Here is a 110,387-nt window from a genome sequence, read left to right on the forward strand (position 1 = left end):
AACTGGCCCATCTGCTTCACTGCCATCGCGATTCCCTCCGAGCTTCGTCTCAGAGAATCACAATCAGCGAATTACGCAACAGGCCACAAGGGGAGAAGGCAAGAGCTGCCGCTACTCCGCCTCCGCTACCATCTGCCGGCCGCCAACCCAGTCGCGCCATGCCCGCTCATCGCCATGGAACACGTTGAGGTCGATGCGGCCCCTCACCCCGTGCGACAGGCCGGAGCCGGAATATTGCCAGAACAGCCATTTGCGGCCGGGATAGACCTTTGACGGGTGGGCGGCTACGGCGCGCAGCCAGAATGGATAATCGGGGAAGGCGCCGCGCAGATTGTCGCGGTAGAAGTCGGGCGCGGTGTAGATGATCGGCCGCTGGCCGTAGTGGCGCTCGAGCTTGTCCATGAACACTTGCATCTTTTCCAGCACCTTTTGCCGCGATGGGCGCCGCTTGCAGCTGGATTCGCCGTTCCACTCGACATCGATCACCGGTGGCAGCGCCCCCTCGACCCTCGGCACGTTGCGGATGAACCAGTCGGCCTGCTCGCCGGCGGTGCGGCACCAGTAGAAGAAGTGATAGGCGCCGCGCTTCAAGCCGGCGGCGTCGGCATTGCGCCAGTTCCTGGTAAACATCGGGTCGATATGATCGCCGCCGTCGGTCGCCTTGATGTAGGCGAAGTTGGCGCCCTGGGCGCGCAGCTTTTGCCAGTTCACATTGCCCTGCCAGCGCGAAACGTCGACGCCATGGACGGCAAGGCGCCTCGGCGAGGAGGACTTACCGAAATTGATCGGCTTGGCGTCGCGAAAACCATAGCGCGTGACCGGCTCGGCAAGCATCGCCGGTGCTGCGCGTGTCAGCCGCTTCGGCGGCGACATCAGCGCGATGACCTCGGCCGGCGGTTCGACCTCCTGATCGGGCACGTTCATCGCGACCGGCTGTTCGTCGTGCCCCTGTTCGGCAAAAGCGGGCGCAGCATCAGTCTTCGCCACGGATGCCACCGGCGCGGGTGGCCGCACAACCGAGCTGGTGGTCTCGCCGGACGGCACTTGCAGCGCATCGACGCCGGAGGTCGACGTGCAGCCGGCAAGGCACAGCGCTGCGATCGAAAAGATGACGACGCCTGATAACCGCATCTGGACCTGTACGCAAAACACAACAGACCGAAGGCAGGACAACGCCGCCGGACAAACCAAGCTGGATTCCTAACAAGAAACTACCAACAAAGTTTGAATCGAATTGTTAGGGGGTTTGCATCGGGACGTTCGCCCGGACGGGGGTGCGCCATCCCCAACGGCCACGTGGCTGCCTCGCAATCCCGCTTGACAACTCACGGCATGAGATTAGTCTCCACTAATCTTACGGTGTAAGGCCATACTTGGGAGGAAGTCATGCAGCCCGCCGCCCTGTCAGAATTGCAGCCCGTAGTCCCGCCGGAGCCACACCCGCCCGCCATCGGGATCGACGAGATATCGCGCGATCTCAGCCGCGTTATCGAACGAGCCGAGGTCAATGCCTGGCTCGATCTCTATCGCGCCGCCCCGGCAGACTTTGCCGCAAGGCAAGGCCTTGCCATCGCCGAAGATGGCGATCTCGTCTGGACCACCTGCACGACGATCCCGTTCATCCATTTCAACTGCGTCAAGAATCTCGGTGTCGATAGCGCTGCCACCGAGAGCCGGCTCGACGCGCTTCTGGCGCATTATCGCGAGGCCGGTATTCTGCGGCCCTGGTTCTACACCAATCCGCATACCGAGCCCGCGACGCTCAGCTGCTGGCTCGAGGCACGCGGCCTGCAGCGTCAGGGCGGTTGGGAACGCATCTTTCGCGACGCCACGCCATTGCCAACGGAGCCGCTTTTCCCGTCGAAGGATGTCTCAGTCGAGCGGGTGACGTCGGCAACGGCAAGGGAATGGGCTGGGTTCATCGACAGCCAATATCGGTTGCCGACCTCACCATGGTTGCTAGCGCTGGCCGGCCGACGCGGCTGGCATCATTATATGCTGCGGCGGGACGGCGCGGTGGCGGCGGTGCGCTCGATGGTCATCGGTGTCGACGGCATGGCCTGGAGCGGCATCGACGCGCCGGTGCCCGGCATCATGGCGCCGAGCTTCGACCTCGATGCAATGCTCGGCGAAGCGATGGTGCGCGACGGACTTGCGGCCGGTGCAAAACTGTTCGTGGCCGACATCGAGGCGCCGCAGTGCGAACGCGACGGGCCGGCGTATCGCAACTATGCGCGCCTCGGCTTCAGGCTCGCTTATTTCCGCAGCCATTACAGCTATTTGCCGGCAAATTCCGGCTGACCGCTTCAAGACCCTAGCCGCAAAGCCACAGCTTGTGGCAGGTCGTGGCCATAAGGTGGGCCGGCGGTACAAACCGATCGTTGACCGCCACATCATCGTCCGCCCGGCGGACCTTTTCCTCGAGCAGCGTGCGAAGTTCTGCCGGCTGCACGCGGTCGCGCTCCATCACCAGCTTGATCATCGGATCACTCAAGAGCTCGTCCAGGGTGTTGATGCTGTCGTTCATTCCGTCGCCTCCTCGACTGCCGCCCGCACGCAATAGATAGGCAGCAATGATGGCCCGCCAATGACGCTTTGCCGGCTATCTCGTGTCGCTTTGGATTAAATTTTATCCAGACTTCACCTCAAGCCGGAGGTGGCGCGCCTTCATATTGCGGCAGGCCTTCGTCGATCTGGACCCAGGGCTGCTTCGAGGCGGTCCAGATGTGCATCTCAGGCCTGAACACCGAAGGATCATCGAGCGAGCCGGTCGTGATGCCGATGATGCCGGCGGAATCGCGCCGGGAAAACATCGTCGTGCCGCAACGCGGGCAAAAGCCACGCTTGAGATCGGGCGAGGAATTCACCGTCGCCACCGGTCCGTCGACCGTCACATCGTCGATGCGGAACAGCACGCGCGCGTTGAAGGCGGCACCCAGTGCCTTCTGGCAGAGCCGGCAATGGCAGACGCGCTCATTGATCGGTGTCGCCTCGGCATGGTAGCGCACCGCACCGCACAAACACCCGCCCTGATATCTTGCCATCGCCCATGTCCCTTCCCTGCGAGGATAGGCGATACCTATCGATAGGCGTGGCACCGTCAATTGAAAAGCTTTGATGGCGTTATCTAAAGCTGTGATCCGGCCGATGGGCGATCGGCTGGATGCGCCGCGCCAAGGCCTCATCAACGAAATGCCGGCCATCTCGCGGGAGACGGCCGGCAGACAATTGACTGAGCGTCAGTTCGTTTCGTTGACGACCTCATCCCAAGTCTTGACCTTGGTCTCGCCATTGAGGAACGGCAGCGTGGCAGCTGTCAGTTCCGGCGCGAAGAACACGTCATAGTGGGTGCGGTTCGGCAGGATCGCCAGGCGGTTTTGCGACAGGTTCTCGCGCATCCAGCCGGCGTCCTTCAACCCGCCGCCAAGCATCTGGTAAAACTTGATCTCGTGCTCGGGCCGGTACATGTCGCTGTCGCCGAACACCAGCATGACCGGCATTTTCAGCTTCGGCACGTCGGCAGAATAATCGTAGTCCTTGCGCATATAGGCGCCGAGCTGGTCGAGCAGTTTCGGAAAATCCTTCGGATGCGGCGCGACCGCGACGTAGGATTTGTACATCGGCGTGTCCTTCATCATGTCGGCCATCGCTGCGCCGACTTGTGCCTGCTGGCCACGCATCTCGGCATAGAAGCCGTCCGCGGCGTAGCCGGTCGAGACCAGGACGAGCCGGCGCACCACGTCGGGATGCTGCACGGCCATGCGGAAGGCGACGCCCCCACCCAGCGAATAACCCATGACGTCGACCTTGTCGTAGCCGAGCGCCTTGACGATCGCCGCCATGTCGTCGCCCATCGCCTCCAGGCTGAGCGGCCGGTCGCCGAGTGCGGTGCGGCCATGGCCCTGCAGGTCGACCCCGATGACGGTGCGGTTTTCGGTAAGCTTCGGCAGGATCGGCGCGAACATGTCGGTTGTGCCGAGACCGCCATGCAGCAGAAGCAGTGGCTCGCCCTTGCCATAGACGGCGTAATAATAGTTCAGGCCGTTGATCGGCAGCAGGCCGGACTTTTGCGGCTTCGGCAGTGTTGCGGTTGCGGTCGTCATGGCGGGCTTGGCCTCCTCTGCGTTGATGGCGCCCGGCGCGGCAAAGAGCGCGGCGGCCGAGGCGAAAATGGCAATAAATATCGATCTGGACATATCAGTCTCCCTCTCTCGTTTGCATCAAAGTCGCTTGTGCATCAAAGTAGCTTGGCGACCTCCTCGAGCTGTTCGGCGCACTGGCCCCAGCCGTCGTGAAAACCCATTTTCTCGTGCTGTTCGCGGTCGGCGACCGACCAATGCGCAACCCGGGCGATGTAGCGGGTCTTGCCCTCGCCCTCGTCGTCGAAGGTCAGCACGACCGTCATGAACGGCTTTTCGGACGGCTCCCACGCCCTGGCATAGGCATCGGTGAAGACGAGCCTTTTGCCTGGTACGACTTCGAGGAAGATGCCTGGATTCGGGAACTCCTTGCCGTCGGGATCGGCCATGACGACAAGGGTGGAGCCACCGGTCCGCACATCCATTTCGGCGCGCGGCGTCGTCCACGGCTTCGGCGAGAACCATTGCGTCAGCAGCTTCGGCTCGGTCCAGCAGCGATAGACGTTCTCGCGCGGCGCATCGATGATGCGGGCGAGAACCAGCTCGCGGTCGGAGTTGGGGGCGATGTCGAGCTTGGTGGTCATGGCGTTCCTCACACGTCGGTTTGGCTTTCGTGTCTAGGACGAACCGACAAGACGCAAGCCGACACGGCCCGCGAAAAAATCCGCGGGACCGGAGATTCGAGCGACGGAACCGAGTGGCTTCAGTGGCGCTTGGCTTGCACCAGATAGGCGTCGATCTCGGTCTCGCCGAGCCACTTGGCCGCTTCCAGCCGATGCAGGCCTTCGACCAAGACGTGGCGCTTGCCGTCATGGCGCACCTGGATCGGCATCTTCATGCCGTTTTCCAGAATGTCCTCGGCCAGATGGCGGACGGTTTCAGGATGCAGCGTCTTCTTGCGCGCGGTCGGCACGTAGATGTCGTCGACCCTGACCTTTTGCACTCTCAGCATATCGGCTCCCGTGCGGACAAGGCCGCCCTTTGTGAGATAGTCTGTTTGGCCGGCAAGGCCAAGGGAGCAGCCCGGCAATGGCTGGCCCGATCGTTTCCAATTGACGCTTGGCCGGCGGATAGCCGAAATGGCGGCCTTCGAACTTAGCGGTGTCCATGAACCATCTGCCGACCGAGTTTCCCGATTTCGGACTGACGCCGGAGCAGCGACGCCAGGCGGTGCGCAGCCATTACTGGGAATGGCCCGGTATGGATGGCGGGCGCGGCGAAATCTGGTGCTACAGCGACCGTTTTTCCTATCGCCCCGGCGAGATGGTGGCGCTGCATGTCAGTTCGACGGCCGCCGGTTTCGGCATCGCGATCATCCGCGACGGCGGCGCGGAAACGACAATGTTCGAAAGGACCGGGATTGCGGCGCGCTGGCAAGATACGCCGGATCAATGTTCGGTCGAAGGCTGCGGCTGGCAGGCGTCGTTCGAGTTTCGGATCGGCGACGACTGGCCATCCGGCGCCTATCGCGTCACGCTTGAAGCGGACGGTCGCGACGGCAAGCCGATCCGCTGTCATCACCTTTTCATCGTCTCGCCGCAGCCCGGCAAGAAACCCGGCCGCGTGCTGCAGGTCGCGGCCACCGGCACCTGGCTCGCCTACAACACATGGGGCGGTTCCAACCATTACGAAGGCATCACCGGGCCGGCCCGCGACCAGTATGCACGAATAGTGTCGACGCAGCGGCCTTGGTGCCGCGGCTTCGTCGTGCTGCCCAAGGATGCGCCGCGCGTGCCGCTCGAAGTCGCGGTGCCGCCGAAAACCGTGCCGCGCTATCCGCACATGGAATGGGCCTTTGCCACCGGCCATTCGAAGAAATACGCCTCAGCCGGCTGGGCAAGCTACGACAGCCATTTCTTCCGCTTCGCCGAGCGTTCCGGCTACGCCGTCGATCTCGCCAGCCAGCACGATCTGCATTTTTCGCCCGACATTCTCGACGGCTATGACTGCGTCGTCTTCGTCGGCCACGACGAATATTGGACCTGGGAAATGCGCGATGCGGTCGACACCTATGTCGAGCGCGGCGGTCATGCGGCGCGCTTTGCCGGCAACTTCATGTGGCAGACCAGGCTGGAGGACGAAGGCCGCCGGCAGGTCTGCTACAAATACCGCGCCCGCGCCGAGGACCCGGCCTATCGCGGCGGCGATATGAAGCGCGCCACCAATTCCTGGGAAGCGCCGGAAATCGGCCGGCCGGGTGCGGCGACCTTCGGCCTCAACGCGACAAGAGGCGTCTATGCCGGCTGGGGCGGCTGCGCGCCGCGCGGGGTGCGTGGCTTTCCGGTCTACCGGCCGGAGCATTGGGCCTTCGCCGGTACCGGCATCTACTATGGCGACCTGCTCGGCGCCGACAGCCATGTCTATGGCTATGAGGTCGACGGGCTCGATTTCGAGATCCGCGGCGGCCTGCCCTACCCGACGCCCGACAGCGGCGCACCGAACGGCCTGCAGGTGCTCGCGGTCGGCATGGCTGCCCAGGTCGAGGAAAGCGCCGACATCCCGTTCGAGGACCAGTTCCTCGGCGACGAGGACGGCCGCTTCACCGCCGAAACGCTGTTCGGCGAGGCAAGTGACGCCAATCTGGACAAGGTCAAACGCGGGAACGGCATGATCGTCAATTTCCGGCGCGGCAAAGGCGAGGTGTTTCACGCCGGAAGCTGCGAATGGGTTGCCGGCCTGCTAAGGCAGGATGCGATGGTCGAGCGTGTTACCAGAAATGTCCTCGACCGCTATCTCGGAAAGTCATGACATGCTGAAGTCCCCTGCCCCGGAAGCCCGCGAAGCCTCGCATCTGTTCTACCTGTCCAGCCTGCGCCGGCCGCTGATCGACCGCGCCGAAGGCATCTACATGTGGACGCAGGATGGCCGCCGCTTCATCGACGGATCGAGCGGCCCGATGGTCGCCAATATCGGCCACTCCAATCGCAACGTGCTTGATGCGATGAAACGGCAGATGGACCGCGCCACCTTCGCCTACCGCCTGCATTTCGAGAACGAACCGGCAGAGGAGCTCGCGCGGCAACTGGCGGCCAAACTCCCCGAGGGCCTGGACCGCATCTTTTTCGTCTCCGGTGGCTCGGAGGCAACGGAATCCTGCGTCAAGCTGGCGCGGCAATGGGCAGTCGCCATCGGCCAGCCCAGCCGCTGGAAGGTGATCACGCGCTTTCCGTCCTATCATGGCGGCACGCTCGGCGCGCTCGCCGTCACCGGCGACGATGCGCTGGCCGAAACTTTTGCGCCGATGATGCAGGTCATGCCGACGGTGCCGGCGCCTGCCGCCTGGCGCGACCGCGACAATCTTTCGATGGAACAGCGCGGCACCCGCTACGCCGACATGCTGGAGGAAAAGATCCTCGCCGAGGGACCGCAGAGCGTGCTCGCCTTCATTATGGAGCCGGTCGGCGGCGCTGCCACAGCTGCATTGGTGGCGCCCGACAGCTATTATCCGCGCATCCGCGAGATCTGCGATCGCTACGGCATCCTGCTCATCCATGACGAAGTGATGAGCGGTGCCGGCCGCACCGGAAAATTCCTTGGCGGCGACCACTGGAACTGCAAGCCAGACATCGTCGCGCTGTCGAAGGGGCTGGGCTCGGGCTATGCCCCGCTCGGTGCGCTGGCGGCACCGATGCGGCTGGTGCAGCCATTGCTCGCGTCGGGCGGCTTCCAGCACGGCCATACCTATGCCGGCAATCCGCTCGCCTGCGCCGCCGGGCTCGCCGTGCTCGGCGAGATGGACCGTCTCGGCCTGATCGCGAACGCGGCTGTCATGGGCGAGCTATTGATGGCCGAGCTGAAGGGATTGGCGAAGCGGTTTCCGTTCATCGCCGACGTCCGCGGCAAGGGCCTGCTCACCGGTGCCGAAATGGTCGCCGATCCGGACACGCTGAGGCCGATCGAGCCGGCGAAAAAGGCCACTCAGCGCCTGCTCGACCTCGCCTATGAGCGCGGCCTGATCATCTACGGACGCAAGGTCAAGGGCGGTGTCGACGGCGACAATTTCATGGTCGCGCCGCCGATGATCGTCACCGCCGCGCAGATCGGCGAGATCATATCCATCATCGGTGACGCGCTCGAGGTGCTGGCCGGCGAGCTCGACCTGCCGGTCGAAGGCTGAGGAACGAACCATGGCACCGCGCAAAGTCATCATCACCTGCGCCGTCACCGGGTCGGTGCACACCCCGTCGATGTCGCCGCATCTGCCAGTGACGCCGGACCAGATCGCCGCAGACGCAATCGCCGCCGCCGAGGCCGGCGCTTCGATCCTGCATCTTCATGCCCGCGACCCTAAGGATGGGCGGCCGACCGCCGACCCCGAGGTGTTCATGCAGTTCCTGCCGCGCATCAAGCAGGCGACCGATGCGGTGATCAACATCACCACCGGCGGATCGTCGCTGATGACGCTCGACCAGCGGCTGGCCGCGCCGCTCAGGGCCGAGCCGGAAATGTGTTCGCTCAATATGGGTTCGATGAACTTTGCGCTGTTCCCGATGCTCGAGCGGCCGCGGGAATGGCAGCACGAATGGGAGCCGAAACTGCTCGAGGCCACCCGCGACACGATCTTCAAAAACACCTTTGCCGACATGGAGACGGTGCTCGAGAAGCTCGGGCGCGGTTGCGGCACGCGCTTCGAATTCGAGTGCTACGATGTCGGCCATCTCTATTCGCTGGCGCATTTTCGCGATCGTCGGCTGGTGTCTGGACCTTTGTTCATCCAGTTTGTTTTGGGCATCCTTGGCGGCATCGGCGCCGATCCAGAAAACCTGATCCACATGAAGCGCATCGCCGACAAACTGTTCGGCGACAGCTACCAATTTTCGGTGCTGGCCGCAGGACGCCACCAGATGCCGATGATCTCGATTGCGGCGGCGATGGGCGGCAATGTCCGCGTCGGGCTGGAGGACAGCCTCTACGACGGGCGCCAGCTCGCCAAGTCCAATGCCGACCAGGTGCGCCGCATCCGCAGCGTGCTCGACGGATTGTCGCTGGACGTCGCGACGCCGGCCGAGGCGCGGCAGATGCTGGCGCTCAAGGGCGGCGACCGCGTGGCGTTCTGAGATGCGGCCGTGACCAACCCACCGTCAAGAGACATTGTCATCCGGCCCGGCCGGGTGGAGGACGTCGAAACCATCCACGCCGCGCTCCTACGGCTCGGCGCGCATGTCGGCGCACATCAGGAGATCACCTCGACAGCTCGGGATCTCCGCACCTATGGCTTTGGCGAGAAGCCTGCCTTCTCGACCCTGATTGCCGAGGTCGGCGGCGAGTTTGCCGGGCTTTGCCTGCATTTTCCAATCTTCTCGACATGGATGGGCCGGCCCGGCGTCTATGTGCAGGACCTCTATGTCGAGGACCGTTTTCGCGGCCGCAGGATCGGCGAGCGCCTGCTGCGCCAGGTCGCGGCGCAATGCCGGAAGGACGGCGGCGTCTATCTCAAGCTGTCCGTCGATACCGACAACGAGACCGCCAAGGCTTTTTACGAACGGTTGGGCATTGCCTGGTCCAGCTACGAGCAGGTGCAGAAGATCGTCGGCGACGCCTTTTTCGCCTTCGCCGATGCACCGGAGGAGCTAACATGAAAGCCTTCTATGCCGAAGAACAGAAGCGCCACGACCCGAAGGCATTCCTCTCCAGCGGCGCGCCGCAGCCCAATCCGGAAAAGCCGGAACGGGTCGAGCGATTGTTGGCCGGCGCAAGGGCTGCCGGCTGCACGATCGAACGGCCGCGGGATCACGGACTCGGCCCGATTGCCGCGGTACATACGCCGGAATATCTCGATTTCCTTCACCATATCTTCGCGCGCTGGCAGCGCATCGAGGGCGCCTCGGCCGAGGTCATCCCCAACATCCACCCGATCGCGCGGAACGGCTCCTATCCGGCCTCGGCGGTCGGCCAAGCCGGCTACCACATGGCCGACACAGCCTGCCCGATCTCCGGCGAGACGTGGCAGAGCGCGCTTTGGAGCGCCTGGAGCGCGGTTGAAACTGCCGAGGCGGTGATGTTGGGAGCGCCGGCCGCCTACGCGCTATGCCGGCCGCCCGGCCATCACGCCTTTGCCGACGTCGCCGGCGGCTTCTGCTTCATCAACAATTCGGCGGTCGCCGCACAGGCTCTACGCAAGCAGGCAGCGCGGGTGGCGATCCTCGATGTCGACCTGCATCACGGCAACGGGACGCAAGGCATCTTCTATGCCCGGCCGGACGTGCTCACAGTCTCGCTGCACGCCGACCCAGTGCGTTTCTATCCGTTTTTCTGGGGCTATGCCGACGAGCGCGGCGAAGGCGCCGGCCTCGGCTACAATCTCAACCTGCCGCTGCCGCGCAAATCCGGCGATGCGGCTTTCCTCGAAGCACTGGCGGCAGCGTTCCAGCGCATCAACGCCTTCTCGCCCGATGCGCTTGTGGTCGCGCTGGGGCTAGACGCCTTCGAAGGTGATCCGTTCGGCGGGCTGTCGGTGAGCACGCCTGGTTTTTCGCGCATTGCAGAGGCGATCGCCCGGCTCGGCCTGCCAACGGTCATCATCCAGGAAGGCGGTTATCTCTGCGACGAGCTCGGCGACAATCTCACCGCCTTCCTCACCGGTTTTGGCGGCGCCCACAAGCGGTGATCCGTCGGCGTGGCCCGCTCAGGATCGCTCCTGCCTCAGCATGGCGACAACGCGGTGCACGCTCTCCAGCGTCTCGTCGATCTCGCCTGCAGTGTTGTAATGGGCGATGCCGATGCGCACCACGCCCTGCTCGGCCGGAATGCCGAGCTGGTGGACGATCTCCCAGGCGTAGTTGTGGCCGGACCACAGGAAGATGTTTTCCGCATTCATCTGCCGCACGATCGTCTCCGGCGCTATGCCTTCGACAGTGAACGACACCGTCGGCACACGCTCATTGATCCGCTTCGGATCGGTGATGCCGTGGATGGTCAGGCCGGCAATATCCGACAGACCGTCGATCAACTGTTGCGTTAGCGGGTTCTCGTAAGCGATTGAGACTTCGAAGGCCTTGGCGATTTTCCGCCGACGCGATCCTTGCGCGCCAGCTGCCGCTCCCAACTCGGCAAAATAATCGACAGCCGCCGACAGGCCGGCCATCAATTCAATTTGCGGCGTGCCGAGCTCGAAGCGCTCCGGCAAGGCATTGGACGAGCAACGGCATTTATACGGCTTAAGCGCATCGATAACGTCCAGCCTGCCCCACAAAATTCCCATATGCGGGCCGAAGAACTTGTACGCCGAGCAGATCAGGAAATCGCAGCCGAGGTTTTGGACGTCGATCAGACCATGCGGCGCGAACTGGACGGCATCGATGTAGACCAACGCACCAGCCCGCCTAGCGATGCCGGTCAACGCCTTCACCCGGTTGATCGACCCGGTGAGATTGCTGGCGTAGTTGAGCGCGACGAGCCGCGTCCTCTCGGAAAGCAACGCGGCGAGCGCCGCCTCCTCGATCTGCCAGCTCTGCTGGTCGAAAGGCAGCCAGCGCACGACAAGGCCAAGGTCTTCAGCCAGTTGCAGCCAGGGTGAGACGTTGCCCTCATGGTCCATGCGGGTGAGGATGATCTCGTCCCCGGGCTTCATCGTGCGGCCGAGCGTTCGCGACATGTGGTAGGTCAATGTCGTCATGTTGGCACCGATGATAATTTCCTGCGGGCTCGCAGCGCCGAGAAAATCCGCCATCGCCAGATGGGCCTCGTCGACAATGTCCTGTGCCGCAATGGTGGTCTCGAAGAAGCCGCCGAGGTTGGCATTGGTGGTCAGCAGGCAGCGTGACACCGCGTCCGCCACCGACTGCGGGACCTGCGTGCCGGCAGGATTGTCGAGATAGATGCGCTGGCGGCCCTTGTCGGTCAGCGACAAAGCCGGAAATTTCGCGCGCACCGCGTCGATCCGGAAGCCCATGGCTGTTCCCCTCTCCTTATGACAATCGGACAACCACGTCCCGACGCGTCAAGGGCACGGATTGCCGACACGCTGGTGGATCGCATCAACGGCTTTCTGCATGTCCTCGGTCCAGACCACGTCGGCGGAAGAGAGCGCCATTTCGAGTTGCGAAATGGTGGTGGCGCCGATGATGTTCGAGGTGACCAAGGGCCGGTTCGAGACATAGGCATTGGCAAACAGCGCCGGCTCCATGCCGAAGGTGCGCGCCAACCGGTTGTATTCGAGCTGCACCTCGGCAGCATTCGGCGTCTCGTAGCGCTGGCCGCGGTTGAACAACTGCGAGCGCGAGCCCTGCGGCCGCGCGCCATGATCGTATTTGCCGGTCAAATAGCCTTGCGCCAGCGGTGAATAGGCAAGCAGCGACACCTGCTCGCGCTCGCAGACTTCGGCAAGGTTCACCTCGAAGGTGCGATTGACGAAATTATAGGCGTTCTGCAGCGAGGCGACGCGCGGGCCGAGGCCCTTGTCGGCTTCGGCAATGAAACGCATGACGCCCCAGGAATTCTCGTTCGACAGGCCGAAATGGCGGATCTTGCCGGCCTTCACCAGTTCATCAAATACGGCAAGCGTCTCGGCGATCGGCGTCTCGCCTTCCGGCACACCGGCGGCATCGGAGCGTCGCGGCAAGGTGCCGATGCGGTTCGGATTGGCGCCCCACGGCACGTCGCGTTCCGGCCAATGGATCTGATATAGGTCGATGTAATCGGTGTTGAGCCTGGCGAGTGACTTATCAATAGCGTCGAAGATATCGGCGCGCACCAGCTTAGACGAGCGGTCGCCGCGAAACCAAGTGTTGGCGGTGCGACCAACTACCTTCGAGGCGATGATCACTTGGTCCCGATTGCGCTTCTCCTTCATCCAATTGCCAATGATTGTCTCGGTACGGCCTTGTGTCTCCGCCTTGGGTGGGATCGGATAGAGTTCGGCGGTGTCGATGAAATTGACACCGCGAGCAAACGCCAGATCCATCTGGGCGTGACCGTCCGCCTCGGTGTTCTGCTGGCCCCAAGTCATCGATCCGAGGCAGATTTGCGACACGAAAAGATCGGTCTGGCCGAGACGGCGTTTGTGCATGGAGTTTCCCCGGCGGGAATTTTGCGCGGCTGCGCGAGGAGGAAGCAATAGCATACAGGAAAGCGCCGCCCGCTTCCAAGCCCACCGACGGCAGGTCAGGCGACTTTCCAGGATGCCGGCGAACGGAGTTTTTCGCTGCGTCTAACAAAAAACCGGCCAAGTGCCGGGACTGAGGCCTACGCTCGAAGCACCGCCGAAGTTTCGCCGGAACAGCCGAATTATGTCAAAAAAGATCAGGGCAGCATGGCTGCCATGCGAATGCTGCACTGCACAATTGTCATGATCTGCCTATATTGACGGCCGTGGAGGTTCAATAAGGGGCTTGAATCATGGGATTCTTCACTGAAATGTTCGCCCGTCCGCGTCCGCGGGAACAACTGCGTTATCGTGCGGCACTGGCGCTGCTCCATTCGATGAGCAATGCCGATCGCGCCGATATCGGCGTCAAGCCGGCCGATTTCCCGCGCATCGCTCGGGAAATGTCCGTACGCTAAACAGCGCGCCGTGAGAATCCCGCCGCAGCGGGATATCTCACGAGCTAATCTCAACGCAATCCGAGGAAGATCGACTTGCCCAATGGCACGCCGTTGTGGCGCAGGATGTCGTAGGCGGTGGTCAGGTGGAAGTAGAAATTGGGCATGGCGGCATGCAGCAGATACTGCATTCCCGGCATCGAAACCTCGCGCCCGGCAAGCCGCAGTTCGACCATCCTGTCATCTGAACCATCGAATTCGGCCGCCGAAAATGTCGCGAGATAGTCGAGCGTCTTGGTAAGGCGGGCCTGCAGATCAACGAAGCTCGTCTCATTATCCTCGTATTTTGGCACCTCACGCCCGGCAAGCCGCGACGGCGCGCCCTTGGCGTGATCGGTGGCAATCTGTACCTGCCTGGTCAGCGCAAACATGTCCGGCGCCAGCCTCGCCGTCAGATACACCTGCGGATCAATCTTGCGATCAGCCGCATTTTGCTCGGCAATGTTCAGCACATTGGCTAGTGACTTCAGCCTCGCCGAAAATACCGGCACGGATGCTTCATACATTGATATGGTCACAAGAAATCTCCACGCGGCCCTACTGCCTATGGCGAGAGGTAGCGCTTTCGCAGGCGATTGTTCAAGCGCCACCACGTCGCCGCGATCGATATGATAGATTTTTTATCGAGTGGAGGTTCCCGATGAGACGCGCCCTTTTTGCAGCGACCGCCTTTATCTCTCTTGCCGTTGCCGGCCAATCGGCGCTCGCCGCAGACGCGCCTTATATCGACGACAGGTCGAATGCCGAGGCGGTGATCCGGTCGCTTTATAGTGCCATCAGCCGGCACGAATTCGCGCGCGCCTGGGACTATTTCGGCGACACCAAGCCGGCCAAGGATTTCAATTCCTTCGTCAAAGGCTATGACGGCACGGACACGGTCGAAGTGAAAACCGGTGGCGTATCCGAAGACGGGGCTGCCGGCAGCATCTACTACAGCGTTCCGGTCGCCATCCGGGCGACGGCCAAGGACGGCAGCGAGAATGTCTTTGCCGGCTGCTATACGCTGCGCCAGATCAACGCCTCGATCCAGGAACCGCCATTTCGCTCGATCTTCATCGACAAGGGTGCGCTGAAACCCTCAAAGGCCGATTTCGAGGATGCCGTGCCGGCAAGCTGCGGCGAAGGACCGCCGCCGCCGAAGAAGGACGCAGCGCTTGAGCAGGCCAACAAGGCGTTTGCCGCGACTTATGGCGACCAGTGCGACAAGGATCTTTTGGCGCAGAAGCCGGACATTTTCTCGATCCACTACAAGGACAAGGATGCGGCTGCCAGCGATCCCGAAAGCGAAACGCGGCTTTTCCATTTCGCCTGCTCGGCCGCGGCCTACAACGAAAACTCGATCTATTACATGAGCGACGACGTGCTTGGCGTAAGACAATTGCAGTTCGCCGAACCTGAAATGGACATCCGCTACGAGAACAATGACAGCGACGGCAAATTGCTGGGCATGACCATAGTTGGCTTCCAGACCTCCGGCTGGGCAACCAATTCCGATTACGACGAAGAGACCAAGACGATCACCACCTTCAACAAATGGCGTGGCATCGGCGATGCCTCTTCGTCGGGGACCTATCTGTTTCGCAACGGCGATTTTTCCCTGGTCCAGTACGACGTCGACGCGTCTTATGACGGCGAGGAAAATCCGCAGACGGTCGTCGACTACAATACCGCGCCTTAAGGGGCCTTCGACAACATCCAGTTGAGCGTGCCGCGCCAGTCGGTCATGCGGATGGGCGTGCCGTGCGTGCCGGTCTCGAAGCGGACGAAGCGCGTGGGATAGCTCTTCGATTTGGCCAGGATGGAGCGGAAGAAGGCTTCCTGTTTCTCGATTGGAAACACCGGGTCCTTGCTGCCTTGGCCGAAGAAGACCGGCACACGACGCTTGAAGGCGGGGCTTGAGAAGAAACTCTCGTCCCATAGCGAGCCGAGCAGCAGCAGCCCGTCGATGCGCCGGCCGGTATCATTGCGGGCGGCCAGCTTCCAGCATAATGAGCCGCCCATCGAGCCGCAGGCGACGAAGATTTTTGCGCTCGGCGATTGTTCGGCATAGTGGTCGATCAGCGCGGCGATCTGGGCGGCACCTGTGTCGCCGAAATCGGAAAAGTCCGGCGATAGATAGAGACCGCCGTTGCCCGCCATCAGGTTCTTGATGCGATTGAAATTACCGCCGAAGGTAAAGTCGTCGGTGCCCTGCTTACGGCTGCCGCCCTGCCCGTGCAGATAAAGCACGATGATGCTGGCGCCCCCGGTCTTGCCGACGGCAATGTGGCGGACATCGCCGGCGTCGGTCTTCAGCAAGAGATCCTGCTGCACCTTGCGCACGCCGGTTTCGGTGTATTGCGCGTGCACACGACGCTCAGGCACTTCGTCACGAGCGTTGATGTCGCGCAGCTCACGATAATCGACCACCGTATAGGCGCCGTTGCTCTCGGACGAGAGTGTGACCGGATAGGCGAACAGATCGTCCTTGAAGGGTTTGAGTTCGAGAGCGTTGGCGTAGGCGACACAAAAGAGCTGCAAAAGAATCGCCATCGGCAGGGCCGGGAGGCCAGAGGGGGGCAAGCGGAACCGGAAGCAGGAACGAAAGGCCATCCCTCAGCCATGCGTTTTTCGGCTTCGGTTTGTCAATCCTGCAGCACGCCGCCGGCGCCTTCCAGCGCCTCGCGCGTGTCGACATCGATCGCTGCCCCTTCGCCGATCTCGACATCGATGACGTCGAGCCCTTCGGCCTCGACCAGATGGCGGGCGCCGGTATCGCCTTGGAGGTGAGCGATCGCGGCAAACAGCGAACGCGGCAGCAGCACCGGATTGCCGCGCCGCCCAGCGTGCGAGGCCCGCACCACCGATCGGCCTTCGGACCTGCGGAACGCCTCGATCAGCCTGTCGAGGTCGGCCGAGGCGACGCCGGGCATATCGCCGAGGACAATCATGGCGCCGGCGGCGTCGCCGGAAATCTTGGCGATGCCGGCCTTTAGCGACGAAGACAGACCCTCGGCGAAATCCGGATTGTCGGCGAAGGTCACATCGAGGCCAGACAGTGCACTGCGCACGCGCTCGCTCTGGTGGCCGGTGACGACGATGGTGGCCGCGGCTTTCGAACCGACTGCGCGTTCGGCGGTGCGGCGGACCAGAGGCTTGCCATCGAACAGTGCCAAGAGCTTGTTCGGCCCGCCCATGCGGCTGGAGCGGCCGGCGGCCAGAAGCACGATCTCGACCTTTGGTTCGGCTTTGGCCGGCAACGGCTCGCGCGGTTGCGGCCGCGTCGGAATTTCCATCAACAGCCCGCCGACACCCATGCCGGCAATATCCCTGGCGGTCACGTCGAGACCGGCGATCAGCCGGTCGAGCACCCAGTCGAAGCCGTTCTCCTTGGGACTGCGGGCGCAGCCCGGCGCACCGATGATGCGCTTGCCGCCGAGTGTGCCGAGCACCAGCAGATTGCCGGGATCGACCGGCATACCGGCGCGGATGACAGTGCCGCCGGCCCTTTCGATCGCAGCAGGAACGACGTCGCCGAAATCGGCCATCGCCGAAGCGCCGAAGATCACCACCATATCGTTGTCGCGGATCAGCGAGGCCGCAGCCTCGGCGAGGGGGATAATTTCATGCGGCGTTCGACGCTCCGCCGTCAGCCTGCCGCCCGAACGCGCCAGGCGTGCTTCGGTGACGCGCAGCGTCTTGTCGAGCACGCTGGGTTTGATGCCGGGCAGCACCGTCTGGATGACGCCGACGCGCACCGGCTGATAGGCGTTGACCGCAAAGATCTCGCCGCCCGCGCAGATCCTTGCCACCGCATCGACCAAAGCGGAGGCGACCGCAAACGGAATGATCTTCACCGTTGCTACCATCTGACCTTTTTCGACCGGCGCATGCTGCGCGAGCGTGGCGATGGTGATCGTCGGATCGACGGCGTTGATGGCGTCGATCATCGCCGCGTCGACGGTGAACATGCCGGCAGCCTGCGCGTGGAGGTTGACCCTACCTGTCGCGGCAGGCTTCGCCTCGATGTTGCGATGGATCATACATGCGGCGATCTTTTCAGCGGCGACGTCCTCGCTGAGATCATCGGGCGCCAACACCGCCGCGACGACCTCGGAAATGCCAGCGGCCTTCAACAGGGACACATCCCCGGCGCTTAACCGGTGCGCCTTGCGGTAGCGGCGCTCTCCGGCTGTAGTGGCGTGCGCAAGCACTGCCCCTTCGGCCGCATCGATCGCAACGGGACCAAATTTCACGCGACCGCGCCTTTGGATTCGAGGCCGCGGGAGCGAAAGGCATGGATCGCTTGCGCCAACACCGCGACGGCAATCTCGGCCGGGCTGGCAGCTCCAATGTCGAGGCCGATCGGGGCATGAATGCGGGCGATCTGGTCGGCTGTCGCCCCCGAAGCCAGCAGGCGTTCCACACGTTTGGCGTGGGTCTTGCGGCTGCCGAGCGCGCCGACATAAAAGCAGCCGGCGTCGAGCGCCGCCTTCAACGCGAAATCGTCGATCTTCGGATCGTGGGTGAGAGCAGCCAGCGCCGTATAGTTATCGAGCGGCTGACGCGTCAGCACATCCTGTGGCCATTCGGCATGCAGCGCGATATCGGGAAAACGATCGGGCGTGGCAAAGGCCGTGCGCGGATCGATGATCTCGACAGGATAGCCGGCGATCCTGGCCATCGGTGCCAGCGCCTGGCTGATGTGGACGGCGCCGATCACCACCAGGCGCGGCTGCGGCAGATGTGCGTTGAGGAAGAACGTGCGCCCCTCAGCTTCGACCGAACCGGAATTGCCCGTGCGAAATGCCTTGGCGACGGCCGCCCCGAGTTCACCGGCTACCCGGTCTCCCTCGCGCACGACACGGTCGCGGCCGTCGCCGAGATCGGTGACCAGGATTGCCGCGCGGCGGGCGCGGCGTTCGGCGTTGAGTGTCTTCAGCGCATAGGGATCCATTCGAGATCAACCCAATCTTTCTACATAGACCTTGATGCGGCCGCCACATGACAGGCCGACTTGCCAGGCGGTCTCGTCTGCGACGCCGAATTCGAGCATTTTGGCCTTGCCGCTATCGATAACCTCGAGCGCCTCGGTGACTACGGCGCCTTCGACGCAGCCGCCCGAGACGGAGCCGTGGAAATTGCCTTCGGCGTCGATGACCAGGTGGCTGCCGACCGGCCGCGGCGCCGAGCCCCAGGTCTCGACCACGGTGGCAATGGCGACATCCTTGCCGTCCTTCATCCAGCCCTCCGCGATGATCAGCGGGTCGCGAGCCTCATCGAGATAGATACTGCGTTCCATGATTTCTCCCTGAGAGACATGTGGTTATGCGACGCGCTTCACGCCAGCCTCGATCCACCCGCGCGGGTCGACCGAACCCATAAACAGCACGGTTGCCAGCGACCGGTTCCGCCACATAATCCGCACGGGGCAACAGATCGAGCGTCTCGTCGATCATCCGCGGCGCCGGACGCGGTTTTCCACTCGGTCATTCTGTCTCCGCGGGCGCAGCCATCTGAAAGCCTCTACAGAGCGTGGTAGCCGCGGTTGTGATAGATCAGCGGCCGCAAGTTATCGCCGATGCGCAAACCTGTAACCTTGCCAAAAAGCACACGGTGCGTGGCCAGATCCTTGGAGTCGATCAGTTCGCAGTCGAAGACGGCGAGCGCGCCCTTCAGCGTCGGCGCACCAGTCGAGATCACGTCCCATTCGGCCAACGCGAAACGCTCCTCGACCGGCAGGCCGGTCATGCCGGAAAAGCCGATCGACAGCGGCTCCTGATCCGAAGCCAGCGTGTTCAGGGTAAATTTGCCGTTTTCCACGAACGGCTCATTCTTGGGATTTTCGCGATTGAGGCAGACCAGGATGGTTGGCGGCGTGTCCGACACCGAGCAGGCCGCGATCACCGTCGCGCCGCGCCTGCCGGCGGGGCCATCGGTGGTGACTACATGCACATGACCGGCAAAATGGGCCATCGCGTCGCGGTAGGCCTGCGGCCCGATGTCATTCTTCTTCAGCACCGATGATTTTCCACTAGTCAGAACCAACCGTTATATATGGGGGGATATTGCAGCCCACAAGCGAAGTGCTTGACGTATATCCTGGATTCCCGTGTTGCGCCAAAGCTGGCCAGCCTTTAGGTCTTGACGGCATTGGCGCCGACAGAACACGCGATCGGCGCGGAGGAATTCTTCGCTCGCATGCGACCTTGGACAACCACAATAGCGGTGCTGGCCTGGCTCTCGGTCGCCGGTGGTGCGAGCGCCGAGAGGCTGCGGGTCGGCGTCGCGGCACCGCTGTCGGGGCCGTCGGCGATCCTCGGCAAACAGATCGAGGCTGGCGCGACAACGGCGGCTGAAGCGAACGACGCCGAAATCACGACGATCGATGACGCCTGCACGGCCGATGGTGGCGCCGCCGCCGCGCGGGAGTTAACCGCGGCCAAGGTCAACGTCGTCATCGGGTTTTTGTGCACCGACGCAATCGAGGCGGCTCTGCCGATCCTCAAGGATGCCGGCATACCGGTGATCACAGTCGGCGTTCGCACGGAAAGCCTGACCGACCGGCGCGCCAAGACGGGATGGCCGATCTATCGTCTCGGGCCGCGCGGCGACGACGAGCGCAATGCCGTCGCTGCCATCCTCACCCGCCTATGGCAGGCCGAGCTGTTCGCCATCGTCGACGACGGCACGATCTATGGCCGCGAAATGGCCGAGACGTTTCGGGCAGCCGCCGAGCAAGCGGCTCTGAAGCCGGTGTTCGTCGACACGTTCCGGCCGCAGCTCGACAACCAGATCGGCCTGATCGGCCGACTTAAGAAAGCCGGCGCAACGCATGTCTTTGCCGGCGGCGACGGCGATGATGTCGCCATTATGGGCCGGGATGCTGGCCAGCTAAATACCGGCATGGTGTTTGCCGGCGGCGAAGCGTTGCGCGCGCCGCTCGGCGATGTGCCTTATGCCATCGGCACGCTGATGATCGCGCCGCCCGAATGGGCCGATGTCGCCGACCCCAAGGTGCTGCAGAGCTTTGCCGGGCAAAACATCGTGCCGGAAGGTTACACCCTGCCCGCCTATGCCGCGGTCGAGATCGCCAAGTCGGCTTCGGCAATGACGCAAAGCTCAGGCGAGAGACTGGCCGACGTGCTGACCGCGCATGACTTCACCACGGCGATCGGACCGATCCGCTTTGACGAAAAAGGTGACCTGACGCAAAATCCTTATCGAGCCTACCGTTTCGACGGCGGCCGTTTCGTGCCGGCGGAGAGCCAATGATGTCCAGCACGGGGATGTTCCGTACGGGTCCGCGCAATCTCATCACCGACGTCGCCGGCCTGCGTGTCGGCAATGCGGCGAATGCGAAGCTGAAATCCGGCGTGACCACCGTCATCTGCGACGAACCGGCCGTGGCCGGCGTGCAAATCCTGGGCGGTGCGCCAGGTACCCGCGAAACCGACCTGCTCGAGCCGCACAATTCGATCCACGCCATCCATGCCGTGGTGCTTTCGGGCGGCTCGGCTTTTGGCCTCGACGCCGCGTCAGGGGTGCAGGCGGCCTTGCGCGAAAGAGGCATCGGCGTCGAGGTCGGCGGCTTTCGGGTGCCGATCGTGCCGGCGGCGATCCTGTTCGACCTGCGCAATGGCGGCGACAAGGATTGGGGCCGGTATCCGCCTTACCGCGACCTTGGCTACGAAGCCGCGCAAGCCGCCGCGATCGACTTTGCGCTCGGCACTGCCGGCGCAGGTAGCGGGGCTTTGAGCTCCGGCTTGAAGGGCGGGCTCGGCTCGGCCTCGACAGTGCTGGACAGCGGCGTCACCATCGGCGCGCTCGCTGCCGTCAACCCGACGGGCTCGGTGACTGTCGCCGGGACCCGGAATTTCTGGGCGGCGCCGTTCGAGATCGGCGACGAGTTCGGCGGCTTAGGCTTTCCCCACCCGATGCCTGACGATGCCAGAAAGATCCTGCTGAAGTTCCGTGACAAGCATGCCGCAGAGCAGGCGGAAACCGGCGCCAACACGACCATCGCCGTGATCGCCACCGACGCGGTACTCACGAAGGCCGCCGCCAAACGCCTGGCGATATCAGCGCATGACGGCTTTGTCCGTGCCATTTGGCCGACGCACACGCCCGCAGACGGCGATCTGGTCTTCGCGCTGGCAACGGGCAAGAGCGGCATCGAGCTCAGGCCCAACGATGCAATCGATCTCTACGCCGCGGCCGGCGCCACGATGGCGCGCGCCATCAGCCGCGGCGTCTTTGCCGCGACACCGGCCGAGGGCGATCTGTTCCCGGTCTGGTCGTCGCGCTGACCGCGCCGCTTATTCGGATTTGCCGTAACCGGACTGGACTTATGATCAAGTGGGGTCGGATTTTTCTTCCTCGAACGTGACCGCAACGTCGGAGTTTGCCGACAGCCGCACCTTTTGGCCCTCGACCTCGGCGACAAGGCTGAGAGGAATGAAGTGGTGATGACCCCTGTGAGCGCCCTCACCGCTGTCGCGCTTGGTCAGCTTGATGCGATCTCCGTCAACCTTGTCGACAGTACCGACATGGACCCCGTCGGCGCCGATCACTTCCATACGTTCGCGAATCTTGGCTGCATCTGTCATGGGGGTCTCCCTTATAGCGCCGCGCACCCTTTTGAACGCGCAAAGGACGCTCTAAACATTTTGACTCAATGTGCCGTGCCTTCCGAAATCGATCCTGATTTTCGGAAGGCACGATGCGGTGAAGCTGGAGACAATAACAAACGACAGCCGGATTGGATGCATCGACTTTGTGTTTCAGTCAGCACGATCTTTTGACGGCATCGTGATAGGAATTTAACGGCGTCGACCGCCTGAATGGAATTCCCCATGCGAAATCTTGCTCTGTTTGCCGTCTGCCTGCTTGCCCAGCTTGCAACTTTGGCCGCCGCCCACGCAGGCGATGTCGCCGAGCTTGAGATCCTCGGCTTCAGCCGCGATGGCGGGGTCTTTGCCTTCGAGGAATACGGCGTCCAGGACGGATCGGGATTTCCCTATGCAAACCGCTATTATATCGACACGGCCGACGACAGTTTCCTGAAGGGCTCGCCGATCCGTGTCCGGCTCGACGACGAGAATGCCGCGGTGGACGCGGCGCGGCTGCAGGCCCGGCAAAAGGGCGAAGCGATCGTCAGTCAGGCGGAACTGAAGGCAAATCGCGGCATCACCGCCGGCTTCAACCCGGTGACCGAGCTTTCTGCCGATCCCTTCCGCATGGTGGTCAATCCGCGCCCGATCTTTTCGCCGGTCGACGAGCCGCTCGAGTTCCGGCTCGACCAGATCGGCATGAATGACACCGAGCGCTGCCAGAGCCAGGGCGAGATCAATGGCTTTCGCCTGCTGCGCATCGAGGCGAAGGACGGCGGTCAGACGAGCATTATTCACGAGGACAAATCGATCCCGCAAAGCAGAGGCTGTCCGAATGGCTACCAGATCGGCGCGGTTCAGACATTTTCACTGAATAGCCTCAGCGCCTATGCCGTGCTGATCGCAGTGCGCCAATACGGCTTCGAAGGGCCGGACTATCGCTGGATCGCGGTAACCGGTCGCCTGTGACGTTCCCCGCCATGCGCTATCGCGCCCTGCATCGTCTCCGCCGCGCTCTGCCGTCGCTGCGCACGGCATTGCCGGTGCCTTGCTGTGGGCCATGGCGATGGGCGCCAGCGCGCTGCTCAATCTGCTGCAGTACAATTGGGAGACCCCGGCAAAGATCCGCTTCGTCTCGCTGCTTTATGCAGCCGGCGGTGCGCTCGCTTTCCCGATTGGGCTGTTCCTGGCGCGGCTCGTCTCGCTCGGACGCCACTGGGAGATCGCCCTCGCCGCCGCCTTCGTCTGCCTTCTCGCAGCGACGATTGTCTTCACCGGCGGCCTCTTTGGGCTGCAATACCGCTCCTACTATGTCCAATGGCATGCGCCCGCGTTCACCATCACCTGGGTTTTCCAGTTCGTGTTCACGATGTTGACGGCACTCTACCAGTTCGTCGTCCTTGGCATCCGGCTGTATTTTCCGCTCGGTTTCATTGCGCTCGCTGTCGCCAGCGTCTGGTTTGCGCGCCAGCAACGTTGAGCATTTTGCCTGCCTCTGTTAGGACGCGGGCAAATGCTCTCGCAAGTCAGGACCGACTGATGATCCCTCGCTACTCCCGGCCGGAAATGGTGGCCATCTGGTCGCCCGAAACCCGGTTCCGCATCTGGTTCGAGATCGAGGCCTACGCCTGCGACGCATTGGCCGAGCTCGGCGTTATCCCGAAGGAGGCCGCCAAGACCATCTGGGAGAAAGGCGGGGCGGCGAAATTCGATGTCGAAGCCATCGACGAGATCGAGCGCGTCACCAAGCATGACGTCATCGCCTTTCTCACCCATCTTGCCGAATTCGTCGGGCCGGATGCCCGCTTCATCCACCAGGGCATGACATCCTCCGACGTTCTCGACACCTGTTTTGCCGTGCAGCTCACCCGCGCCAGCGACATCCTGCTGGCCGACATTGACGGGCTGCTTGCGGCGCTCAAGCGCCGCGCCTTCGAGCACAAGGACACCATCACCATCGGCCGCAGCCACGGCATCCATGCTGAGCCGACCACCTTCGGCGTCAAGCTGGCGCAGGCCTATGCCGAATTCTCGCGTTGCCGCGAGAGGCTGGTGCACGCACGCGAGGACATCGCCACCTGCGCCATCTCGGGCGCGGTCGGCACCTTCGCCAATATCGATCCATATGTCGAAGAATACGTGGCCAAGAAACTGGGACTGAAGCCGGAGCCGGTGTCGACGCAGGTGATCCCGCGCGACCGCCACGCGATGTTCTTCGCCACGCTCGGCGTGATCGCCTCGTCGATCGAGCGGCTGGCGATCGAGGTGCGCCATCTGCAGCGCACGGAGGTACTCGAAGCAGAAGAGTACTTTTCACCCGGCCAGAAGGGTTCGTCGGCGATGCCGCACAAGCGCAACCCGGTGCTGACCGAGAATCTAACCGGCCTTGCCCGCATGGTGCGCTCGTTCGCATTGCCGGCAATGGAGAATGTGGCGCTGTGGCACGAGCGCGACATCTCGCATTCCTCGGTCGAGCGCATGATCGGGCCCGACGCGACGGTGACGCTCGATTTCGCGCTCTCACGGCTGACCAGCGTTGTCGACAAACTGCTCGTCTACCCCGACAACATGCTGAAGAACATGAACAAATTCCGTGGCCTTGTGCATTCGCAGCGCGTGCTGCTGGCGCTGACGCAAGCTGGCGTTTCGCGCGAGGACGCCTACCGGCTGGTGCAGCGCAACGCGATGAAGGTGTGGGGGCAAGGCGCTGATTTTCTTGAGGAACTTTTGGCCGACAAGGACGTTGTCGCTGCCCTGCCCGAGGCCGAGATCCGCGAAAAATTCGACTTGGGCTATCATACCAAGCACGTCGATACGATCTTTAGCCGAGTGTTTGGAGAGGCCTGATGATTTCGTCGGCCGGAGATTTCGATTTCCTTGCCCTGCCCGGGCGCGGCAACTCCGGGCCGGATCATTGGATGTCGCATTGGTGCCGGGTGTTCCCCAATTCGAGCCGCGTGCTGCAGGCCGAGTGGGACCGGCCTAAGCCTGGGGACTGGATCGGCCAGGTGGATGCCGCGGTGGCCGCCGCACCGCGCCGCGTCGTGCTACTTGCGCATTCGCTGGCGGTGGCGACGGCGGTGAAGTGGGCTGCCGGCGCCAGTCAAAGCCAACTCGACAAGGTCGCGGCGGCATTCCTGGTTGCCGCGACCAATGTCGAGGATACCGATCCCTCATTCGACGCGGTGCGCCCGTTCGCGCCGATGCCGCTGAAGCGCCTGCCCTTCCCGGCATTGGTGGTGGCGAGCCGCAGCGACCCGCGCGTCACTTTCGACAAGGCGACCGCTTTTGCCGCAGCCTGGGGCGCGGATATCGCCGATGCCGGCGATCTCGGCCATATGGGAAACGAGGCCGGCCTCGGCCTGTGGCCGGCGGGCCTGCTGATGCTTGGCCGCTTGCTTGAAAAGGCGAAGCTCTAACCGAACTACGCCTTGCCGGGAACGGTCCTGATCACCGTGCTCCACGGATCCTCGCGGGTCGTTGCATCAGCCACATTGTCCGAACGCATCTCGACCCAGGCCAAGCCGGAGCGGGCGGGATCGCGGCGGCCGGCACCCGCGCTCTGCCACGCATTTGCGCCAATGTGGTGATGGTAGCCGCCGGACGACAAGAATACCGCCGCGCCACCGTATTTTGCCACGGTGTCGAAACCGAACTCCTGATGCCACCATGCTTCGGCTTCTTCCGGCCGGCCGACCCGCAGATGGACGTGGCCGATAATGCTGTTTTCCGGCGCGCCCTGCCAGCCGACGTCACCGGCCGGCACTTCGGCAATGACCGACGGAATGTTCAGCCGCTCCGTCGCCATCGCGATCTTGTCGCCATTCCATTTCCAATCCTGGGGGCGGCGGTCGGCATAGATCTCGATGCCGTTGCCTTCCGGGTCGGTAAGATAAAGCGCCTCGCTGACCAGATGATCGGACGCGCCCTCGATGCCAATCTTGCCGGCGATGGCGTGGTTGATCCAGCGGCCGAGATCGACCCGGCTAGGGAGCAGGAAGGCGGTGTGGAAAAGACCGGCGCTGCGCGGGTCATCGGGTTTCGCAGCCGGATCCGCTTCGATGTCGAGCAAAGGGCGATTGACTGCGCCGAGCGTAATCGTGCCGCCGGCGCGGCTCAGTTCCTGCAAACCGACGACTTTGCGATAGTAGGCAGCGAGATTTTCTGCATCGCGCGCCCGCAAGCCGACGCGGGCAACGCTGACCGGGGTCGTTGCGGCAAAAGGCAGTTCGCTCATCAAAGTGCTCCGTTCCGCCGGCGCTCGACAAGCTTCCAACGGAGGAACCCGGCGCCATCAATCATTCTACGCCGTGTCCGTGCCAAAATCTCGGAACAGCCATTCTTTCCTGGCGACAGATCGTCGATCGCTATCGTTCACACAAGAGCGCAAGAAGCGAACAAGGTGTTCACAATAGCGAGCAGACCGGGCTCATGAGAGGTGCGTTTGCATGTCGCTGTTGAGTTTATACCCGGTTGCACCCGACAGCGCCTCTCGCTACATGCGCGCCATGAAAGTCAGGGAAGCAGATATTCTCATCGTGCCGGGCTACACCAATTCCGGCCCCGATCATTGGCAGAGCCGCTGGCAGGCGAAACTATCGACAGCGCGCCGCGTCGAACAGACGGAATGGTCGAAGCCGGTGCGCGAGGATTGGACGGCCGGTGTCGCCAAGGCGGTTAACGAGGCGGAGCGGCCGGTCGTCATTGTCGCTCACTCGCTTGGCGTCGCCGCGGTCATCCAGGCATTGTCTCGGTTCGAGCGACCGGTCGCCGGCGCTTTCTTCGTGGCGCCGCCCGATGTCGCCAATCCAAAGATAAAGCCGAGGCACCTGATGACCTTCGGTCCCTATCCGCGCGATCCTCTGCCATTTCCGTCGGTGGTGATCGCCAGCCGCAACGACCCGTTCTGCGCCTTTGGCGTCGCCGAGGACATTGCCGCGGCCTGGGGCTCGCTGTTCATCGACGCCGGCGATGCCGGTCATCTCAACGCGGATTCCGGCTTCGGCCCCTGGCCCGAAGGTTCGATGACGTTCGCGAAATTCCTGACGGATCTCTAGGAAGCGATCGAATCCCTGACGCTGCTCAGCAGGGTCTTTGCCCCAAGCGAAATCAGAGAATGCTCCGAACCCATCGCCAGCAGCCGGTAACCCATCGACACCACACGACCGGCAATGGCCGGTTCCATCACATAGATCGCCGCATGCTTGCCGGCCTTGCGGGTGCGCTCGGCGATCGAGGCGACGGTCTCCATCATGCTCTCCAGCGTCGAACTGACGGTGGTCCCCTTCGACCAGGCGATCGAGAAATCCGACGGGCCGAGGAAGATGCCGTCGATACCCGGCGTGTCGAGAATGCCGTCGAGTGCAGCAAGCGCGGCGCGCGTTTCGACCATGGCGAACGCCATGGTGCGCTGGTTGCTGTCGCGCAGCCAGTCGGCATGATCGCCCTTGCCATGGCGCGGAAAGGCATAGGTGGGGCCCCAGGAGCGCTCGCCGAGCGGCGGGTATTTCATGGCGGCGGCAAACAGCCTTGCGTCCGCCACTGAATTCACCATCGGTGCAATCACAGCCTCGGCGCCGAAGTCGAGCGCGCGGCTGGCCATGTCGAAGCGGCCGACCGGGATGCGCACCAAAGCCGGCTTGTTGGCGGCCAGCACCGGCACAAGCCCGCGCAGCACGCTGTCCTCGTGATGGCCACCATGCTGCATGTCGAGCGTAACCGCGTCGAATCCTTGTCTGGCCAGTATCTCGACCGTCAAAGCATCCGGCACGCCTGACCATGCGGTGAACAGTGTCTCGTCGGCCGCAAGGCGTGACTTCAGGGACATTGGCGATTTCCTCTTTGGTTGCAACAATTCAGCCGGAAATGACCGCAAAGGCAAAGAAAAACCGCCCGGTTGGGCCGAGCGGTCGATTGGTCCAGCATTCGATCGGTATCGAGAAGGATCAGGTGTTCTTGATCTGCTCGATCGCCTGCGCCATCAATTCATCCATGGTGCGGCGGATCTGATGGTCCGACTGCTCAATGCCGGCCGCATCGAAATCCTTGCGTATCTTGCGGAAAACGTCGTGATCGCCGGCTTCCTCAATGTCGCTGACGACCACTTCCCTGGCATAAGCGTCGGCATCGGTGCCTGACTTGCCGAGCTTTTCGGCAGCCCACAGGCCGAGCGCTCTGTTGCGGCGTGCCGCGGCCTTGAACCGAAGTTCCTCGTCGAATGCGAATTTGCGCTCAAAGCCCTCTTCGCGGTCTTTCATGCTGCTCATGGCATCCCTCCGTGAAATCCGATTCGTCGTGCCAATATGTGTTGCCGGAGCACAAACCAAAAGGGCGCCGGCCGGTCAATATGCTACATTGGTTGCTGCGCTGCGGCATTTCGGTCCCCGAAAGCGGTTGATTGAAAGGATTTGCCGATTGAGCAAACAGTGCGATTGGGATAGACACCGGCATTGAACCCCACCGTCGCCATCTTATTTTAGGCAGACGGACAGGAACTGGTCGCTTGCCGCCTGCCCGCAAATCCAGAGAAAAATCAGATGAAAAATCGCCGCCGCATTTATGAAGGCAAGGCCAAGATCCTTTATGAGGGACCGGAGCCTGGCACGCTGATCCAGTTCTTCAAGGACGACGCTACCGCTTTCAACAAGAAGAAGCATGAAATCGTCGATGGCAAAGGCGTGCTCAACAACCGCATTTCCGAGCACATCTTCAATCATCTCAACCGGATGGGCATTCCGACCCACTTCATCCGCCGGCTCAACATGCGCGAGCAGCTGATCAAGGAAGTCGAGATCATTCCACTCGAAGTGGTGGTGCGCAACGTCGCCGCCGGCTCGCTGGCCAAGCGTCTCGGCATCGAGGAAGGCACCGTGCTGCCGCGCTCGATCATCGAATTCTATTACAAGGCCGATGCGCTCGACGATCCGATGGTCTCGGAAGAGCACATCACCGCCTTCGGCTGGGCGAGCCCGCAGGAGATCGACGATGTCATGGCGCTGGCCATTCGCGTCAACGACTTCCTTTCCGGACTGTTCATGGGCGTCGGCATCCAGCTCGTCGACTTCAAAATCGAATGCGGCCGCCTGTTCGAAGGCGATATGATGCGCATCGTCGTCGCCGACGAGATTTCGCCGGATTCCTGCCGGCTGTGGGATGTGGCGACGCAGGACAAGCTCGACAAGGATCGCTTCCGCCGCGACATGGGCGGGCTGGTCGAAGCCTATCAGGAAGTTGCCCGCCGCCTCGGCATCATGAACGAGAACGAACCGCCGCGTCCGGCCGGGCCGGTGCTGGTCGCATCGACCGACGGCGTCAAAGGCAAGCCGCACTGACGGCTTGCCCGCTCAACAGGTGAACAGGAGCATGTCCAGCGTGATCAAGGCCCGCATTACCGTAACCCTCAAGAACGGCGTGCTAGACCCACAAGGCAAGGCAATCGAGCATGCGCTGTCCGCAATGGGTTTCGGCGGCGTCGGCCAGGTGCGGCAAGGCAAGGTTTTCGATGTCGAGCTTGCCGAGGGCGACAGGGCCAAGGCCGAGGCCGATCTGAAAGCCATGTGCGACAAGCTTCTGGCGAATACGGTGATTGAGAATTACGCGGTGGAGATCGCCTGAGGTGAAATCAGCCGTCGTCCTGCTCCCCGGCCTCAATCGCGACCGCGACATGATCGCGGCGCTGACCAAGATTTCCGGCACGCCGCCGGTCACCGTCTGGCAGACGGACACCGAAATTCCCGATGTCGACCTGATCGCCATTCCCGGCGGCTTTTCCTTTGGCGATTATCTGCGCTGCGGCGCCATTGCCGCGCGCATGCCGGTAATGCGGGCTGTCGCCGAAAAGGCAGCCAAGGGCGTCACGGTCATCGGCGTCTGCAATGGCTTCCAGATCCTGGTCGAGGCCGGCCTGCTGCCGGGCGCTTTGATGCGCAACGCCTCGCTGAAATTCGTCTGCAGCCAGGTGAAGCTGCAGATCGCCAATGCCAACACGATGTTCACCCGCCGCTACCAGCCGGGCCAGATCATCCGCGCACCGGTAGCGCACCATGACGGCAATTATTTTGCCGACGCCGAAACTTTGGCCCGCCTCGAAGGCGAAGGCCAGGTGGTGTTCCGCTATGCCGAAGGCACCAATCCAAACGGCTCGATCAACGACATTGCCGGCATCGTCAACGGCCGCGGCAACGTGCTCGGCCTGATGCCGCATCCCGAAAACCTGATCGAAGCGGCGCATGGCGGCAGCGACGGCCGGGCGCTGTTCGAAGGCGCCTTGGGCATCGCCGCTTGATGCCTTCAATTTTCCTCCTGGAGCGACGGTCATGAAACTCTATTCGCGGCCGTTGTCGCCCTATTCGTCGATCGTGCGGGCGCTGGCCTACATCAAGAACGTGCCGCTCAAGGTCATTGCACCGCCGCCTGGGTTTCCCATCCCCGAGGCATTTCGTGCCATCTCGCCGCTGAACCGGATTCCGGTGCTGATCACCGGCTCGGGCGAAACGATCGTCGAATCGGTGGTGATTGCCGAATATCTGGAGGAGCGCTTTCCCGAGCCAGCGCTGCTGCCCAAGGATTCGAAGGACCGGGCACTGGTGCGCATGTTCGCTCGCATCACCGACCTTGACGTGCTCGCCCCCACCATGAAGCTGTTTGAGCTCTATTTCGTGCCGCAGCGCAACGAGGCCGAGATCAAGGCACAGTTCGCCCGATTGCATCACGGGCTTGCAGCAATCGAGGCCCGCATGGCGCATGGCCCGTTCGCGCTCGGCGACGACATCTCCTTCGCCGATGCGTGGCTGACGCCGACCCGCTTCGTCTTCAACAATTTTAGGGCGACGATCGGCCGCCCCGACCTGCTTGATGCCTATCCGAAATTCGTTGCCTATGAGCAAATCGCCTTGCAGCACCCGGCGCTGTCGCGCGTCTGGGGTGAGATGACGGACGGTCTGAAGATCTTTCTGTCCGAACTCGAGATGGGCGCCGCTTGACCATGCGATCGACACTAGCCCGCCTCGCCCTCGCCGCTTCCGCCGGTCTTGTACTCGCCTCCTGCCAGTCAGGCCCGAAGAGCACGCCAGCGCCGGCGGGCAAGAGCGCGTCACTGCTTGCCATGGAGCAGGTGGCAATAGCTGCCCACAAATGCTGGATCGCCAGCAAGGACCCTGCGTTCAAATCCTATCAGATGGCCAACGAACTGAATTCGTTCAGCGGCACACCGCGCTTCCTGCTGGTGCCGGCCAAACACTATGGCGGAAAGCCGTTGCTGGTCGTGCAGGCGCAAGGCAATTCGAGCCGCGTCGACGTATTCGGCCCATTGATGGCGGAACCGCTCGGCGCCCGCATCGGCTCGGACATTACCCGCTGGCAGACGGGCAATCCGGCCTGTGGCGCTGCTGCCTAGCCCAATGGGTCGCTTGCTGCAGATCACCGGTCTGGTCGTCGGCCTGGCCGGGCTCGTCCTGCAGCTCTGCATCACCGTCCCGGCATCAATGGAAGCCGGCCGCGGCTTTGTCGGCTCGCTGGTCTTCTATTTCAGCTTCTTCACCATCCTGACCAATATCGGCGCGGTGCTCGTCCATGCCTCGTTGCTGTCGTCAACGGGTTATGCCTGGTTTCCGGCTTTTGCCGCCCCACGGATGCGGGCGGGCGTAGCCGTCGCCATAACGCTGGTTCTCATCGTTTATGCAACGGTCTTGGCGCGGCTTTGGCAGCCGCGAGGGCTGTTCCTGCTCTGCGATGTGCTCTTGCACTATGTGACGCCGGTGTTGTTCGTGCTGTGGTGGCTTGTGGCGGGCGCCGACGGCTCGACGCGGTGGCGTGACATCTCCTGGTGGATGATCTATCCGATCGCGTATCTGGCCTATGTACTGGCGCGGGCGCCAATATCGGGCGAAGTGCCCTACCCGTTCCTCAACGTCGCCAAGAACGGCGCGACCAGCGTCGCCGTCTCGGCCGTGGCCATCACGGGGCTTTTTCTCGTGCTATGTATTGTGGCGGTGCTTGTGGACCGCGGCGTCGCGCGGCTCAGGACGGCGAGCGTCCGCTGAAGCGCTCGAACGCATCAGTCCCAGAACAGCCTTAGACCTTCACGATGGGCATCGCAGCGCGAGATACCGATGTCCTTGAGCTGATCGTCGGTCATCTCGAGCAGGACCAGCCGACTGCGCCGGCGCTCCAGCAGACCATCGATCCATCGGACGAATGACGTGACCACTTGCACGATCCGGCGAACATAGGATCTCCGGCCCGACGAGCGGCTTCCGGTCAATTCAACTGCCGCGTAGCGGATTGTCTCTATTGTACCCATTGTCTTTCTGCCAAGATTGCAATTGTGCCTTTCGTGCGGCCCGCTTCATATGTATTGACTCCCATTTCGGTGCAATGTAAAAAATTGTCACCATGACAACTTGGCTTCCGGACCTGACCGCCCGCACCGGCCCGCTCTATCAGCGGCTTGCCGATTCCATCGAGACGGACATCGACCGCGGCCTGATCGGTGCAGGGGCAAAGCTGCCGCCGCAGCGCGATCTGGCATACGACATCGGCACGACCGTCGGCACGGTCGGCAGGGCCTATCAATTGCTGCGCGAGCGGGGACTGGTCAGCGGCGAGGTCGGCCGCGGAACCTATGTTATCGCTCAACAGTCGGAGAGCGCAAAGCCGGATTTCCTGGGGCCGGTCGAACAAGGCACACGCTATATGGATGCGCCCGGCGACAAGCTGCGCTTCGATAGCACGGCCGCACCGGATGTCGGCCAGGGTGCCATCGTCGCCGACGTGTTGACACGCACGGCGCAAGACCATCCGCATGAGATTTCAAGCTATACTCGTGATTTCCCGGACCGCTGGTTGGAAGCGGGGAGGCGCTGGTTGTCGCGCAATTCCTATCGCCCGGCGGCGGATGCAATCGTTCCCACGCTCGGCACCCACGCCGCGGTGATGGCAACCATTGCGGGACTCACCGCCCCCGGCGACTATGTCGTCTTCGAGCACCTCACCTATTCGCAGATCTCCCGCAGTGCCGGCCTGATCGGTCGCCGGACCGCGCTGGTGGCGGCTGACGACGAGGGCATAGATCCCCAGGATTTCGAGCGCGTCTGCGCACAAAAGCATCCGAAGATGATTTTTTTGATGCCGACGGCGAAGAACCCGACGCTGACAACGCTGTCGGCATCGCGCCGCGAAGCAATCGCGCATGTCGCCCGTCAATATAACGTCGTCCTGATCGAGGACGATCTCTATGGTGGACTGACCGATGACCCAACGCCTTTAATGGCCGAATATGCTCCCGAACGGACCATCGTTGCCGGCGGCCTGTCGAAATCGGTCGCGGCGGGTGTTCGCGGCGGTTGGCTCGCTTGCCCGCCGGCCTACCGTCACCGCATCCGGGTCGCCCATAAGATGATGACGGGCGGCCTGCCCTTTCTGCTGGCGGAGGTGGGCAGCCGGCTGGTGCTGTCCGGTCAGGCCGCCGAGATGCGCAAGCGCAGCATTGCCGAGATCGGTGCGCGCATCGCGATCGTGCGCGAGACACTCGACGGCTTCGACTTCAAGGCGCTGGACAATGTGCCGTTCGTCTGGCTCACTTTGCCCGACCCGTGGCTGTCCGGCACCTTCAAACAGGCTTGCCTCGAACATGGCGTGCTCATCGACGACGAGGATGAGTTCAAGGCAGGGCGTTCCGAACAGGCCTTTCATGGCGTGCGGTTTGGCATCTCGCAGCCGCGACAGCGGGACGATATCGCGCACGGCGTCGCGGTAATCCGGCGGCTTCTGGACGAAGGCCGCGCCGGCTACGACAGCTTTTCCTGAACCGGCTTGAAACCGGCGGGTCGAGTGGCGATCTTTCGCTACTTGCGGTCAGCTGTTGCTTTCCATCGTTTTAGTCATCCAACGGGGTGTATCGGCTGCATCGCTTGCGATAAGACGGGACTCGATCCCAAGGACACAATTGCCGATCATGACCATTTCCAATTCCGTGCCGATCACTCCTGAACTCATTGCCGCGCACGGGCTGAAGCCCGACGAGTACCAGCGCATCCTCGACCTAGTCGGGCGCGAACCGAGCTTTACCGAACTTGGTATTTTTTCGGCGATGTGGAACGAGCATTGTTCCTACAAATCCTCGAAGAAGTGGCTGCGCACGCTGCCGACCACCGGGCCGCAAGTCATCCAGGGCCCGGGCGAGAATGCCGGCGTGGTCGACATCGGCGACGGCGACTGCGTCGTCTTCAAGATGGAGAGCCATAACCACCCCTCCTATATCGAGCCTTATCAGGGAGCTGCGACCGGCGTCGGCGGCATCCTGCGCGATGTCTTCACCATGGGCGCGCGGCCGATCGCGGCGATGAACGCGCTGCGCTTCGGCGCGCCGGACCATCCCAAAACCAGGCACCTCGTTGCCGGTGTCGTTTCCGGCGTCGGCGGCTATGGCAATTCCTTCGGCGTGCCGACGGTCGGCGGCGAGGTCAATTTCGACGCCCGCTACAATGGCAACATCCTGGTCAATGCCTTTGCGGCGGGACTTGCCAAGACTGATGCGATCTTCCTGTCGGAAGCCAAGGGTGTTGGCCTGCCGGTGGTCTATCTCGGCGCCACGACCGGGCGCGACGGTGTCGGCGGCGCCACCATGGCCTCGGCCGAGTTCGACGACAAGATCGACGAGAAGCGGCCCACCGTGCAGGTTGGCGATCCGTTCACCGAAAAATGCCTGCTCGAAGCCTGCCTCGAACTGATGGCGTCCGGCGCCGTTATCGCCATCCAGGACATGGGTGCCGCCGGCCTCACCTGCTCGGCGGTCGAGATGGGCGCCAAGGGCGACCTCGGCATCGAGCTCGATCTCGACAAGGTGCCGGTGCGTGAAGAGCGCATGAGCGCCTATGAGATGATGCTTTCGGAGAGCCAGGAGCGCATGCTGATGGTGCTGCGCCCCGAAAAGGAAAAACAGGCCGAGGCGATTTTCCACAAATGGGGCCTCGACTTTGCCATCGTCGGCAAGACTACCGACGATCTGCGCTTCCGCGTGCTGCACCAGGGCGACGAGGTCGCCAACCTGCCGATCAAGGATCTCGGCGATCAAGCGCCGGAATATGACCGTCCCTGGGTCGAGCCGAAGAAGCCGGCGCCGCTGGCCGGCGATGCACCGCAAGCCGACGTGGCCGAGGCACTGCTCAAGCTGCTGGGCGGACCGGACCTGTCCTCGCGCCGCTGGGTGTGGGAGCAGTACGACACGCTGATCCAGGGCAATTCGTTGCAGCTTCCCGGCGGCGACGCCGGTGTCGTGCGCGTCGACGGCCACCCGACCAAGGCGCTCGCCTTCTCCTCCGACGTGACGCCGCGCTATTGCGAAGCCGACCCTTACGAGGGCGGCAAGCAGGCGGTTGCCGAATGCTGGCGCAATCTTACCGCCACCGGTGCTCTGCCGCTCGCGGCCACCGACAACCTCAATTTCGGCAATCCGGAACGGCCGGAGATCATGGGTCAGTTGGTCGGCGCGGTGAAAGGTATTGGCGATGCCTGCAGGGCGCTCGGCTTCCCGATCGTCTCCGGCAACGTCTCGCTCTACAATGAGACCAACGGCCAAGGCATCCTGCCGACACCGACCATTGGCGGCGTCGGATTGATTGCCGACTGGTCGAAGATGGTACGGATCGGTTTTGCCGCCGAAGGCCAGATGATCGTGCTGGTCGGCGCGCCGAGCATGTGGGGAACGCATCTTGGCCAGTCGGTCTATATGCGCGACATTCATGGCCGCGCCGACGGCCCGCCGCCGCCGGTCGATCTCGGCCACGAGAAGCGGGTCGGCGACCATGTGCGGGCACTGATCGCCTCCGGTGTCGTTACCGCGGCGCATGACGTTTCCGATGGCGGCATCGCGGTGGCGCTGGCCGAGATGGCGATGGCCTCCGGCATCGGCGCGACCATCCCCGGCCTGATCGGCACAGATCCAATCCCGGTCTGGTTCGGCGAGGACCAGGGCCGCTATCTCTTGACGCTGTCGATCGACCCGCAGAGCGAGCAATGGGACGCCATTCGCGAACAGCAAAACAAGCTCGGCGTTTTTGCGCCGTGGATCGGCTCGACCGGCGGCAGCGAACTGAAGCTGGGCGAGGCGCGTGCGATACCGGTCAGCGAATTGACTGCCGCCCACGAATCCTGGTTCCCTCGCTTCATGGCAAATGAGGTCGTGGACCCGTGATGTGATCGAGTGGGCCCCTTTCCCTGTGGTTCATCCGCCATTTCGACCATATCTATGAGATCACGACCTGAACAAGGAATCCTCACATGGCAATGGACGCCCACGACATCGAACGGCTGATCAAGGAAGGCATTCCGGACGCCAAGGTGACGATTCGCGACCTGGCCGGCGACGGCGACCATTATGCGGCTGAGGTTGTGGCCGAAAGCTTTCGCGGGAAAAGCCGCGTCCAGCAGCACCAGATGGTCTATGACGCGCTGAAGGGCAACATGGGCGGCGTGCTGCACGCGCTTGCCCTGCAGACCAGCGTGCCGGACTGAGCTCTCTTGCAGTTACCGGCTCGCAAGCTTCTTACCGGTCACGGCGATGATCGGCCCGGCTGGATAGTTTCCACCCACAATCATCCGCTCGCCGTTCGACAGCGCCGAAACGGCCCCGTCGAAGAAAAGCGCGCTGGGACAATCGAGCGCGTCTCGAAACAGTCGGGCGAAGCTGCCGAGGCTGACCTCAGAGCGCGAGATCGCCAGCACGACAGTGTTTTCGTCACGCACGCCGACGCCATTGCGGATATAGCGCGATGTGCCGTTTTGCTCGAAGCGGGGATGAAGCCGGCCGTCGATCACCAGCATCGGGCCGGATTGCGTGGCAAACATCACGTCCAGTCTGGTCGCAACATAGGCGCTTGTCTCGATGACCGCCGCCTTGCCATCCTTCCGGACCAGGAAGACGCCGTTCGGTTTCAGGAAGAAATTGCCTTCGCTGTCGGCGAGGTTGATCGGCGCCTTCTCCCGGCCGTCCTCGACGAGAAGGCCGACCGGAGTCAGGTCTTGGTGATACATGCCGGCGTTCATGGCGAGCAGCACCGGCCGGCCCTGATCCGCCATCGCCTTGTCGAATTTGTCCAGTGAACCGAAAGCCTTGCCGTCAATGCCTGCGTGGAACACACCGATGTCATAGCGGCGCAGATCGATTTCGCAGACGACATAGGCGACCGCCTCGAAGCTCGCGTCGCGGCACGGCGCCGGTAATCCACCGCCGACGACGAGAGGTGGCTGCCTCGGCGACTTGGCCCACCAGATCAAGGACAGTGCGGCGAACAGAACGGCGAGGACGACCCCGGCGAGATACCGTCTTTTCATCACGCCTCGGGACAAATGGTGGCCAACGGCTTGGCCCAAGATCAGACCTTCCTTTGCGCCATTTGCATGGCAAGGCGGCAAACATCTTGTTTCGCGCAACCCATGGGTTTATTTGAAGGGTAATGTTCGAGCCTGACTCCCACAGGCATGAAAGGGTATTCCATGAGCGGCATCAACGATTACATTGACAATGAGGTGAAGGGCAACGACGTCGTTCTCTTCATGAAGGGCACCCCCGGCTTTCCGCAATGCGGATTTTCCGGCCAGGTCGTGCAGATCCTCGACTATATCGGCGCCGACTATAAGGGCGTCGACGTGCTGACGTCGGCCGAACTGCGGCAAGGCATCAAGGACTACTCCAACTGGCCAACCATCCCGCAGCTCTACGTCAAGGGCGAGTTCGTCGGCGGCTGCGACATCATCCGCGAGATGTTCCAGGCGGGCGAATTGCAGACCTTCCTCGTCGAAAAAGGCGTCAGCGTCAAAGGCGCCGCCTGACTTCTGTTTCTGCGTATGACCTTCCGACTGCGATTTTCGGGGGTCAAGCGATAAGCGCCGGGGCAGCCCCCACCTTGGCAAAAAGTTCTGCCCGACATCGGGGCAATCAACGAATGGATGCGTCGGCCAGCCGGCGCATTTTCGTTGAGGATCGGACTGGCCGTGGATCAGCAAGCACAAGCGCAGCAAAAGGCAAGCACCTTGCCCATTCCGCGCTGGGAATTCATTGCGCTGTGCGCGGCGCTGATGGCGCTCAATTCGCTGGCCATCGACATTATTTTGCCGGCGCTGCAGCAGATCGGCGCTTCGCTTGGCGTCGAAAATGAAAACCACCGGCAATATGTGGTCACCGCCTATATCCTTGGCTTTGGGGGCGGACAGCTGTTCTTCGGGCCGATCTCGGACCGTTTCGGGCGCCGCGCGCCTCTTGTCGCAGGGCTGGTGATCTACGTCGTCGCGGCCGGCGCTGCGGCAATCGCCCCGTCATTCGCCACGCTTCTGCTATGCCGGGCCGTGCAAGGCATCGGCGCGGCGGCGACGCGCGTCATTGCCGTCTCGATCGTGCGCGATACGTTCGACGGAAGGCGCATGGCCGAAGTCATGTCCTTGATCTTCATGGTGTTCATGGCCATTCCGGTGGTCGCGCCCGGTATCGGCCAGTTCATCATGCTGTTTGCGACCTGGCATGTGATCTTCGTCACCATGGCAGCCGGCGCGCTGATCGTGTCCGCCTGGTCGCTGCTGCGCCTGCCCGAGACATTACATCCCGAATATCGCCGGCCGCTGACGCTGTCCTCCATCATCGGCGGCTTCCGCATCGTTCTCACCAACCGCATCGCGCTCTGCTACGCCTTCGCCAGCACCTTCATCTTCGGCGCCATGTTCGGCTTCATCGCCTCGGCCCAGCAGATCTATGTCAGCGTGTTCAATGTCGGTGAGATGTTCCCGGTCATCTTCGCGGGGGTTGCCGGCGTGCTTGCGTTTTCGAACTACCTCAATTCGCGCCTCGTCGGCCGTATCGGCATGCGCCGCCTGTCGCAAAGCGCGCTGCTGCTGTTTCTGGCAATCAGCCTTGCCTGGCTGGTCGTTTCCATCGAAATGAAGATGCCGCTATGGCTCTTCATTGCCTTCTTTGCCTGCGCCATGGTCCCGTTCGGCGCGCTCGGCGCGAACTTCAACGCGCTCGCTATGGAGCCGCTGGGGCACCTGGCCGGCACTGCGTCGTCGATCCTTGGGTTCATGCAGACATTTCTTGGCGGCATTCTCGGCACGCTAATCGGCCAAGCCTTCAACGGCACGGTGACGCCGCTGGCCGCCGGGTTCTGCAGCGTGTCGGTGGCGGCGCTGCTGATGATCCTGCTGGCCGAGCGCGGCAGACTATTCCAGCCGCATAACCCGCCGGTTTAATACACATTGCGCGTGCGCCTATGATGCACCCTCACTGACCGCGGTGAAGCGAGGGAACAGCGTACGTCCTGCGATTGCTCCACCCATACTGTCGGAAACGGGCAGTGGAAGAGCCTTGTCGAGCGCCTCGAGGACGGAAGCCACAAAGGCCCGGTTGAGCGGACCATCGTCCCCTAGATGGGAGAAAGTGGCGCGCGGCTTGCCAATAAGCGTGCCGTTTCGGCGAATTGAGAACTGCAGCGTCAGGGTCATGCCCGCGGTTCCGGGCGGCGGCTTCCAACAGGCGAAGATTGCGGAGAACATCTCGTCTATGGTGTCGACGGAGTCGGGACTGCGACATGCGCGTTCCCCAGCTCTTGCTTCATTGACACCGGCAACCAAGGCAAGGGCAAAGGCCGTTGCAACAATTGCGGACCGAGGTTTCATTCGAGATCTCCGGTTTCGCACAAGATTGGACACCTTTGGCAGCGAAGAGCTATTCCGCCCAGAGCTCGCGGCGCAGCTCCCGCCAGCTCTCACGGTCCGGCGCGACCAGCAAGCCACCCCCGACATGCGACGGCAGATAGGCGCTGCCGTCGAAGCGCGCGGCATGGCCGCCGGCCTCCGCATGGATCAGCACGCCGGCCAAGTGGTCCCAAGGCATCAGCTTGTTGTAGACGACGAAATGGCCGTGGCCGCTGGCCAGCAGGCGGTATTCGTGGGCGGCGCAGCGATAATTGAACTGCGATAGCGACTTAGTCTGGTTGCGCGCCAAACGTGAGCGGTCCGGCTCGGGCACATAGTGCCATGAGACCGCACCGGTCATTTCCGACATCGGCGCCGGTTTGGCGACATGGACCTTTTCCAGATTGCCATGGGCATGGCGGATATGGCTGCCGGCGCCACTAACGCCGATCAGCCAATCCTTGCCGACGGGGTCGTGAATGATGCCGGCGACCGTCTTGCCCTTGACCACGACGCCAAGCATGACGCCGAACAGCGGCACGCCGGAGGCGAAGTTGAAAGTGCCGTCGACCGGGTCGATGACGAAGGCGAGTTCGGCATCGCCGAGACCGTCGAGCAGCGTCGGGTCGTCGGAGCAGGCCTCCTCGCCGACGATCATTGCGTGGGGATAACGCTGGCGCAGGCTGGCGGTGATGAGCCGTTCGGCATTGACGTCGGCCTCGGTGACGAGATCGGCGGCCGAGGTCTTGCGACGGACGTCGCCCTCGCTCAAACGGCGAAAGCGCGGCATGATCTCGGCGACGGCGGCTTCCGACAGAAGGTCGGCAAGCCAGTCGATCGCGCTATCTTCAAATGTCATCGGGACGCCTAGTGGTGAGGGTTTCGTTGAGGGCGGCGAAATCGAACAGTTTCCTGTCGAGCAGATGCGAACGCCGCACATTGGTCATGGCGCGGATCATCGTGTCCTTGCGGCCGGGCATGCGCTTCTCGATGTCGTCGAGCATCGCCTTCATGGCGTTGCGCTGCAGACCTTCCTGGCTACCGCACAGATCGCACGGAATGATCGGGAATTTCATGGCGCCGGCGAATTTCTCGAGATCGGCTTCCGCACAATAGGCGAGCGGCCGCAGCACCATGACATCGCCTTCGTCATTGAGCAGCTTCGGCGGCATGGCGGCCAGGCGCCCGCCATGGAACAGGTTCATGAAGAAGGTTTCCAGTATGTCCTCGCGGTGGTGGCCGAGCACCAGCGCCGAGCAGCCCTCCTCGCGGGCAATGCGATAGAGATGGCCGCGCCGCAGCCGCGAGCACAGCGAGCAATAAGTGCTGCCCTCGGCCAGCTTGTCGGTGACCACCGAATAGGTGTCCTGATATTCGATGCGATGCGGAATGGCATAGCTGTCGAGATAATCGGGCAATATGTGCTTGGGAAAGTTCGGCTGGCCCTGGTCGAGATTGCAGGCCAACAGCTCGACCGGCAGCAGCCCGCGCCATTTGAGATCAAGCAGCACGGCAAGCAAGCCGTAGGAATCCTTGCCGCCCGACAGAGCGATCAGCCAACGGTCGCCGGGTCTCACCATGGCGAAATCGTCGATCGCCTGGCGGGCAAGCCGCAACAGCCGCTTGCGCAGCTTGTTGAACTCGACGGAGGACGGCACATCGGCAAACAGCGGATGAAAGCCGCCTTCGGCCTCGGCGATCGGGTCAAGCGTTTTGGCGTCTGGCTGCATGTTCACGGCGCGTCGGCCCTAAAGTCCTGTTGCCGCCCGCAGTAGCGCATCGGATCGAAAATCGAAATCGATTTCCGACTCACGTCCCTGAAAAGGACGAAGAAAGAAAAGGCCGCCTGGAGGGGCGGCCTTCGGTTTTGTCGTGACGAACGCGCCGATCAGCGCGAATAGAATTCGACGACCAGATTCGGTTCCATCTGCACGGCAAACGGAACGTCCGCCAAGCCGGGGATGCGCGTGAAAGTCGCGGTCATCTTGTTGTGGTCGGCCTCGATGTAATCGGGCACGTCGCGCTCGGCCAGGCCCACCGATTCCAGCACGATGACCAGCTGCTTCGACTTCTCGCGCACTTCGATGACATCGCCCGGCTTGCAACGGTACGAGCCGATGTTGACGCGCTTGCCATTGACGTTGATGTGGCCGTGATTGACGAACTGGCGCGCCGCAAAGATGGTCGGCACGAATTTGGAGCGGTAGACGACGGCGTCGAGGCGCGATTCGAGCAAGCCGATCAGGTTCTCCGAGGTGTCGCCCTTGCGGCGGTCCGCCTCTTCATAGACCTTGCGGAACTGCTTCTCCGAAACGTCGCCATAGTGGCCCTTCAGCTTCTGCTTGGCGCGCAGCTGCAGGCCGAAATCGGAAAGCTTGCCCTTGCGGCGCTGGCCATGCTGGCCGGGGCCGTATTCACGCTTGTTGACCGGGGACTTCGGGCGGCCCCAGATGTTTTCGCCAAGACGGCGGTCGATCTTGTACTTCGCGGATTCGCGCTTGCTCATCGCATTCCCTTTCAAAACAACACACCCGGAACCTTATGGTCCGGGTGAAGGAAACGCGCCCTCCTCTGGCCTCCGTTTTCGAGACCTGACAGGGTTTTCCACGCAACGCGACGGAAAACCCACGGGACACGTCATTTCAAACAAGACATAGGGAAAGTAAAACCGGCTGCCCAAACGTCTTGCACACATAAAGAAAACCACCGGGCATTGCGGCCCGGTGTTGGTGGGCTGGTTAAACGGAGATTTAACCGCTGTCAAGCTTCTGGCTGGCGCGAGTCGCCGAACCGGATAGTGTTACGGTTGTAGAACGTGCCGGATGTGGCGGGAGGTTGCGCCAGCGGCATCAGGAAGGGACTGAAGTCAGAGGAGCAGGAATTCGCATGAAGAAGTTCTTCCTTACGTTGGTAGGAGCCGCGGTGATGGCCGGCACGATGGCGGTCGCGCCCGAGCCAGCGCAGGCCCGGCATTGGCATGGGCACAGGCATCACCAGGTCTGCCGCATCGTGGTCAAGAAAAAGGTGGTGTGGCGTCACGGTCATCGCAAGGTCATCCGCTACAAAGTGCGGCGCTGCGGGTGGGGCTGGAACTGGTAATTTTCGCCCTCGCCCGTTGAGACTTCATGGCCCGCGGCTCAGCCGCGGGCCTTTTATTGACCGGCATCCGCCGCCAGAATGGTCAGTCGATCAGTGTTTCGACTTCTTTTCCGGCAGGCCTTTGCGCTTGGTCTCGGCGAATTCCTCGAGCTGTTTTTCGCTCATGGATTTATACATTCCCTTCGACGCACCTTTGAGCGCGCCCTTCTTGGTCTCGCCGCGCTTGGCTGACAATGCCGCGCCGGCCGCTTTCTGCTGGGCTTTTGAGGTGGCTGGCATGATGGTTTCTCCCGTTTCCGATGAGAGGAAAACGCGTTGTCTGGTGTGATGTTCCCAAAGCGAAAATTGCTTGCGGTCAGGATATCGCCAGGCCAAATCCCTGCATCAGCCGGCGCGTCGGAAAATCGGCGCTGTTCGAGGTGAAGAACGCAAGGTCGGCCCCTTCCGGCAGTGCCTCTCTGCGATAAGCGGCCTCGGTATCGGCAAGCAGCGACAGCGCGCGGCGTGCGATCGCCTCGGCCGGGTCGAGCCAGTCGACCGGCCAAGGTGCTGTCTTGCGCATGCGGTTGGCCAAAAAAGGATAATGGGTGCAGGCAAGCACGACGATGTCGGTGCGCAGCCCGTCATGCTCAACGAAGCACGGCGCGATCTCGGCGCGCACGGCGTCCTCGTCGACAAAACCATCGCGCATATAGGCTTCGGCCAATCCAGCCAGCCTGTCGCTGCCGACCAGGCGGACGTGGCATTTCTGCGCCCACTTGCTGATCAGGTCGCGCGTGTACTGGCGCTTGACGGTGCCGGGCGTCGCCAGCACCGAAACCAGGCCTGAGCGCGTGCGTTCCGCCGCCGGCTTGATGGCCGGCACGGTGCCGACGAAAGGGTGGCCGGGAAACCGCTCGCGCAACGCATCGATGACCAGTGTCGAGGCGGTGTTGCAGGCGATGACCGAAATGGCCGGCGAAAACCGTTCGAGCAGCCTAGCGAACAACTCCAGAATATGTGTTCTCAGCGCCGTTTCCTCCCAGGCGCCGAAGGGGAACGCCGCGTCGTCGGCGACATAGATGAAGCGGCGGTCAGGCATCAGGACGCGCGCCTCACGCAGCACGGTGAGGCCGCCAATGCCCGAATCGAACATCAGGATCGGACGGGCGCTCGACGGATCGGTCATGGTCATTGAGTCACTAAGGGCTGGGAAACACTAAGGGCTGGGGAATTACAAACGAGATCACGAGAGAAGGCCGGCCCATGCATTTTGCTTCGGCCAATGATGCTTTGTCCCGGCCGCTTCTATGTGGAACCATCATGGCCTTGATGCGGCGAGACGGGTCACACAAGGCCCCGCTTGCCGAAGCCGCCGGCCCGCGGCCGGCCGGCTGCCGGAGATGCAGGTTGAGATGCAGCATGGTTCGACGGCACCGGTGCGGCGCGCATGGCGTAGGGCGGAGCCTGGGCCGTCACGCCGGCGGCTGACGCTGAATGAAGCGCCGCGGTGCCGCGCAGCGGCCCGGGCGGGTCGAAATCGTCGAAACTCAGGGATGACGCCATATCGGAAGAGCGACCGCCCGCCGGCCTGGCCGCCAAGATGACGGCCCACAGCCCGACAAGAGCTAATCCCAGCAGGTTAAGACCGGAATGCGAATCTTCGCCGTCGAATTTTACGACAAGAACAGTGCCGGCCTGCAGAATCGCAAGCAGGGTCGAGAACACGATATACGACCAAAGGATCCAACCCGACCCTTGCGCGTCGCGGCTTCGACGCCAGGCGAAATTCGCGCGGAACAGAACGATCACCAGCGAGGCGACGAGAACGGCCGCGGCCAGCCCTTCCCTGGAAGGACCTGGTTTCGAATTGGCCAAGCCCTCGATGCCGATGGTCAGCACGACACACAGCACAAAGGTCACGATTTCCGCAACCAGCAGAGCCACGGAATAGAAGAAAAAGCGAAGACGACCGATATTTGAGCTAAACATCCGAGATCCATCGTTTCGAAAACCATGGATCAAACCAAATAAAATTCGGTTACTGGTAAGACAGCTGCATTTGCGCGCCTAGTCTTTGTCTTTCGCCCTCGCAGCGCGTGCCGCGGCCGCCGGGAGCCGCCTTGGATCGTCGCCGGGCGATCCGTCGCCGCGCGGCATGGCCGGCGAGAACCTGTCTAGCGATGATATTATTCCGCGCAGCACCTTGAGCTCCGGCTCGGCGAAGCCGGGGCGGGTCAGCACAGCGCGCAAATTGTCGACCATCTTCGGCTTCTTCGCTGCCGGGCGGAAATAGCCGCGCGCCTCCAGTGCACCTTCCAGATACGCAAACAGGCCGTGCAATTCTTCCTTGGCAGCCGGCGGCATTTCAGGGCCGGAAAAGTTGGTCATGGTCTCGTGTTCCAGGCCGGACTTCATCCATTCATAGGACATCAGCAGAGCCGCCTGGGCGATGTTGAGCGAGGAGAAGGCTGGATCGACGGGGAAGGTGACGATCTCGTCGGCAAGGCCGACCTCGTCATTATAGAGGCCGAAGCGCTCGCGGCCGAACAGGATGCCGGTGCGCTGGCCGGCCCGCTGCCGCGCCCGCAGCGCCCTGCCCGCCTCGACCGGACCGCGCACCGGCTTGAAATTGTCGCGCGCGCGCGCCGTGGTGGCGAAGACGAAGTTCAAATCGCCGACCGCTGAGGCCAGGTCGTCGAACACCGTGACGGCATCGATGACGTGGTCGGCGCGGCTTGCGGCGGCACGCGCCTTGTCGCTCGGCCAGCCGTCGCGCGGATTGACGAGCCGCAGCTCGGCAAGGCCGAAATTGGCCATGGCGCGCGCAACCATGCCGATATTCTCGCCGAGCTGCGGCTCGACCAGGATGATCGCCGGTCCGGACGCAGGCGTTCCGGAGGCAAGAGGGGTGTCGGGATCGTGGGTAGCGGCCATGGTTGTCAGTGAACTGCTGTTTGCGACATTTCGCAGTCCCCTGCCACATTTGGCGGCGAAAATGAAGCTTTCGCAAGGAATGCCGGCACTACGGCGCGGTTCGCCGTTTGCGCGGCCAAAAAGCCTTTGATATACGGGCCGCATCCAGGGCCGGCAGCCGTGCGGGCAAGGCCGTTCCGTTCCCCAAAAGCGAGGCATTCTTTCATGGCGAAGATCAAGGTGGCGAACCCGGTCGTCGAACTCGACGGCGACGAGATGACCCGCATCATCTGGCAGTTCATCAAGGACAAGCTGATCCACCCTTATCTGGACCTCAAGCTCGAATATTACGACCTCGGCATCGAGCACCGCGACGCCACCAACGACCAGGTGACCATCGATTCAGCCAACGCCATCAAGAAATACGGCGTCGGCGTGAAATGCGCGACGATCACGCCCGACGAGCAGCGCGTCGAGGAATTCAAGCTGAAGAAGATGTGGAAGTCGCCGAACGGCACCATCCGCAACATCCTCGGCGGCACCATCTTCCGCGAGCCGATCATCATGAAGAACGTGCCGCGGCTGGTGCCCGGCTGGACCAAGCCGATCATCGTCGGCCGCCACGCCTTCGGCGACCAGTACCGCGCCACCGACTTCCGCTTTCCCGGCAAGGGCAAGCTGACGATCAAATTCGTCGGCGAGGACGGCCAGGTGATCGAGCACGATGTGTTCGACGCACCCAGCGCCGGCGTCGCCATGGCCATGTACAATCTCGACGAATCTATCCGTGAATTCGCCCGCGCCTCGCTGAACTATGGCCTGCTGCGTAATTACCCCGTCTACCTCTCGACCAAGAACACAATCCTCAAGGCCTATGACGGCCGCTTCAAGGACATCTTCCAGGAGGTCTATGAGGCGGAATTCGAAGCCGAATTCAAGGCGAAGAAGCTCTGGTACGAGCACCGGCTGATCGACGACATGGTGGCCTCCAGCCTGAAATGGTCGGGCGGTTATGTCTGGGCCTGCAAGAATTATGACGGCGACGTTCAGTCCGACACGGTGGCGCAAGGCTTCGGCTCGCTCGGCCTGATGACCTCGGTGCTGATGACGCCGGACGGCAAGACCGTCGAGGCGGAAGCCGCGCACGGCACCGTTACCCGCCACTATCGCCAGCATCAGAAGGGCGAGGAAACGTCGACCAATTCGATCGCCTCCATCTTTGCCTGGACGCGCGGCCTCGCGCACCGCGCCAAGCTCGACGACAATGCCGAACTGAAGCGCTTTGCCGAGACCCTGGAAAAGGTCTGCGTCCAGACGGTCGAGTCCGGCTTCATGACAAAGGATCTGTCGCTGCTGATCGGCCCCGACCAGCCATGGCTTTCGACCACCGGCTTCCTCGACAAGATCGACGAGAATTTGCAGAAGGCGATGGCCTGAGCCCGCGACATGGGCAAGCCCGTCGTCTACGGCGCGGACTACAGCGTCTATGTGCGCATCGTGCGGCTGGTGCTCGAGGAAAAGGGTGTCGGCTACGAGCTGGTGCCTGTCGACGTCTTTGCCGCGGACGGCATTCCCGGCTGGTACTTCGAGCACCAGCCGTTCGGCCGCATCCCGGCCTTCGAGCATGACGGCTTTCGCCTCTACGAGACCGGCGCGATTGCCCGTTATGTCGACGAAACCTTTGACGGCCCGGCGCTGCAGCCGGTCGAAGCCCGGCCTCGAGCACGCATGAACCAGATCACCGGCATGCTCGATGCCTACTCCTACAGGGCCATGGTCTGGGATGTCGCGGTCGAGCGGCTGGAGAAAACGCCGCCCGACGAAGCTGTGATCGGCAACGGGTTGCGGCAGGCGAGAACGGCATTGCAGGCGCTGTCTTCGCTGAAGGCCGAAGGGCCTTGGCTGTTGGGGACGGACCTGACGCTGGCCGACCTGCACGCCGCGCCAATCATCAGCTATTTCGTCAAGGTCGCCGAGGGGCGAAAACTGCTGGCCGAGTCTGCCGATATCCAGGACTGGTATGCGCGCATCACCGGACGCGAGAGTTTTGCGAAGACCGAAAAGGCTGAATGACCCTCTGCGAGGCACGCAACGTGGCAGGACTTGGGTTCCTCGCCCCGCTTGCGGGGAGAGGTGGCTCGGCGAAGCCGAGACGGAGAGGGGAAATCGACACACCGTCCTCGAACGTCTTTTTCACACGTCCGACACAGACTTTCTTTTCGTCTGGTTGCCGCAGGCCCCCTCTCCGGCCGCTTCGCGGCCACCTCTCCCCACTTCGTACCCACTTCGTGGGGGCGAGGAACCCGAGCCAGGCCGCTCAATCGGGAAGGTAGATTTCCGCCTTCATGAAGGTCTTCGCACGGCCTGTGATCAGCACGCGATCTCCGGCCAGCTCGCATAGCAAATGCCCGCCGCGCTGCGAGCATTGGAATGCCGACACATGCGTCTTGCCGAGCTTTTCAGCCCAGTACGGCACCAATGTCGCATGAATGGAGCCAGTCACCGGGTCCTCGGGAATGCCAGCTCCGGGTACGAAATAACGCGAGACGAAATCATGGGCTCGCCCAGGCGCGGTAATGACCAGGCCGAGAGGATGAAAACGTCCGATCCTGAGCAGATCGGGAACGAAAGATCGCACGGTTGTCTCGTCGGCAAGCTCGACAAACAGGTTCTCGAAATTGCGGAAGCTCGCAGCCGGCCGCTGAAGCAATATCGCTTGCAGCGCCGAGTTCAGCTCGTCCTCGACGGGCTGCGGCGGAAAACACGGCAGATCGAGCTGATAGGCGCCTTCCCGCCGGGAAACCCGCAGCTCGCCCACCCGGGTGGCGAAGGCCATTTCGCCCAGACCATTGTATTCCGTAGTCAGCACATGGGCGGCCGCAAGTGTAGCATGGCCACAGAAGTCGACTTCATGAACCGGTGTGAACCAGCGCAAATCCCAACCCTCGCCACTCGGCCGCGCAAACGCGGTTTCAGCAAGATTGTTCTCGTTTGCGATGGCCTGCATCACGTCGTCCGATAGCCAGTCCTCCAAAATGAGAACGGCAGCAGGGTTGCCCTGGAAAGCCCGTTCGGCAAAAGCGTCGACTTGATACATAGTCAACGTTGCCACATCATCCCCGCTGCCACTTCGGCCTGGCCTTACTGGTGCAGATTCACGCAGCTTCCAGCGCCGCCTTCACCGCAGCGATCGCGTCTTCGGCCTTCGAGGCGTCCGGGCCGCCGGCCTGGGCCATATCCGGTCGCCCCCCGCCGCCCTGCCCGCCCAATGCCGCGGACGCGACGCGCACCAGATCGATGGCGCTGAAGCGGCCGGTCAGATCATCGGTAACGGCGACGACGACGCTCGCCTTGTTGTCCTCGCCGGCGCCGACAAAGACGACGACGCCGGAGCCGAGGGACTTCTTGCCGGCATCGGCCAACGGCTTAAGATCCTTTGGCGAGACGCCCGATACCGCCTTGCCGAGAAAACCGACACCGGCAATGGTTTCGTTCTCCGCAGGCACACCAGCTGGCGAGCGATCGCCCAGCGCCAGCTTCTTGCGCGCCTCTGTCAGCTCCTTTTCGAGCTTCTTGCGCTCGTCGAGCAGCGCCTCGACGCGGGCCGGCACATCGGCCGCCGAAATCCTCAGCGCGGCGGCGGCCGCCTTCAGCCGCTTGTCCTGTTCGTCGAGATGCTTTCTGGCGGCCTCGCCGGTCAACGCCTCGATGCGGCGCACGCCGGCAGCGACCGCGCTGTCGGACACGATGCGCACCAGGCCGATATCGCCGGTCGCCCTGACATGCGTGCCGCCGCATAGCTCGACCGAATAAGGCCGGTTGGCCTTGGCGCCATGCAAGCCCGTGCCCATCGAAACGACGCGCACTTCATCGCCATACTTCTCGCCAAACAGCGCCATGGCGCCCTCGGCGATGGCGTCGTCGACAGACATCAGTCGCGTGATCACCGGGCCGTTCTGAACGACGATCTCGTTTGCCATGCGCTCGACCTCTTCGAGCTCGTCCGGCGAGATCGGCTTGTTGTGCGAAATGTCGAAGCGCAGACGCTCGGGCGCGACCAGCGAGCCCTTCTGCGCCACATGGGTACCCAGCACCTCGCGCAGCGCCTCATGGATCAGATGTGTGGCGGAATGGTTCGCGCGCAGCCTGGAGCGCCGCGCGTGGTCCACCTTCAGCTCGACGGTCGCGCCCGTCTTGACAGTGCCATTGGCCACCCTGCCGAGATGGACGAAAAGCCCATCGGCCTTCTTCTGGGTATCGGATATCTCGATCGAGAACCCGTCGCCCGAAATGACGCCGGTATCGCCCATCTGGCCACCGGACTCGCCATAGAACGGCGTCTGGTTGACAACCACGGCAACGGCGTCGCCTTTGCCGGCACTGTCGACGGTCTTGCCGTCCTTGACCAGCGCCTGGATAAGGCCTTCCGCCTGCTCGGTCTCATAACCCAGGAATTCGGTGGCGCCGGTCTCCTCACGCACCGCGAACCATACCGTCTCGGTTGCGGCCTCGCCGGAACCAGCCCAGCTTTTGCGTGCCTCCGCCTTCTGCCGCTCCATTGCCTCGGTGAAGCCGGCAAGGTTGACCGAGATGTTGCGCCGGCGCAGCGCGTCCTGCGTCAGATCGAGCGGAAAGCCATAGGTGTCGTAGAGCTTGAACGCTGTCTCGCCATCCAGCATGTCGCCGGAGGCCAGCTTTTCCGTCGCCTCCGAAAGCAAGCCCAAGCCGCGCACCAGCGTCTTGCGGAAACGAGTTTCCTCAAGCTTCAGCGTCTCGGTGATCATCTGTTCGCCGCGCACCAGTTCCGGGTAGGCTTGCCCCATCTCGCGGACCAGCGCCGGCACCAGGCGCCACATCAGCGGATCGCGGGCGCCGAGCAACTGCGCGTGGCGCATGGCGCGGCGCATGATGCGACGAAGCACGTAGCCGCGTCCTTCGTTGGACGGCAGCACGCCGTCGGCGACCAGGAAGCAGGACGAACGCAAATGGTCGGCGATGACCCGGAACGATGCGACGGTGTCCGCATCCGGACCTTTGCCGAGCGCCGACGATGCAGCGTCGATCAGGTGGCGGAACAGGTCGGTTTCGAAGACGCTTTCAACCCCTTGCAGGATGGAGGCCATGCGCTCGAGGCCCATGCCCGTGTCGATCGACGGACGCGGCAGGTCGACGCGCTCTTCCTTCGTCACCTGTTCATACTGCATGAACACCAGGTTCCAGAATTCGAGGAACCGGTCGCCATCCTCCTCGGGGCTGCCGGGGGGGCCGCCCCAGATATGCTCGCCACGGTCGATGAATATCTCCGAACACGGCCCGCAAGGCCCGGTGTCACCCATTGCCCAGAAGTTGTCCGAAGTCGCGATGCGGATGATGCGATCGTCCGAAAGGCCGGCGATCTTCTTCCAGTACGAGGCCGCCTCGTCGTCGGTGTGGTAGACGGTGACCAGCAGCTTGTCCTTCTTCAGCCCGAACTCCCTGGTGATCAGGTTCCAGGCAAGCTCTATGGCGCGCTCCTTGAAATAGTCGCCGAAGGAGAAATTGCCGAGCATCTCGAAGAAGGTCAGGTGGCGCGCGGTGTAGCCGACATTGTCAAGGTCGTTGTGCTTGCCGCCGGCGCGAACACTCTTCTGGGCAGTCGTGGCGCGCGAATAGGGCCGCTTCTCCAGACCGGTGAAAACGTTCTTGAACTGCACCATGCCGGCATTGGTGAACATCAGCGTCGGGTCGTTGCGCGGCACCAGCGGGCTTGACGCGACGACCTCGTGACCTTCCTTGCGAAAATAGTCGAGAAATGCCGACCGGATCTCGTTGACGCCACTCATGAATACTGCCTTTTCGAGAGAACCGCCGGCTGCCGGCGGAAAATAGACATGGCCTTTTAGCGGTCGCACCGCAGCCTGTCCAGAAACACCAAATGGGCTCAAATCCCCGCTTTCAACAGCGCTTTGAAACGCGTCTGCCTCGCCGTCAAACGCGAACCGCCGGCACGGGGCCGGCGGTTCGAAACGCATCGATTACGCAAACTCAAAATCAAAACATCAAATCGAAACCCGGCTGAGGCTCCGCGAGGCGTCGCTTGCCCTACATCACCCCAGCGTCGTCCTCGAAACCGTCGTCGCTGCTTTCGGAGCCGCCGTTTTCAAGGAATTTCTCGGCGATCAGCCCGGCATTCTGTCGCAGCGCCAGCTCGATCTCGCGCGCCGTGTCGGGATTGTCGCGCAGGAACAGTTTTGCGTTTTCGCGGCCCTGGCCAAGACGCTGCGAATTGTAGGAGAACCAGGCGCCCGACTTTTCGACCACGCCGGCCTTGACGCCGAGATCGACCAGCTCACCGGTCTTGGAGACGCCCTCACCATACATGATGTCGAACTCGACCACCTTGAAGGGCGGCGCCAGCTTGTTCTTGACCACCTTGACGCGGGTCTGGTTGCCGACGACCTCGTCGCGATCCTTGACCGAGCCGATGCGGCGGATGTCGAGGCGGACCGAAGCATAGAATTTCAGCGCATTGCCGCCGGTCGTCGTCTCGGGCGACCCGAACATGACGCCGATCTTCATGCGGATCTGGTTGATGAAGATGACCATGGTGTTGGAGCGCGAGATCGAGGCGGTGAGCTTGCGCAGTGCCTGGCTCATCAGGCGCGCCTGCAGGCCGGGCAGCGAATCGCCCATCTCGCCTTCGATTTCCGCCCGCGGCGTCAGCGCCGCCACCGAATCGACCACCAGCACGTCGATGGCGCCGGAGCGCACCAGCGTGTCGCAGATCTCCAGCGCCTGCTCGCCGGTATCGGGCTGCGAGATCAATAGATTTTCGAGATCGACGCCGAGCTTGCGGGCATAGACCGGGTCGAGCGCGTGCTCGGCATCGACGAAGGCGCAGATGCCGCCCTTCTTCTGGGCTTCGGCCACCGTGTGCAGCGCCAGCGTCGTCTTGCCCGAGCTTTCCGGCCCGTAGATCTCGACGATGCGGCCGCGCGGCAGGCCACCGACGCCAAGCGCGATGTCCAGCCCAAGCGAGCCGGTCGGCACCGTTTCGATCTCGACGACCTGCTCGTTTGCGCCGAGCCGCATGATCGAGCCCTTGCCGAAGGCACGCTCGATTTGCGACAGCGCCGCATCCAGAGCCTTTGATTTGTCCACCGCTTTGTCCTCTACAAGCCGCAAAGAATTCTGAGCCATGATACATCACCCCGTGGTCGTCAATGGAGGCCGGACAATCCCGCAATCCTTAAAAGAATGTACCTCGTTTGTTCTCATTTGTCAATGAGCGGCAAGGATTTGAAAAATAAAGGATATCCATATTTGTTCTATTTTTGTTTCGTAATTTTGCTTCCGGATGCAACCGGCCTCGCATGCGGCGCCGCCGCCGTCACCAACCGAATCGCACCCGCGATTGCAGGGTTCCGCCCAGCGACCTAGTCTCCTCCCGGGCAACAGCAAAGGGCATTTCGCCGGCATGATGAACTCCCCGACGATCCTGGCCGTGGGCGGCGCCTATATCGAGCGGCGCGGCCGGGTTGCCGGCACCTTCGTGCCAGCCGCCTTGAACCCCGGCACGATGCGCGAGCATGTTGGCGGCGCCGTCTTCAACGCCTTGCGCTGGGCGGTGCGGCGCGGCGCCTCGGCCTCGCTGCTTTCGGTGCGCGGCGGCGATGCTCTGGGCGACACGGTTTTACGCGCCGTCGCCGAGGCCGGAATCGCCGACCTGTCGGCGGTGTTCCTCGACCGGGCAACGCCAAGCCATACGATACTGATCGATAGCGACGGCCGGCTGATCGCCGGCCTTGCCGACATGGTGCTCTATGAGCTGGCGCTTCCCAAGCAGATCCGCCGCGCCAAGGTGCGCGAAGCTATCGGTTCGGCCGATACGATCCTGTGCGACGCCAACCTGCCGTCGACCGCGCTGGAGCGGCTGGCGGCACTCGCCGCCGGCAAGCCGGTGTTTGCGCTTGCCGTCTCGCCCAGCAAAGCGGCGCGGCTGACGCCGGTGCTCGACCGTCTGGCGATGGCGTTCATGAACCGGCACGAGGCCGGCGTGCTCGCCGGCGCCGACATCGATGCTGGCGATCAAGGCATCGTCGACAGCCTGAGACGCGCCGGCCTGAAAAGCGGCGTGATCACCGCCGGCGACGGACCGGTGCTCGGTTTCGACCAAACCGGCGCATTTTCGATCCTGCCACCGCCACTGCAAAAGCGGACCGATGCCACAGGCGCGGGCGACGCATTGGCCGGCGCCACGATCGCTGCCCTGCTGCGTGGCCTGAAGCTGCGCGAAGCGTTGCGTGAAGGCGTCGCCGCCGCGACGCTCGCCATCGAGAGCGCCGCCTTCACCAGTGCCAGCTTTGCCGAGGCGCTGGCGCTCGTGCCCGAGGCGCGGGACCTGGCATGAAGTGCGGCCCGGAATTGCCGAAGCATAACGCAGCTATTTTCCGGCGCGCCGTCCTGCCTCGTAGGCGCGGCGTGCCCAGATCGCCATCTCATCCGGATCATCGAAGGCACTGTCGGGAACGCTCCAATACGGCATAGACACCAGCTTGCCGTGCCGTGAGCCGGTATAGGTTCATTGCCGGCAGCCGGCCGCTTCGAATTCAGGCGCGCTTTCCGCGTCAGCCTTCAGCATCAATTCGTCACGGATGACGACGGCGACGATGACGCCGTCGAAATAGATGCCCTTGCCGCCGAACATCTTGCGGATGCTAACCGGGCCAAGGCCTTCGAAAAGCTCTTCGATGCGCTCATTGTCCATGCGGCGATCATGTCATCCGGATTTCCCCTTGTCATCGCCGCAACCGGCACCATCCTGACAAGTTCGGAACCAGTTTCGTCGGAGTTTCTCATGCCGCTTCTGCTCAAAGGGTCCTGCCGGTGCAATGCCGTGCGTTTCGAGGTGGAAAGCCACACGCCGGTGCCGTTCATGCTGTGCTACTGCTCGATCTGCCGCAAGCAGCAGGGCGGTGGCGGTTTCGCCATCAATCTCGGCGCCGATTACAAGACGTTGAAAATCCAGGGCAAGCGCCATCTCGGCGTCTACCGCGCCGAGATCGAGGACGACGAGCACCCGCAACGCGAAATCTCGACGGGCGAGCGGAACTTCTGCACGAAATGCGGGACGGCACTCTGGCTCTACGACCCGACCTGGCCGGAGCTGGTGCACCCCTTCGCCTCGGCGATCGACACAGACCTGCCAAAGCCGCCGGAGAAGGTGCATCTTATGCTGAAATACAAGGCGAACTGGGTCGAGCCGGAGATCGGCAAAAGGGACAAGGTCTTCGACGTCTACCCGGAAGAATCAATTGCCGACTGGCACAAACGAACAGGAATGTGGGTGGATTAGGTCCCTTCTCCCCGTGAACGGAGGAGAAGGAAAGATCAGGCGGAAGCGCGCGCTTCAGCCAAGGCCTTCAAATCGGCCGGCTTCAGTTCGACCGATTCGCCGCAGCCACAAGCCGAACTCTGGTTTGGGTTGTGGAAGGTGAAGCCGGTGCGCAGCGTCGTCTGCTCGAAATCCATCTCGGTGCCGAAAAGGAAAAGCGCTGCCTCCGGCGCGACATAGACATGGGCGCCGTCGCGCTCGATATGGTCGTCCTTGGTGTTGGGCTCGGTCACCAGGTCGACCGTATATTCCATGCCGGCGCAGCCGCCCTTCTTGATGCCAAGGCGAATGCCATGCGCATTCTCGCGGGTCGCGACGATCTCGCGCACCCGGTCGGCGGCCTTTTCGGTCATCGTGATGACGGCGAAGCGTCCCATGTTTTCCTTCTCCATTGCGCGCAGGTTCAAGGCCTGCCGAATGATTCCTCACCTAAAATGGTGAAGTTTTGTACCCGGCGCAAGTGCGCCAGCCTCTGGCTGGTCGGATGCTAGTACCAGCCAACCGCCACCTGTGCCTCTTCCGACATGCGGTCGGGCGACCAGGGCGGGTCGAAGGTCATGTTGACCTCGACACCGGAAACGCCTTCGACGGCGCCGACGGCATTTTCCACCCAACCCGGCATTTCGCCGGCCACCGGGCAGCCGGGTGCGGTCAGCGTCATGTCGATCTTGACCGAGCGGTCGTCCTCGATGTCGATCTTGTAGACGAGGCCGAGCTCATAGATGTCGGCCGGGATTTCCGGGTCGTAGACCGTCTTTAGCGCCGAGACGATGTCGTCGGTCAGCCGCGCCAGTTCGTCGGCAGGAATCGTTGACCCGGAAACCGCCGCATTGGTGGTCATATCCAGTGCCGTGCTTTCGGCGGTGTGGCTCGCATCATCCATGATCGTCACCCGAAGAACTTTCGCGCCTTCTCCAGCGCATCGGCCAAAGCGTCGACTTCGGCCCTGGTATTATACATGCCGAACGACGCCCTGCATGTGGATGTTACGCCGAAGCGTTTCAACAGCGGCTGCGCGCAATGCGTGCCGGCGCGGACCGCCACGCCCTGCCGGTCGATGACCATGGACACGTCGTGCGCGTGGATGCCCTGCAGCTCGAACGAGATAATGGCGCCCTTGCCGGGCGCGTCGCCGAAGATGCGCAGTGAATTGATGGCGCGCAGTTTTTGATGCGCATAATCCTTCAGATCGGCCTCGTGCGCGGCGATGCGCTCGCGGCCGATCTTTTCCATGTATTCCAGCGCAGCACCAAGCCCGATCGCCTGCACGATCGGCGGTGTGCCGGCCTCGAAACGGTGCGGCGGGTCGTTGTAGGTGACGATGTCTTGCGTCACCTCCTCGATCATCTCGCCGCCGCCCATGAACGGGCGCATGCGCTCCAGAATATCCTTCTTGCCGTAGAGCACGCCGATGCCCGACGGGCCATAGACCTTGTGGCCGGTGAAGACGAAGAAATCGCAGTCGAGGTCCTGCACGTCGATCGGCATGTGCACGGCGCTCTGGCTGCCGTCGACCAGCACCGGAATGCCGCGGGCATGGGCAATGCGCACGATCTCCTTGATCGGCGTCACCGTGCCCAGCGCGTTCGACATATGGGTGATGGCAACCAGCCTGGTGCGGTCGGTTAGCCGCTTCTCGAATTCCTCGATGTGGAAGACGCCGAGATCGTCGACCGGCACCCACACCAGTTTCGCGCCCTGCCGTTCGCGGATGAAATGCCACGGCACGATGTTGGAATGGTGCTCCATGATCGAGAGCACGATCTCGTCGCCCTCGCCGATATTGGGCATGCCGAAACCATAGGCAACCGTGTTGATCGCCGCCGTGGTGTTCGAGGTGAAGACGATGTTGTCGGTGCTCGGTGCGTTGAGGAAACGGCGCACCGTCTCGCGCGCCTTCTCATAGGCGTCGGTCGCGGCATTGGACAGGAAATGCAGGCCGCGGTGGACGTTGGCATATTCCTGGGAATAGGCGTGCTGGATAGCGTCGAGCACGGCCTGCGGCTTCTGCGCCGAGGCGCCATTGTCGAGATAGACCAGCGGTTTGCCGTAGACTTGCCGCGACAGGATCGGGAAGTCACGGCGGATCGCCTCGACGTCGTAAGGAATGTTTTCGACTTTCTGGTCCATCGTCTCGACCGTCATCCTCGGGCTTGTTCCGAGGATCTACTAGCCCTCGGATTTTGCCAGTTCCTTGTCCCACGCGGCAGATCCTCGGGACAAGCCCGAGGATGACGCCGGAATCTTGAGCCACTCACCCGTGCGCCACGAACCAGTTGTCGAGCCGTGCTTCCAGCGCCTCGACGATGGCCTCGTCGTCCAGTTCCTCGATCACTTCGGCGACGAAGGCTTTGACCAGCAGGCCGCGCGCGGTCTTCTCGTCTATGCCGCGCGCCATCAGATAGAACAGATGGCCGTGGTCGATCTCGGTGACGGTCGCGCCATGACCGCAGACGACGTCGTCGGCGAAGATTTCAAGCTCCGGCTTGGTCGAGAACTCGCCGTCATCCGACAGAAGTAGCGTGTTGCAGGCCATCTTGGCGTTGGTCTTCTGCGCATATTGGTGGACATTGATGCGGCCTTGGAAGACGCCGCGCGCTCTGCCGGTCACCACGTTGCGGATGACTTCGGTCGAGGCGGTGTGCGGCACGGCATGGTCGAGCACCATGGTGACGTCGGTATGGGTGTCGCCGGCCAAAAGGTTGATGCCGCGCAGCGTGAATTCGGCGCCCTCGCCGGTCGTCTTCACAACGACCTCCTGGCGGACAAGCTTACCGCCGGCATTCATGACGAACAGCGTCAGTTTCGCGTTCTTGCCGAGATGCGCCTTGAACTGGGCGAGATGCGTCGCCGTATCCGGCTGCTCCTGCACGACCAGCCATGTCACTTCGGCGCCCTCGCCAAGCACAAGCTGGCTGACCGAGCTGACCAGTGCCGCCCCCTCGCCCGTCTGGCGCTCGACGACGACAGCCTTGGCGCCGGTGCCGACGCGGACGGTCAGCCGCACATGCGACTGTCCGCCGGCCTGCAAATTCTGCAATTCGACCGGCCTATCCAGTTGAGCACCGTCGGCGATGTCGACGAAATAGCCGTCGGCGACAAAGGCGGTGTTGAGCGCGCCGATGGCGTCGTCGCTGCCATAAGACTCAAGCCCAGATGCTGCGCTGCCGTCGGTCAGCTTCTCCGACAGGCGCTGCACGGCAACGCCTTCGATATCGGGCAGTTTCATACTCGAAACGCCGTTCAGCACCGGCAAAACGCTGGAGCCCTCGACGATCGGCGCAATGGCTTTCGCAACCGCTGCCGGATCGAAGTCCGGCACCGAAATCAGCAGCCGGCGCAGGTCCGTATAGTGCCAGGATTCGACGCGCCGCGTCGGCAGGCCGCTCTTGATCGCTTCGATGGCGTCGTCGCGCTTCAGCATCACCGCGCCGTCGCCGGGCAGCAGCGACAGCCGCTCGCCAAAGGCGTCGATCAGCGCCGTTTCGGCCGGTGTCCGCTGGGGTGTCGTGTGCATATTCATCAGTATCGCCTTGTTTGGCTTGCCTTCCGGGCCTGCTGGCATCTCACGCGGCTTGCCCGATCACGCCGGCATAGCCATTGGCCTCGAGATCGAGCGCAAGCGACTTGTCGCCCGACTTGATCACCTGGCCCCTGTAGAGCACGTGCACCGTATCCGGCACGATGTATTGGAGCAGGCGCTGGTAGTGGGTGATGACGACGATGGCGCGGTCCGGCGAGCGCAGCGTGTTGACGCCGTCCGCGACGATCTTCAGCGCGTCGATATCGAGGCCGGAATCGGTCTCGTCGAGGACGCAGAGTTTCGGCTCGAGAAGCTTCATCTGCAGGATCTCGGCGCGCTTCTTCTCGCCGCCGGAAAAGCCGACATTGAGCGGCCGCTTCAGCATCGCCATGTCCATGTTTAGCGAGGCGGCAGCTTCCTTCACGCGCTTCAGAAACTCCGGGATCTTCAGCGGTTCCTCGCCGCGCGCCTTGCGCTGCTCGTTCATCGCCACTTTCAGGAATTCCATCGTCGCCACGCCCGGTATCTCCATCGGGTACTGGAAGGCGAGAAAGATGCCGGCAGTTGCGCGCTCAGCCGGATCCATGTCGAGGATCGACTGGCCGTTGTAGAGGATGTCGCCCTCGGTGACCTCATAATCCTCGCGCCCGGCAAGGATATAGGACAGCGTCGATTTTCCCGAGCCGTTCGGCCCCATGATGGCGGCGACCTCACCGGCCTTCACCGAAAGATTCAGGCCGCGGATGATCTCGGTGCCGTCATCGACGATACGGGCATGGAGGTTTCTGATTTCAAGCATTCCATTCGTCCTATCCGTAGCCGTCTGCCCGGCTAAACTCGATTTAACAACTGCTTCAAGGCTTCGGCGCCCGGCCGCAGTACTCAAACATCCAGCGGTCTTTTAATTGTAGTTACTCCACATCATCGTGCTCGGATGAGGCTGATAGACATTCTCAATCTCATCAATGCTCTCATACAAATCCAGCCAAGTCGGGTTTAGACCTTCAATCAGATTCGTCTTCCATTCGCGGAGATAGCGCTTCAAAGACTTTTCGCGCTGAATCGCGAGAACGATATTCGGGTGCCGCTCAAACCAAACCAGATTCTTTGCCTTGTATTTCGAGGTAAAACCCCGGTGCACATCATTACGGTGTTCCCACACTCGCGCATGCAAATCACTGGTTACGCCAGTGTAGATAACTCCACGCGGTTTATCGGACATCATGTAAACAAAGCCGGTCATTTTCCTGCTGACGACCTACGCAAGGCACCGCCATCCTTAAAATTTGTGCGGTCATCTTTGAACTTCGCGCCGACGTTACTGAGATTCGCTCCGTCATCCTCGGGCTTGTCCCGAGGATCTACCGGCCTCTCAATACGGATCGCGCCACACCTCTGTTGGACAGCGGATCCTCGGGACAAGCCCGAGGATGACGGCGCAAAACTCAGTGACGACGGCGCCAAATCCGAGGGTGACGGCGCAAGGCCCGAGGATGACAGTGCCAAGCTCAGAGATGACAACGCAAAGCCAGAGCTCATCACCCCACGCTCCCCTCGAGGCTGATGCCGATCAGTTTCTGCGCTTCGACCGCAAACTCCATCGGCAGCTGCTGGATGACATCCTTGACGAAGCCGTTGACGATCAGCGCGATCGCCTCTTCTTCCGGAATGCCACGCTGCATGACGTAGAATTTCTGATCCTCGGAAATCTTCGACGTCGTCGCCTCATGCTCGAACTGTGCGGTCGAATTCTTGGCTTCCATGTAGGGCACGGTGTGCGCGCCGCACTGGTCGCCGATCAAGAGCGAGTCACAGTTAGTGAAGTTGCGGGCGTTGGTCGCCTTGCGGTGCGCCGAGACCTGGCCGCGATAGGTATTCTGCGAGAAGCCGGCGGCAATGCCCTTGGAGATGATGCGGCTCGACGTGTTCTTGCCGAGATGGATCATCTTGGTGCCGCTGTCGACCTGCTGGTAGCCGTTCGACACCGCGATCGAATAGAACTCGCCGCTGGAATCGTCGCCGCGCAAGATGCAGCTCGGATATTTCCAGGTGATGGCCGAACCGGTCTCGACCTGCGTCCACGAAATCTTCGACCGATGGCCGCGGCAGTCGCCGCGCTTGGTGACGAAATTATAGATGCCGCCCTTGCCCTCGGCGTCGCCGGGATACCAGTTCTGCACCGTCGAATATTTGATCTCGGCATCGTCGAGCGCGATCAGTTCGACCACCGCGGCGTGAAGCTGGTTCTCGTCGCGCTGCGGCGCCGTGCAGCCTTCGAGATAGGAGACGTAAGCCCCCTCCTCGGCGATGATCAGCGTGCGCTCGAACTGGCCGGTGTTCTTCTCGTTCATGCGGAAATAGGTCGACAATTCCATCGGGCAGCGCACGCCCTTGGGCACGAAGACGAACGAACCGTCGGTGAACACGGCTGAATTCAGCGTGGCGTAAAAATTGTCGGTGGTCGGCACCACCGAGCCGAGATATTTCTTCACCAGCTCCGGATGCTCGCGGATCGCTTCCGAGATCGAGCAGAAGATGACGCCGGCCTGCGCCAGTTCCTTCTTGAAAGTGGTCACGACCGAGACGGAATCGAACACCGCATCGACGGCGACGCGGCCGGACTTGTAGACGTTGTCGCTGGCTTCCTCGAGCTCCGAGGCATCGGTCTTCTGCACGCCGGCGAGGATTCCCTGTTCCCTGAGCGGAATGCCGAGCTTCTCGTAGACCTTCAGCAGTTCGGGATCGACCTCGCTGAGCGAAGTCGGGCCGGGCGTGCTCTTGGGCGCCGCGTAATAATAAATGTCCTGGAAATCGATTTTGGGATAGTGGACGCGCGCCCATTTCGGCTCGTCCAGCGTCAGCCAGCGGCGATAGGCTTCCAGGCGCCATTCCAGCATCCAGGACGGCTCGTCCTTCTTGGCCGAAATGAAGCGGATAATGTCTTCACTCAGGCCCTTGGGGGCCTTGTCCATCGCGATTTCGGTCTGGAATCCGTATTTATACTGGTCGACATCGATCTTTCGAACTCGATCGATCGTCTCCTGCACAGCAGGCATCAGCGTTCTCCATCCACGCCGGGGTCAAGGCCCGGCAGTTTTCAAACTATGGCACCGCAAACGAGCACCCTTGGGCACCCGCGGCGGCGTAAGTTTCATATAGTGCGTTCATGCCGGAAATTCACCCGGCCAAATTCGAACGCACGGCTCTACCAGGCCACAAGGCCCAAATATTCCTTCGCCGCGCTCAGGCGGCCTTTTCCCTGTTCGCCTTTTCCCTACCGGCTTGCCGTGCAACGATCGTCGCCAGCGCCGCGCGAAACAGCTCGATATCCTTGGCGCTGGTCGCGTGGCCGATGGACACACGCAACGCGCCAACGCTATCGCCGTAACCCATGGCTTTCAGCACGTGACTCGGCCCGACTTTGCCCGACGAACAGGCCGATCCGGCCGACAGCGCCACACCGGCAAGGTCGAAGGCGATCTGCGCCGTCTCGGCCTTGATGCCGGGAATAGCGAAGAATGTGGTATTGGCAAGCCTTGCAGCGCCGGTCCCGAAGATTTCGGCGTCCGGAACAAGCGTTTTAACGATCGCCTCGATTTCGTCGCGACGCTGCCGCACCGCTTCGATCGTTTGCAAGCCGGCAGACGCTTCGCTAGCGGCCGCACCAAACCCGGCAATCGCCGCCAGGTTTTCGGTGCCGCCCCGATGGCCCTTTTCCTGGCCGCCGCCGCTGACCAGCGGTTTTGGCATCATCAGGTCCGACGCCGCGACAATGGCGCCGACGCCCTTGGGGCCGCCGATCTTGTGCGACGAGAGAATAAAATAGTCTGCGTAAGCCTCTGATATATCGAGCGGAATGCGGCCGGCTGCCTGCACGGCATCGACGACCAGGATGCCACCCGCCGCCTTGACGATTTCGGCGATGCGGCCGACCAGCTGGATCACGCCGGTTTCATTGTTGGCAGCGTGGATGGCCACCAGCGGCAAGCCTTCGGCCTTGTCATGCTGGGCGAGAGCCTCGGCCAAAACGTCGAGCCTGACGACGCCGTCGGCGTCGACGCCGATCCGTATCACCTGCGCCGCTGGGAAACGCCCGCCGTTCAGCAGGCAAGGATGATCGGCCTCGGACACATACAGCCGGCTCATACGGACAGCACCGCGCCCCATCTGCCAGTCCGGCGTCAGCAGCGTCGAGGCCGCTTCCGTCGCGCCGGAGGTGAATACGACATGCTCGGCCCTGGCGTTGACCAGTCGCGCCACATTGCGCCTGGCATCCTCGATCAGCCGCCGCGCAGCGCGGCCCTCGGCATGGACGGAGGACGGGTTGGCGGCGACGTCGAGCGCGGCGACCACCGCCGCGCGCGCGGCGGCAAGCAGCGGCGCGCTGGCATTGTAGTCGAGATAGGCGCGTGCTCCGGCCATTTCCGTCCAACTGGTCCCTTCAAAAGCCGTTCCGCGAAGATAGCGCGTTATTTCCTTGAAATTGCAAGGCAAGACGTCCTATTTACGCGGCTTGCGGCGCGGGTGGCCGAGCCACAGTTTTGGCCGCCCAGTTTTGAACAATTCTAAACTAGCTTCTAGAAAGACGCTCGCCCTGCGTCAAGGCCTAGGGAAAACTGGGGCCAGAGGAAAAGTTGTTCCGGGCGCCGCGCAATTTATGCCAAGTGGAGTATTTCATGCCTGAGGTCATTTTCACCGGTCCGGCCGGCCGTCTGGAGGGTCGCTATCAGCCCTCGAAGGAAAAGAGCGCGCCGATTGCCATCGTCCTGCACCCGCACCCCCAGTTCGGCGGCACGATGAACAACAAGATCGTCTACGACCTCTTCTACATGTTCCAGAAGCGCAATTTCACCACGCTGCGCTTCAATTTCCGCGGCATCGGCCGCAGCCAGGGAGAGTTCGACCACGGCACCGGCGAGTTGTCCGACGCCGCGGCGGCGCTCGACTGGGTGCAGTCGCTGCATCCCGATTCGAAGAGTTGCTGGGTTGCCGGCTATTCGTTCGGCTCGTGGATCGGCATGCAGCTTCTCATGCGCCGGCCGGAGATCGAGGGCTTTATCTCGGTCGCGCCCCAGCCCAATACCTATGATTTCTCGTTCCTGGCGCCATGCCCGTCGTCCGGCCTGATCATCCACGGCGACGCCGACAAGGTCGCGCCGCCCAAGGACGTTCAGGGCCTGGTCGACAAGCTGCACACGCAAAAAGGCATTACCATCACCCAGAAGACCTTGCCCGGCGCTAACCATTTCTTTGCCAACCATGCGGAGCTTCTGATCGAGGAATGCGCGGACTACCTTGACCGCCGGCTGGCCGGGGAACTGTCCGACCCACGGCCGAAGCGGCTGAGATAATCGGCGATGTACCAACCGCCTCACTTCCAGGAAACACGGCCGGACGTCCTGCACGGGCTGATCCGGGCGCATCCGCTTGGCCTGCTGGTGTCGAACGGCACCGAGGGGCCGATCGCCAACGCAATTCCCTTTCTTCTAGACGCGCCCTCCCTGCTCAACGCGGATGTGCCGCCGAACGGCAGGCTGCGCGCCCATCTGGCCAAGGCCAATCCGCAATGGCGGCTTTTGGCCGACAATCCCCTGGTGCCGGTGCTGGTCGTCTTCCAGGGCGCCGACGCCTATGTGACGCCGTCCTGGTACGAGACCAAGCGTGAAACCGGCAAGGTGGTGCCGACCTGGAACTACGCCATCGTCCAGGTGCGCGGCATCGTCACGGTGATCGAAGACCAGGATTGGCTGGCCGAGCAGATTTCCGATCTGACGATGTCGCAGGAGGGCAGCCGCCCGGCGCCGTGGGCGGTGACCGACGCGCCGGCACCCTTCATCCAGTCACAGATCAAGGGCATCGTCGGCCTGGAAATCGAAATCACCGAAATCAGCGGCAAGTGGAAAGTCAGCCAGAACCGCCCGGCCGGCGACCGCGTCGGTGTCGCCGAGGGGCTCGAGAGCGAGACCGCCAACTCGGCCGACATGGTCCAGTTGGTAAGGTCCTACGGCGGGCTGGACGGCAAGTAGTCTTGCTTGCTTGCTCGACCGGTTCAGGCCGGTGGCGGGCTCAATCGACCTTGGTCATCGCCGCCTTGCGCTCGTTGGCGATCAGCCAGAGATTGCGGATATAGATCAACAGGCCCATGGCCTGGCCGGCGATGAACACCGGATCCTGACGCTGGATGGCGTAGATCAGCAGCAGGCCGCCGCCGAACAGCGAAAAGAACCAGAAGGCAATCGGCACGACGCTGCGCTTGGCTTTTTCCGACGCCACCCACTGCACCAGAAAGCGCATGGTGAAGAAGAACTGGGCGACGAAGCCGAGCAGCACCCAGGCATCGAATTGCTTGACGAAAACATCGTGAAGCCAGGTCGCCAATTCCTGAAGCACGTTACCCATGCCTGATTTCCTCTACTTTGGGCATTCTGCGGCGCCTGCGGCGCAGCCACCAGACGCCGGCAAGATCGAGCACGCCCTGAAGGCCGCGATCGAAGATGCCGTAATTCGATTTGCCGTGACGGCGGGAGCGGTCGACGACATCGCAATGGACGACGCGGTAGCCCTCCTGGATGACCAGCGCTGGAACAAAGCGATGGGTGCCGTCGAAGAAGGGCAATTTCCGCAAAATGTCGGTGTGAATCGCCTTGAGGCCGCAGCCGGTATCCCGCGTCTCGTCGTGCAGGATGGCTTTTCTCAGCCCGTTGGCGAAACGCGACGCCAGTTGCTTGATCTTGCTGTCGCGGCGCTTCAGACGCTGTCCCTGCGCGGCCCCGACTTCGGGACCAGCCTGCCGCAGCGCGTCGATCAACACTGGGATATAACCGGGGTCGTTCTGACCGTCGCCGTCAATGGTGGCGACTATATCGCCCCGCGCCGCCCAGGCGCCTGAGCGCACCGAGAGCGACTGTCCGGCGGATTTTTCATGCCTGAGATGGCGCAGCGGAAACCGGCGAAGCGCTGCCTCTGCTGCAAGCACCGAAGGCGTATCGTCTGTCGAGCCATCGTCGACGACGATGACCTCGAAGTCCCGCCCGGCCATGGCAGTGCCGATCTCGTCGAGCAGAAGCGGCAGGTTCGCCGCCTCGTTCCGGCAAGGAATGACGATGGATATCTCCGGCATCTCGACTCTGTCACAGGATATGGCATTCGATCGATGCCGCGCGGTCCAGAGGAAGAGCCCCGCTGGCGCGGCGCCTCATTACGCCAGCCGAAACAATGACGCAAGCAGGCCGCACGCTATCCGCGCGGACACAAAACCGGATTCCACTTTTGCTGATCGCGCTTGAGTGCTAAACGCCCGCCTTCATGCATAGCCGGGCCGCGTTCGGCCGGAAGCTTTTCGGGAAAGAAAATGTCCGCCTTCAAATCCGATTTCCTGCGCACCATGAGCGAGCGCGGTTTCATCCACCAGACCTCGGACGATGCCGGCCTCGACCAGCTTTTCGCCACGGAAACGGTGAGCGCCTATATCGGCTTCGACGCCACCGCGAGGAGCCTGCATGCCGGGTCGCTGATCCAGATCATGATGCTTTACTGGCTGCAGCAGACCGGCCACCGGCCGATCGCGCTGATGGGCGGCGGCACCTCGATGATTGGCGATCCGTCGTTCAAGGACGAGGCCCGCAAGCTTTTGACGCCGCAGGATATCGAGAACAATCTCGCCGGCATCCGCCGCAACTTCATGCCCTACCTCAAATTCGGCAGCGGCCCGAACGGCGCCGTCATGATCAACAATGCCGACTGGCTGATGGATATCAACTACGTCAATTTTCTGCGCGATGTCGGCCGGCATTTTTCGGTCAACCGCATGCTGGCCTTCGATTCGGTCAAGCTCCGGCTGGATCGCGAGCAGTCGCTGTCGTTCCTCGAATTCAACTACATGATCCTGCAGGCCTACGACTTCGTCGAGCTCTACAAGCGCCTCGGTTGCCGGCTGCAGATGGGCGGCTCCGACCAGTGGGGCAACATCGTCAACGGTATCGATCTCGGCCATCGCATGGAAGGCGCGCAGCTTTATGCGCTGACGACGCCGCTGCTCACCACCTCGTCTGGCGCCAAGATGGGCAAGTCGGCCTCGGGCGCGGTCTGGCTCGATGCGGAGATGTTGAGCCCGTACGACTTCTGGCAATATTGGCGCAACACCGAGGATGCCGATGTCGGCCGTTTCCTCAAGCTCTACACGACCTTGCCGCTCGCCGAGGTCGCGCGCCTCGAACGGCTCGGCGGCTCGGAGATCAACGAAGCCAAGAAGATCCTCGCCACCGAAATCACCGCCATGCTGCATGGCCGCGGGGCGGCAGAGGAGGCCAGCGAAACGGCGCGCAAGACGTTCGAAGAAGGGGCGCTCGCCGAAACACTGCCAACAGTCGAGGTGGGCAGGGCCGATCTTGAAGCCGGCGTCGGCATATTGTCGCTGTTCGTCACCGCCGGGCTGGCTGCGTCCAACGGCGAGGCACGGCGGCATATCCAGGGCGGCGCCGTGCGCCTTAACGACCAGCCCGTGTCAGACGACCGCAGGATCGTGACGCTGCAGGATCTTGGCCCGGAGAACGTCGCAAAGCTGTCGCTCGGCAAGAAGAAGCACGTTCTGGTGCGGCCGGTCTGACCAGGGCCCGCCCTTCCTGTTAGATCTTTTCCGAAACCGGTTTCATCTTGCGGCGCTGGACCTTAGGTTCGGAATCACGGCCGAGGTTAATCAGCTAGCTCCCGAGAATGGCCGAGATGCCATTCGTCTCATCGATCGGAAGGAGCAGGTAGCGCGGGACGTTCTGCGGCGCTTCGATGAACGTCTTGTTCGGGGCCGGAAGCGGACCGCCTGCTCGTAGAAACGAGATCTATACAAGCTGACATTAAGTTCCGCGCGAGCAGCCTCCTGATCTGATCCAAAACAGTCCTTGCCGGGACTGATCCATTGCCTGAAAGCGGACGTAGGTAGAATCGGTGCGCCTGCCCCGGCTTAGGCGACGTTGCGGACGTCCGTTCTCCAAAGTTGTTACGCCGGGTGGACGGGGATGCACGTGCAAGCTGGGGTCAGAACGGGTTATCAACGCGCTTGTCCGCAGCAAGCGCTTCATAATCATGCAATCGCCTCTGTTGTGCGTGACAGGAGGTCTTCCGCCAGCCGTGACGCGGCCTCTCGCGCATCCTGGCGAGCCGCATGATCAATATCGGGTCCAAAGAGGGTCTTCTGGATGATTAGACTGCGGACATCTTCGATACCGATGAAGCGCAACCACGCTTGTATATAAGGTTTTTGAAAGTCGAAGCGCTGCGCCGGAGTAATGGATTGCGACGCATAGTCGAGACCTCGCGCATAGACGACCACTGCGATCTTATCCCGGAGCAGTCCTCCGAACCCGTGTTCAGGATCGAACGAGAAAAGGATATCCTTCTGCGACACCAGGTCGATGAAGTGCTTGAGCTTGTAGGGAATGCTGAAATTCCACAGAGGCGTCGACAGCAGGACAATATCCGCCCAGTACAGTTGTTGCGCCAACTCTTGCAATGCGGCCCATGCCTGCTGTTGAGAAGGGGTAAGCGGCGTGCCGCTGAGCCCCGCATATTTGGCCAACATCGCGTCCTCTCCGAATTCGGGGAGGTCGACATCCCATAGGTCGAGCGTTGAAATCTCCAAGTCGGGTCGCCGAGCACGATAGGTTTGAACAAAGGCGTCGGCGACCTCACGCGAGGCGGAACGCTCTTTGCGGGGCGAGGAAACGATATGCAGTAGCTTGGTCATGTAACACCCTTGCTCATTGTGACGAACCACATTGCGTCATATTTCAATTCGATATAGAAATTGAGATTATAGACGACATTCATCATGGATCAGAATATATGTTGGAATTGGTCCTGCTCAGGACGTTCGTCGCCGTGTTCGACGAAGGCGGCTTCAGTCGGGCAGGAGCGCGACTAAACCTTACGCAGTCGGCCGTCAGTGGGCACCTGCGCCGTCTCGAGGAGCAGGTCGGAAAGCCCTTGCTCAATAGGACGACGCGCTCGCTGGAGATGACACCCGATGGCGAGCGCCTGCTCGCCTATGCCCGGGCGATGCTCGCCCTTAACCGGGATGCTTTGGCCGATCTGGCGCAGGCACCCTTTCACGGCAGGGTTCGCGTCGGCCTCTCGGAAGACTTCGCACAGGTCCCCATCCTTCGCGCCTTGCAGGCATTCGGCGCTGATCGCCCCGGATTGCAGGTCGAGGTGCAAGTCGGGATTCCGAGTGCGCTCCTCTCGAAGATGAAGGAAGGCAACATCGAACTGGTGCTCGGATCACAATGTGAGGGTGAGGAGATGGGGCGCCTCCTGTGGCGCGAGCCTCTTGTCTGGGCATGGACGGATCGTACCGGCGTGAATCTTCCGGACCCGCTGCCGTTGGCGGTGTTGCCGGAACCTTGCCCCTACAGGGAAGTTGCTCTTGAACGGCTTGCCAAGGCCGGGATCAGCCAGCGCACGGTGATGATCTGCGCAAGCAACTCCAGCCTGAGGGCGGCTGCCATCTCAGGCTTTGCTGTAGCGCCGATGATCGCCAGTCAGCTGAGAAACGGCCTGGTCAGGGTACCCGAAAGCTACGGTCTGCCAAAGTTACCAGAAGCGGAGTTCAGGCTATTTGCCGCATCGAACGGCGATACCTCCGTCCTCGAAGAACTGGCGGAGGCCATCATGAATGCCGTTCCTCGAAGGCACGCTGGCGAGGAGTGATCCTGAACTCGCACCGACGTCTGCTTTATGGCTAGTTCCGAATGTCCAGAAATGGCGCAACCGCGCGACCTCCATCATGGTCACAACAATGTCTGCTGTCAGGCAATGGTAACGGTCACCTCAATGGCCGAGATTAGGCGGGAAGCGGCCATTTAAGCCCGGGCTGACGTCAGTCGCCTTTGGATCATGGGCGTGAATTCGCGGGCGGACGAGCGGCCGCTTGAGATCAAAACTCGGTCGCTCGAGGTAATTGGGTTTTGACCTCACCGATACTCGAAGATCGACCTGAAAATCCCGGGCGCTATCACCGATAGCGGATTGACCTCTAGGTTGGGCTTGTTGGCGTTGCCCTTGAGCCTGTAGGTGACGCCGATCAGGCCGCGGTCGCGGCCGTTGCCGAGCAGCGCGCCGATCAGCGGCAGTTCGCCGAAGATGCGGTTTACGCCGTAGGCCGGCATGAACGTGCCGGTCATGTCCATGTTGTTGTTCTGGTCGTAGAGCGTGCCCTGGAAGGTGGTGCCGATGCGCGGGCCGCGCAGCACGCCGTTGCGCAGCTTCAGATAGCCACTGCCCTTGTCGATCTCGCTGAAGCCGCGCTCGAACTTCACCCTCGACGTGTCGAGATTGCCTTTGACCGCCTCGTTGAGGCTGCGGCTGTCGCCGGCCGGCGTCGTCGACACGATCGAGGCGAGCTTCGGCTCATTGACGACAACGAAATTCCTGGCGTCGACCTGGCCCTTCATCGGCCCGTCGCCGGCCCCGGTGAGCGCCAACGTGATCGAGCCGCCTTCCATATGCTCGTAGATGTTGAGGAAGCGCAGTATGGCGCCGGCGTCGGCCGACTTCATGTTGAGCGTTCGCAGGCCGCCGCCGGTCGTGTTGCTGACGGTGATCGCGGCTCCCGAACTTGCGGTGGCGCTCACCTTGAGCCCGTTCACTCTGGAGCCGGCGGCGCTGTAGTCGAGCTTCAGATTCGACAGCACCTCGTCGTGGAAGCCGGTCAGGGAGCTGACGTCGGCGCTGACCGAGATCGCATCGACGCCGGTGGTCTTCGTCGCGGTATCGACATCGGACGTGAATTGCTTGATCAGCGAGCGTGCGTCCAACGCGCTGCCGCTGACCTCGACCGCATAGGCCTTGCCCGACCGCTTCACCGAGACGGCGACGTCGTCGCCCCTGTTCAACGTGACCTTGCTGAACCGGGCCGAGGACAAGGCGCCGTTAATCAGCACGGCGCTGCCGTCGATGGAGAAGGTCTTGCCGTCGAGTTCGAAATTGGACAGCGTCGTGGTGTCGCCGGTCTTCGCCATGGCGAAGACGACCTTGGCGGGAATGCCGGGGCCCTTGCTCCAGCCGGCCCAGGGAATGTCCAGCCTGGCATTGGTCAGGTCGGCCGATACGTTCTGGTTGCCGGCGCCGCTCTTGTCGATCGCCACCTTGATGGTTCCGGAAAGCAGCGTCGACAGGCCAGGCATGGCGCTGGCGCGCGTCTTGTCGTCGAGCAACAGCGCTACTTTACGACTGCGCGGCGGGCCGCCATCCCTCAGCGGCTCAATCAGGTCGAGCTCGGCCGGAATCCCGTTGAGCAGTGCCTTGGCCGAGATCACCGCCCGGTCGGGCGCGACCGTGATCGAGCCGTCGGCATGGCTGACCGTCTGGCCCTCGAACGGCTTGCCCAGCGACAGGTCCTTGTAGTCGAGCGCCACCAGCCAATCGAGTTTGGACGAGTCGACACCGGACTGCAGCGGAATATCAGCCTTGACGTGGCCGGTCACCGTGCCGGACAGGTCGTCCGGCAGCAGGCCGACATGGCGCATGGCGTTGATCGGGTCAAACGATGCCAGTTCGGCGATTGCCGGCGCCTCGCCGGCGACATCGATGTCGAGCGCGCCGATCACCGGCGGATGGTTCGCCGCCTTGACGGTGAGCGTGCCGTTGCTTGCCGCCACGGTGCGGCCGCTCGGCATATAGACGCTGCCCGACGACAGCGCGACGTCGACGTCGTTGCCGTGGAAGCCGACGACGCCGACGGCATCGCGGATCGGCGGAATGCGGCCGGCCGTATCGAAGCGCGATCCTTCGACCTGGAACCGGCCGAACACTTCATTGGCGGAAAGCGGCACGCCGTTGCCGAGCCGTCCGGGTACGACCTGGAACTGCAGGCTGCCATCGACGACGCGACCGCCGAACAGGTTCTTAAGCACCCACAGCCTGGCATTGCGCGCCGAAAACCACGGCCATAATTGCTTGACGTGCGAGACCGGCATGTGGTGGACATTGAGCGCCACCGATATGCCCGGCGCCTGGTTGGCGACGAATGAAACCGAAGCCGTGCCCAGCACTTCGCTGCCCGGTCCGGACCGGACGCCGATCTGCTCGGCGATCAGCTTTTGGCTCGTCGGCTGGTAGACGCCGGCAATACGGGCGATGAAGCTGAGCGCCGGCTCCGGCGAATCCGAAGGCGCCAGGGTCGAACCGTCGCTGGTGAGGTCGTAACGATAGGATGGCTCCTCGCCGGCTGTGCCGGTAGCCGGCTTCGGCCCGATCGAACCGGCGAAATCGAAGGTCGAGCGGCCGGTTTTCAGCAGCAAACTGTCGACCTGGATCTTGTTCGACCCGGCGACGAGCGTCGCATCGAGATCGATATCGGCCGGAAGCAGGCCGCGCGAACCGAGATCGAGCACCGATCCGGTCAGCGACAGGGCAGCGGTCAGCCGCGAACCGTTGTCGCCGGTTCCTTCCGACCCCGCCAGCTTCAAGGCGATCGCACCCAATTTGCCACCTGCCGCAGTGTCGGCGTCCGCTGCCTGGATGCTGGCGTCCAGCGTGGTGATGCGTCGCGTCGCCGGATCGCGGGTGGCGGAAGCGGCGATGGTGAGCGCCCTGCCGTCGACATCCGCGTTGGATGAAAACTCCATGCTTCCCGGTCCCGATTGCGAGACTGAGGCGTCGGCGATGGTGACCGACTCGACAGATCCGGTCTCGGGCAGTACCAGCTCGACGTTGCGCAGATCGATCTGGCGCATCGAATCCTCGCGCACCGCATCGAGCGCCCGGTTGAGGTTGGCGAAGACGGCGGCGGAAAGTTTTTCCGGATCGATGAGGCCGTCCTGGTTGCGTAGCTCGGCCGTCCAGTCGCCACCGGACGGCATCGCCGCCATGACGATGTGCGCGTCGGAAATCCGGGCACTGGTCAGCCGCACCTCGCCCGAAAGCAACGGGATCAGCCGGATGCCAAAGCGGACCCGGCCGGCGTCGGCCATCGGTTTTCCGTCGGCGGTCTTGAGGCTGACGTCGCTGACCTGCAGCGCAATGAAGCTCGACCCGTCAAGCGTCAGCCGGGCCGGCCCGACGGCAACGTCGACATCGAAGCCTGCCAACTTCTCGATTGCCGTTTCGGCTTCCGCGCGAAGCCGCTCCGAGCCGAAGCCGGATACGCCGATCGCGTAGACGCCGGCGGCAGCCAGCAGCACAAGGGCGACGAGGCCGGCAAACAGCCGCGCCATCAAACGGACGCCGCGACCGATCGACGCCTGGCCGAGCGGCGGGACGCGGCACGCGGACGGAAAGGTTCCCAGGTCGGTGATCTCGTCACGCCTGAACCTGATCTTCTCGTGCTGCGGTAGCTCCTGATCCACGCAATCTTCCGTTGAGACGAATTCGATCGTGGACGAATCCCCGCTCGACATTATATCGGTGCAGCCTGGCGCGTAACTTCAAACAAGGGCATCGGTATGGCTGACCTCGACGTGGGCGATGTTGCGCCGCAATTCGATCTTCCGCGCGACGGCGGCGGTTCACTCAGCCTCGCCGCATTGCTGGGAAAACCCATCGTACTCTATTTCTACCCACAGGACGACACCACAAGCTGCACCAACGAGGCGATCGGCTTTTCGCAGTTGAAGCCGGAGTTCGAAAAGGCCGGCGCTGTCGTCATCGGGCTCTCGCCGGACAGCGCCAAGAAACACGACAAATTCAAGGCGAAATACGATCTGAGCGTCGATCTTGTCGCCGACGAAGAGCGCAAAGTGATCGAGGCTTACCATTTGTGGGTGGAAAAGAAACTCTACGGCCGCACCTATATGGGCGTCGAGCGGGCGACGTTCCTGATCGGCCGCGACGGACGCATCGCCAGGATCTGGCGCAACGTCCGCGTCAAGGGGCACGCCGAAGAGGTGCTGGAGGCGGTTCGCGCGCTTTGAGATCTGCGCCAGGCCGTTGCAATGCGATGCCCGTTTTACGCGAAGACCTTTGCCTTCGTTCGATCCGACAAAACTTTGTTAACCCTAATAATGTGTAATCAGGCTCGTCGTTGGTGTCGTAACGAAAGCTTGGTCCCGTGAACGTAGCCAGTCAGTCAGCGGTCTTCGGCAGACGCAAAGAGCCCCACACGGTCATCATCGCCCGGGGCGACCAGATAAGGCATTTCACCATACGCCCGTGGCTTGCGGCATTTTGCGGCTCGGCGCTGGCGGCGATCGTCATCGGCTACCTGCTGGCGACCTCTTATCTGGTGCTGCGCGACGACCTGATCGGCGCCACGACGGCGCGGCAGGCGCGCATGCAGCAGGCCTACGAAGACCGCATCTCGGCACTGCGCAGCCAGGTCGACCGCATCACCAGCCGCCAGCTACTCGATCAGCAGCTGATGGAAACCAAGGTCAGCGAGTTGCTGGAACGGCAGAGCCAGCTCAGCCTGCGTCACGGCCGCCTCGGGCCGATCCTCGAACGAGCCGAAAACGAGGTCGCAACGCCGCCCGTGCCGACGGCAAAGCCGGACGAACATGCCGACGCGACCGGCAGCATCCAGCCGATGGCCTATTCCGTCGCCAGCCTTGCTGCCCCCCTTGCGGCTCCTGTGGGCGTTGACGACACCAGGCCGTTCTCACTGTGGTCGACCCGCGCCGATCCGCTGCCGAGCGAAAGTGCGGCCGACCGGGCGGACAAGCTCTTCGTTTCGATCAACAACTCGCTGAAGGCCATCGAGAGCCGGCAGCTCACCCGCATCGCCACACTTGCCGACAATGCCTACAAGAGCGCCGACGCGATCTCGCAGGCGCTCGAGGCCGCAGGCCTGCCCGTCGACAGCGAATTCGAAAAGAGCGACGTCGGCGGCCCGCTGATACCACTCGACAGCTCGTTGATCTTCGACAGCAAGGTCAAGGAATTGGACGAGGCTCTTGACGCGCTGGATCATCTTAAAAAGGAAGCGCGGCGGCTGCCGCTCGCCAACCCCGCGCCCGGCCATAGCGTCACCAGCCCGTTCGGCGTGCGCACCGATCCCATCCTCGGCACGGCCGCCTTGCATTCCGGCATGGATTTCAGGGCGCCGGTCGGTATGCCGGCCAAGGTCACGGCAGCCGGCGTGGTCGTCAAGGCCGGCTGGAACGGCGGCTACGGCCGCATGATTGAGGTCGACCACGGCAACGGTTTTGTGACGCGTTACGGGCATCTCAGCGAAATCGACGTCGCCGTCGGACAGAAGCTCGATGCCGGAGACATCATCGGCAAGACCGGCAACAGCGGCCGCTCAACCGGCCCGCATCTGCATTACGAGGTCCGCCACAACGGCGAGGCAATCGATCCGCTACGGTTTCTGACCATCGGCAAGAAGGTCGAGCGGTACCTCTAGGGAGCCGGGCTGCTCCCTTCGGGCTCGGCATGACGCCAGGTTCGCTCCGCACGGGGTGTCAATTTTATTTTTGAATTCCATTTGACTGAATAAATCTTCGGTGCCAGTCTGACCTCTCTCGAGGGCGCAAGGCATGGCACTGCGGGGAACCAATCAGGAGTTCGGGCGGCCGTATAATCGGCGCATCGTGCTCGAATCCATCCGCCTTCACGGACCGATTGCCCGCGGCGACATTGCAAGACGCGTCGGGCTCACCGTGCAGACGGTGTCGACCATCGTTCGCGAGCTGGAAGAGCACGGTTACGTGTTGTCGCTGCGCGAAGAGCCCAAGGGGCGCGGCCTGCCACCGGCGACGCTGCGCATCAATCCGGAAGGCGGCTATGCCGTCGGCATCCACGTCACCCCGCTGGGCATCAATGCCGCCCTGATCAACCTAAGCGGCGATGTTATCGAGAGCACCTACCGCGAAGCCCCAAATGCAACGCCCGACCACGCTTTCGACCTGATCGGCGCCATGGTGCTCGAATTGACGGCATTGCGGCCCGGTGGCCGCGTTCTCGGCATCGGCATGGCGCTGCCCGGACCGTTCGGCGTGGAGTCCATGAGCTTTGTGGGGCCGACCACCATGACCGGCTGGAAGGATGTGGCGCTGCGCGAGCGGCTGGCCGCCTCAACCGGGCTGCCGGCCTTTTTCGAAACCGACATGGCGGCGGCGGCTATCGGCGAGCGCCTCTACGGCCTCGGGACGGCATATTCCGAATATTACTATCTCTATTTCGGTGTCGGCCTCGGCGGCGTCATGGTGCATGATGGGGCCGCATTGCGCGGCGCCTGGGGAAATGCCGGCGAGATCGGCCACATTCCTGCTGTGCCGGGCGGCGAGCCGTGCCCGTGCGGCAATCGCGGCTGCCTCGAACGGTATCTCTCGCTCGAGGCGCTGCGGCGCCGCAAAATCGCCGACGCCGAGTGGGTGAGCGAGATTGCGCCGATATTCCGCAACGCCGTCACCATCATCGAAAACCTGTTCGACCCCGAAACCATCATCCTCGGCGGGCTGGCGTCCACCGACCTGCTCGAAAGGCTTGCCGGCGCGGCCGCGCACCTGCCCAATTCGGTCTCGGCGCGAAGCGATCGCACGACGCCCCGCGTCAGCGTCGCACGCGGCGGCCAGCATGCGGTGTTGCGCGGCGCCGCCGCACTTGCCGTTTCGGGGGTGCTTTCGCCGCGCTTCGGCCAGATCTTCACCGCCGAACGCGAACGCGGTCGGGATCTCTTGCATAACAAGGGGATCGCGGCATGAGTGAACCGCTGCTGGTGCTCGACAACGTCGCCAAGAATTACGGCGCCATCGAAGCGCTGAAAGGCATCAGCTTTTCGATCGGCAAGGGCGAAGTGGTGGCGCTTCTGGGCGACAACGGCGCCGGCAAATCGACGCTGGTCAAGATCATTGCCGGCGGCCTCGAGCCGACCTCCGGCCGCATGCTGTTCGAAGGCAAGGAATTCCTGGCCAAATCTCCCGCCGAGGCCAAGGCCGCTGGGATCGAGACGGTCTACCAGGACCTGTCGCTTTGCACCAACGTCGACGTGGTCGCCAATTTCTTCATGGGCCGCGAGATCACCAGGAAGGTTCTCGGCATTCCGGTACTCGACGAGCGCGCGATGGAGCAGGTGGTACAAAGGGCACTGGCCAGCGCCGGCACCCGCATTCCCTCGCTTCGCACCAATGTCGAGCATCTTTCCGGCGGCCAGCGGCAGGCCATCGAGCTCAATCGGTTCGTGCATTTTGGCGGCAAGCTGGTGCTTCTCGACGAGCCGTTCGCGGCGCTCGGCGTCGAGCAGACGCGGCGCGGCCTCGACATGATCCGCCAGGTGGCGAGCCAGGGCATCGGCGTCGTCATCATCACCCATATCATGCAACAGGCCTTCCAGGTCGCCGACCGGATCGTGGTGATCCGGCAAGGTGTCGTGGCTGGCGACGTCGCACGCAACAAAACAAGTCCCGACGCGGTGATCAACATGATCACCGGAGAGACGCTCGCCGGTGCCGGACCGGCGAACTGAGGGACAAATGAGGGGTCCGGCGCAAGAGGAGCGAACGACATGAAGAAAATACTTCTTTCCGTCTTCGGTATCCTGGCACTGGCCTTTGCCACGCTCACGCCGGCATTCGCTCAGTCGAAGGGCACCGTCTACTACATGGTGCCGACATTGCTCGATGAGTTCCAGACCGGCTCGGTGAGCGCGCTGGAACTGTTCCTGAAGCAGGTCGGTTACGAGATGAAGACGCTGAACGCCGACAACAAGACCGACGCGCAGCAATCGCAGATGAACGACGTCATCGCGCTGAAGCCGGCGGCGATCATCCTTGCCGCCGTCGATTTCAATGCGCTGAAGCCGTCGGTCGAGGCGGCCCGTGCCGCCGGCATCCCGGTCGTCGAGTTCGACCGCCAGATAACCTCGACTCCGTCCGACTTCACCTCGGTGGCCGGAACCGTCGAGATCGGCTACGTCGCCGCCGATCAGGCGCAAAAGCTGCTGACCGCGAAGAACGGCTCGGTGAAGGGCAAGATCCTGCAGGTGCTCGGCGATCCGGGCGACCCTTACACGCTCGACATCCAGAAGGGTTTCGAGGAGAAGATGAAGGCGTTCCCGGACGTCAAGATCATCTCGCTGCCGGCCATGCAATGGGAGGCCAGTAACGCGGGCACCATCGTTGCCGACCAGATACTCGCCAACCCCGACATCGACCTGATCTTCAGCCACGCCGCGCATCTTTCGGTCGCCGCCGTCGCCTCGCTCGAGGCCGCCGGCAAGAAACCGGGCGACGTCATGCTGATGAGCTCGAACGGCGCTCCGGTCGGCCTCGACCTGATCCGCAAGGGCTGGCTCAACGTCGAAGTCGAGCAGCCGCTCTACGCCCAGGCTGCGGCGGTCGCGATGTTCATGGACAAGGTGGTCAACAAGCAGGAGATCAAGCCAGGCGAATATGACGTGCTTGGCCTGAAATCGACCCTGACCAAGGAAGCGTGGGGGCCGAACATCAAAATCCCCGGCGCTGCGATCACCAAGGAAAATGTCGATAACCCGGCCTTCTGGGGCAACATGAAGCCGCCGACCGAAACCATAAAGCCGGTCGAATAGCAAACTCGCCAGAAGCTCCGGGCCATGCCGGCCCGGAGCCCTGCCCTGCAGCTCCGGTGCGTTCGAACGGACGCGCAAGGGAATGCTGCAGCAATTTTCAACCGCGCCTGATAGTCCGAAAACCGGGTGGTTTTTCGGGGTCGGCGCCAACCGGATCCTGAGATGAACCCCCGCACGCGCCAAACCCTCGAGTTCATCCTCGACAATCTCGTCTGGTTCATGCTGGTCTTCGTGCTGGTGGTCTTTTCCATCCTTATCCCGAACTATTTTCAGCTCGGCATTTTCGCGAACATCATCGAGGCGTCGAGCGTGCTCGGCGTCATGTCGATCGGCTTGGCGCTGGTCATCATCGCCGGCCATATGGACCTGTCTGTCGAGTCGGTGGCGGCGCTCAGCGCCATGGCGGTCGGCATTCTGTTCTGCTCGTCGGGCATCGGCCTTGGCATCCAGTTGCAGCCGCAATGGCTGATGGTTCCGGTTTCGCTGCTCATCGCCCTTGCCGTCGGCGGCCTCATCGGCGTCATCAACGGCTACCTGGTGGTGAAGGTGAAGATGAGTGCCTTCATCATCACGCTGGCCTCCTACATCTGGGTGCGCGGCCTGGTGCTGGTCATTTCCGGCGGCCGGTCGGCACAGGACCTTGCGCCGGCAATCCGCTGGTTCGCCATCCAGCGCCTGGGCGGCCTGCCGCTGACCGCCTGGATCGCCATCGCCTGTTTCATCGTCTTCTCGCTGATCATGGCCAAGACGCCCTTCGGCCGGCACCTGGTCATGATCGGCGGCAACGAGACTGCGACCTTTCGCGCCGGCATCCGCGTCAACCGCAACCTGGTCATAGCCTTCGTTCTCGCCGGCGCCATTGCCGGTCTTGCTGGCTGGCTGCTGGCAATCCGCACCTCCGGCGCAACCGCCAATCTCGGCGTCGGCCTGTTGTTCAATGCCTTCGCCGCGGTCGTCATCGGCGGCGTTAGCCTGAAGGGCGGCGTCGGCACCTTGCCCGGCGTCTATGCCGGCGTGCTGCTGCTCTCGGCCATCAACACGGCGATAAATTTGATGGGCCTGCCCGCCAACTTCACCCAGGTGATCCACGGCCTGCTGGTGCTCGCCGCCGTGCTGCTCGACGCATTCAAGCAGACCATTCGCCAGAGGCTGGCATGACCGGCCGTCTGGAAGACAAGGTCGCGCTGGTCGTCGGAAGCGCACGCGGGATCGGCAAGGCGATCGCACAGCGCTTTGCCGAGGAGGGCGCGAAGCTGGTCCTGGCCGATACCGAGGTTGAGGCCGGGCAAGCGACTGCGGACGAGCTTGGCGCCGCCTTCATTCGCACCGACATCTCGCAGATGGCCGATGCCGAGGCTGCTGTTGCACTGGCGCTCGACCGTCACGGCCGGCTCGACATCATGGTGCAGAATGCCGGAATCTATCCTTGGCAATTGCTGGAAAACACGAGTCCCGACGATTGGGACCGGGTCATGGCGGTGAACTTGCGTGGCAGCTTCATCGCCGCACGCGCGGTGCTGGTGCCGATGAAGGCACAGCATTTTGGCCGCATGCTGTTCACCTCCTCCATCACCGGCCCGCACGTCACCAGCCCCGGTCATGGCCACTATTCGGCGACCAAGGCCGGTATCAACGGCCTCATCCGTTCGGCGGCTCTCGAATTCTCGGGGTACGGCATCACCGTGAACGGCGTCGAGCCCGGCAACATCCTCACCGAAGGCATAGAGCAGCATCGCGGTGCGGCCTTCATCAAGAACATGGAAGACGCCATCCCGCTCGGCCGTCTCGGCAGCCCACGCGATGTGGCCAATGCCTTCCTGTTCCTGGCCTCGGATGACGCCGGCTACATCACCGGCACGACCATCATCGTCGACGGCGGGCAGCTTTTGCCCGAGGGCAAGGATTTCCGGCTGCTACCGCCATGATCCTCGATTTCGGCGGCGGTTTCTTCCTGCGCCGGGCGACCGCCGCCGATCATCCGGCACTTGCGATGATCTGTCTCAAGACCGGCGATGCCGGCAAGGACGCCAGCGGCCGACAGGACGACCCGGACCTGCTCGGCCTGCTCTACACCATTCCCTACCAGGCCCTCGAACCCGATCTGGCCTTTATTATCGATAGCCCGACAGGCGCGGCCGGCTATCTGCTTGGCGCAGCCGAAACAGCCGCTTTCAATGCCAGCCTGGCATCAGACTGGTACCCGGACCTACAGCGGCGCGTGGCAGACCCGGGACCCGACAGCTCACGCTGGCGTGGCAGCGACTGGGCCCGGCACCGGGTCCATCATCCCGATTTCGCTGTCCCGCCTGCGCTGACCGCCTATCCGTCGCACGGCCATATCGACCTGTTGCCGCAAGCGCGCGGGAAAGGCATCGGCAGGCGCGCGATGGCCTTCCTCGAGCAGCGCCTTGCCGCGAGCGGCTCGACCGGCATTCACCTCGAAGTCATGCCGGAGAACGATGGTGCGCTGAAGTTCTATAAGGCGATTGGATTTGAGGTGGTGCAGGACGCTGATTCATCGAAGCGTTGTGTTTATGTGGCGAAACTGATCGCTCACGCTCCGGCGATTGCAGGCTGATCTGCGACAAGCCAATCGCCTAAGTTGCAAAGAACCGGGAGGCCGATGGAAGTACAATGCTGCCGTTCTGCAGCAGCCAGTTGCCCCGTGTGAACACCTTTGCCGCGGGAACGAAACCTTCCTCGCGTGGTCCACCGCAGACACGAAAGTCACCAGCATCAACACAGTGCGGGGCTAATTCGAGTGTGGCGGAGCGGCTAGTTCACTGTGGGCGGCAGGGGAACATTCGCGACCGTTTCCCCGGCCACGATCGAGAACACATAAAGCAGATAGATCGCTAACACCAACAGCGCGAGGAATGAGCCGCTGGCCAAGATTCCCGCAATCGTGGCGCGGCGATACGGTTCGCCTTTTTCCTTCTTGAAGGTGTCTTCTGCGCTACGGGTTGTCTCCACAACCCGTTCGCCCGGAAGCCGGTTTCCTTCAGCCTCCTTAGATATCTTATCGGCGAGATCTCCTGCGATCACCGCATCATCCGCAAGATGACTCGCAAGCCATCCAGGAATATTTTCGCGCCCGCCCATGCTCATATGCAAGTAAGATTTTAGCTTTCTTTTGTGCTCCCTTAAATTACTGTAGGTTTTATCTTTCGGCAATCGTTTGCCACCCAGGTAGCCAGCAGATCAGACTTAGGTCCCACGGGAAAGGCAGTTCGATCAGACCAAAGTCCTACTGTTTATGCGCCCACCCCGGACTGTGAAGCGGTTGGGAGCGGAGATACCGCCGCAACCACGAAACCACTAGTTGCGTCGATCGCTGGTTTGTTTGCCGGGACAACTCGGTATCGAAGGGTCCATGTGCACTACGGGGGACCTTAGCGTCGACAGACCACGTGCCTGTTAGCCAATCTCGATACCATCACTCTCGAGAGGCCCGCCCTGGCTCTGCGACCTCTTCACCAGTGAATGTGACGCCTCGATCAGCCGACGCGATAGGGCGATCGTGTAGCGAAGCTCTTCAATCAGCGCGGTTCCGTGTTCAGTGGCCTGACGAGCACGTGCCACTTGGTTACGGTCGGGCTTCCGAGGGAATTCTTTCACGCTCCGACCTCCAAACCATGCCGACATTATCGCGAAGACCAGTGCCTGGCAACGAACAAGCCCGCCGCCTCTTTCCGATGCGGCGGGGCGATCAAGGAGAAATGATAAGATGCCAGATAGTTGCGTCTACCAACCGCCAGTTGGACGATTCTCCGACGGTGCAGGCGTGTGAACCGGACATTGCAAAAAGACAATGCCTGAATGAACACGTCGATGGAAAGTGGTGGGCGATGACGGGCTCGAACCGCCGACATCTTCGGTGTAAACGAAGCGCTCTACCAACTGAGCTAATCGCCCGCTCCGGGCCGGACCTTTAAGCAGTTAGGACCGGCTTCGCAAGGCCAAATGAACGGCCAGTGGCTTGGCCGGGAGCCGGTTTCGGCAACAAAGTTCGGCTTGTCAAAAAACCTTCTCCTGTTTGCTGTTATGCTGTCCGGGTCCGCTTGACACCCGGTGGCTTACCCCTTATCCACCGCCCCAACGACGAACACGGCTGACACGTGCTCGTCCATGCGCGGGTGTAGCTCAGTTGGTTAGAGTGCCGGCCTGTCACGCCGGAGGTCGCGGGTTCGAGCCCCGTCACTCGCGCCATTTCTCCCTTGGGGTCACGTGCCCTTGATGTCGGAGAAATGTCGACGTTGATTTGTCAAAAAATCATGTTCTTTCGTGACCCAGTCCAGGTCCATTCCTTTCGAATTCTGGCATTGATCCTCATCCATCGACCTGCCCGCCTGTTTGTGGTCAAGCCAGAAGACAATAGCTTCTCGGACAAGAGCCGGGTCTAACCCATTCGCTCCTGCTCACAGTCTCATCCCGCAGCGCCGGGCTTCACCCCTTGGCGAGCAGCGCCTCGACTTCCTGCAGCGTCGGCATGGACGGCGCGGTGCCCGGGCGCGTGACCGAGATGCCGGCGACGGCGCAGGCGAAGCGCACCGCTTGCAGGGGTTCGATCCCGCTCGACAGCGCTGCGGCCAGGCCGCCATTGAAGGCGTCGCCCGCGCCGGTGGTCTCGATGACCGGGCCGGCGGCGACCGCTGCGACATGCTCGGAACGGTCGGCCGTGTGCAGCAGCGCGCCCTTTTCGCCGAGCGTCACGATGACAGCGCCCACGCCCTTCTCGAGCAGGCTGTCGGCGGCACGGCGGGCATCGTCGATGGAGGATACCTTGATGCCGGTCAGTTCCTCGGCCTCAGTCTCGTTCGGCGTGACATAGTCGCAAAGCGTGTAGATACGGTCCGGGAGCTTGGCCGCCGGCGCCGGGTTGAGAATGGTAGTCACCCCTGCCCCGCGCGCGATCTCAAGCGCCCGCATCGCCGCCTCGATCGGCTGCTCAAGCTGGGTGACGAAGACGCCGGCCGCGCGGATCAGGCCGGCATTTGCCTCGATATCGGCGGGCGAGATCTGCATCGCCGCACCGGGGCTGACGATGATCGCGTTGTTGCCGCTCGTCTCCTCGATGAAGATATAGGCGGCACCGGTGTAGCTTTCCGGCGTGTCGATGACGGCGCTCTTCACGCCGGCCTGCGACCAGGTCTGTCTCGCCATATCGGCAAAGGGATCGACGCCCAGGCGGGTAAGGAAGGTGACATCGGCGCCGAGCCGGCCGGCTGCCACCGCCTGGTTCGAGCCCTTGCCGCCGGGGCCGAGCGTGAAGGACGTGCCCAGGATCGTCTCGCCCATCCGCGGCTGGCGGGCGGCGCGGTAGGCCGTATCGGCGACGAAGACGCCCAATATGACAACCGGCTTCATGACGATCGGTTTCGCCGGCATGCCCCTACTCCGCATCCGGTGGCACGACGCCCTTTCGGAAGGCAAAACAGCCATAGAAGCGGCGCTCGCCGGTCTGGATGACGCAATAGGCCTTCTTGGCGCGTTCGTAGAAGGCGTAGCGCTCGACCGAGATCATCGGCCAGGCCTTGCCCTCGGCGGCATCGATCTCTTTTTGCACTTCCTGCTGCACGGCGGGAATGTCGTCCGGCTTGCCGACGATCTCCATGCGCGCGGCCGCGTCGTCGACGAAGGTGTCCAGCGGATAGAGCGAAAGCACCGCCTTGACCACGTCGGCCGCCGGCGCATCGATGCGCAGCAACCGGCCAAGCACGGTCTGGCGCGCCACCGAATCGGACGGGAAATTGGTGTCGGCGATAATCAGATCGTCGCCGTGGCCCATCGCCCGCAGCGCCTGCAGCACATCGGCATTGAGCAGGGGATTGATTCCTTTGAGCATGGTATTCCTCGCGAAGTTTGCTGGGGCGAAATCAGAGACGCCTTCCGGTCTCTGCGTCGAAGAGATGCACCTGGTCGAGCCGCGGTTTCAGGTGCAGTGTGTCGCCCGGCTTGAAGTCGTGGCGCTCACGGAACAGCGCCACCATCTCGCCTTCGCCGAAGCGCAGGAACACCAAAGTCTCGGAACCGGTCGGCTCGACCACCGAAATCTTCGCCGGAACACCATCTGGATGGATTTCGAGATGCTCGGGCCGCACGCCGTAGACGACATTGCGGCCATCTTCCACGGCGCTCTTGGCAGCAATCGGGAACGGCGTCCCGGCGATCTCGACGACGGGCCTGTCGCCCTTGCGCACGACGCCCTTGAGCAGGTTCATCGAGGGCGAGCCGATGAAGCCGGCGACAAACAGGTTGGCGGGCCGGTCGAACAATTCCAGCGGCGCGCCGACCTGCTCGATGCGACCGTCGCGCATCACCACGATCTTGTCGGCCATGGTCATGGCCTCGATCTGGTCGTGGGTGACGTAGATGGTGGTGGTCTTCAGTCGTTGGTGCAGCTCCTTGATCTCGGTGCGCATCTGGACACGCAGCTTGGCATCGAGATTGGAGAGCGGCTCGTCGAACAGGAACACCTGCGGGTTGCGCACGATGGCGCGGCCCATGGCGACGCGCTGGCGCTGGCCGCCCGAGAGCTGGCGCGGATAGCGCTTGAGGTAGGGATTGAGGTCGAGGATGTCGGCGGCCCGCTTGACCCGCTCAGTGACCACCGCCGGGTCGGTTTTGCGCAGCTTGAGAGCAAAGGCCATATTCTGCTCGACCGTCTTGTGCGGATAGAGCGCGTAGTTCTGGAACACCATGGCAATGTCGCGCTTGGCCGGTGGCAAATGGTTGACGACGCGCTCGCCGATGGCGATGGTGCCGCCGGAGACTGTTTCCAGCCCCGCTACCATCCTCAGCAACGTGGATTTGCCGCAGCCGGAAGGCCCGACCAGCACCACGAACTGCCCGTCGGCGATGTCGACGCTGACATCGTGCAGAACCTTGACGGTTCCGAACGCCTTGGCCACATTGCGGATCGCGACTTGAGCCATCATTCCCCCTTTGGTTGCCGTGAAGCTAAACAACGCAAACGGCGAGGGCAAGTCGGTCTCTTATAGATAAAAAACCCATTCACGTTGACACCGCACTTCGTTGTGCGAATAGTGACAGTGTCCGGCTTATGACCCTGTTCCGGGCGCACCGGTACGCTTGTCCGGTACTGAATGCCAAGCGTCGCGGGAGGGAGAATTCGGGCCGCTATTTACGGGAGTCGCTATCGTTGGGGAACATAATCGGCGCTCCATCATCTGAACCAAATTCACGATTGACCTTCTGGGAGGAACGAGATGAAAGTCAGCCTTTATAACCAACTTGTCCGCGCCGGGGCCACCCGCCGCGACGTGCTGAAGGGAGCGGCCAGCATGGCCGCCCTCGCCGCGGCGTCTGGCGCCGGGCTTGGCGCCCTGACGCGCCCGGCCGCGGCCGCCGATGACCTGCGTGCGCAGATCCTGCAGATTCCGGGCGTCGGCAAGGGTCAGCCGACCGATGCCGATTTCCAGCAGGTCGGCGAGCTTTGCCTGGGAGCCACCAAGTCCAATGTCAAGGAAGGCGAATTCGCCGGCGTTGAACTCACCTTCATGGGCCTTAACAACCAGAACCTGCACAATGTGCTGTTTCGCGGCTTCCTGAAGCCGTGGGAGACCTATACCGGCGCCAAGATCAACTGGATCGACCTGGCGCAGGCTGACTACAATCCGCGTCTGCAGCAGGCGATCGCTACCAACACTATCGACTTCGACATTGTCGAAATGGGCGCACCGTTCGAAGGCGACGTCTGCGGCAAGGGCCTGACTTCGGAGATGCCCGACTGGGTCAGGACGCAGATCGACATGGACGACCTGGTGGCCTATCTGAAACCTCCCGTCGGCACATGGAACGGCAAGCAGTATCGTGTGACCGTCGACGGCGACGCGCATAACTTCAACTACCGCACCGATGTGTTCGCCGATGCCGATCTCGCCAAGGCGTGGAAGGATGGGGGCGGTGAAGGCGAATGGGGCGTGCCGAAGACCTGGCAGCAAGTGCAGGCGGTGACCAAGTTCCTCAAGGGCAAGCAGGTGAACGGCCAGGACGTCTATGGCTATCTCGATGCGCCCAAGCCCTGGGGCGGTTTCGGCTTCTACTTCCTCGGCAGCCGCGCCAGCGCTTACGCCAAACATCCCGACGACAAAGCTTGGCTATTCGATCCGGACACCATGAAACCGCGCGTCAACAACCCGGCCTGGGTCCGCGCGATCCAGGACGTGATCGATGCATTGCCTTCCGAACCGCAAGATCAGATCAATGCCGACCCGAACCAGACCTGTTTCTCTCAATTCCTCGGCGGCACCGGGTCGATGCTGGTTTGGTGGGGAGACGCTGGCTCGAACGTCAAAACCAACGACTCGTCGGTCGTAGGGGACGTCACCGGCTTCTCGATCCTGCCGGGCTCGGACGATGTCTACAACTCCAAGACCGGCCAGTGGGACAAGCTCGCCAGCGGCCCGAACCATGCGCCGAACTGCGCCTATCTCGGCTGGGGCGTCTACGTCATGGCGCGCGTCGACAGCGACGAAAAGAAGAAGAAGGCCGCCTGGTCCGCCGCCGCTCATCTCGGCGGCAAGGACCTGTCGCTCTGGTGCGCGGCCTATCCGTCGGGTTTCCAGCCCTACCGCAACTCGCATTTCAACATTCCGGAATGGGTGGCGGCGGGCTACGACGAAGCGTTCATAAGCTCATATCTCAAGTCGGAAGCCGACAGCTACAACCATCCGAACGCGGCGATCGAGCCGCGTATCCCCGGCATCTTCCAGTACTACAGCGCCGCCGAGGACATTTTGGCCAACACCTTTGCCGGCAAGATGAAGGCGCAGGAAGGCGCCGACGCCATCGCAGCCGCTTGGGAGAAGATCACCGACCAGATTGGCCGCGACAACCAGATCAAGCTCTACAAGGCCTCGCTCGGCATGTAGGCTGAGATCGTGAAACTTGGTCCGGCAGCGCAAAGCCGCCGGACCTCCGCTTGACCGACTTGGCCTCGACCGGCTCGGCCGGTCATCGAGCCTCCTGTGAACGGGCAAGACGCGTGGCTGACCGGACCCTGGCTGACCAGACTTTGTCGACAAGTGAATGGCCGGCAGGCGCCGTGCCATCCGACCTGATCCCACGGAGCCGCAAACGGCTTGGCTGGGCGCTGATGGCTGCTGCAACGCTCGGCCTTCTGGCGGTGATCGCGCTGCAGATCCTTTACAAGAGCGATGTCGACGCTATCGGCTTCGAGAGCTGGCGGCCGGTGGTCTACGCCTATGTGCTGTGGGGTGTCGCACTCGGCATCGGCCAGGTGCTAACGCGCGGCGAGGACGGCCAGCGCGCGCTGTTCCTGCTGCCGGCGCTGCTGTTTACCATTGCCATGGTGATCTTCCCGACGCTGTTCGGCTTCTACATCGCGCTGACCGATTGGAACCTCAGTTCTTTCAGCGGCCGGAAGTTCAACGGGCTCGACAATTTCTGGCAGATGCTGAACGATGCCTATTATCGCAACGCGCTGTTCAACATGGTGCTCTACGTACTGGCGGTGTTGGTCGAATATGTGATCGCCTTCGGCCTGGCGCTGCTGCTCAACGCGCAGATCCGGGCGCGAAAATTCTTCCGCGTCGTCTTCCTGCTGCCGTTGATGCTGTCGCCGGTGGCGGTGTCGTGGATGATCGGAAAGTCGTTGATGGAATACCGCTTCGGGCCTGCCGCAACGCTGGCGCGCCATCTCGGCTGGGAAAACCCGGCCTTCTTCTCCAACCCGATCACCGCCCGCATCTCGATCATGGTGCTCGACGCCTGGACCTTCATCCCGTTCATGATGATCATGCTGCTCGCCGGCCTGCAGGCGATGTCGCGCGAAGTGCTCGAGGCGGCGCGTGTCGATGGCGCCACCCCATGGCAGACCTTCTGGCAGGTCACCTTCCCGCTAATGCTGCCGGTCTCGGTGACGGCAGTCATCCTGCGCATCATCTTCAAGCTGAAGCTCGCCGATATCATCATCACCGTCACCTCCGGCGGCCCGGGCGGCGCGACCGATTCAGTGTCGAGCTTCATCTACCGCGAATATCGCGATCGATCGAATGTCGGCTACGGCACGATGCTGGCGATGGCCTATTTGATCATCATCGTCGTGTTCGTGACCTGGCTGCTGAAATTCGCCAGCCGCTTCGTGCGCAACGTCAACTGATCGGGCCGGCAAGATGAGCGTTCAGACCACGGACTATGCCGCTTCTGAAATTCGTTCGCCGGCGAGCTTCGTCGCCAACCGCGTCTTCATCTACGGCGCGCTCATCTTCTGGGCCTTCATCTGTCTGTTCCCGATCTATTGGACGATAACCACTTCGTTCAAGACCGCGGTCGACGTCACCCAGGGCCATCTGATTCCGTTCATCGACTTCCAGCCCGACTGGAAAGGCTGGCGGTCACTCGGTCTCTCTCCAGACTCGATATTTCGGACGTCGACGGTTCGCGACGAATTTATCAAGCGCTTCATGAATTCGGTCATCACTTCGGTCGGCGCCTCGAGCCTGGCGATCGTCATTGGCAGCCTCGCCGCTTACGGGCTGACCCGCTATCGTTACAAGTTCGCCTGGTTCAGGAACGAGGACATTTCCTTCTTCTTCCTGTCGCAGCTGATCCTGCCGCCGGTGGTACTGGCCTTGCCCTTTCTCGTGCTCTACCGGGAAGTCGGGCTGCTCGACACACGCGTCGGGCTGATCCTGCTCTACACGCTGATGGTGCTGCCGATCGTCATCTGGATCATGCGCGACCAGTTCAATTCCATTCCCGTAGAACTGGAGGAAGCAGCACTCGTCGACGGCCTGTCGATCTGGGGCGCTTTCTTGCGCATCGTCATGCCGATCGCCCTGCCGGGCATGGTAGCCGCCTTCATCCTTGCAATGGTGCTGTGCTGGAACGAGTATTTCTTCGCCGCGCTTCTGACCTCGACCGACGCCAAAACCATCCCTGTCATGGTGGCGAGCCAGACCGGCTCACAAGGCATCAACTGGTGGTCGATGGCAGCGCTCGCCACCGCGGCCATCACACCGCTCGCCGTTATCGGCATCGCGCTCGAGCGTTACCTGATCATGGGCATGACGGCGGGCGCGGTGAAATAACTGCGCCAGCCTTCCTTCTTCCACAACAAGGGAACAACAAGGGGAGAGGGAAACCGCGCTAACCCGAAAGGGTTGCCCGCAAATGATCGAGGATCATGGCGATCCCTTTTTGCCCCAACTCGGCCGAGGCTTCGGAAGCACTTGCCGTGTACCAGCCGGTGTTGTCGGCGGAGCGGTCGGCATCGACCGCTTCCGGGCACAAGGCCAGCATCAGCGACGTCTCGCCGATGCCGGCATGGTCAAACGGGTATTGGGTGTGCATTGAAGCCGGCATCAGCGGATGCACCTGCACCCAGTTGAAGAAATTGCTGCCCTCGGCGTGCTCGGCGTAATAGTCGGCCATCGCCGCAGAGCCCCACCAGCCTTCGCCACGTTCTTTCTCCAGGAAGCGGAAGATCGCCTGCCGGCCGGCGGCCTTGAAGGCGAGATCGGTTGGCATGCCGGCAGCAAAATTTTCGGTCTGGTGGTGAATGATGGCGTGGATGTTGCGGAAGCCGATACGCAGCAGGCTGTAGAACAATTCTTCCGCAAATGGCGCCAGCACATTGCCGCCGACCTGCACCGAACCACTGCCCTCCGGTGCTGCAACCGCATAGCTCGCCGCGCCGTAATAGAAGGGCGGCAGAATGACGATCTCGGCTTCTTTTTCGAACAGCTCCAGGCTCTTGATCACCGCCAGCGTGTCCATGCCGACGGCCATGTGCTCGCCATGATATTCAAGCACACCGAGCGGCAACACGACCGGCCGGTTCTCGACGATCGCCTTGCGGATCTGGTGCGGCAGCATCAATTCGTACCGCATGACAACTACTCCATATTGGTGTGGCGGGCGCGCATCGCTTCAGGCGAGACGCCGGTCAGGTCCCGGAGCTTCAACACCATCACTTCGAAGAGAACGAACAGCGCGCCTTCGAAGACCGAGCCCATCGGCAGCACGGACGTCTTTTCCGGGCCTTGGTCGTCGGCCATGGTCTGAGCCGGGATAAGCAGTGTGAAGTCGGCCAGCTTCGCGGCAGTGCTGTCGGCTTGCGCGGTGAGCAGCAGGACGGCGGCACCGGCCTCGTGCGCGACCCGCATCAAGGTCAGCACCGTCGAGGTCTCGCCCGGGCCGGAACTGGCGAGGAAGACATCGCCCGCGTCCAGCGGCGGCGTCGTCATATCGCCGACAACCGAAACCGGCAGACCGAGGTGATAGAGCCGCATGGCAAAACCCTTGACCTGCAGCGCCTCGCGGCCGCAGCCATAGGTGACGATCTTTCTCGCGCCCGCCAAGATGGCGCAAGCGGCGTCGATGCGGCTTTCGTCGATACGTTCCAGAACGGTACCAAGCTCGTTCAGCGCAATCCCAAACAGGTTTTCGCCGGCGTCCCTCATGACATTTGCACCAGCTTGCAGTTGCCAGAGAACCACTTGAATATGTCAGTCACATCTGCCCCGAACAGCTTGTTTTCATTCATGCTATCACCGCGAAAATCGGTGTCCAACGACACGCAGTGCTTTTGATGTGCCACAGCCGTGATAGTGTCACGGCAAATCGCAAATGAGGAAACGACAGTATATGAAGACACGGCATTTCGACCGCATCGGCAATGGCGGCATCACCTTCACCGAGCTCGGCTTCGGCACCGCGCCGCTCGGCAATCTCTACCGCGCCGTCTCAGACGAGGATGCCAATGCCACGCTGGAGGCGGCATGGCGGGTCGGCTGCCGCTACTTCGACACCGCGCCGCTTTATGGGCTAGGCCTAGCCGAAACGCGGCTCAATCCGTTCCTGCGTTCGAAGAAGCGCGACGACTACGTGCTGTCCAGCAAAGTCGGACGCATCATGCGCGCCTGTCCGCCGGATCAGCGCACCGGCATCGGCAAATTCTTCGACACCCCTTCGCGCCGCGAGGTCTACGACTATAGCTATGACGGTATCATGCGCTCCTTCGAGGCCTCGCTGGAACGGCTCGGTGTCGACCGCATCGACATCCTCTTCGTGCACGATGTCGACATCTTCACGCATGGCAGCAAGGAAGCCTCGGACCAGCGCATCCAGGAATTCATGAGTTCCGGCTACTATGGATTGCTGGCATTGCGCGACCAGGGCGTGATCAAGGCGTTCGGCGGCGGCATCAACGAGTGGCAGGTTGCCCAGACGCTGGCCGAGCGCGGCGATTTCGATCTGTTCCTGCTTGCCGGGCGCTACACGCTGCTGGAGCAGGAGGCGCTGCAGTCTTTCCTGCCGCTATGCCAGCAACGCGGCATCGGCATCGTTCTCGGCGGGCCTTACAATTCCGGCATCCTGGCAACCGGGCCGAAGCCCGGCGCCTACTACAACTATTCGAAGGCGCCGCAGGACATCATCGACCGCGTCACCCGTATCGAGGCCGTCTGCAAGCGCCACGGCGCGCGCCTGATCGAGGCCGCGCTGCAGTTCCCGCTGCTGCATCCTTCCGTCGTCTCGGTAATCCCCGGCGGCCAGCGGCCTGGCGAAGTCGAAAGCAATCGCTCGCTGCTCGACGCGAAGCTGCCATCGGCGCTTTGGGCCGATCTCAAGAAAGAAGGCTTGATGCGCACGGACGCGCCGACGGCGTAGCGCCGCCCTTTCCAACAGAAAAGAAAAACCGGATATGCCGGTTCTTCTTTTCTCTGAAAGACTTAAGGAGGCGCTTAGTTGACCGCGTCCTTGAGGCCCTTGCCGGCCGAGAACTTCGGCACGGTGCGCGCCGGGATCTTCACTTCCGCACCGGTCTGCGGATTGCGGCCGGTCGACGCGGCGCGTTTTGACACGGTGAAATTTCCGAAGCCGACAAGCCGGACATCGCCGCCCTTTTTCAGTTCGCCGGTGATGACGGAAAACACCGCATCAACCGCCGACTGCGCGTCACCCTTCGAAATACTCGCGGCATCGGCGACAGCGGATACCAGTTCGTTCTTGTTCATAAAAATTCCCTTCCATGAGAAAACCGGAACACTCGACTCATCCGGCAGGAAACGGACTTTAGAAAGAAGCGCCCCGGCAACCAAGTCGAAAAGCGCCAAGAAAGTTGAAAAAAGCCCGGAAATCTGCGGTTCTTCACATGAAAAAGCCGGGCTCAAGGCCCGGCTCTCTCTTTGTGCATTGCAACTTTAGCAAGCGCTAATGCGCCAGCGATTTTCCAGCTTCGTCTGCGACATCGACCACGGCCGGCGCATTAACGGGTTCGACCCACTGGATCGGTTCCGGCATACGCACCAGCGCATGGCGCAACACTTCACCGACGCGTGAGACCGGAATGATTTCCATGCCGCTCTTCACGTTTTCCGGAATCTCCGCCAGATCCTTGGCGTTCTCTTCCGGGATCAGCACCTTCTTGATGCCGCCGCGCAGTGCGGCAAGCAGCTTTTCCTTAAGGCCGCCGATCGGCAGCACCCTTCCGCGCAGCGTGATCTCGCCGGTCATCGCCACATCGGCCCTGACCGGGATACCGGTCAGCACCGAAACGATTGCCGTCGCCATCGCCACGCCAGCCGACGGTCCGTCCTTCGGGGTTGCGCCCTCCGGCACGTGGACGTGGATATCGCGCTTATCGAACAGCGGCGGCTCGACGCCGAAATCGATGGCCCGCGAGCGGACGTAAGAGGCCGCCGCCGAGATCGATTCCTTCATCACATCGCGCAGATTGCCGGTCACGGTCATGCGGCCCTTGCCGGGCATCATGACACCTTCCACCGTCAACAGCTCGCCGCCGACTTCCGTCCAGGCGAGCCCCGTGACCACGCCGACCTGATCGTCGCTCTCGACCTGGCCGAAGCGGAAGCGCGGAACACCAAGGTAATCGGCAAGATTGTCCGCCGTGATGTTGATCGTCTTCTTCTTCGTCTTCAGGATCTCGGTCACCGCCTTGCGCCCGAGCTTCATCAGCTCGCGCTCCAGGCTCCTGACGCCCGCTTCACGGGTGTAGGTCTGGATAATGCCGCGGATCGCGTCCTCGCCGACGGAGAACTCCTTCGGCTGCAACGCGTGGTCGCGGATCACCTTGGGCATCAGGTGACGCTTGGCGATTTCGATCTTCTCGTCCTCGGTGTAACCGGCGATACGAATGATCTCCATGCGGTCCATCAAGGGCGCAGGGATGTTCAGCGTGTTCGCCGTCGTCACGAACATCACGCTCGACAGGTCGTATTCGACCTCGAGGTAATGGTCCATGAACGTCGAGTTCTGCTCGGGATCGAGCACCTCGAGCAAAGCCGATGACGGATCGCCGCGGAAATCCTGGCCCATCTTGTCGATCTCGTCGAGCAGGAAGAGCGGGTTGGATTTCTTCGCCTTCTTCATCGACTGGATGACCTTGCCGGGCATCGAGCCGATGTAGGTGCGCCGGTGACCGCGGATCTCGGCCTCGTCGCGCACGCCGCCCAGCGCCATGCGGATGAACTCGCGACCGGTCGCCTTGGCGATCGACTTGCCGAGCGAGGTCTTGCCGACACCGGGAGGTCCGACGAGGCACAGGATCGGCCCCTTCAGCTTCTTCTGGCGGCTCTGCACGGCGAGGTATTCGACGATGCGGTCCTTGACCTTGTCGAGGCCGAAATGATCCGTATCGAGCACGTTCTGGGCAAAGGCCAGATCCTGCTTGACCTTGGAGTTCCTGCCCCATGGGATCGACAGCAGCCAGTCGAGATAGTTGCGCACCACGGTCGATTCAGCCGACATCGGCGACATCGTCCGCAGCTTCTTCAGTTCGGCTTCCGCCTTTTCGCGGGCCTCCTTGGAAAGCTTGGTCTTCTTGATACGCGCCTCGATCTCGGCGGCCTCGTCGCGGCCGTCCTCGCCCTCGCCGAGCTCCTTCTGGATCGCCTTCATCTGCTCGTTGAGGTAGTATTCGCGCTGTGTCTTCTCCATCTGGCGCTTGACGCGCGAGCGGATGCGCTTCTCGACCTGCAGCACCGAGATTTCGGCTTCCATGAAGCCCATCGCCTTTTCCAGCCGTTCCTTGACGGACAACGTGGCGAGCATCTCCTGCTTCTCGGGGATCTTGATGGCAAGATGCGAAGCGACCGTGTCGGCGAGCTTGGAATAGTCGTCGATCTGGCTGGCGGCACCCACCACTTCGGGCGAGATCTTCTTGTTCAGCTTGACGTAGTTCTCGAAGTCGGTGACCACGGAACGCGCCAGCGCCTCGACCTCGACCTCTTCCTCATCCGGTTCGACCAGCGCCGCAGCACGGGCTTCATGGAAGTCGGGACGGTCGGTGAACGCGACGATTTTCGCGCGCGAGGCACCTTCGACCAGCACCTTCACGGTGCCGTCCGGCAGTTTCAGCAATTGCAGCACATTGGCGAGCGTGCCGATGTCAAAGATGGCATCGGGCTCCGGATCGTCGTCGGCGGCATTCATCTGGGTCGCGAGCAGGATCTGCCTTTCCTGACCCATCACTTCTTCCAGCGCCTTGATCGACTTTTCACGCCCGACAAAGAGCGGAACGATCATGTGCGGGAACACCACGATGTCGCGCAGTGGGAGGACTGCGAAGACGCCGTCGCTGGGAGCCTTGGATAATTTGGCCATTGTCCAACCTTTCATGTCGCGGCCGCCAATCGGCCAACCGCGAATCTCACATTAACGACCGAGGATCGTTCCGCCTACCACCGTTTGTGACGGGAGTTTTACAGCACAGAATTCGGCACCACGGCCTTCTGCCTCTAGTTGGAGGCACTGAGGGTAAAGATCAAGGGTCAACACGGTCCGTACCTCCAATCCGCACCCAGCACGCGGCGCCGTAAGCGGTGTGCGACAGCAAAACGGCGCCCTGCGGCGCCGTTTCAGAAAAATCCATTGCCGGCTCACGTCAGGCGCTGACGTTGCCCTTCTTTTCCTTCTGCTCGGAATAGATGTAGAGCGGCCTGGCGTTGCCTGACACCACCTCTTCCGAAATAACCACTTCGCGCACGCCTTCCAGTGCTGGCAGCTCGAACATGGTGTCGAGCAGGATCGCTTCCATGATCGAACGCAGGCCGCGTGCGCCGGTCTTGCGCTCGATTGCGCGCTTGGCGATCGCCGAGAGCGCGTTCTCGTGGAAGGTCAAGTCGACATTTTCCATCTCGAACAGCCGCTGATACTGCTTGACCAACGCGTTCTTCGGCTCGGTCAGGATTTGGATCAGTGCCGGCTCGTCGAGATCCTCCAGCGTCGCCAAGACAGGCAGACGGCCGACGAACTCGGGAATGAGGCCAAACTTCAAGAGGTCCTCAGGCTCGACCAGGCGGAAAACATCGCCGGTGCGGCGATCCTCGGGCGAAGCGACGATAGCGCCGAAACCGATCGAGGTCTTCCTGCCGCGATCCGAGATGATCTTGTCCAGCCCGGCGAAAGCGCCGCCGCAGATAAATAGGATGTTGGCGGTGTCGACCTGCAGAAATTCCTGCTGCGGATGCTTCCTACCGCCCTGCGGCGGCACGGAGGCGACAGTGCCTTCCATGATCTTCAAAAGTGCCTGCTGCACGCCCTCGCCCGATACGTCACGGGTGATCGAGGGGTTGTCCGACTTGCGCGAGATCTTGTCGATCTCGTCGATATAGACGATGCCGCGCTGGGCGCGCTCGACATTGTAGTCGGCCGACTGCAACAGCTTCAGGATGATGTTCTCGACGTCCTCGCCGACATAACCGGCTTCGGTCAGCGTCGTCGCGTCGGCCATGGTGAAGGGGACGTCGATGATGCGGGCCAGCGTCTGCGCCAGCAGCGTCTTGCCGCAGCCGGTCGGGCCGATCAGCAGGATGTTCGACTTCGCCAGTTCGACATCGTTGTTCTTGCCGGCATGGGCGAGGCGCTTGTAGTGGTTGTGGACGGCCACCGACAGCACGCGCTTGGCGTAGGGCTGGCCGATGACGTAGTCGTCGAGAACCTTGAGGATTTCCTGCGGTGTCGGCACACCCTCGCGCGACTTCACCATCGAGGTCTTGTTCTCTTCGCGGATGATGTCCATGCACAGTTCGACGCATTCGTCGCAGATGAACACCGTCGGCCCGGCGATCAGCTTGCGCACTTCGTGCTGGCTTTTGCCGCAAAACGAGCAATAAAGCGTGTTCTTGGAATCACCGCTGTTGTTGCCGACCTTGCTCATTTTCCTGTCCTTTCATGGCCGCCCGCCGATGGTCTGGTTGAAAGGGCGCATATTCAATCTATCGCGGGAATCCGCTGCCGCCAGTGCCCCGGCCCCCGCAACGCATTCCGTACGAAACACAAATCGGAAAACGGGGCAATGATTCGAACAACCCCACGCAAAGCTAAGCCGTCGAAAATCAACATAGCCTTAACGTAGGCAATTGCACCCGTCGAGGGAACAGCCAATTGTGGCCGAAATGCCGCAAGCTGCGCCAAAAGGGCGTAATCCCGCCACTCATTGCCACCGCAGGGCCACCGCGGGACTATAAGGCAATACCTTCGACCGGCTCACGTGACGAAATGACCTTGTCGATGAGGCCGAAATCCCTGGCCTCGTCGGCAGTCATGAAATGGTCACGGTCGAGCGTTCTTTCAATCTCATCGTAGCTCTTGCCGGTGTGCTTGACGTAAACCTCGTTGAGGCGGCGCTTCAGCTTGATGATATCCTGGGCATGGCGCTCGATGTCGGACGCCTGGCCCTGGAAGCCGCCGGAAGGCTGGTGGACCATGATGCGGGCATTCGGCGTAGCAAAGCGCATGTCCTTGTGGCCGGCAGTCAGGAGCAGCGAACCCATCGATGCGGCCTGGCCGATGCAGAGCGTCGACACGGCAGGCTTGATGAACTGCATGGTATCGTAGATCGCCATGCCGGAGGTGACGACGCCGCCGGGCGAGTTGATATAGAGGTTGATTTCTTTCTTCGGATTCTCCGCTTCGAGGAACAGCAGTTGCGCGCAGACCAGCGTCGCCATGCCGTCCTCGACCGGGCCGGTGATGAAAATGATGCGCTCCTTGAGGAGCCGCGAGAAAATGTCGTAGGCCCGCTCGCCGCGATTGGTCTGTTCGACCACCATCGGAACGAGGTTCATGTAGGTTTCGACGGGGTTCTTCATGGACTATCCCTTTTTGAGGATGGGATTCCGGCGCCGGAGATTTGCAATCGGGCAGAATCGGTTCTGGATCGTTATTGTGTAAATAGGATGCCGGCTCACCCTAGCGCAAGGCCGCCTCTCCTAGCCATCCGGTTAAGTCGAATCAAGGTTTCCAAAGCAAGTTTCGCCCGTCGCCGTGCCGGCAGCCCTCTCCTGCCGTCGGAAGGTCGCTCATGCCTGGCCGGCGTTTAGCGTTTTCTTAACCGCATCGCTTAACGAAAAGTGGTGAAACCGCTTTTTCCAGCCACGGCTTACCCTACAATTCAACGTTGAACTCGCTTCATGCAGTTCAAACAGGGGAGTGCGATGATCAGGAAAGCTGCTTCCTTGGCCCTTACCGGCATCACCGTTCTCGGCATGGCGTCCGAAACGGCTGCCGGCGGACGCGTGATCGAATGCTACGAGCAGGTCAACAGGCCGGCCGTCTACGACACAGTCTATGAGGACGTGCTCGTCAGCCCAGCCGGCCAGCAGGTGGAATACGAGGCGCCAATCTACGGGACGCGCGAGCGCTTGGTGCAGATCGCGCCGGCGCACGTCAGCTACGAGATCGTGCCCGCCATCACCCGCATCATCTACCGCTCCGTGAAGGTTGCTGACGGCGGCTATTCCTGGGAATGGCGCATCATCAATGGCCGCAAGGTGCTGTGCAAGGTCAGGCACAAGGCGCGCTATGAACGCGTGGCCGAAATCGTCGTGGTTGAGCCGGAACGCCGGCGGCGCGTTGTCCTCCCCGCCGAATACGAGAGCGTCGCCGAAGAGGTTCTGGTGCGGCCGGAGCAGCGGCGCATCATCGACATTCCGGCGTCGTATCAGACAGTGGCTCGCCGCTTGGTGGTCAGGGAGGGTTCGTCGAGCTGGCGGCGAGTGCATATTCCGAGGCATTGCCGATACTAGGCGCTCAGGGCGCCTCGGCCCTGAGCCATTTCTTCAGGCCGTCGACATCGTCATTGCCGACGCAGGCCGCAACCCTTCTGCCAACAGCCGCGCCGAACTTGTAGCCATGGCCGGAGCAGGCCGAGACGACCAGGCATTTGCCTTTCCGGTGGGCCAGGAATCTCTCGTCGACGGTGAAGGTGTAGGCGCAGGTGACCACTTCGGTGACCCTGTACTCCTCGATCCGGGCAATCGGCGGCGAAAACAGGTTGCGGATCGCCTCACCCTCGCCCGGCACCGGCTGGCGGTTCCAGTCGGCATCGCTGGTCGGCACCCTGTGCAGGCCCGAGCCGAATTTCATGCCGGCGCCACCTGTCGGCGGAATTGCGTAGCCGTCGATGGTGCCGCCGACGTTGAGGACGACCGGCGCTGCCTGCCAGGCTGCCTTCAGATCAACCGGCGGTTCGACATAGGCGAGCGCGGTGCGCCAGGTTTTCAGTTCGCCGTCCAGTTCCGGGAACAGTTTCAGGACCCAGGCGCCGGCAGCGACGACGATCCGGTCGGCCTGCATCGTTTCGCCGCTCGCAAGCACGACCTGTCCGGCGTCGGCGTCGATCTCGGCGACCTTGCTGTTTTCGTAGACATTGGCGCCGTTCGCGCGCAGCCACCTGGCGAGGCTAGAGGCGATCTTGCGGCAGTGCAGCGCGCCGCCGTCCGGCGAAAAATATGCATAGCGGAATGAACCAGGTTCTAGGAACGTCCAGCGTTCGACCGCGGCGTCCGGCTCGACCAATTCGAACGGATAATTTCCCGCTTCCATGCCCTCGCGGTATTCCTCCGCCTCATCTCCCGGCTCGCGCGAAATACAGATGAAGCCGCGCGGATCGAGGTGGCTTTCACCGAGATCGGCCCACATCTCGTCCCAGGCCTCATAGGCTTCGGTGATCAGCCGGCCGTAGCCCGTTCCGGCCCGGTAGGCGCGGCGAATAATGCGATGGTGGTCGCCGGAGGCGGCGAGCGGATTGGGAATCGATCCCTGCTCGACGATCGAGACGAGGTGACCAGCCTTGACCAGCGACCACGCCGTCGAAAGTCCGGCAATGCCTGCACCGACCACGATCACATTCATGAAAACTGTCCTTCCGCAACCGCTTCGGCGGCTCACCTCACGGCAGGGCCAACATACGGTCTGGCACCAGACTGGCAAGCCGCGCTAATGATCTGGCATGACCGAATTGAAGCCGCCCTACCTTGCCTTTGATCCAGCCACGCGCAGCCTGCGGCTCGATCCGCACGAGCCGGCTTTCTTCCACAATCCATACGAGGCCTACACCTTCCTGCATGGCGCATCGAACGCCTTCTTCTGGGAAGAATTTGGCTTCTGGTGCTTTGGCGGCTTCGACGATGTCAACCGTCTGCTGCGCGATCGCCGCTCCGGCCGCCAGAATCCGGCCGGCATTCCGGACAGCCGAGGCATCGGCCAGGACCGTACGCATCTCAGCGCATTCGACGGCGTCGAGGCCAATTCGATGCTGGAGCTGGAGCCGCCTGTCCACACACGGCTCAGAACGCTGGTCAACCGCGCCTTCGTCTCGCGCCAGATCGAGCGGCTCAGGCCGCGTGTCGAGGCGCTGGCCAACGAACTGATCGACCGCTTCGAACCAGGAGAAGTCGACCTGCTGCCGGCGCTCGCCGCTCCCTTGCCGATCACCATCATTGCCGAGATGCTCGGCGTGCCGGTCGATATGGGGCCGCAGCTGCTCGACTGGTCGCATCGGATGGTCGCCATGTACATGCACGGCCGCACCCGCGAGACCGAAGAGACGGCCAATCGCGCGGCGCGGGACTTTTCGCATTTTTTGCGTGGCTACGTCGCCGAGCGGCGAAAGAGGCCGGGCGACGATCTTCTGTCGCTGCTGATTGCGGCGCAGGAGGACGGCCAGAAACTGTCGGAGGACGAGCTGGTATCCTCGGCCATCCTTTTGCTCAATGCCGGCCATGAGGCAACTGTCCACCAGACCGGCAATGCGGTGCGGTCGATCCTCGCACAAGGCGGCGATCCACGCCGCTTCTTCACCTCGTCGGAAGCAACAGCCGCGACGGTCGAAGAGTGCCTGCGCTTCGACGCGCCGCTGCACATGTTCACGCGCTACGCCTATCAGAAGGTCGAGGCCGGGCCTGGTATCGTCGTCCAGCCGGGCGAAACGATCGGTCTGCTGCTCGGCATGGCCAATCACGACCCGGTGGCCTTTGCCGAGCCCTTCGCCTTCAGGCCGGGCCGCGCCGACCAGAAGAACGTATCGTTCGGCGCCGGCATTCATTTCTGCATCGGCGCGCCGCTCGCCCGGCTCGAATTGCAGGTGTCGCTGAAAACCCTGTTCGACCGGCTACCGCAGTTGCATCTTGCCGAACAGCCGCGCTTGCGCGACACCTATCATTTCCATGGGCTGGAAACGCTCGCCGTGCGCTTTTGAGCATTCGTCCGGCAGGCTCAGCCGCAGGGGTGATTAAAGCTTGATCACATACTCCTTGCGAGTCGTTTCAAACACTTCCCAGCTGCCCTTAAAGCCTGGCCTCAGCACGAAGCTGTCGCCTGCCCTGACAGTGCGCGCATCGCCGCCGTCTTCGGCGATCACCGAAACCCCTGACAGGATGTGGCAGAACTCCCACTCATCATATTCGATGCGCCATTTGCCTGACGTCGCTTCCCAGACGCCGACATAAAGGCCGCCGTCCTGTTCCTCGACATTCCAGGTGCGGAATTTCGGATCGCCCGAAATCAGGCGATCCGGCGCCGGCGCGCCAAGTTCCGGTTCGACGGTGTCGACGCCGACGGAAAGAAATTTCGGCGTGGTCATGGCGATCAAACCTTGGCGAGAGCCTGTTCCAGATCGGCGACGATGTCGTTGACGTCCTCGATGCCGACCGAAAGCCTGACCGTGTCCGGCCCTGCCCCGGCGTTGATCTTCTGCTCGTCGGAAAGCTGGCGATGCGTGGTCGATGCCGGGTGGATGACCAGCGACTTGGTGTCGCCGACATTGGCCAGATGCGAGAACAGTTCGAGCGCCTCGACGAACTTGATGCCCGCCGCATAGCCGCCCTTCAGCCCGAATGTGAACACCGCGCCGGCGCCAAGCGGCGAGTACTTCTTCTGCAACGCGTTGTTCTTGTCGCTGGGCAGGCCGGGATAGGACACCCAGGCGACCTTGGGATGGTTGGAAAGCCATCCGGCGACTGCGGCCGCATTGTCGCAGTGGCGCTGCATCCTCAGCGGCAAGGTTTCCAGACCGGTCAGGATAAGGAATGCGTTGAACGGCGAAATCGCCGCGCCGATGTCGCGCAGGCCGAGCACGCGAGCAGCGATGGCGAAGGCGAAATTGCCGAAGGTCTCGTGCAGGACGAGGCCGCCATATTCGGGGCGCGGCTCCGACAGCATCGGATACTTGCCCGACTTCGACCAATCGAACGTGCCGCCGTCGACAATGGCGCCGCCGATCGAATTGCCGTGACCGCCGATGAACTTGGTCAGCGAATGCACGACGATGTCGGCGCCATGCTCGATCGGCCGCAGCAGATAGGGCGAGGCCAGCGTGTTGTCGACGATCAGCGGCAGGCCGTGCTTGCGGGCGATGTCGCCGATCTTCTCGATGTCGACGAAGACGCCGCCGGGATTGGCTAGGCTCTCGATGAAGATTGCCTTGGTCCTGTCGTCGATCTGGCTCTCGAAGGTCGAGATGTCATTGGTGTCGGCCCAGCGCACCTGCCAACCGAAATTCTTGAAGGCGTGGCCGAATTGGTTGATCGAGCCGCCGTAAAGCTTTGTCGCTGAAACGAAATTGTCGCCGGGCTGCATTAGATTGTGGAAGACCAGCACCTGCGCGGCATGGCCGGAGGCGACCGCAAGGCCTGCCGTGCCGCCTTCGAGTGCCGCGATGCGCTCTTCCAGCACCGCCTGCGTCGGGTTCATGATGCGGGTATAGATGTTGCCGAACGCCTTCAGCCCGAACAGCGAGGCGGCATGGTCGGCATCGTCGAAGACGAAGGAGGTGGTCTGGTAGATCGGCGTCGCGCGTGCGCCGGTCGCCGGATCCGGCTTGGCGCCGGCATGGACGGCGAGCGTGTTGAAACCGGGCGTGCGGGCCATCGAAAAACCTCCCTCAATGGTGAGTGGTGAATGGTGAATGGTGAATGGTGAATGGCAAAGTCGGCCAGCCCCACCCTGATTGCAAGCGGCTCATATGCCGCCTTGCCCGCCTTCCAGAAAAATCTTTCTATTCACCATTCACTATTCACTACCTACTTCTGGCGAACGCCGAAACTCTGGAACCCCGGCCGCATCAGCGGCTTCTTCGACGACAAAACGCCGGAATTGACGCCGGTCCAGCCGATCTCGCCGGACAGCTTGCCATATTCGATCTTGGGGCAACGGTTCATCACCACCTTGATGCCGGCGGCCTCGGCGCGCGCGGCGGCCTCGTCATGGCGTATGCCAAGCTGCATCCAGATGACTTTCGGCAGCGGATCGAGCCGCAACACCTCGTCGACAATGCCCGGCACGGCAGCGGAAGCGCGAAACACGTCGACCATGTCGATTGGCTCTGGAACATCGGCCAGCCTGGCATAGGTCATCCGCCCGAGGATTTCCTTGCCGGCCTGGCCGGGATTGATCGGGAACACCGAAAACCCTTTGCCGAGCAGATATTTGAGCACGAAATAGCTCGGCCGCACGTCATTGGCCGACGCGCCAATCATGGCGATGGTCTTCACCGAATTGAGGATGCCGGCGATATAGGCGTTGTCGTAGGCGTCGTGGTTCATGCCTCGTCATACAGCGCTTCAGAGTGAGGTGCCAACAGCCGAGCAAGTGGCTTGCAATGGGCCAGGGAGAACGTCGTCAGGCCGGCAGCGAAATCGATCCGTCTTCCGCGACCGGAAAAGCCGGATTGTGCGCGACTTCCCAGACATGCCCGTCGGCATCGGCGAAATAGCCGTACCAGCCGCCCCAGAAGGCGCGCCCGGCCGGCTTGACGATCTTGCCGCCAGCCTTCTCAGCCGCCGCAAGCACTTCGTCGACCTCGGCGTCAGAGCGGGTGTTGTAGGCGAGGTAGACGGCCGACGGCGCCTTCGAGAAGCTGACGCCCGAATCCTCTTCGGCGCTTGGGCGCGGAAACAAGCCAAGAATGGCGCCGCCCATCTGGAAGAAGGCAACGCCGTCGGTGATCCCGGCATGGCGGGTCAGGCCCATCGCCTCATAGAAGCGCGTCGCACGGTCGAGATCGTCGGTGGCGATGGTGACGATGGAGATGCGCGGTTCCATATCCGCCTCCTACTCCTCCGGCCATTCCGGCTTGCGCTTGCCGATGAAGGCGCCAATGCCCTCTTCCGCATCGCGCGCCAGCATGTTCTCGACCATGACGCGCCCGGTGTAATCATAGGCCTCGGCCAGCCCCATTTCTGCCTGTTCGTAGAAGGCTTCCTTGCCGATCTTGACGACCAGAGAGGATTTGGACGCAATGGTTTGCGCGTATTTGGTGACAATCTGATTCAGATATTCGCGCGGCACGACGCGGTTGACCAAGCCGAATTCCTTGGCGGTTGCCGCATCGATCGTCTCGCCGGTCAAAAGCATCTCCATGGCGTGCTTGCGCGAAACGTTGCGCGACAGCGCCACCATCGGCGTCGAGCAGAACAGTCCGATATTGACGCCAGGCGTGCAGAAGGTCGCCTCGTGCGAGGCGATGGCGAGATCGCAGCTGGCGACCAACTGCAATCCGGCCGCCGTCGCCAGGCCGTCGACTTCGGCGATCACCGGCTTAGGATGGCGAACGATCGCCTGCATCAGCGCGGCGCAGGCGGAAAACGTCTTTTCGAAGAAGCCCCTGCCGCGATCGGCATCGGCGCGGTGCGCGCTCAACTCCTTGAGGTCGTGCCCGGCGCAGAACACTTTGCCGGTCGCCCCAAGGACGATGACGCGGACGGATTTGTCGGCCTTGGCGCGGTCGAATTCCGCCGTCAGCGCCGCCATCACTGCAAGCGAAAGAGCATTGGCCGGCGGATTGGCGAGCGTCAGGCGCAGCACGCCGTTGTCCAGCCTGGAGACGACCGGCCCTTCGGCAACGGCAGGCTTGATGGCGACGATTTCGGCCATGATCATTCCTCTGCGATTCCGGATCGATGATGGACTAATCTAGTATGCCGCCTCGCTTCGTCCAACTCCCTCGTCCGCTACTGCCCTAATGAATGGCTGTTGCCAGAAACGCCACGTCGCGTTCATACAAGCAGGGCGCAAACCGGGAGACTGAAATGCCCGCCCACAGCAATCTCAAGCCGGTGCTGACGGCTGCCGAAATCAACGCGCTGATGGCGACCATTTTCCCGCAGCTCAACGACCAGTTCACCTTCTACGAGGCGTTGGAGGTGTTTCCAGGCGGCTGTGTCGTGCGGCTCAACGCCGACGAGCGCCATTTGCGTCCCGGCGGCACCGTGTCGGGTTCGGCGCTGTTCACGCTGGCCGACATAGGCGGTTATGTCTGCGTGCTCTCGCATGCCGGACCGGATGCGCTTTCGGTCACCACCAGTCTCAACATCAATTTTGTCCGCAAGGCCGAGGGTGGTCCTATCGACGGCCATTGCCGCATCCTCAAGCTCGGCAAGAGCCTGATGGTGTTCGATATCGACATCGTCGCCGGCCCGGAGGGACACACGGTAGCGCACGCAACGGGCACCTATTCGATCCCGCCAAAGCGGATTGATGGTGTGGTAAAATAATACCTTTCATCCAAGGCATTGTTTTTGCTGGATTTTGATAGCTTGCTGACATTTCACGCGCCTTGACGCAGTCGCCGTCCTCTCCTATAAGCCCTCACGGAACAGCGGCCCGCAAAGGCCGCCGTTTTGTTATTGGCGGCGGGCAAGCGCCTTTCGCCAATCCAAGCAACAAGAAACGCCTTCTTTTGAAGGTCCGAACCGAAAGCAACAATTCATGGCAACCTTTTCGCAGAAGCCTGCGGATGTGGTGAAGAAGTGGGTGCTGATCGACGCCGAGGGTCTCGTCGTCGGCCGTCTCGCCACTGTCATCGCCAATCATCTTCGCGGCAAGCACAAGCCCACCTTCACCCCGCACGTCGACGACGGCGACAACGTCATCGTCATCAATGCCGACAAGGTGGTGTTCACCGGCAAGAAGTTCACCGACAAGGTCTATTACTGGCACACCGGCCACCCCGGCGGCGTCAAGGAGCGCACCGCGCGCCAGCTGCTCGAGGGTCGTTTCCCCGAGCGTGTCGTCGAGAAGGCCGTCGAACGCATGATCCCGCGTGGCCCGCTCGGCCGTCGCCAGATGAAGAACCTCCGCGTCTATGCAGGCACGGAACATCCGCATGTCGCCCAGCAGCCCGTCGTCCTCGACGTGGCCAAGCTGAACGCCAAGAACAAGAAGGTTTCGTAAGATGGCTGAGCTTTCCTCGCTCGCAGAACTCGGAGCTGCCACCGGCAATACCAACACCCAGCCGGCCGCACCCGTCCATGTCCAGAAGCTCGACAAATCGGGCCGCGCCTATGCCACCGGCAAGCGCAAGAACGCCATCGCCCGCGTCTGGGTGAAGCCCGGCTCCGGCAAGATCGTCGTCAACGACAAGGTGTTCGCCGAATATTTCGCGCGCCCGGTGCTGCAGATGATCCTTAACCAGCCGATCATCGCCGCCAATCGCGCCGGCCAGTACGACATCGTTGCCACCGTCATCGGCGGCGGCCTTTCCGGCCAGGCCGGTGCCGTGCGCCACGGCATCTCCAAGGCGCTGACCTATTACGAGCCGGCGCTGCGCGCCGTGCTCAAGAAGGGTGGCTTCCTGACCCGCGACAGCCGCGTCGTCGAGCGCAAGAAGTACGGCAAGGCGAAGGCCCGCCGCTCCTTCCAGTTCTCGAAGCGTTAAACAGATACCTGTTTTCTATCGATTTTTTCAAAGGGGCTGCGTATTTCGCAGCCCCTTTTCTTTGTCGACATAGCAGTCCCGCATCTTCAGGTGACCTATCGTAATATTAGTAGTATCTTAATTACCGGCGCGTTCTATATCCCAGGGCAGCAGCCAACTCCACAGAGCGGGAGCTGTGCACGTTGCGACGCGCCGGTAACCCGACGCTCGCGAAGGAGGGAGGCAATGCGCATCCATTCCAGCAGTGTGTTTCTAGCAGCTGTCGCCGCCACTTGGGCATTCGCCGCGCCTGCGGCCGACAAAAGCGACAAGCAGCTGATCGAGAATGCGATTAGAGCGGCACCGGCGGCTGTCGGCAAAAACGCCGCCGTCGTGAATTGGGAGATGAAAACGTTGAGGAAGGGCACCAACGGTTTCACTTGCATCCCGGACGACCCGGGCACTCCCGCCGACGACCCAATGTGCACGGATGAGAACGGGATGGCGTGGATGCACGCGATCATGTCCAAGAAGGAGCCGCCGGCAGGAAAAGTTGGTTTCGCCTACATGCTAAAAGGAGGCGATGCGGCCAGCAATACCGACCCCTTTGCAACCAAGCCGCCGGAGGGGGCCGAATGGCTGCATGATGGTCCGCACGTGATGGTCATGAACGCACCAGACATGATGGCCTTGTATCCCCACGAGCCGAACCCCACACAGCCATACGTCATGTTCCCCGACACGCCCTACGCGCACCTGATGATCCCAGTCAAATAGATCAAGCAAGACCTGCCGCGAAGCGTAGTGGCGGGTCACCCTGAGGGAAGGGAGCCGCGCTTATTTTCGGGCGCGACTCTTCCGGGTGTCAGGGCTGGCCGGCGGACGCCTTGATGAAGTCAATGAACGCCCGCAACGGCGCCGGCACGAGGCGCCGGCCGGGATAGTAAAGGAACGGCCCGGAGAAGCTCTGCCACCAGGGTTCAAGCAGCGGTTCGAGCGCTCCGCTCTCGAAGTGAGGACGTAGCCAATCCTCGAACAGGCTGATGATGCCCGTGCCGGCGATGGCTGCATCGACTTTGAGGTCAGTCGCCCCGCCCAGGGTCACGAGAAGCGGCCCCGTCGGGTCGACCCGCACCACCTCGCCGTCGCGCTCGAATTCCCACGGCGGCATCGCACGGCTGGCAAAGCGGCCGCGCAGGCAGGCGTGGCTGAGCAGGTCGCGCGGGTGTTGCGGCCGGCCATGACGATCCAGGTAGGCCGGGCTGGCGGCGGTGGCGAAGCGCTGCACGCGCGGTCCGATCGGCACAGCGATCATGTCCTGCTCCAGCCGCTCCTCATAGCGAATGCCGGCGTCGCACCCCGCCGCCAGCACATCGACGAAGCTCTCCTCCGAGATCACCTCCAACCGGATGCCTGGATAGGCGGCGAGAAAAGGCGGAACGATGCTGGGCAGTACCAGCCGCGCCGCGCTGACCGGCACATTGAGGCGCAACGTACCTGCCGGCCTGTCGCGAAAGCCGTTCACTACGTCGACGGCCGACTCCACCTCGGTCAAGGCAGGACCGAGCCGCGCCAGCAGGCCTTCGCCGGCTTCCGTTAGGACAACGCTGCGGGTCGTCCGGTTGAGCAGCCTGACACCGAGCTGCGTCTCCAGGCGCCGCACCGCCTCGCTCAAGCCGGACGCACTGCCGCCGCTGGCGCGTGCCGCATCCCGAAAACCTTTGGCGCGCGCTACGGCCACGAAGGCGTTCAGGTCCCCGAGATCAATCTGCATTGTTCGTCATTCCGCACAGCCCGTGCGAATTGTACCCAATTATCATGAGATCGGACAGCGTCTATCTGTGCACCGTTCCTGAAGGAGAAAGACAATGTCCAGTATCGACCAGTCCGGCACATTCATCTTCGGCGACCGCAAAGTCAGACGGCTCGGCTACGGCGCCATGCAGCTCGCAGGGCCCGGCGTCTTCGGCCCACCAAAGGACCACGACGCGGCATTGGCCGTGCTGCGCGAAGCCGTTGCACAAGGCGTCAACCACATCGACACCAGCGACTTCTATGGCCCGCACGTGACCAACCTGTTGATCCGCGAAGCGCTCGCACCCTATCCTGACGACCTCCTTATAGTCACCAAGATCGGCGCCAGGCGCGGCCAGGGCGGATCGTGGCTGCCGGCCTTCTCGGCCCAAGAACTCACCCAGGCGGTGCACGACAATTTGCACAATCTCGGGCTCGACGTGCTGGAGGCGGTCAACCTTCGGATCATGTTCGACGCGCATGGCCCCGCCGAAGGGTCGATCGAGGCGCCGCTTGCGACGCTCGCCGAGCTTCAGCGACAGGGCCTCGTGCGCCACATCGGGCTGAGCAACGTCACCGCTGCGCAGATCGCCGAAGGCCGCAGGATTTGCAAGATCGTCTGCGTGCAGAATCAGTACAATCTGGCGCATCGGGGCGACGATGCCTTGATTGACGATCTCGCCCGCGACGGCATCGCCTATGTGCCGTTCTTCCCGCTTGGCGGCTTCAATCCGTTGCAGTCGTCGACCTTGTCCAAGGTCGCCGCACGCCTCGGCGCCACGCCCATGCAGGTCGCGCTCGCCTGGCTGCTTCGCCGCGCGCCCAACATTCTTCTGATCCCAGGCACGTCTTCCGTCGCGCATCTCAGGGAGAACCTCGCCGCGGGCGATCTCGCGTTGTCCGAAGATGCGATCGAGGAATTGGACAGTATCGCCGGCAATGTCCCCGCTCACGCGTAGCGCCGCAATCGCTCCGGGTCGTGCCGGGCGTTAGTTAATGCTAGCCGTATTCGCCGGCTCGGCCGGGCGCTTCTCACCGGCGTAGGGCACGCGAAAACCGTTCGCCGCCAGCCAACCGATGGCCGCCTTCGGTTCGTCAGTCTGGATGATGGTGGCGCCGCGCTCGACCCAGAAGCCATAAGTCTCGCGCGGCAGGCTGCCCGCAACCGCCAGCTCGTCGCCGCGACCGCCGGCGAGGAAGCCGCCTGGCTTGTTGACGATGGCATAGGTGTCGGCCCAGATGTGCCAGTCGCCCCTCACCGCCAGCGCGCGCATGCGCGAGCTGAACAGCGGGCCGCCGGTCTCCGTCAGCGTCTCTGATCCCATGCGCCAGTTGATCATCTCGACTGCGCGCATCGGGAAGGCCCGGCTGACTTCCTCGGCAAACATGGCGTCGCGAACCGCGTCATCGGCGATGATCGGCATGAACTGGAAGCCGCTACCGATCTCGGCCATGGCAGCCTTGACCCTGGCGATCCTCTCCGCATTCCACAGGTTCTCCTTGACGATCACCTGTTCGGCCATGCCGAGATCGCGAGCGACGGCGACCATGCCGGCGAGGCTTCCGGTGTCGAGCTTGTTGTCGAGGTTGACGAGAATCCTGTCCCTGGTCGCCACCAGCATCTCGCGCAACGTCGAGACCGTCTCGCCCGTAACGGCGCCGGTGCCTTCGATCACCAATCGGCAGGTCTTGAGTTCGGCCAATGTGCGGTTGACCACCTCGCCCTTGCAGGTCGTGGTGCGGTCAAGCCAGCTGTCATGCATGACGACGAATTCTCCGTCCTTCGAGCGCCTGATGTCGACCTCGACGATTTCGGCGCCCATTGCGATCGACGCCTCGACGGCGGCGATCGAGTTTTCGGGATAGAGCGTCTTGCCGGCCTGCATGCCGCCGGCGCGGTGCGCGGCCACCATCACATGGTCGCGCCATTGGTTGGCGTGCTCGAAACGGTCGAGAATCTGCCTGGCGCGCGTTTCACCCGCCAATGCCTGGCCAAGGGAGACCGCCAGCGCCGCGGAAAGCAGAAGGCTCAGCCAAATTGTTCGCATGAGACAAGTCGTTCGCACGAGAATCGCTCCGTACCGGGATCGCACCCCGGTTAAGCGATGCCCGTGACAGGCAGGTGAACGAAGCCGGCTTCGCAAACGCAGAAAAATCAGATCAATGCCGGCCGAAGCAGCCGTTGGCGGCTACTTTCGGTTATTTACCAGGCAATCTCCGGGCCGGCCATGCGGGGTTCGCCTGGCGAGCAAGGATTTGTGACCGGATCGAATGGCCGTGATCCTCCGCAGGGGTCGCAATTCTGAGAATTATGTCCAATAAGGTTGCGCGTCGACGCACAGGAGATCGCTTCAT

At 62.4% G+C, this 110,387-nt stretch carries 115 protein-coding genes, 2 tRNA genes and 2 pseudogenes (1 of these 119 running past the window's edge); 56 read left to right on the forward strand and 63 right to left on the reverse strand.

Annotation, left to right across the window (positions count from 1 at the left end; translation table 11 throughout):
- Positions 1-111: 111 nt before the first annotated feature.
- A complete protein-coding gene (locus NKJ12_RS12820; protein ID WP_352702972.1) occupies positions 112-1,131 on the reverse strand; it encodes a glycoside hydrolase family 25 protein in 1,020 nt (339 codons plus the stop codon).
- Between the two features lie 255 nt (positions 1,132-1,386).
- Here NKJ12_RS12820 and NKJ12_RS12825 point away from each other — a divergent pair, with 255 nt between their 5' ends.
- Positions 1,387-2,301, forward strand: a complete 915-nt coding sequence (locus tag NKJ12_RS12825) for a hypothetical protein (RefSeq protein WP_352702974.1) — start codon at positions 1,387-1,389, stop codon at positions 2,299-2,301.
- A gap of 13 nt (positions 2,302-2,314) precedes the next feature.
- On the opposite strand, the gene NKJ12_RS12830 is transcribed toward NKJ12_RS12825, so the two are convergent.
- The 5 genes from NKJ12_RS12830 to NKJ12_RS12850 form a co-directional block, all read right to left on the reverse strand.
- The gene (locus NKJ12_RS12830) at positions 2,315-2,527 is read right to left on the reverse strand and encodes a hypothetical protein (RefSeq protein WP_023717422.1); all 213 of its coding nucleotides are present in this window, start codon (positions 2,525-2,527) and stop codon (positions 2,315-2,317) included.
- A gap of 118 nt (positions 2,528-2,645) precedes the next feature.
- On the reverse strand, positions 2,646-3,044 hold the full coding sequence (locus NKJ12_RS12835) for a GFA family protein (protein WP_352702975.1): 399 nt from the start codon (positions 3,042-3,044) through the stop codon (positions 2,646-2,648).
- 195 nt (positions 3,045-3,239) lie between these two features.
- The gene (locus NKJ12_RS12840) at positions 3,240-4,196 is read right to left on the reverse strand and encodes an alpha/beta fold hydrolase (RefSeq protein ID WP_352702977.1); all 957 of its coding nucleotides are present in this window, start codon (positions 4,194-4,196) and stop codon (positions 3,240-3,242) included.
- A gap of 41 nt (positions 4,197-4,237) precedes the next feature.
- Positions 4,238-4,723 (reverse strand): SRPBCC family protein, encoded by a 486-nt coding sequence (locus NKJ12_RS12845; RefSeq protein WP_352702979.1) that lies wholly within the window; start codon positions 4,721-4,723, stop codon positions 4,238-4,240.
- Between the two features lie 119 nt (positions 4,724-4,842).
- Positions 4,843-5,091 (reverse strand): ParB N-terminal domain-containing protein, encoded by a 249-nt coding sequence (locus NKJ12_RS12850; protein ID WP_254817674.1) that lies wholly within the window; start codon positions 5,089-5,091, stop codon positions 4,843-4,845.
- 155 nt (positions 5,092-5,246) lie between these two features.
- Between NKJ12_RS12850 and NKJ12_RS12855 the strand changes: the two genes are divergently transcribed.
- The 5 genes from NKJ12_RS12855 to NKJ12_RS12875 are packed head-to-tail and all read left to right on the forward strand — an operon-like array spanning position 5,247 to position 10,746.
- Positions 5,247-6,887 carry a N,N-dimethylformamidase beta subunit family domain-containing protein gene (locus NKJ12_RS12855; protein ID WP_352702981.1) on the forward strand — a complete coding sequence of 547 codons (1,641 nt, stop codon included), beginning with the start codon at positions 5,247-5,249 and terminating at the stop codon, positions 6,885-6,887.
- 1 nt (position 6,888) lies between these two features.
- Positions 6,889-8,256, forward strand: a complete 1,368-nt coding sequence (locus NKJ12_RS12860) for an aminotransferase family protein (RefSeq protein WP_352702983.1) — start codon at positions 6,889-6,891, stop codon at positions 8,254-8,256.
- Positions 8,257-8,266: 10 nt separating this feature from the next.
- Positions 8,267-9,196 (forward strand): 3,5-dioxohexanoate:acetyl-CoA acetone transferase, encoded by a 930-nt coding sequence (gene kce, locus NKJ12_RS12865; RefSeq protein WP_352702985.1) that lies wholly within the window; start codon positions 8,267-8,269, stop codon positions 9,194-9,196.
- Between the two features lie 9 nt (positions 9,197-9,205).
- The gene (locus tag NKJ12_RS12870) at positions 9,206-9,718 is read left to right on the forward strand and encodes a GNAT family N-acetyltransferase (RefSeq protein ID WP_352702988.1); all 513 of its coding nucleotides are present in this window, start codon (positions 9,206-9,208) and stop codon (positions 9,716-9,718) included.
- Positions 9,715-10,746, forward strand: a complete 1,032-nt coding sequence (locus tag NKJ12_RS12875) for a histone deacetylase family protein (protein ID WP_352702990.1) — start codon at positions 9,715-9,717, stop codon at positions 10,744-10,746. Before NKJ12_RS12870 ends, NKJ12_RS12875 begins: the two co-directional genes overlap by 4 nt.
- Positions 10,747-10,764: 18 nt before the next feature.
- Here NKJ12_RS12875 and NKJ12_RS12880 read toward each other — a convergent pair whose 3' ends face one another.
- Complete coding sequence (locus tag NKJ12_RS12880) at positions 10,765-12,030, reverse strand: cysteine desulfurase-like protein (RefSeq protein WP_352702992.1); 1,266 nt, start codon at positions 12,028-12,030, stop codon at positions 10,765-10,767.
- Between the two features lie 48 nt (positions 12,031-12,078).
- On the reverse strand, positions 12,079-13,146 hold the full coding sequence (locus tag NKJ12_RS12885) for an aldo/keto reductase (RefSeq protein WP_352702994.1): 1,068 nt from the start codon (positions 13,144-13,146) through the stop codon (positions 12,079-12,081).
- A gap of 329 nt (positions 13,147-13,475) precedes the next feature.
- Here NKJ12_RS12885 and NKJ12_RS12890 point away from each other — a divergent pair, with 329 nt between their 5' ends.
- Positions 13,476-13,640, forward strand: coding sequence for a hypothetical protein (locus tag NKJ12_RS12890; protein ID WP_352506409.1), 165 nt, complete (start codon positions 13,476-13,478; stop codon positions 13,638-13,640).
- A 50-nt stretch (positions 13,641-13,690) separates the two neighbouring features.
- Here NKJ12_RS12890 and NKJ12_RS12895 read toward each other — a convergent pair whose 3' ends face one another.
- Entirely contained in the window at positions 13,691-14,197 is a 507-nt protein-coding gene (locus NKJ12_RS12895) for a DUF1993 domain-containing protein (protein ID WP_254817666.1), read from the reverse strand.
- Between the two features lie 122 nt (positions 14,198-14,319).
- Here NKJ12_RS12895 and NKJ12_RS12900 point away from each other — a divergent pair, with 122 nt between their 5' ends.
- Positions 14,320-15,357 (forward strand): DUF1176 domain-containing protein, encoded by a 1,038-nt coding sequence (locus NKJ12_RS12900; RefSeq protein WP_352506410.1) that lies wholly within the window; start codon positions 14,320-14,322, stop codon positions 15,355-15,357.
- Here the strand turns inward: NKJ12_RS12900 and NKJ12_RS12905 are convergent.
- The 5 genes from NKJ12_RS12905 to NKJ12_RS12925 form a co-directional block, all read right to left on the reverse strand.
- Positions 15,354-16,211: an alpha/beta hydrolase family protein gene (locus NKJ12_RS12905; RefSeq protein ID WP_352506411.1), complete on the reverse strand. Its 858-nt coding sequence runs from the start codon at positions 16,209-16,211 to the stop codon at positions 15,354-15,356. The genes NKJ12_RS12900 and NKJ12_RS12905 overlap by 4 nt on opposite strands.
- Positions 16,212-16,303: 92 nt before the next feature.
- A complete protein-coding gene (locus NKJ12_RS12910; RefSeq protein ID WP_352702997.1) occupies positions 16,304-17,914 on the reverse strand; it encodes an NTP transferase domain-containing protein in 1,611 nt (536 codons plus the stop codon).
- Positions 17,911-18,615 (reverse strand): XdhC family protein, encoded by a 705-nt coding sequence (locus NKJ12_RS12915; RefSeq protein WP_352506413.1) that lies wholly within the window; start codon positions 18,613-18,615, stop codon positions 17,911-17,913. Before NKJ12_RS12915 ends, NKJ12_RS12910 begins: the two co-directional genes overlap by 4 nt.
- 6 nt (positions 18,616-18,621) lie before the next feature.
- Complete coding sequence (locus NKJ12_RS12920; RefSeq protein WP_352506414.1) at positions 18,622-18,960, reverse strand: XdhC family protein; 339 nt, start codon at positions 18,958-18,960, stop codon at positions 18,622-18,624.
- 224 nt (positions 18,961-19,184) lie between these two features.
- The gene (locus tag NKJ12_RS12925; RefSeq protein ID WP_352702999.1) at positions 19,185-19,679 is read right to left on the reverse strand and encodes a flavin reductase; all 495 of its coding nucleotides are present in this window, start codon (positions 19,677-19,679) and stop codon (positions 19,185-19,187) included.
- A gap of 180 nt (positions 19,680-19,859) precedes the next feature.
- Here NKJ12_RS12925 and NKJ12_RS12930 point away from each other — a divergent pair, with 180 nt between their 5' ends.
- Together NKJ12_RS12930 and NKJ12_RS12935 are read left to right on the forward strand one after the other, a co-directional pair.
- The gene (locus tag NKJ12_RS12930) at positions 19,860-20,933 is read left to right on the forward strand and encodes a branched-chain amino acid ABC transporter substrate-binding protein (protein WP_352703001.1); all 1,074 of its coding nucleotides are present in this window, start codon (positions 19,860-19,862) and stop codon (positions 20,931-20,933) included.
- 14 nt (positions 20,934-20,947) lie between these two features.
- On the forward strand, positions 20,948-21,967 hold the full coding sequence (locus tag NKJ12_RS12935; RefSeq protein ID WP_352703377.1) for a P1 family peptidase: 1,020 nt from the start codon (positions 20,948-20,950) through the stop codon (positions 21,965-21,967).
- Positions 21,968-22,012: 45 nt separating this feature from the next.
- Here NKJ12_RS12935 and NKJ12_RS12940 read toward each other — a convergent pair whose 3' ends face one another.
- Positions 22,013-22,267 (reverse strand): DUF2171 domain-containing protein, encoded by a 255-nt coding sequence (locus NKJ12_RS12940; protein WP_254817658.1) that lies wholly within the window; start codon positions 22,265-22,267, stop codon positions 22,013-22,015.
- A 246-nt stretch (positions 22,268-22,513) separates the two neighbouring features.
- On the opposite strand from NKJ12_RS12940, the gene NKJ12_RS12945 reads away from it, so the two are divergent.
- From NKJ12_RS12945 to NKJ12_RS12960, 4 genes and pseudogenes are all read left to right on the forward strand, one after another.
- Entirely contained in the window at positions 22,514-23,239 is a 726-nt protein-coding gene (locus NKJ12_RS12945) for a DUF2259 domain-containing protein (RefSeq protein WP_352703003.1), read from the forward strand.
- Between the two features lie 11 nt (positions 23,240-23,250).
- Positions 23,251-23,750 (forward strand): annotated as a pseudogene (locus NKJ12_RS12950) (hypothetical protein).
- 59 nt (positions 23,751-23,809) lie between these two features.
- A complete protein-coding gene (gene purB, locus NKJ12_RS12955; RefSeq protein WP_352703008.1) occupies positions 23,810-25,117 on the forward strand; it encodes an adenylosuccinate lyase in 1,308 nt (435 codons plus the stop codon).
- Entirely contained in the window at positions 25,117-25,689 is a 573-nt protein-coding gene (locus NKJ12_RS12960; protein WP_352506420.1) for an RBBP9/YdeN family alpha/beta hydrolase, read from the forward strand. Before purB ends, NKJ12_RS12960 begins: the two co-directional genes overlap by 1 nt.
- Positions 25,690-25,694: 5 nt before the next feature.
- Here NKJ12_RS12960 and NKJ12_RS12965 read toward each other — a convergent pair whose 3' ends face one another.
- Entirely contained in the window at positions 25,695-26,507 is an 813-nt protein-coding gene (locus NKJ12_RS12965) for a VOC family protein (protein ID WP_352703010.1), read from the reverse strand.
- A gap of 271 nt (positions 26,508-26,778) precedes the next feature.
- Between NKJ12_RS12965 and NKJ12_RS12970 the strand changes: the two genes are divergently transcribed.
- Complete coding sequence (locus NKJ12_RS12970; protein WP_352649238.1) at positions 26,779-27,327, forward strand: RBBP9/YdeN family alpha/beta hydrolase; 549 nt, start codon at positions 26,779-26,781, stop codon at positions 27,325-27,327.
- On the opposite strand, the gene NKJ12_RS12975 is transcribed toward NKJ12_RS12970, so the two are convergent.
- Positions 27,324-28,097 (reverse strand): HpcH/HpaI aldolase family protein, encoded by a 774-nt coding sequence (locus NKJ12_RS12975; RefSeq protein WP_352506422.1) that lies wholly within the window; start codon positions 28,095-28,097, stop codon positions 27,324-27,326. The two genes, NKJ12_RS12970 and NKJ12_RS12975, sit on opposite strands and share 4 nt — an antisense overlap.
- A gap of 118 nt (positions 28,098-28,215) precedes the next feature.
- Positions 28,216-28,536 (reverse strand): DUF1476 domain-containing protein, encoded by a 321-nt coding sequence (locus NKJ12_RS12980; RefSeq protein WP_352506423.1) that lies wholly within the window; start codon positions 28,534-28,536, stop codon positions 28,216-28,218.
- Between the two features lie 270 nt (positions 28,537-28,806).
- Between NKJ12_RS12980 and purC the strand changes: the two genes are divergently transcribed.
- Genes purC through NKJ12_RS13010 form a run of 6 tightly spaced genes read left to right on the forward strand, consistent with a single transcriptional unit; the run spans position 28,807 to position 32,310 of the window.
- The gene (gene purC / locus NKJ12_RS12985) at positions 28,807-29,601 is read left to right on the forward strand and encodes a phosphoribosylaminoimidazolesuccinocarboxamide synthase (protein ID WP_023674725.1); all 795 of its coding nucleotides are present in this window, start codon (positions 28,807-28,809) and stop codon (positions 29,599-29,601) included.
- A 40-nt stretch (positions 29,602-29,641) separates the two neighbouring features.
- On the forward strand, positions 29,642-29,884 hold the full coding sequence (gene purS / locus NKJ12_RS12990; protein WP_352477508.1) for a phosphoribosylformylglycinamidine synthase subunit PurS: 243 nt from the start codon (positions 29,642-29,644) through the stop codon (positions 29,882-29,884).
- 1 nt (position 29,885) lies between these two features.
- Complete coding sequence (gene purQ / locus NKJ12_RS12995; RefSeq protein ID WP_352506424.1) at positions 29,886-30,554, forward strand: phosphoribosylformylglycinamidine synthase subunit PurQ; 669 nt, start codon at positions 29,886-29,888, stop codon at positions 30,552-30,554.
- Positions 30,555-30,585: 31 nt separating this feature from the next.
- Positions 30,586-31,251, forward strand: coding sequence for a glutathione S-transferase family protein (locus NKJ12_RS13000; RefSeq protein WP_352703012.1), 666 nt, complete (start codon positions 30,586-30,588; stop codon positions 31,249-31,251).
- Between the two features lie 2 nt (positions 31,252-31,253).
- Positions 31,254-31,664 carry a hypothetical protein gene (locus NKJ12_RS13005; RefSeq protein ID WP_352506425.1) on the forward strand — a complete coding sequence of 137 codons (411 nt, stop codon included), beginning with the start codon at positions 31,254-31,256 and terminating at the stop codon, positions 31,662-31,664.
- Positions 31,665-31,668: 4 nt separating this feature from the next.
- Positions 31,669-32,310, forward strand: a complete 642-nt coding sequence (locus NKJ12_RS13010) for a Pr6Pr family membrane protein (RefSeq protein WP_352506426.1) — start codon at positions 31,669-31,671, stop codon at positions 32,308-32,310.
- 14 nt (positions 32,311-32,324) lie between these two features.
- On the opposite strand, the gene NKJ12_RS13015 is transcribed toward NKJ12_RS13010, so the two are convergent.
- Positions 32,325-32,570, reverse strand: a complete 246-nt coding sequence (locus NKJ12_RS13015; RefSeq protein WP_352506427.1) for a DUF1127 domain-containing protein — start codon at positions 32,568-32,570, stop codon at positions 32,325-32,327.
- A 92-nt stretch (positions 32,571-32,662) separates the two neighbouring features.
- Between NKJ12_RS13015 and NKJ12_RS13020 the strand changes: the two genes are divergently transcribed.
- From NKJ12_RS13020 to NKJ12_RS13030, 3 genes are all read left to right on the forward strand, one after another.
- Positions 32,663-34,075 carry an aminotransferase-like domain-containing protein gene (locus NKJ12_RS13020; RefSeq protein WP_352506428.1) on the forward strand — a complete coding sequence of 471 codons (1,413 nt, stop codon included), beginning with the start codon at positions 32,663-32,665 and terminating at the stop codon, positions 34,073-34,075.
- A 148-nt stretch (positions 34,076-34,223) separates the two neighbouring features.
- Positions 34,224-36,461, forward strand: coding sequence for a phosphoribosylformylglycinamidine synthase subunit PurL (purL, locus tag NKJ12_RS13025; RefSeq protein WP_352703014.1), 2,238 nt, complete (start codon positions 34,224-34,226; stop codon positions 36,459-36,461).
- A gap of 86 nt (positions 36,462-36,547) precedes the next feature.
- Positions 36,548-36,781, forward strand: a complete 234-nt coding sequence (locus NKJ12_RS13030; protein ID WP_023674714.1) for a BolA/IbaG family iron-sulfur metabolism protein — start codon at positions 36,548-36,550, stop codon at positions 36,779-36,781.
- A gap of 12 nt (positions 36,782-36,793) precedes the next feature.
- On the opposite strand, the gene NKJ12_RS13035 is transcribed toward NKJ12_RS13030, so the two are convergent.
- Entirely contained in the window at positions 36,794-37,600 is an 807-nt protein-coding gene (locus NKJ12_RS13035; RefSeq protein WP_352477360.1) for a phosphodiester glycosidase family protein, read from the reverse strand.
- A 162-nt stretch (positions 37,601-37,762) separates the two neighbouring features.
- Between NKJ12_RS13035 and grxD the strand changes: the two genes are divergently transcribed.
- Together grxD and NKJ12_RS13045 are read left to right on the forward strand one after the other, a co-directional pair.
- Positions 37,763-38,098, forward strand: coding sequence for a Grx4 family monothiol glutaredoxin (grxD, locus tag NKJ12_RS13040; RefSeq protein WP_023674712.1), 336 nt, complete (start codon positions 37,763-37,765; stop codon positions 38,096-38,098).
- Between the two features lie 207 nt (positions 38,099-38,305).
- On the forward strand, positions 38,306-39,505 hold the full coding sequence (locus NKJ12_RS13045) for a multidrug effflux MFS transporter (RefSeq protein WP_254817732.1): 1,200 nt from the start codon (positions 38,306-38,308) through the stop codon (positions 39,503-39,505).
- Between the two features lie 18 nt (positions 39,506-39,523).
- On the opposite strand, the gene NKJ12_RS13050 is transcribed toward NKJ12_RS13045, so the two are convergent.
- The 4 genes from NKJ12_RS13050 to rpsD all read right to left on the reverse strand — a co-directional run bounded on the left by NKJ12_RS13050 (position 39,524) and on the right by rpsD (position 42,455).
- Positions 39,524-39,931: a UCP034077 family protein gene (locus tag NKJ12_RS13050; protein ID WP_254817643.1), complete on the reverse strand. Its 408-nt coding sequence runs from the start codon at positions 39,929-39,931 to the stop codon at positions 39,524-39,526.
- Between the two features lie 49 nt (positions 39,932-39,980).
- Positions 39,981-40,808 (reverse strand): inositol monophosphatase family protein, encoded by an 828-nt coding sequence (locus tag NKJ12_RS13055; protein WP_352506431.1) that lies wholly within the window; start codon positions 40,806-40,808, stop codon positions 39,981-39,983.
- Complete coding sequence (gene ttcA, locus NKJ12_RS13060) at positions 40,798-41,679, reverse strand: tRNA 2-thiocytidine(32) synthetase TtcA (RefSeq protein ID WP_352506567.1); 882 nt, start codon at positions 41,677-41,679, stop codon at positions 40,798-40,800. The genes NKJ12_RS13055 and ttcA overlap by 11 nt, the downstream gene beginning before the upstream one ends.
- A gap of 158 nt (positions 41,680-41,837) precedes the next feature.
- A complete protein-coding gene (rpsD, locus tag NKJ12_RS13065; RefSeq protein WP_352506432.1) occupies positions 41,838-42,455 on the reverse strand; it encodes a 30S ribosomal protein S4 in 618 nt (205 codons plus the stop codon).
- A 380-nt stretch (positions 42,456-42,835) separates the two neighbouring features.
- Between rpsD and NKJ12_RS13070 the strand changes: the two genes are divergently transcribed.
- A complete protein-coding gene (locus NKJ12_RS13070) occupies positions 42,836-43,048 on the forward strand; it encodes a hypothetical protein (protein ID WP_023674706.1) in 213 nt (70 codons plus the stop codon).
- A 90-nt stretch (positions 43,049-43,138) separates the two neighbouring features.
- Here the strand turns inward: NKJ12_RS13070 and NKJ12_RS13075 are convergent, their stop codons facing one another.
- The 4 genes from NKJ12_RS13075 to NKJ12_RS13090 form a co-directional block, all read right to left on the reverse strand.
- Positions 43,139-43,327 carry a DUF3008 family protein gene (locus NKJ12_RS13075; protein WP_023674705.1) on the reverse strand — a complete coding sequence of 63 codons (189 nt, stop codon included), beginning with the start codon at positions 43,325-43,327 and terminating at the stop codon, positions 43,139-43,141.
- Between the two features lie 76 nt (positions 43,328-43,403).
- Positions 43,404-44,216 (reverse strand): glutamate racemase, encoded by an 813-nt coding sequence (gene murI / locus NKJ12_RS13080; RefSeq protein ID WP_352477507.1) that lies wholly within the window; start codon positions 44,214-44,216, stop codon positions 43,404-43,406.
- Between the two features lie 158 nt (positions 44,217-44,374).
- Positions 44,375-45,019 carry a DUF805 domain-containing protein gene (locus NKJ12_RS13085; RefSeq protein WP_352703016.1) on the reverse strand — a complete coding sequence of 215 codons (645 nt, stop codon included), beginning with the start codon at positions 45,017-45,019 and terminating at the stop codon, positions 44,375-44,377.
- A 78-nt stretch (positions 45,020-45,097) separates the two neighbouring features.
- The gene (locus tag NKJ12_RS13090) at positions 45,098-45,964 is read right to left on the reverse strand and encodes an RNA methyltransferase (RefSeq protein WP_352703018.1); all 867 of its coding nucleotides are present in this window, start codon (positions 45,962-45,964) and stop codon (positions 45,098-45,100) included.
- 204 nt (positions 45,965-46,168) lie between these two features.
- Between NKJ12_RS13090 and NKJ12_RS13095 the strand changes: the two genes are divergently transcribed.
- Positions 46,169-47,380 carry an NADP-dependent isocitrate dehydrogenase gene (locus NKJ12_RS13095; RefSeq protein ID WP_352703021.1) on the forward strand — a complete coding sequence of 404 codons (1,212 nt, stop codon included), beginning with the start codon at positions 46,169-46,171 and terminating at the stop codon, positions 47,378-47,380.
- Positions 47,381-47,389: 9 nt separating this feature from the next.
- On the forward strand, positions 47,390-48,016 hold the full coding sequence (locus NKJ12_RS13100) for a glutathione S-transferase family protein (RefSeq protein WP_352703023.1): 627 nt from the start codon (positions 47,390-47,392) through the stop codon (positions 48,014-48,016).
- Positions 48,017-48,260: 244 nt separating this feature from the next.
- Here NKJ12_RS13100 and NKJ12_RS13105 read toward each other — a convergent pair whose 3' ends face one another.
- The 3 genes from NKJ12_RS13105 to recA form a co-directional block, all read right to left on the reverse strand.
- Positions 48,261-49,040, reverse strand: coding sequence for a PhzF family phenazine biosynthesis protein (locus tag NKJ12_RS13105; protein WP_352703025.1), 780 nt, complete (start codon positions 49,038-49,040; stop codon positions 48,261-48,263).
- A gap of 58 nt (positions 49,041-49,098) precedes the next feature.
- A complete protein-coding gene (alaS, locus tag NKJ12_RS13110; protein WP_352703027.1) occupies positions 49,099-51,765 on the reverse strand; it encodes an alanine--tRNA ligase in 2,667 nt (888 codons plus the stop codon).
- A 259-nt stretch (positions 51,766-52,024) separates the two neighbouring features.
- Complete coding sequence (gene recA, locus NKJ12_RS13115) at positions 52,025-53,122, reverse strand: recombinase RecA (RefSeq protein ID WP_023674696.1); 1,098 nt, start codon at positions 53,120-53,122, stop codon at positions 52,025-52,027.
- Positions 53,123-53,399: 277 nt separating this feature from the next.
- Between recA and NKJ12_RS13120 the strand changes: the two genes are divergently transcribed.
- Positions 53,400-54,332 carry a carbohydrate kinase family protein gene (locus NKJ12_RS13120; protein ID WP_352703029.1) on the forward strand — a complete coding sequence of 311 codons (933 nt, stop codon included), beginning with the start codon at positions 53,400-53,402 and terminating at the stop codon, positions 54,330-54,332.
- Positions 54,333-54,365: 33 nt separating this feature from the next.
- On the opposite strand, the pseudogene NKJ12_RS13125 reads toward NKJ12_RS13120, so the two are convergent.
- Positions 54,366-54,689: pseudogene (locus NKJ12_RS13125) on the reverse strand (TfoX/Sxy family protein).
- 90 nt (positions 54,690-54,779) lie between these two features.
- Here NKJ12_RS13125 and NKJ12_RS13130 point away from each other — a divergent pair.
- On the forward strand, positions 54,780-55,277 hold the full coding sequence (locus NKJ12_RS13130) for a GFA family protein (protein WP_352703031.1): 498 nt from the start codon (positions 54,780-54,782) through the stop codon (positions 55,275-55,277).
- Between the two features lie 35 nt (positions 55,278-55,312).
- On the opposite strand, the gene sufA is transcribed toward NKJ12_RS13130, so the two are convergent.
- The 8 genes from sufA to NKJ12_RS13170 form a co-directional block, all read right to left on the reverse strand.
- Positions 55,313-55,693: a Fe-S cluster assembly scaffold SufA gene (gene sufA / locus NKJ12_RS13135; RefSeq protein WP_013895897.1), complete on the reverse strand. Its 381-nt coding sequence runs from the start codon at positions 55,691-55,693 to the stop codon at positions 55,313-55,315.
- Positions 55,694-55,803: 110 nt separating this feature from the next.
- Positions 55,804-56,199 carry an SUF system Fe-S cluster assembly protein gene (locus NKJ12_RS13140; protein WP_352458424.1) on the reverse strand — a complete coding sequence of 132 codons (396 nt, stop codon included), beginning with the start codon at positions 56,197-56,199 and terminating at the stop codon, positions 55,804-55,806.
- Positions 56,200-56,204: 5 nt separating this feature from the next.
- A complete protein-coding gene (locus NKJ12_RS13145) occupies positions 56,205-57,446 on the reverse strand; it encodes a cysteine desulfurase (protein WP_352637795.1) in 1,242 nt (413 codons plus the stop codon).
- Positions 57,447-57,570: 124 nt separating this feature from the next.
- Positions 57,571-58,839, reverse strand: a complete 1,269-nt coding sequence (sufD, locus tag NKJ12_RS13150) for a Fe-S cluster assembly protein SufD (protein ID WP_352703033.1) — start codon at positions 58,837-58,839, stop codon at positions 57,571-57,573.
- Positions 58,840-58,882: 43 nt separating this feature from the next.
- A complete protein-coding gene (sufC, locus tag NKJ12_RS13155) occupies positions 58,883-59,638 on the reverse strand; it encodes a Fe-S cluster assembly ATPase SufC (RefSeq protein ID WP_254817628.1) in 756 nt (251 codons plus the stop codon).
- A gap of 102 nt (positions 59,639-59,740) precedes the next feature.
- Complete coding sequence (locus NKJ12_RS13160) at positions 59,741-60,082, reverse strand: GIY-YIG nuclease family protein (RefSeq protein ID WP_352703036.1); 342 nt, start codon at positions 60,080-60,082, stop codon at positions 59,741-59,743.
- Between the two features lie 295 nt (positions 60,083-60,377).
- Positions 60,378-61,895: a Fe-S cluster assembly protein SufB gene (sufB, locus tag NKJ12_RS13165; protein WP_352703039.1), complete on the reverse strand. Its 1,518-nt coding sequence runs from the start codon at positions 61,893-61,895 to the stop codon at positions 60,378-60,380.
- Between the two features lie 187 nt (positions 61,896-62,082).
- Positions 62,083-63,261, reverse strand: a complete 1,179-nt coding sequence (locus tag NKJ12_RS13170) for a cysteine desulfurase family protein (RefSeq protein ID WP_352703041.1) — start codon at positions 63,259-63,261, stop codon at positions 62,083-62,085.
- Between the two features lie 254 nt (positions 63,262-63,515).
- Here NKJ12_RS13170 and NKJ12_RS13175 point away from each other — a divergent pair, with 254 nt between their 5' ends.
- Both NKJ12_RS13175 and NKJ12_RS13180 read left to right on the forward strand, forming a co-directional pair.
- Entirely contained in the window at positions 63,516-64,190 is a 675-nt protein-coding gene (locus NKJ12_RS13175; RefSeq protein ID WP_023674683.1) for an alpha/beta hydrolase, read from the forward strand.
- A 6-nt stretch (positions 64,191-64,196) separates the two neighbouring features.
- Positions 64,197-64,865, forward strand: a complete 669-nt coding sequence (locus NKJ12_RS13180; RefSeq protein WP_352703043.1) for an FMN-binding negative transcriptional regulator — start codon at positions 64,197-64,199, stop codon at positions 64,863-64,865.
- Between the two features lie 40 nt (positions 64,866-64,905).
- Here the strand turns inward: NKJ12_RS13180 and NKJ12_RS13185 are convergent, their stop codons facing one another.
- Both NKJ12_RS13185 and NKJ12_RS13190 read right to left on the reverse strand, forming a co-directional pair.
- Positions 64,906-65,238, reverse strand: a complete 333-nt coding sequence (locus NKJ12_RS13185; RefSeq protein ID WP_023674681.1) for a lipid-A-disaccharide synthase N-terminal domain-containing protein — start codon at positions 65,236-65,238, stop codon at positions 64,906-64,908.
- Complete coding sequence (locus tag NKJ12_RS13190; RefSeq protein WP_352477338.1) at positions 65,231-65,959, reverse strand: glycosyltransferase family 2 protein; 729 nt, start codon at positions 65,957-65,959, stop codon at positions 65,231-65,233. Before NKJ12_RS13190 ends, NKJ12_RS13185 begins: the two co-directional genes overlap by 8 nt.
- A 231-nt stretch (positions 65,960-66,190) precedes the next feature.
- Here NKJ12_RS13190 and tyrS point away from each other — a divergent pair, with 231 nt between their 5' ends.
- Complete coding sequence (tyrS, locus tag NKJ12_RS13195; RefSeq protein ID WP_352703045.1) at positions 66,191-67,444, forward strand: tyrosine--tRNA ligase; 1,254 nt, start codon at positions 66,191-66,193, stop codon at positions 67,442-67,444.
- A gap of 471 nt (positions 67,445-67,915) precedes the next feature.
- Here the strand turns inward: tyrS and NKJ12_RS13200 are convergent, their stop codons facing one another.
- Positions 67,916-68,578, reverse strand: a complete 663-nt coding sequence (locus NKJ12_RS13200) for an FMN-dependent NADH-azoreductase (protein ID WP_352703047.1) — start codon at positions 68,576-68,578, stop codon at positions 67,916-67,918.
- Between the two features lie 101 nt (positions 68,579-68,679).
- On the opposite strand from NKJ12_RS13200, the gene NKJ12_RS13205 reads away from it, so the two are divergent.
- On the forward strand, positions 68,680-69,540 hold the full coding sequence (locus NKJ12_RS13205) for a LysR family transcriptional regulator (protein WP_352703049.1): 861 nt from the start codon (positions 68,680-68,682) through the stop codon (positions 69,538-69,540).
- A gap of 263 nt (positions 69,541-69,803) precedes the next feature.
- On the opposite strand, the gene NKJ12_RS13210 is transcribed toward NKJ12_RS13205, so the two are convergent.
- Positions 69,804-73,178, reverse strand: coding sequence for an AsmA-like C-terminal region-containing protein (locus NKJ12_RS13210; protein ID WP_352703052.1), 3,375 nt, complete (start codon positions 73,176-73,178; stop codon positions 69,804-69,806).
- Positions 73,179-73,274: 96 nt separating this feature from the next.
- Here NKJ12_RS13210 and NKJ12_RS13215 point away from each other — a divergent pair, with 96 nt between their 5' ends.
- From NKJ12_RS13215 to NKJ12_RS13250, 8 genes are all read left to right on the forward strand, one after another.
- A complete protein-coding gene (locus tag NKJ12_RS13215) occupies positions 73,275-73,742 on the forward strand; it encodes a peroxiredoxin (RefSeq protein ID WP_352649106.1) in 468 nt (155 codons plus the stop codon).
- 137 nt (positions 73,743-73,879) lie between these two features.
- Positions 73,880-75,172 (forward strand): M23 family metallopeptidase, encoded by a 1,293-nt coding sequence (locus NKJ12_RS13220; RefSeq protein ID WP_352703054.1) that lies wholly within the window; start codon positions 73,880-73,882, stop codon positions 75,170-75,172.
- A 133-nt stretch (positions 75,173-75,305) separates the two neighbouring features.
- Positions 75,306-76,472: an ROK family transcriptional regulator gene (locus NKJ12_RS13225; RefSeq protein ID WP_352506457.1), complete on the forward strand. Its 1,167-nt coding sequence runs from the start codon at positions 75,306-75,308 to the stop codon at positions 76,470-76,472.
- A complete protein-coding gene (locus NKJ12_RS13230; RefSeq protein ID WP_254817614.1) occupies positions 76,469-77,233 on the forward strand; it encodes an ATP-binding cassette domain-containing protein in 765 nt (254 codons plus the stop codon). Before NKJ12_RS13225 ends, NKJ12_RS13230 begins: the two co-directional genes overlap by 4 nt.
- Positions 77,234-77,272: 39 nt before the next feature.
- The gene (locus tag NKJ12_RS13235; protein ID WP_352703056.1) at positions 77,273-78,313 is read left to right on the forward strand and encodes a sugar ABC transporter substrate-binding protein; all 1,041 of its coding nucleotides are present in this window, start codon (positions 77,273-77,275) and stop codon (positions 78,311-78,313) included.
- Between the two features lie 162 nt (positions 78,314-78,475).
- Positions 78,476-79,471: an ABC transporter permease gene (locus NKJ12_RS13240; protein WP_254817612.1), complete on the forward strand. Its 996-nt coding sequence runs from the start codon at positions 78,476-78,478 to the stop codon at positions 79,469-79,471.
- Positions 79,468-80,238, forward strand: coding sequence for an SDR family oxidoreductase (locus NKJ12_RS13245; protein WP_352703058.1), 771 nt, complete (start codon positions 79,468-79,470; stop codon positions 80,236-80,238). The genes NKJ12_RS13240 and NKJ12_RS13245 overlap by 4 nt, the downstream gene beginning before the upstream one ends.
- Positions 80,235-80,891, forward strand: a complete 657-nt coding sequence (locus tag NKJ12_RS13250) for a GNAT family N-acetyltransferase (RefSeq protein ID WP_352703065.1) — start codon at positions 80,235-80,237, stop codon at positions 80,889-80,891. The genes NKJ12_RS13245 and NKJ12_RS13250 overlap by 4 nt, the downstream gene beginning before the upstream one ends.
- 197 nt (positions 80,892-81,088) lie before the next feature.
- On the opposite strand, the gene NKJ12_RS13255 is transcribed toward NKJ12_RS13250, so the two are convergent.
- Complete coding sequence (locus tag NKJ12_RS13255) at positions 81,089-81,487, reverse strand: hypothetical protein (RefSeq protein ID WP_352649095.1); 399 nt, start codon at positions 81,485-81,487, stop codon at positions 81,089-81,091.
- A 665-nt stretch (positions 81,488-82,152) separates the two neighbouring features.
- Positions 82,153-82,228: transfer RNA gene (locus NKJ12_RS13260), tRNA-Val, on the reverse strand.
- Between the two features lie 217 nt (positions 82,229-82,445).
- On the opposite strand from NKJ12_RS13260, the gene NKJ12_RS13265 reads away from it, so the two are divergent.
- Positions 82,446-82,522: transfer RNA gene (locus tag NKJ12_RS13265), tRNA-Asp, on the forward strand.
- 237 nt (positions 82,523-82,759) lie between these two features.
- Here NKJ12_RS13265 and rbsK read toward each other — a convergent pair.
- The 3 genes from rbsK to NKJ12_RS13280 are packed head-to-tail and all read right to left on the reverse strand — an operon-like array spanning position 82,760 to position 85,248.
- Positions 82,760-83,701 carry a ribokinase gene (gene rbsK, locus NKJ12_RS13270; protein ID WP_352703067.1) on the reverse strand — a complete coding sequence of 314 codons (942 nt, stop codon included), beginning with the start codon at positions 83,699-83,701 and terminating at the stop codon, positions 82,760-82,762.
- 4 nt (positions 83,702-83,705) lie between these two features.
- Entirely contained in the window at positions 83,706-84,158 is a 453-nt protein-coding gene (locus tag NKJ12_RS13275; protein ID WP_352477323.1) for an RbsD/FucU family protein, read from the reverse strand.
- 31 nt (positions 84,159-84,189) lie between these two features.
- On the reverse strand, positions 84,190-85,248 hold the full coding sequence (locus NKJ12_RS13280; protein WP_352703070.1) for an ABC transporter ATP-binding protein: 1,059 nt from the start codon (positions 85,246-85,248) through the stop codon (positions 84,190-84,192).
- Positions 85,249-85,542: 294 nt separating this feature from the next.
- Here NKJ12_RS13280 and NKJ12_RS13285 point away from each other — a divergent pair, with 294 nt between their 5' ends.
- From NKJ12_RS13285 to NKJ12_RS13295, 3 genes are all read left to right on the forward strand, one after another.
- A complete protein-coding gene (locus NKJ12_RS13285) occupies positions 85,543-87,207 on the forward strand; it encodes an ABC transporter substrate-binding protein (RefSeq protein WP_352703072.1) in 1,665 nt (554 codons plus the stop codon).
- A gap of 128 nt (positions 87,208-87,335) precedes the next feature.
- Positions 87,336-88,457 carry a carbohydrate ABC transporter permease gene (locus tag NKJ12_RS13290; RefSeq protein WP_352703379.1) on the forward strand — a complete coding sequence of 374 codons (1,122 nt, stop codon included), beginning with the start codon at positions 87,336-87,338 and terminating at the stop codon, positions 88,455-88,457.
- Between the two features lie 13 nt (positions 88,458-88,470).
- Positions 88,471-89,388: a carbohydrate ABC transporter permease gene (locus NKJ12_RS13295; protein ID WP_352703074.1), complete on the forward strand. Its 918-nt coding sequence runs from the start codon at positions 88,471-88,473 to the stop codon at positions 89,386-89,388.
- 58 nt (positions 89,389-89,446) lie between these two features.
- Here NKJ12_RS13295 and NKJ12_RS13300 read toward each other — a convergent pair whose 3' ends face one another.
- Together NKJ12_RS13300 and hxlB are read right to left on the reverse strand one after the other, a co-directional pair.
- Positions 89,447-90,190 carry a creatininase family protein gene (locus NKJ12_RS13300; protein ID WP_352703076.1) on the reverse strand — a complete coding sequence of 248 codons (744 nt, stop codon included), beginning with the start codon at positions 90,188-90,190 and terminating at the stop codon, positions 89,447-89,449.
- A gap of 5 nt (positions 90,191-90,195) precedes the next feature.
- Entirely contained in the window at positions 90,196-90,762 is a 567-nt protein-coding gene (gene hxlB, locus NKJ12_RS13305; protein ID WP_352703078.1) for a 6-phospho-3-hexuloisomerase, read from the reverse strand.
- Positions 90,763-90,946: 184 nt separating this feature from the next.
- Here hxlB and NKJ12_RS13310 point away from each other — a divergent pair, with 184 nt between their 5' ends.
- Positions 90,947-91,969 (forward strand): aldo/keto reductase, encoded by a 1,023-nt coding sequence (locus tag NKJ12_RS13310; RefSeq protein ID WP_352703080.1) that lies wholly within the window; start codon positions 90,947-90,949, stop codon positions 91,967-91,969.
- A 74-nt stretch (positions 91,970-92,043) separates the two neighbouring features.
- On the opposite strand, the gene NKJ12_RS13315 is transcribed toward NKJ12_RS13310, so the two are convergent.
- From NKJ12_RS13315 to NKJ12_RS13330, 4 genes are all read right to left on the reverse strand, one after another.
- The gene (locus NKJ12_RS13315) at positions 92,044-92,316 is read right to left on the reverse strand and encodes an HU family DNA-binding protein (RefSeq protein ID WP_006201846.1); all 273 of its coding nucleotides are present in this window, start codon (positions 92,314-92,316) and stop codon (positions 92,044-92,046) included.
- Positions 92,317-92,512: 196 nt separating this feature from the next.
- Positions 92,513-94,924 carry an endopeptidase La gene (lon, locus tag NKJ12_RS13320; protein WP_254817728.1) on the reverse strand — a complete coding sequence of 804 codons (2,412 nt, stop codon included), beginning with the start codon at positions 94,922-94,924 and terminating at the stop codon, positions 92,513-92,515.
- A 280-nt stretch (positions 94,925-95,204) separates the two neighbouring features.
- Positions 95,205-96,479 carry an ATP-dependent Clp protease ATP-binding subunit ClpX gene (clpX, locus tag NKJ12_RS13325; protein WP_006332719.1) on the reverse strand — a complete coding sequence of 425 codons (1,275 nt, stop codon included), beginning with the start codon at positions 96,477-96,479 and terminating at the stop codon, positions 95,205-95,207.
- A gap of 304 nt (positions 96,480-96,783) precedes the next feature.
- Positions 96,784-97,413: an ATP-dependent Clp protease proteolytic subunit gene (locus tag NKJ12_RS13330; RefSeq protein ID WP_254817601.1), complete on the reverse strand. Its 630-nt coding sequence runs from the start codon at positions 97,411-97,413 to the stop codon at positions 96,784-96,786.
- 345 nt (positions 97,414-97,758) lie between these two features.
- Here NKJ12_RS13330 and NKJ12_RS13335 point away from each other — a divergent pair, with 345 nt between their 5' ends.
- A complete protein-coding gene (locus NKJ12_RS13335) occupies positions 97,759-98,349 on the forward strand; it encodes a hypothetical protein (RefSeq protein WP_352506468.1) in 591 nt (196 codons plus the stop codon).
- 4 nt (positions 98,350-98,353) lie between these two features.
- Here NKJ12_RS13335 and NKJ12_RS13340 read toward each other — a convergent pair whose 3' ends face one another.
- A complete protein-coding gene (locus NKJ12_RS13340; RefSeq protein ID WP_352703082.1) occupies positions 98,354-99,457 on the reverse strand; it encodes an NAD(P)/FAD-dependent oxidoreductase in 1,104 nt (367 codons plus the stop codon).
- 97 nt (positions 99,458-99,554) lie between these two features.
- Here NKJ12_RS13340 and NKJ12_RS13345 point away from each other — a divergent pair, with 97 nt between their 5' ends.
- Positions 99,555-100,802: a cytochrome P450 gene (locus NKJ12_RS13345; protein WP_352703084.1), complete on the forward strand. Its 1,248-nt coding sequence runs from the start codon at positions 99,555-99,557 to the stop codon at positions 100,800-100,802.
- A 33-nt stretch (positions 100,803-100,835) separates the two neighbouring features.
- Here the strand turns inward: NKJ12_RS13345 and NKJ12_RS13350 are convergent, their stop codons facing one another.
- The 5 genes from NKJ12_RS13350 to NKJ12_RS13370 form a co-directional block, all read right to left on the reverse strand.
- The gene (locus tag NKJ12_RS13350; protein WP_352703086.1) at positions 100,836-101,186 is read right to left on the reverse strand and encodes a cupin domain-containing protein; all 351 of its coding nucleotides are present in this window, start codon (positions 101,184-101,186) and stop codon (positions 100,836-100,838) included.
- A 5-nt stretch (positions 101,187-101,191) separates the two neighbouring features.
- The gene (locus NKJ12_RS13355; protein ID WP_023674650.1) at positions 101,192-102,472 is read right to left on the reverse strand and encodes an O-acetylhomoserine aminocarboxypropyltransferase; all 1,281 of its coding nucleotides are present in this window, start codon (positions 102,470-102,472) and stop codon (positions 101,192-101,194) included.
- A 152-nt stretch (positions 102,473-102,624) separates the two neighbouring features.
- Positions 102,625-103,146 (reverse strand): CoA-binding protein, encoded by a 522-nt coding sequence (locus NKJ12_RS13360; protein WP_352703088.1) that lies wholly within the window; start codon positions 103,144-103,146, stop codon positions 102,625-102,627.
- Positions 103,147-103,222: 76 nt separating this feature from the next.
- Positions 103,223-103,645 (reverse strand): VOC family protein, encoded by a 423-nt coding sequence (locus NKJ12_RS13365; RefSeq protein ID WP_352614133.1) that lies wholly within the window; start codon positions 103,643-103,645, stop codon positions 103,223-103,225.
- A 9-nt stretch (positions 103,646-103,654) separates the two neighbouring features.
- Positions 103,655-104,476 carry an enoyl-CoA hydratase gene (locus NKJ12_RS13370; protein ID WP_352703091.1) on the reverse strand — a complete coding sequence of 274 codons (822 nt, stop codon included), beginning with the start codon at positions 104,474-104,476 and terminating at the stop codon, positions 103,655-103,657.
- A 155-nt stretch (positions 104,477-104,631) separates the two neighbouring features.
- Here NKJ12_RS13370 and NKJ12_RS13375 point away from each other — a divergent pair, with 155 nt between their 5' ends.
- The 4 genes from NKJ12_RS13375 (at position 104,632) to NKJ12_RS13390 (ending at position 107,015) form a co-directional block, all read left to right on the forward strand.
- Positions 104,632-105,096 carry a PaaI family thioesterase gene (locus NKJ12_RS13375; RefSeq protein ID WP_352703093.1) on the forward strand — a complete coding sequence of 155 codons (465 nt, stop codon included), beginning with the start codon at positions 104,632-104,634 and terminating at the stop codon, positions 105,094-105,096.
- A 214-nt stretch (positions 105,097-105,310) separates the two neighbouring features.
- Positions 105,311-105,775 (forward strand): 50S ribosomal protein L13, encoded by a 465-nt coding sequence (rplM, locus tag NKJ12_RS13380; RefSeq protein ID WP_023674645.1) that lies wholly within the window; start codon positions 105,311-105,313, stop codon positions 105,773-105,775.
- 1 nt (position 105,776) lies between these two features.
- Entirely contained in the window at positions 105,777-106,259 is a 483-nt protein-coding gene (gene rpsI, locus NKJ12_RS13385) for a 30S ribosomal protein S9 (protein WP_023674644.1), read from the forward strand.
- A gap of 225 nt (positions 106,260-106,484) precedes the next feature.
- Positions 106,485-107,015, forward strand: a complete 531-nt coding sequence (locus tag NKJ12_RS13390) for a hypothetical protein (RefSeq protein ID WP_352703095.1) — start codon at positions 106,485-106,487, stop codon at positions 107,013-107,015.
- Positions 107,016-107,103: 88 nt separating this feature from the next.
- Here NKJ12_RS13390 and NKJ12_RS13395 read toward each other — a convergent pair whose 3' ends face one another.
- A complete protein-coding gene (locus tag NKJ12_RS13395) occupies positions 107,104-108,012 on the reverse strand; it encodes a LysR family transcriptional regulator (RefSeq protein ID WP_352703097.1) in 909 nt (302 codons plus the stop codon).
- Between the two features lie 94 nt (positions 108,013-108,106).
- Here NKJ12_RS13395 and NKJ12_RS13400 point away from each other — a divergent pair, with 94 nt between their 5' ends.
- Entirely contained in the window at positions 108,107-108,991 is an 885-nt protein-coding gene (locus tag NKJ12_RS13400) for an aldo/keto reductase family oxidoreductase (protein WP_352703099.1), read from the forward strand.
- A 30-nt stretch (positions 108,992-109,021) separates the two neighbouring features.
- Here the strand turns inward: NKJ12_RS13400 and NKJ12_RS13405 are convergent, their stop codons facing one another.
- Entirely contained in the window at positions 109,022-110,080 is a 1,059-nt protein-coding gene (locus NKJ12_RS13405) for a glycerophosphodiester phosphodiesterase family protein (RefSeq protein WP_352703102.1), read from the reverse strand.
- Between the two features lie 305 nt (positions 110,081-110,385).
- Here NKJ12_RS13405 and speB point away from each other — a divergent pair, with 305 nt between their 5' ends.
- On the forward strand, positions 110,386-110,387 hold a 2-nt sliver of the coding sequence (speB, locus tag NKJ12_RS13410; RefSeq protein ID WP_352703104.1) for an agmatinase. The gene runs 1,006 nt beyond the window's last position; only 2 of the gene's 1,008 nt are visible here; only part of the start codon is in view: it crosses the right edge, with 2 bases visible at positions 110,386-110,387; the stop codon falls past the right edge of the window.

The sequence above is a fragment of the Mesorhizobium sp. M0195 genome (assembly GCF_040322115.1).
GTDB lineage: Bacteria > Pseudomonadota > Alphaproteobacteria > Rhizobiales > Rhizobiaceae > Mesorhizobium.

Bases quoted from the DNA above. Each gene is read 5' to 3' on its own strand.
- NKJ12_RS12820 (WP_352702972.1), bottom strand. From the start codon at position 1,131: ATGCGGTTATCAGGCGTCGTCATCTTTTCGATCGCAGCGCTGTGCCTT.
- NKJ12_RS12825 (WP_352702974.1), top strand. From the start codon at position 1,387: ATGCAGCCCGCCGCCCTGTCAGAATTGCAGCCCGTAGTCCCGCCGGAG.
- NKJ12_RS12830 (WP_023717422.1), bottom strand. From the start codon at position 2,527: ATGAACGACAGCATCAACACCCTGGACGAGCTCTTGAGTGATCCGATG.
- NKJ12_RS12835 (WP_352702975.1), bottom strand. From the start codon at position 3,044: ATGGCAAGATATCAGGGCGGGTGTTTGTGCGGTGCGGTGCGCTACCAT.
- NKJ12_RS12840 (WP_352702977.1), bottom strand. From the start codon at position 4,196: ATGTCCAGATCGATATTTATTGCCATTTTCGCCTCGGCCGCCGCGCTC.
- NKJ12_RS12845 (WP_352702979.1), bottom strand. From the start codon at position 4,723: ATGACCACCAAGCTCGACATCGCCCCCAACTCCGACCGCGAGCTGGTT.
- NKJ12_RS12850 (WP_254817674.1), bottom strand. From the start codon at position 5,091: ATGCTGAGAGTGCAAAAGGTCAGGGTCGACGACATCTACGTGCCGACC.
- NKJ12_RS12855 (WP_352702981.1), top strand. From the start codon at position 5,247: ATGAACCATCTGCCGACCGAGTTTCCCGATTTCGGACTGACGCCGGAG.
- NKJ12_RS12860 (WP_352702983.1), top strand. From the start codon at position 6,889: ATGCTGAAGTCCCCTGCCCCGGAAGCCCGCGAAGCCTCGCATCTGTTC.
- kce (WP_352702985.1), top strand. From the start codon at position 8,267: ATGGCACCGCGCAAAGTCATCATCACCTGCGCCGTCACCGGGTCGGTG.
- NKJ12_RS12875 (WP_352702990.1), top strand. From the start codon at position 9,715: ATGAAAGCCTTCTATGCCGAAGAACAGAAGCGCCACGACCCGAAGGCA.
- NKJ12_RS12880 (WP_352702992.1), bottom strand. From the start codon at position 12,030: ATGGGCTTCCGGATCGACGCGGTGCGCGCGAAATTTCCGGCTTTGTCG.
- NKJ12_RS12885 (WP_352702994.1), bottom strand. From the start codon at position 13,146: ATGCACAAACGCCGTCTCGGCCAGACCGATCTTTTCGTGTCGCAAATC.
- NKJ12_RS12890 (WP_352506409.1), top strand. From the start codon at position 13,476: ATGGGATTCTTCACTGAAATGTTCGCCCGTCCGCGTCCGCGGGAACAA.
- NKJ12_RS12900 (WP_352506410.1), top strand. From the start codon at position 14,320: ATGAGACGCGCCCTTTTTGCAGCGACCGCCTTTATCTCTCTTGCCGTT.
- NKJ12_RS12905 (WP_352506411.1), bottom strand. From the start codon at position 16,211: ATGGCGATTCTTTTGCAGCTCTTTTGTGTCGCCTACGCCAACGCTCTC.
- NKJ12_RS12915 (WP_352506413.1), bottom strand. From the start codon at position 18,615: ATGGATCCCTATGCGCTGAAGACACTCAACGCCGAACGCCGCGCCCGC.
- NKJ12_RS12920 (WP_352506414.1), bottom strand. From the start codon at position 18,960: ATGGAACGCAGTATCTATCTCGATGAGGCTCGCGACCCGCTGATCATC.
- NKJ12_RS12930 (WP_352703001.1), top strand. From the start codon at position 19,860: ATGCGACCTTGGACAACCACAATAGCGGTGCTGGCCTGGCTCTCGGTC.
- NKJ12_RS12935 (WP_352703377.1), top strand. From the start codon at position 20,948: ATGTTCCGTACGGGTCCGCGCAATCTCATCACCGACGTCGCCGGCCTG.
- NKJ12_RS12940 (WP_254817658.1), bottom strand. From the start codon at position 22,267: ATGACAGATGCAGCCAAGATTCGCGAACGTATGGAAGTGATCGGCGCC.
- NKJ12_RS12945 (WP_352703003.1), top strand. From the start codon at position 22,514: ATGCGAAATCTTGCTCTGTTTGCCGTCTGCCTGCTTGCCCAGCTTGCA.
- purB (WP_352703008.1), top strand. From the start codon at position 23,810: ATGATCCCTCGCTACTCCCGGCCGGAAATGGTGGCCATCTGGTCGCCC.
- NKJ12_RS12960 (WP_352506420.1), top strand. From the start codon at position 25,117: ATGATTTCGTCGGCCGGAGATTTCGATTTCCTTGCCCTGCCCGGGCGC.
- NKJ12_RS12965 (WP_352703010.1), bottom strand. From the start codon at position 26,507: ATGAGCGAACTGCCTTTTGCCGCAACGACCCCGGTCAGCGTTGCCCGC.
- NKJ12_RS12970 (WP_352649238.1), top strand. From the start codon at position 26,779: ATGAAAGTCAGGGAAGCAGATATTCTCATCGTGCCGGGCTACACCAAT.
- NKJ12_RS12975 (WP_352506422.1), bottom strand. From the start codon at position 28,097: ATGTCCCTGAAGTCACGCCTTGCGGCCGACGAGACACTGTTCACCGCA.
- NKJ12_RS12980 (WP_352506423.1), bottom strand. From the start codon at position 28,536: ATGAGCAGCATGAAAGACCGCGAAGAGGGCTTTGAGCGCAAATTCGCA.
- purC (WP_023674725.1), top strand. From the start codon at position 28,807: ATGAAAAATCGCCGCCGCATTTATGAAGGCAAGGCCAAGATCCTTTAT.
- NKJ12_RS13000 (WP_352703012.1), top strand. From the start codon at position 30,586: ATGAAACTCTATTCGCGGCCGTTGTCGCCCTATTCGTCGATCGTGCGG.
- NKJ12_RS13005 (WP_352506425.1), top strand. From the start codon at position 31,254: ATGCGATCGACACTAGCCCGCCTCGCCCTCGCCGCTTCCGCCGGTCTT.
- NKJ12_RS13010 (WP_352506426.1), top strand. From the start codon at position 31,669: ATGGGTCGCTTGCTGCAGATCACCGGTCTGGTCGTCGGCCTGGCCGGG.
- NKJ12_RS13015 (WP_352506427.1), bottom strand. From the start codon at position 32,570: ATGGGTACAATAGAGACAATCCGCTACGCGGCAGTTGAATTGACCGGA.
- NKJ12_RS13020 (WP_352506428.1), top strand. From the start codon at position 32,663: ATGACAACTTGGCTTCCGGACCTGACCGCCCGCACCGGCCCGCTCTAT.
- purL (WP_352703014.1), top strand. From the start codon at position 34,224: ATGACCATTTCCAATTCCGTGCCGATCACTCCTGAACTCATTGCCGCG.
- NKJ12_RS13030 (WP_023674714.1), top strand. From the start codon at position 36,548: ATGGCAATGGACGCCCACGACATCGAACGGCTGATCAAGGAAGGCATT.
- NKJ12_RS13035 (WP_352477360.1), bottom strand. From the start codon at position 37,600: ATGAAAAGACGGTATCTCGCCGGGGTCGTCCTCGCCGTTCTGTTCGCC.
- grxD (WP_023674712.1), top strand. From the start codon at position 37,763: ATGAGCGGCATCAACGATTACATTGACAATGAGGTGAAGGGCAACGAC.
- NKJ12_RS13050 (WP_254817643.1), bottom strand. From the start codon at position 39,931: ATGAAACCTCGGTCCGCAATTGTTGCAACGGCCTTTGCCCTTGCCTTG.
- NKJ12_RS13055 (WP_352506431.1), bottom strand. From the start codon at position 40,808: ATGACATTTGAAGATAGCGCGATCGACTGGCTTGCCGACCTTCTGTCG.
- ttcA (WP_352506567.1), bottom strand. From the start codon at position 41,679: ATGCAGCCAGACGCCAAAACGCTTGACCCGATCGCCGAGGCCGAAGGC.
- rpsD (WP_352506432.1), bottom strand. From the start codon at position 42,455: ATGAGCAAGCGCGAATCCGCGAAGTACAAGATCGACCGCCGTCTTGGC.
- NKJ12_RS13070 (WP_023674706.1), top strand. From the start codon at position 42,836: ATGAAGAAGTTCTTCCTTACGTTGGTAGGAGCCGCGGTGATGGCCGGC.
- NKJ12_RS13075 (WP_023674705.1), bottom strand. From the start codon at position 43,327: ATGCCAGCCACCTCAAAAGCCCAGCAGAAAGCGGCCGGCGCGGCATTG.
- murI (WP_352477507.1), bottom strand. From the start codon at position 44,216: ATGACCGATCCGTCGAGCGCCCGTCCGATCCTGATGTTCGATTCGGGC.
- NKJ12_RS13085 (WP_352703016.1), bottom strand. From the start codon at position 45,019: ATGTTTAGCTCAAATATCGGTCGTCTTCGCTTTTTCTTCTATTCCGTG.
- NKJ12_RS13090 (WP_352703018.1), bottom strand. From the start codon at position 45,964: ATGGCCGCTACCCACGATCCCGACACCCCTCTTGCCTCCGGAACGCCT.
- NKJ12_RS13095 (WP_352703021.1), top strand. From the start codon at position 46,169: ATGGCGAAGATCAAGGTGGCGAACCCGGTCGTCGAACTCGACGGCGAC.
- NKJ12_RS13100 (WP_352703023.1), top strand. From the start codon at position 47,390: ATGGGCAAGCCCGTCGTCTACGGCGCGGACTACAGCGTCTATGTGCGC.
- NKJ12_RS13105 (WP_352703025.1), bottom strand. From the start codon at position 49,040: ATGTATCAAGTCGACGCTTTTGCCGAACGGGCTTTCCAGGGCAACCCT.
- alaS (WP_352703027.1), bottom strand. From the start codon at position 51,765: ATGAGTGGCGTCAACGAGATCCGGTCGGCATTTCTCGACTATTTTCGC.
- recA (WP_023674696.1), bottom strand. From the start codon at position 53,122: ATGGCTCAGAATTCTTTGCGGCTTGTAGAGGACAAAGCGGTGGACAAA.
- NKJ12_RS13120 (WP_352703029.1), top strand. From the start codon at position 53,400: ATGATGAACTCCCCGACGATCCTGGCCGTGGGCGGCGCCTATATCGAG.
- NKJ12_RS13130 (WP_352703031.1), top strand. From the start codon at position 54,780: ATGCCGCTTCTGCTCAAAGGGTCCTGCCGGTGCAATGCCGTGCGTTTC.
- sufA (WP_013895897.1), bottom strand. From the start codon at position 55,693: ATGGGACGCTTCGCCGTCATCACGATGACCGAAAAGGCCGCCGACCGG.
- NKJ12_RS13140 (WP_352458424.1), bottom strand. From the start codon at position 56,199: ATGGATGATGCGAGCCACACCGCCGAAAGCACGGCACTGGATATGACC.
- NKJ12_RS13145 (WP_352637795.1), bottom strand. From the start codon at position 57,446: ATGGACCAGAAAGTCGAAAACATTCCTTACGACGTCGAGGCGATCCGC.
- sufD (WP_352703033.1), bottom strand. From the start codon at position 58,839: ATGAATATGCACACGACACCCCAGCGGACACCGGCCGAAACGGCGCTG.
- sufC (WP_254817628.1), bottom strand. From the start codon at position 59,638: ATGCTTGAAATCAGAAACCTCCATGCCCGTATCGTCGATGACGGCACC.
- NKJ12_RS13160 (WP_352703036.1), bottom strand. From the start codon at position 60,082: ATGACCGGCTTTGTTTACATGATGTCCGATAAACCGCGTGGAGTTATC.
- sufB (WP_352703039.1), bottom strand. From the start codon at position 61,895: ATGCCTGCTGTGCAGGAGACGATCGATCGAGTTCGAAAGATCGATGTC.
- NKJ12_RS13170 (WP_352703041.1), bottom strand. From the start codon at position 63,261: ATGGCCGGAGCACGCGCCTATCTCGACTACAATGCCAGCGCGCCGCTG.
- NKJ12_RS13175 (WP_023674683.1), top strand. From the start codon at position 63,516: ATGCCTGAGGTCATTTTCACCGGTCCGGCCGGCCGTCTGGAGGGTCGC.
- NKJ12_RS13180 (WP_352703043.1), top strand. From the start codon at position 64,197: ATGTACCAACCGCCTCACTTCCAGGAAACACGGCCGGACGTCCTGCAC.
- NKJ12_RS13185 (WP_023674681.1), bottom strand. From the start codon at position 65,238: ATGGGTAACGTGCTTCAGGAATTGGCGACCTGGCTTCACGATGTTTTC.
- NKJ12_RS13190 (WP_352477338.1), bottom strand. From the start codon at position 65,959: ATGCCGGAGATATCCATCGTCATTCCTTGCCGGAACGAGGCGGCGAAC.
- tyrS (WP_352703045.1), top strand. From the start codon at position 66,191: ATGTCCGCCTTCAAATCCGATTTCCTGCGCACCATGAGCGAGCGCGGT.
- NKJ12_RS13200 (WP_352703047.1), bottom strand. From the start codon at position 68,578: ATGACCAAGCTACTGCATATCGTTTCCTCGCCCCGCAAAGAGCGTTCC.
- NKJ12_RS13215 (WP_352649106.1), top strand. From the start codon at position 73,275: ATGGCTGACCTCGACGTGGGCGATGTTGCGCCGCAATTCGATCTTCCG.
- NKJ12_RS13225 (WP_352506457.1), top strand. From the start codon at position 75,306: ATGGCACTGCGGGGAACCAATCAGGAGTTCGGGCGGCCGTATAATCGG.
- NKJ12_RS13230 (WP_254817614.1), top strand. From the start codon at position 76,469: ATGAGTGAACCGCTGCTGGTGCTCGACAACGTCGCCAAGAATTACGGC.
- NKJ12_RS13235 (WP_352703056.1), top strand. From the start codon at position 77,273: ATGAAGAAAATACTTCTTTCCGTCTTCGGTATCCTGGCACTGGCCTTT.
- NKJ12_RS13240 (WP_254817612.1), top strand. From the start codon at position 78,476: ATGAACCCCCGCACGCGCCAAACCCTCGAGTTCATCCTCGACAATCTC.
- NKJ12_RS13245 (WP_352703058.1), top strand. From the start codon at position 79,468: ATGACCGGCCGTCTGGAAGACAAGGTCGCGCTGGTCGTCGGAAGCGCA.
- NKJ12_RS13250 (WP_352703065.1), top strand. From the start codon at position 80,235: ATGATCCTCGATTTCGGCGGCGGTTTCTTCCTGCGCCGGGCGACCGCC.
- rbsK (WP_352703067.1), bottom strand. From the start codon at position 83,701: ATGCCGGCGAAACCGATCGTCATGAAGCCGGTTGTCATATTGGGCGTC.
- NKJ12_RS13275 (WP_352477323.1), bottom strand. From the start codon at position 84,158: ATGCTCAAAGGAATCAATCCCCTGCTCAATGCCGATGTGCTGCAGGCG.
- NKJ12_RS13280 (WP_352703070.1), bottom strand. From the start codon at position 85,248: ATGGCTCAAGTCGCGATCCGCAATGTGGCCAAGGCGTTCGGAACCGTC.
- NKJ12_RS13285 (WP_352703072.1), top strand. From the start codon at position 85,543: ATGAAAGTCAGCCTTTATAACCAACTTGTCCGCGCCGGGGCCACCCGC.
- NKJ12_RS13295 (WP_352703074.1), top strand. From the start codon at position 88,471: ATGAGCGTTCAGACCACGGACTATGCCGCTTCTGAAATTCGTTCGCCG.
- NKJ12_RS13300 (WP_352703076.1), bottom strand. From the start codon at position 90,190: ATGCGGTACGAATTGATGCTGCCGCACCAGATCCGCAAGGCGATCGTC.
- hxlB (WP_352703078.1), bottom strand. From the start codon at position 90,762: ATGAGGGACGCCGGCGAAAACCTGTTTGGGATTGCGCTGAACGAGCTT.
- NKJ12_RS13310 (WP_352703080.1), top strand. From the start codon at position 90,947: ATGAAGACACGGCATTTCGACCGCATCGGCAATGGCGGCATCACCTTC.
- NKJ12_RS13315 (WP_006201846.1), bottom strand. From the start codon at position 92,316: ATGAACAAGAACGAACTGGTATCCGCTGTCGCCGATGCCGCGAGTATT.
- lon (WP_254817728.1), bottom strand. From the start codon at position 94,924: ATGGCCAAATTATCCAAGGCTCCCAGCGACGGCGTCTTCGCAGTCCTC.
- clpX (WP_006332719.1), bottom strand. From the start codon at position 96,479: ATGAGCAAGGTCGGCAACAACAGCGGTGATTCCAAGAACACGCTTTAT.
- NKJ12_RS13330 (WP_254817601.1), bottom strand. From the start codon at position 97,413: ATGAAGAACCCCGTCGAAACCTACATGAACCTCGTTCCGATGGTGGTC.
- NKJ12_RS13335 (WP_352506468.1), top strand. From the start codon at position 97,759: ATGATCAGGAAAGCTGCTTCCTTGGCCCTTACCGGCATCACCGTTCTC.
- NKJ12_RS13340 (WP_352703082.1), bottom strand. From the start codon at position 99,457: ATGAATGTGATCGTGGTCGGTGCAGGCATTGCCGGACTTTCGACGGCG.
- NKJ12_RS13345 (WP_352703084.1), top strand. From the start codon at position 99,555: ATGACCGAATTGAAGCCGCCCTACCTTGCCTTTGATCCAGCCACGCGC.
- NKJ12_RS13350 (WP_352703086.1), bottom strand. From the start codon at position 101,186: ATGACCACGCCGAAATTTCTTTCCGTCGGCGTCGACACCGTCGAACCG.
- NKJ12_RS13355 (WP_023674650.1), bottom strand. From the start codon at position 102,472: ATGGCCCGCACGCCCGGTTTCAACACGCTCGCCGTCCATGCCGGCGCC.
- NKJ12_RS13360 (WP_352703088.1), bottom strand. From the start codon at position 103,146: ATGAACCACGACGCCTACGACAACGCCTATATCGCCGGCATCCTCAAT.
- NKJ12_RS13365 (WP_352614133.1), bottom strand. From the start codon at position 103,645: ATGGAACCGCGCATCTCCATCGTCACCATCGCCACCGACGATCTCGAC.
- NKJ12_RS13370 (WP_352703091.1), bottom strand. From the start codon at position 104,476: ATGGCCGAAATCGTCGCCATCAAGCCTGCCGTTGCCGAAGGGCCGGTC.
- NKJ12_RS13375 (WP_352703093.1), top strand. From the start codon at position 104,632: ATGCCCGCCCACAGCAATCTCAAGCCGGTGCTGACGGCTGCCGAAATC.
- rplM (WP_023674645.1), top strand. From the start codon at position 105,311: ATGGCAACCTTTTCGCAGAAGCCTGCGGATGTGGTGAAGAAGTGGGTG.
- rpsI (WP_023674644.1), top strand. From the start codon at position 105,777: ATGGCTGAGCTTTCCTCGCTCGCAGAACTCGGAGCTGCCACCGGCAAT.
- NKJ12_RS13390 (WP_352703095.1), top strand. From the start codon at position 106,485: ATGCGCATCCATTCCAGCAGTGTGTTTCTAGCAGCTGTCGCCGCCACT.
- NKJ12_RS13395 (WP_352703097.1), bottom strand. From the start codon at position 108,012: ATGCAGATTGATCTCGGGGACCTGAACGCCTTCGTGGCCGTAGCGCGC.
- NKJ12_RS13400 (WP_352703099.1), top strand. From the start codon at position 108,107: ATGTCCAGTATCGACCAGTCCGGCACATTCATCTTCGGCGACCGCAAA.
- NKJ12_RS13405 (WP_352703102.1), bottom strand. From the start codon at position 110,080: ATGCGAACAATTTGGCTGAGCCTTCTGCTTTCCGCGGCGCTGGCGGTC.